Here is a 115,343-nt window from a genome sequence, read left to right on the forward strand (position 1 = left end):
GATGTACGTCGCCGACCCACGTTTCCGGAAGAACTACGACGTGCACGGTGACGGAACCGCCGAGTACATCCTCGAAGCCTTCCGGGCTTACGTCGCAGCCCATCCCGCCTGAGAGGTTGGTGGCCGCGCGACGGCCGAATAGCGAGAGAGGACAACCGTGCTCGGGCAGCCAGCGCCCGGGCGCGGTTGTATTCGATGGCACTAGGCTGCCGACGACCGACACGAATGATGTGATGCATGAGGTCGCAAGGGGGAGCGATGAATTACGAGCAAAGGCCGCAAGGTCATGTGCCGCCGAAGACCGAATCGGTGTGGAGCCCGCCCATCGCTGTTGTGCTCCTCGGCGTCGGGGCCGTCCTGATCGGACTGTTCGGACTGGGCCGAGCCGCGGTGGCACTCTCGGCTCTGCGCGCTACATCCACGCGTTGGAAACAGCCGGAACAACCAGTCGAATGGAATCTCCAGATACTGGAGCATCAAATCGACCTTGTGGTCGGGGCGGTGCTCGCGGTGCTGCTCGGGTTGGGTGGAGTGCTGGTGCTCGCGCGGCGTTCACGCGGACTGACCATGGTGATCATCGGTAGTGGGCTCGCGGTCTTCGCGCTCTGGGGCGGAGGTGCGCTGTCCGACAGCACCGGTGAACTAGCGGGATTCCTCGTGTACTCGCTGCTTCCGTGCGGTGTGCTGATCGCGGCGCTGCTCCCATCGAGTCAGCGCTGGTTTGATTCCGGGAAGAACGCCCAGCTCGCACCGTTGAACACCCCGCGCCCGCCGGTTCCGCCGTATAACTGACGGCGACGTCGACAAGTAGCGGGGGCAGTGGTGGAACAGGTGCGGCCCGAGCGGCCAACGCGGGCGGTGACCGCGCTGATCGCGGGCTGGCTCGGGGTGCTGGTCGGCGCGGCGGGAATCTTCGTCGGTACGGCGACCTCGGTGTTGCGCCTGGTTGGGCGCGAGATCGACCTCGATGACGTGGGCTCGGGGATCGTCGGTGGGCTCGGGGTGGTGTATCTGCTCGGGGCGGTGCTGTTGTTGCGGCGGCGGATGCTCGGCAGACGGGTGCTGCTCACCATGGCGGCGGTGATGGCTGGGGCGACCTTGCTGGTCATCGTGCTCAACGGGGCAAGTCACGGATGGCGGTTCGGACCGCTGGATTTCTGGCTGGTGGTCAATGTGGTGATCCTCGCGCTCAGTCTGAGCGAGCCGACGCGGCGCTGGACCACTACGCGCTAGGCGTACAGCGCTGGAACGCTGTGCCGCTGCGCTCATCAGGGCGGTTCGGGATACGGTCGGGGGATGGTCGTGCTGGAGACGAAGTCGAAGAGCGGTGAGGTGGCGGCGATGGTGGCCGTGTGCCTCGCGGGGATCGCCGCGGTGGCGAACCTGGTGGGGGCCGTGGTTCTCGTGCGGTCGTTTCTGAGCGAACCGGGCGAGCTCGACGACTCGCTGACGTTGTTCGCCACGCTCGGCGCGCTGGTGTCGGTGTTCGCCTTCAGCTACGGTGGCGTGCTTTTGGCGCGCCGGGACGAGGCCGGGCGATGGGTGATCATCGTCGCCGCGGGCACCCAGCTCGTGCTTGGCGTGTTCGGCCTGCTCGCCTCGCTCGTGAACTACGACTCCGGGTACGGGATCCACTGGTTCGCCGATGAACCCGTTGTCCGGTCGATTCTGACCGGCCTCGGTGGGGTACCCGGCGCGGTAACGGCGATCGTGAACCACAGTTGGGCGGCGGCACTTTCGGGCGCGGTGTTCGGTGGGCTCGTGTTGCTGGCCGCAACACTGCCGCTGACGGCGGCCTACACCCTCGCTCGACCGGAAGACGTTGTCGGACCGAACGTATAGTTTCAGCAGGTCAGCATTACCGCGGAAGGTGCTGCGAGGCCGGGACACGAGATAGCGGCTACAGGGACAGCTCGCCAGAGGGGGAACACCATGGGGTATCCGTACGGCCCACAACAGGGCCAAGACCCGTACGCGGGACAGGGCTATGCGCAACCCGGCTACGCACCCGACCCATACGGCGGCCAGCCGGGCTACGCGCAGCCCTACGGCGCGCCCGTCCAAAATGCTTACGGCGCACCGGCTTACGGTGCGGCTCCCTATCCGTACGCGCCCGGCTACGGTGAGCCGCGAGCGGGCGGCGGTACGGCGATCACCGCCGCGGTGATCTCGCTGCTCCTGTCGTTGGTTGCGCTGGGCGGCCTCGGCATCGCCGCGGCGGTCCTGCTCGGCGAGGAAAACGGGCCCGCTGCCGGGAGCGAGGTTCGAATCGCGGCGACCGTCAGCCTGCTGATCGGAGCCGCGGTTGGCCTGCTGTGGTTGCTCGGCTCGATTCTGCTGTTCCGCCGTAGGACAGCAGGCCGGGTGATCCTCATCCTGCTGTCCACGATCGCCCTGATCTTCAGTGCGATATCGATCGTGGCGGCTGTCTCGAGCGGCTCGGAAGAGCCGGAGGTCACCCTGATCGGCGGCATCATCACCAGCTTGCTCCCCTTCCTGATCCTGGTCCTGGCCGCCGCCCCGTCCACGGGCCGCTGGATCAGTGCCGGGCGGTCGGGCGGCTATCAGCAATACCCGCAGTACTGACTGACGGCGGCACCAGCCGCCGGGCGCTGGATTCGAGCCGGACGGGCGGCGGATGGTGGCCTCGGGGCCCGGTCCCTTTCCTGGGTGATGGATCGGACCTGGTCAGGGCGTGGTTGGAGACTCCGCCGGGACAAACGGTGGTCTTCCGATACGCTGGGCACCCGTGACCGCCGCATCGCCCTCGGGTAACTCCGTCAACGCAGATTCCATGGCCCCGGCAAACCAGTACGACCTGATCGTGGTCGGCTCCGGTTTCTTCGGGCTGACCGTCGCCGAGCGTGCAGCGAACGTGCTGGGCAAACGGGTGTTGGTGATCGACCGCCGCTACCACCTGGGTGGCAACGCCTACTCCGAGCCCGAACCGGAAACCGGTATCGAGATCCACAAGTACGGCGCGCACCTGTTCCACACGTCGAATAAGAAGGTCTGGGATTACGTCACCCAGTTCACCGAGTTCACCAACTATCAGCACCGGGTGTTCGCGCTGCACAAGGGGCAGGCGTACCAGTTCCCGATGGGGCTCGGGTTGATCTCGCAGTTCTTCGGCCGCTACTTCAGCCCGGAAGAGGCCAAGGCGTTGATCGCCGAGCAGGCCGCCGAGGTGCAGACCGCCGACGCGCAGAACCTCGAGGAGAAGGCGATCTCGCTGATCGGCCGCCCGCTCTACGAGGCGTTCGTGCGCGACTACACCGCCAAGCAGTGGCAGACCGACCCCAAGGAACTGCCCGCGGGCAACATCACCCGCCTGCCGGTGCGCTACACCTTCGACAACCGCTACTTCAACGACACCTACGAGGGCCTTCCCAAGGAGGGCTACACGAAGTGGCTGGAGAACATGGCCGCTTCCGACCTCATCGAGACCAGGGTGAACACCGACTGGTTCGACGTGCGTGACGAGCTCGTCGCCGCGAACCCGGAAGCCCCGATCGTCTACACCGGCCCGCTGGACCACTACTTCGACTACACCGAAGGCGAGTTGGGCTGGCGCACCATCGATTTCGAGACCGAAGTGCTCGAGACCGGCGACTTCCAGGGCACCTCGGTGATGAACTACAACGACGCCGACGCGCCGTACACCCGCATCATCGAGCCGCGCCACTTCCACCCCGAGCGCGACTACCCGACCGACAAGACGGTCATCATGCGCGAGTTCTCCCGTTCCGCGAAGACCGGCGACGAGCCGTACTACCCGATCAACACCCCCGAGGACCGTGCCAAGGTGCTCGCCTACCGCGAGCTCGCCAAGAAGGAGACCGCGGAGAAGAAGGTCCTCTTCGGCGGCCGCCTTGGCACCTACCAGTACCTGGACATGCACATGGCGATCGGTTCGGCGCTGAGCATGTTCGACAACGTGCTGCGTCCGTACCTCGAGTCCGGCGCGACCCTGGTGGACCAGGCGTGAGCGGGCAGGGACAGGAGGCTGCACCCGGCGCCGGCGCCGGTCAACAGGAACCCGGCGTGAGCGAACAGACCCCGGTCGCGGCACAGAGCACCCGAACACGCAGGAAGTCCGGCGAGAACGGGCAGCGCGCGGCGGCCCCCGCGACCAAGCCTGCCACCGCGCCGAAGCGCCGCGCCGCGAGCGCGCCCGCGAAGGCCGTGGTGCCCACCGAGACGCGGGCCAAGTCGCTGCTGCAGCGGGTCATTCTGCCGCGTCCCGGCGAACCGCTGGACGTGCGGACCCTCTACCTGGAGGAATCCACGACCAACGCGCGTCGCGCGCACGCCACCAGCCGGACCGAACTGTCGATCGGCGCGGAGTCGGAGGTGTCGTTCTGCACCTACTTCAACGCGTTGCCGGCCAGCTACTGGCGTCGCTGGAGCGTGCTGAACTCGGTGGTGCTGCGGCTGGAACTGGCCGGACACGGCCGGGTCGACATGTACCGCTCCAAGGCGGACGGTTCGCGAATCCACGTGCAGGGCAAGGAGTTCGCCGGCGCGGGAGTCGACGCGGCGACGGAGACGGTGGTTGTCGAGTTCGAGGCCGATCTCGGCCCGTTCGAGGACGGCGGCTGGCTCTGGTTCGACATCACCACCGACACGGCGGTCACGCTGCTCTCCGGTGGCTGGCACGCCCCGCAGGAGGCGCCGGGCACCGGCACCATCGCGGTCGGCATGCCCACCTTCAACCGGCCGACCGACCTGGTCAAGACCCTCGCCGCGCTGGGTTCGGACCCGCTGGTGCTCGGCAATGTGGCCGCGGTGATCGTGGCCGACCAGGGCAACCGCAAGGTCGTCGACGAGCCCGGTTTCACCGAGGCCGCCGCGACGCTGGGCGACCGGCTGAGCATCCACGACCAGCCCAATCTCGGCGGGTCCGGCGGGTACAGCCGCGTCATGTACGAGGCGCTGAAGACCGACGCCGAGTACATCGTCTACATGGACGACGACATCGAGATCGAGCCCGACTCCATCCTGCGTGCCCTCGCGTTCTCCCGGTTCGCGAAGTCGCCGCTGCTGGTGGGCGGGCAGATGCTGAACCTGCAGGAGCGTTCGCACCTGCACAGCATGGGCGAGGTCGTCGACCGCTCGATCTTCATGTGGTCCTCGGCGCCGAATGTCGAATACGACCACGACTTCTCGAAGTACCCGCTCAAGGACCGCGACAACTCCAAGCTGCTGCACCGGCGCATCGACGTCGACTTCAACGGCTGGTGGACCTGCGTGATCCCGCGTCAGGTCGCCGAGGCGCTCGGTCAGCCGCTGCCGCTGTTCCTCAAGTGGGACGACGTCGAGTACGGCCTGCGCGCGCGCGATGCCGGCTACCCGACCATCACCCTTCCGGGCGCGGCCGTCTGGCATATGGCCTGGTCCGACAAGGACGACGCGATCGACTGGCAGGCCTATTTCCACCTGCGCAACCGCCTCGTTGTCGCCTCCCTGCACATGCCCGGCGACGGCAAGCCGATGATCGTCAACACGATCAAGGCAACGCTGAAACACCTTCTCTGCCTTGAATACTCGACGGTCGCCATCCAGAACGAGGCGATCCGCGACTTCCTGGCGGGCCCGGAGGGTCTGTTCGACCTGCTCCCCTCCGCGCTGGGCAAGATCCACGGCATGCGCAAGGAGTTCCCGGACGCTGTGGTCGTGCCCTCGTCCACCGAACTCCCGCTGGCCAACCGCCACGGTGTCGGCGCGGTCGGCGAACCGGGCAACCCCATCGCGAAGGTCGCGCGCCTGGCCAAGGGTGTGGTGCACAACTTCCGCAAGGCCGACCCAGCCGCCTACGAGACACCGCAGCTCAATGTGCCGACGCTGGACGCGCGCTGGTATCTGCTCTCGCAGGTCGACGGTGTCACCGTGACCACCGCCGACGGTCGCGGCGTCGTCTACCGCAAGCGTGACCCGCGTCAGGCCCGCGACCTGCTCAAGGAAGCGATGCGCCTGCGCAAGGAACTCACCGCCCGCTTCCCGGAGATGCGGCAGCGCTACCGGGCCGCGCACGCCGAGCTCACCAGCACGGCGGCGTGGGAAAAGACCTTCGGCATTCACGACGGGCTCGAAGGCGGCACCGAGAGTAACCACGGAGAGCCCCGGGAACGCCGAGAAGACGACAGCCTGAACGGAACCGCGAAGTGACCAACACCGAACTGCCCGAAATTGAGATGGCCGAGGAAGGCTGCTGCGGCGGCTGCGATTGCAGCGGCGACTACGTAGAGGTCCCGGTCGAGGTCGCGATCCTCAACGCCGTGCAGGGCACCATCGGCACCAGCCCGGCCGTCGTCTCCGCCGCGCGCGGTATGTCGCACTTCGGCGAGCACGCGCTCGGCTGGGTCGGCATCGCCGCCGCGGGCTGGCTGGTCGACAAGCCGCGCCGCCGTCAGTGGGCCGGTGTCGCGGTGGGCGCGGTGGGTGCGCACGCCGCCTCGATCGTGATCAAGCGGATCGTCCGGCGCCCGCGACCCAACGATCCGTCGGTGCAGGTCAACGTGTCGACGCCGAGCAAGCTGAGCTTCCCGTCCTCGCACGCCACCTCCACCACGGCGGCGGCGGTGTTGCTCGGGCGCTTGACCGGGCTACCCTTGCCTGCGGTGATCGTTCCGCCGATGCTGCTGTCCCGGGTTGTGCTCGGGGTGCATTACCCTTCCGACGTGATCGCCGGTTCCGCTTTGGGGGCCGCGTCGGCTGCTGCTGTGCTAGCCGCCGAAAAGAGACGTCGACAGTGACCGCAACTGAAAGAACTTTGGCCAAGATGAGCGAAGAACCGTCCGCCGCCGTCCTTGACGAGGGTGCTGTGAAGGGCCCGCCGAAGACGCTGCTCGGTGGTGTCATCAAGGCCATGCGCCCACGCCAGTGGGTGAAGAACGTCCTGGTGCTCGCCGCACCACTCGCCGTCGGACCGGAAGCGGTCGGCGACGCGGGCGTGCTCGTGAATGTCGCGATCGCCTTCATCGTGTTCTGCATGGCGGCCTCGGGCATCTACCTGGTCAACGACTCACTCGACGTCGACGCCGACCGGGCCCACCCGACCAAGCGGTTCCGGCCGATCGCGGCGGGCGTTGTTCCTGTCAACCTGGCTTACGCCTTGTCGGCGGTGCTGCTGATCGGCTCGATCGCCGGTTCGTTCCTGGCGTCCTGGAATCTGGCCGTGGTGATGGCGATCTACATCGGCATCCAGCTGGCCTACTGCCTCGGCCTCAAGCACCAGGCCGTGCTCGATATCTGCATCGTGTCCTCGGGCTTCCTGCTGCGCGCCGTCGCCGGTGGCGCGGCCGCCGGGATCGCGCTGTCGCAGTGGTTCCTGCTGGTCATGGCGTTCGGTTCGCTGTTCATGGCGGCGGGCAAGCGCTACGCGGAACTGGCGCTCGCGCTGGACACCGGCGCGAAGATCCGCAAGTCACTCGAGTACTACACGCCGACCTACCTGCGCTTCATCTGGACCCTCGCGGCCACCGCCGTCGTGATCTTCTACGGCCTGTGGGCGTTCGAACAGGCCGAGTTGCGCGACACCCAGTGGTACTCGATCTCGATGGTGCCGTTTACCATCGCAATCCTGCGTTACGCGGTCGACGTCGATGGTGGCGGGGCCGGTGAACCCGAAGAGATCGCGTTGGGGGACCGCATCCTGCAGTTCCTCGCTATTGCCTGGATCGGAGCGGTAGGTGTCGCTGTCTATCTCACCTGACGAGATGCTGGTAGCGGAGCAGGATTCAATCGAAAACGAGCAGCTACGCGACGACGAGTCGCCGCGTAGCGACGCGCGTTTCCCGGTTCTGTCCCGCGCCACCTTTGTCGGTGGGGTGGTACTCACCGCCGTGCTGTTCACGGTGGGTGCGTGGCAGCGGCGCTGGATCGCCGATGACGGCCTGATCGTGCTGCGCACGATCCGCAACCTGCTCGCGGGCAACGGCCCGGTCTTCAATGCCGACGAGCGGGTCGAGGCCAACACCAGCACCGCGTGGACCTACGTGGTCTGGTTCTTCTCGTGGCTCACCCAGGCTCGCCTCGAGTACGTGGTGCTCGGGGTGGCGCTGGTTGTTTCGGTGCTCGCGGTGGTGTTCGCGATGCTCGGCACCGCGCGGCTGTGGGGCGGAACCAGTGGTCAGCTGCTGATTCCGGCCGGTGTGCTGGTGTACATCGCCCTGCCGCCCGCGCGGGATTACGCGACCTCCGGGCTGGAGAGCGGTCTGGTGATCTGCTGGGTCGGGCTGCTGTGGTGGCTGATGATCCGCTGGAGTCAGGCCGCTGTCGTTCGCGTGCCGAGCCTGTTGGGTCTGGTCTTCCTGGCCGGGCTCGCGCCGCTCGTTCGTCCCGAGGCCGCGCTGATCGGCGTGCTCGCGCTCGGCATGATCTTCCTCGCGCCGATGCCGCAGTTCCGGTTCGGCCCGGTCGCGTTGCGCGCGCTGATCGTGTTCGTCGCCGGGATCGTGCCGGTGGGGTACCAGATCTGGCGGATGGGCTACTACGGCCTGCCCTACCCGAACACCGCGGTCGCCAAGGACGCGGGCGGGGCCAAGTGGGGACAGGGCGTCACGTACCTGTGGGACCTGGTCGGCCCGTATTACCTGTGGATTCCGCTGCTCGTACTGCTGATCGCCGGTGTGGTCGCGGGGATCGCGCGTGGCTTCGCGCTGCCGCGGTTGTCGGTGGCCGGTGTGCGGGCATGGCTGCGTTCGCCGAGCGCGGTGGTCGTGATGGTGCTGGCCAGCGGCCTGCTGCTCACCGTGTACGCGGTGCGCGTCGGCGGCGACTTCATGCACGGGCGAATGCTGCTCACCCAGCTGTTCCTGCTGCTGTTGCCGGTGGCTGTCGTCCCGATCCCGACGCGATTTCGACACAGCGACTGGTCCGTTGTTGTGCTGTTGACAGCGTTGCTCGGCACGGCGGGCTGGTCGCTGTACGCGGCGAGCACCACGGCGATCACGACCGGCACCAAGATCCGGTCTTCCGGCATCGTCGACGAGCGCATCTACTACGTGCTCAACACCGGCAAGGACCACCCGATCCTGGCCGAGGACTACCTCGACTACCCGCGCATGCGGGCCATGGTCAACGACATCGCCGACAACCCCAACGGTGGCCTGCTGCTCAACTCGCCCGCCTACACGTTCTGGTACCTCGACCCGCCCCCGCAGCCGATCCCAGAGGGTGGCTCCGGTCACACGGTCTACTTCCTGAACTTGGGCATGACGAGCATGAATGTGCCCCTCGACGTGCGAGTGATCGACCCGATGGGCCTGGCCTACCCGCTGGCCGCGCATTCGGACCGGCTCGCCGACGGCCGCATCGGCCACGACAAGAGCCTGCTGCCGGACTGGGTGGTCGCCGACTCGGGCATGGTCGACCTCCACCCATGGATGCCCTGGTACATGGACGAGGAATGGGTCACCCAGGCCCGCACAGCCATGTCGTGCCCGCAAACCCAGGCGCTGATGATCTCCACCCGCGCTCCGATGACGTTCGATCGTTTCAAGCACAACCTGCGCCATGCCATGACGTTCGCGAAATATCGCATCGACCGGGTGCCCAAGTACGAAATCCAGCGGTGCGGACTCGTGGACCCGTTCCCGGAACCGCCTCGCTGAAACCCCTCGGCCTGGGTTTTCACAGTGGCGTTCGCCGCTAAATCACTTTTCGGTAACGCCAGGCTATCGATGTAGCGATATGGTCACTGAGGAACGAGACCCGTCGGCGCACTGGTGTGCCGGTATCTAGTCGGCGGTCATTGCAACCGCGGTTCCGCGCGAACCGCTCGAGGAAAGGCCCATAACAGAATGCGTGGCGGACGTCTCAGAGCCCGGGGAGCCGGCTGGCTCAAACGATCGGTGCTTCTCTCCCTGGCTGTAGTGCTGCCGATCGGTGCGGCGGTGGCTGGTCCCACCGGCACCGCGACGGCGGCCTTCGATCCCACAGGTTTCGACTTCTGGGTCGACTCGGAGATGGGCCCGATCAAGTCGCGGATCTTCCGCGCGGCCGATGGCAACACCAATCGGGTCGTGTACGCGCTCGACGGTATGCGTGCGGGCGACGACCTCAGCGGCTGGGAGAAAGACACCAATGTCGCCCGCGCCCTGATGAACGCCAACATCAACGTCGTGATGCCGGTCGGCGGCCAGTCCAGCTTCTACGCCGACTGGAACGCCCCGAGCAGCTTCTTCGGCCTCGACGCCGGTTCGGGTGGTAGCTCCACCGGTTCGGCGGCGACCGGTTCGGCGATGACCGGTTCGTCGGTCGCGCCCACCCAGGTGGCAGGCAAGAAGAACACCTACAAGTGGGAAACCTTCCTCACGAGCCACCTGCGCAACGCGCTGTCGGCCCGGCTGGGCTTCAATCCCAACAACAACGGCGTGTTCGGTCTGTCGATGGGTGGCTCCGCCGCGCTGACGCTGGCCGCCTACCACCCCGATCAGTTCAGCTTCGCGGGCTCGTTCTCCGGTTACCTGAACATCTCGGCGCCCGGTATGCGTGAAGCCATGCGCGTGGCGATGGTCTCGGCCGGCGCCTTCAACATCGACGCGATGGCGCCGCCGTGGGGCCAGCAGTGGTTCCACATGGACCCGTTCGTGTTCGCCCCGCGTCTGGTCGCCAACGGCACCCGCGTCTGGGTCTCCGCGGCCAGCGGTATCCCCGGTGCGGGCGATGTGTCCAACCCGATGGAGATCGTCCAGGGCGTCCCGCTGGAGCTGCTCGCGATGGTGAACAGCCGCGCGTTCCAGGTCCGTATGGCGACCCTCGGCGGCGGCAACGCCCACTTCGACTTCCCGATCACCGGCGTGCACAACTGGCGCAACTGGGAAACCGAAGTCAACCGCATGATCCCGGACCTTTCCGCGAACATCGGCTAGTAAACCCCGCTAGACCCTCCAAACCCGCTCGGTGCCTCGTCAGCACCGGGCGGGTTTCTTGTTTTTTCGTCACGATCCGAGAGATCCTCGGTGACGAATCATGTGCGACAGATCGCCAGGAGTTGTGCTCGGGGTCACTTTCCAGCAACATGTAGACCCATCGTCACCGATTGATACACAGTGAGCATGCGTCGAGGTTGAATCGTCCGTTTTGCCCTGGATTGGTTTCTCTCGACGTCCGATGAGGGATCCGATTGCGTAGCTCGGTATTTGCGCGTTCGGTCTGCGAGAAAGGTCTAGTCGAATGCGAACACTGCGCCGCAAGCGTGGGCCCGTGAAGACCGCAGCCCCTGGTTCCTGGGCTAGGCGTTGGGCCGCGGGCGTATCCATGGCTCTGCTCGTTCCGATCGCGACGGCCGTCACCGGGGGGATCGCGCCCGCTTCGGCCGGCTTCAACGGCAATGCCTTCGACTTCTGGGTCGACTCCGGGATGGGCCCGATCAAATCGCGCGTGCTACGCGCCGCGAACGGCAACCTGGACCGCGTTGTCTACGTCCTCGACGGTATGCGCGCACCGGAGCACCTCAACGGCTGGGAGATCGAAACCGATATCCCCAATGCGCTGGCCGCGGCCAATATCAATGTGGTGATGCCGGTTGGTGGCATGTCCAGCTTCTACGCCGACTGGAACGCGCCGAGTGATTTCTTCGGCATTCCTGCCAACGGTGCACCGACCTCGGGTTCCGGTGCGGGCAACGCGCTGTCCGGCGGGCCAGGAAAAAGCTACCGATACCAGTGGGAATCGTTCCTCACCGGCGACCTGCGCAACGCACTCGCCGACCGGCTCGGCTTCAACCGCTTCCGTAATGGCGTGTTCGGGCTGTCGATGGGCGGCTCGGCCGCGCTGACGCTGGCCGCCTACCATCCGGACCAGTTCTCCTTCGCCGGTGCGTTTTCGGGCTACCTGAACATCTCGGCCCCCGGCATGCGCGAGGCCATCCGGCTCGCGATGATCGACGCGGGCGGCTACAACGTGGACGCTATGGCGCCGCCGTGGGGCCCACAGTGGTTCCACATGGACCCGTTCGTGTTCGCCCCCAACCTGGTAGGCAACAACACCCGGCTGTGGATAGCGGCAGGCTCGGGGTTGCCGACCAGTGCCGATGGCCCGAACATGGCCACCGTCAACGGGATGGCGCTGGAAGCTTTGGCACTGGCCAACACCAAGGCGTTCGAAGTCCGGATGGCGACACTCGGCGCCCGCAACGTCACCTACTCTTTCCCGGCCTTCGGCATCCACGCCTGGAACACCTGGAATGACGAGGCCCTGCGGATGATCCCGGATTTGTCGAACAACATCGGCTAGCCGATCTCCCACAAACGCCCGGCGCATAAGTGCGCCGGGCGTTTATTTTCTCCTGGTAACTCCTCGCCCCATAGGTCTACCGGGGTCGACCCGCCCAGACCGACACGCCGCCCATACGGGTATTTCACAGCCGAGTTCTGTTGGCCTTGCGGTTAATTGGTGGGTGGAATATCCTCCAGCGAGCGTAAGTGTGACCAGATCGTTGTTTCATCCGTCTGATCGACCGGGCTGTCGGGGCCGTGTCGGGGGGCGACAGACGCGTCTGGCACGCCACAACAGCAGAAAGAGAGCGGAATTCACATGCGTTTCGGCAAGGCCGTCGCGCCGGCATCTCGTGGTTGGCGTAATCGAATTCTAGCTGTCGGCGCTGCAGCCCTTGTGCTGCCGATCGCCGCGGGAGCGGCCCCGACCGCGCTCGCCGCACCGGTGTCGGCACCCGCGCTGCGCGCACCGGCCGGTGGCTACGAAGAACTCATGGTGCCCTCGAAGATGGGCCCGGTGAAGGTCCAGGTTCAGTGGGCGCGCAACGGCGGCAACGCCGCGCTCTACCTGCTCGACGGCCTTCGTGCCCGGGATGACCGCAACGCCTGGTCGTTCGAGACCAACGCGATGCAGCAGTTCGGCAACGACAACGTCACCCTGGTGATGCCGGTGGGTGGCCAGTCCAGCTGGTACGCCGACTGGACCGCCGCGAGCAACACCAACGGCCAGAAGACCACCTACAAGTGGGAGACCTTCCTGACCGAAGAGCTCCCGGCCTTCCTCGAGGGCTACGGCGTTTCCCGCAGCAACAACGCGGTGCTCGGCCTGTCGATGTCGGGCCCGGCCGCGCTGCGCCTGGCCGCGCTGAACCGCAATCAGTTCAAGCACGCGTCCTCGCTCTCGGGCCCGCTGAACTGGGGCGCCCCCGGCATGCGTGAGGCCATCCGCGTGATGATGCTCGACGCGGGCCGGTTCAACGTCGACGCCATGGCCGCTCCGTGGAGCTCGGCGTGGCTGCGGATGGACCCGATGGTGTTCGCGCCCGAGCTGCGCGGCCTGCCGATGTTCATCTCCTCGGCCAACGGCCTGCCGTCCAAGCACGACAACCCGGCCGGCCTCGGCGGTGTCTACAACACCGGCAACGCAATGGCCATCGAGGCCATCTCGTTCGTGAGCACGATGGCCTTCCAGCGCCGTCTCAACACCCTCGGCATCAATGCCGTCTACGACATCGGTGCCCCCGGCACCCACTCGTGGAAGTACTGGGAAGACGAGCTGTGGAAGGCGCGTCCGCACATCCTGAATGCGCTGGGCGCCTAGTAGTTTCTGCTCAGCAACAACTCGAAGACCGGCTCACCCCCAGGGTGGGCCGGTCTTTTTGGTGTGCTCGCCCTTCGCGTGTCCTCCCCAGTTATCGCTGCCGGTTGCGGTACAACCGACGGTGAGGCTGTGTCCCCATTCCGGGATGATGGAGGGTCGCGTGTGATGAAACATCGTGTCTCGGTTCAGAGTGTTTCAGCGCCGATGCGGCGGATCCTCGCCATCGCGGCCATGGCGGCGGCCCTGCTCGCACCAGCCGTCAGCGTTCCCGCGCAGGCGCAACCGGCGGTGTCCGGGGTGCAGCGGGTGGATTGGCTCTCGGATCGGCGGGTGGCGCTGTGGGTGTACTCGGCCGCCATGAAGACCCCGATCCAGGTGCAGATGCTGTTGGCGCGGGACTGGAATGTGCGCCCCGATGCGAAGTTCCCGATGATGCTCATGCTCGACGGTCTGCGCGCGCAGGACGACGAGAGCGGCTGGACCAAAGACGCCGATGCCGAGGGCTTCTACGCCGACAAGAATGTCAACGTGGTGCTGCCGGTCGGCGGCCAGTCGAGCTGGTATTCGGACTGGCTCTCGCCCGACAACGGCTTCAACTACAAGTGGGAGACGTTCCTGACCAAGGAACTCCCGCCGATCCTCGAGCGTGATTGGCGAACCACGGATGTGCGTGGGGTGCAAGGACTTTCGATGGGCGGAACGGCCGCGATGAATCTCGCGGGCCGCAACCCCGGGCTGATGAAATACGTGGCCTCCTACTCGGGCCTGCTCACTACGACGACACTCGGGATGCCGCAGGCGATCACGTTCGCCGTCAAGGACGCGGGCGGTTTCGACTCGAGCGCGATGTGGGGCCCTCCCGGCAGCCCGGAGTGGGATGCGCACGATCCGTATCTGCTGGCCGACAAGCTCGAGGGCATCAGCATGTACGTCTCCAGCGGTAGCGGGCTGGCGGGCACCCACGATCAGCTCAGCGGAGTGCCGATGATCGCCGAGAACTGGGCGGGCACCGGCCTGGAGATCCTCTCGCGCCTGTCCACCCAGAACTTCGTCGCCAAGCTCGAGAAGCTGGCGATCCCGGTGCAGGCGAATTACCGCCCCGCGGGCACCCACACGTGGCCCTACTGGGATTTCGAGATGCGTCAGTCCTGGTCGCAGGCGGCCGCGGCGCTCGGTACCGATCCCGGCGGCGCCACCTGCACGCTCGGCGGTGCGATCGCCGGGGTCGCGCAAGCGGTGAACTGGCTTGGCAACTGCCTGACCGCGGAGTACCCGGCGGGCACCGGAATGGTGCAGGACTTCTCGAACGGCCGCGTGTTCCATTCCGCCGCGGCGGGCACGCACGCGGTGGGCGGGCGCATCGGTGGTACCTACGCCGGTATCGGCGGCGCGTCCTCGCCGCTCGGCATGCCCACCGGAGGCGAGCACGGCCTGCCCGACGGGCGCGGCCGCATGCAGACCTTCGAAGGCGGCTCGATCTACTGGACCCCCCAGACCGGCGCGCAGGTGATGCGCGGCGCGTTCCTCGAGGAGTGGGCCAAGCAGGGCTTCGAGGGTGGTCCCGCCGGCTACCCGGTGGCCGCCGAGGCGCGCACACCCAGCCGTGACGGCTCGGTACAGGCCTTCGAACACGGGCCGATGTTCTACAGCCCGGCCACCGGCGCACACCGGGTGCAGGGCTTCATCCTGGACAAGTACAGCCAGCTCGGCTTCGAGAACAGCCCGCTCGGTTTCCCGGTCGCCGAGGAGGCGCCGCTGAAGGATCTCGGGCGCTACAGCCGGTTCGAGGGCGGCAATATCTACTGGAGCCCGCTCTCGGGTGCCTGGTCGGTGCGCAACGGCGCGCTCGCCGACGCCTGGGGCGCGCAGGGGTTCGAGAACGGCAGGCTCGGGTATCCGGTGAGCGACGAATTCGCAGTTCCGGGCGGAATCCAGCAAAACTTTCAGACCGGGTTCATCGTGGTGCGAGAGGGCAAATCCGAAGTCCACGGGGTGTGAGCTCGGGCTGAGAACTCTCTGAGCTTCGCCGCGTGGTGCCCGTCAGCGCCGATTGTCCGGCTAGCCTGGTCTGCGACCGCTTCCCTGACGAACGATCGAGGAAAGACATCTTCATGCATCGGATCCCTGGCAAGGTAGCCGGATCGGTCGCGGCCCTGGCTGCCGTCGCCCTCTTGTCCGCCTGTGGCGGCAACGACTCGACCGCGTCGCAGACGCCCACCCTCTCCAGCAGCGCGGCAGCGAAGTCGACAACGACGCCGCCTGTGGTCATCGAGCCGCCGGCCGAGGCCCCGTCGAGCACCGCGGTGGAGCCGAGCGCGTCTGCCGAGGAGCCGACGCCCATCCCGCAGACCAGCGCCCCCGCGCCCGCGACCGGCAAGGACAAGGCGTTCCTCGACGAGCTGGCCAAGAACGGCATCACCCCGGCCGACACGACGAGCGCGCTGACCGCCGCCACCTACATCTGCTCGACCAAGGGCACCGGCGCCAGTGAAGCCGATGTCGCCACCTTCGTCGCCGCGATGGCGGGCACCGACCCCGCCTTCGACGCGTCGAAGATGGACGTCAACAAGGCAGCTCAGATCTACATCGCTGCCGCGAACTCGACCTACTGCTAGTGACGCCCCGACCGACGCGACGCTCCCGCAGGTTCTGGCCTGCGGGATGCTTCACCGTGCTGGCGCTGCTCGTCCTGGCGATCATCGTCATCGTGCTGCTCTGGTACCTGCTCGCCGGCCGGTTGAAAGAGCCGCCACCGACGCCGCCCGGTCCGCCGCCGCCGACGTCGCAGTCGGCGGAGTGCCCCGATGTGATGCTGCTCTCGATCCCGGGGACCTGGGAGTCGTCGAGCACCGACGATCCGTATAACCCGCACGCGAACCCGATCTCGTTGATGCTCAGCGTTTCCGGGCCGCTGCGCGCGCAGTTCCCGGACAACCGGCTCGAGGTGTACACGGTCCCGTACGTGGCCCAGTTCTCGAATCCGATCGCGTTCCCGCCCGACGGCCAGGCGTCCTACAACAACAGCCGCACCGAGGGCACCGCGCGCGCCACCGACGTCCTGGCCCAGCGCCACCAGGAATGCCCGTTGACGAACTTCGTCATCTCGGGCTTCTCCCAGGGCGCGGTGATCGCCGGTGACGTAGCCGCCCAGATCGGCGCGGGCAACGGCCCGATCCCGGAAGCCAACGTGCTCGGCGTGACAGTGATCGCCGACGGCCGCCGCACCGCGACCGGTCCAGGACAGCCCACCGAGATCGGTGACCCCCCGCCGACGGGTGAGGGTGCCGAGGTGGCGCTCAAGGGCGTCAACGTGCCGGGCATCAGCATGACCGGTCCGCGCCCTGGCGGTTTCGGCACGCTGGCACCGAAGGTGAACTCCATCTGCGCGCCCGGCGACATGATCTGCGACGCACCACGCCAGGCCCTCAATCCGGCCAACGCGCTCGGCAGCCTGGCGGCGCTGATCCGCTCGGCCGGCAACCCGGTGCACGCGCTGTACGCCTCGAATCCGGTGGACAGCGACGGCACAACGGCCACCCAGTGGACGGTCGACTGGGCCGCCGCGCTCATCGAGAACGCACCACATCCGCCACATTCCTGACGGAGTTGTCACAGTCACAGCGGGGGCATGATTGCCATGGTTCATGCCTCGCTGTGACATCCGCACGCCGGATCGCTCGCACGCTGTAAAGTGCGCTGGGAATTGCGCCCGAGTACACACCAGCCAGGAGCGAAGAGTTCATGACCGAAGCTGCCGCACCCGTCGGTGAGTTGACCGCGCTGGGTACGCCGCTGCGTCCGTTCCGCTTCGGAGCGGCCGGAGAGGGCAACAAGCAGGAGGGTGGCGCGCGCAAGTTCGTTCAGACGGCGCAGGAAGCCGAAGAGATGGGTTACGACACCTTCTTCGTTCCTGATCACCTGGGCGATCAGATCGGCCCGATCGCCGCGCTGGGCGCACTCACGCAGGCCACCAGCAAGATCCGCCTCGGCACCTCGGTGCTGGCCAATGGGTTGCGCCATCCGGTCGTGGTCGCCAAGGAGCTGGCCACCCTCGATGTCCTGTCCAAGGGGCGCCTCGAGGTCGGCGTCGGCGCGGGCTGGATCAAGGAAGAGTTCGACAACGCGGGCATCCCGTTCGAGCGTCCCGGCATCCGGCTGGAGAAGCTCGACGAGTCGCTGACCATCCTGGACACGCTGCTGCGCGGCCAGGAGTGCAATTTCGAGGGCAAGCACTACCAGGTGCGTGGCATCAAGGGCACCCCGCGCCCGCGCCAGGGCCCGCGCCCGCCGCTGTGCACCGGTGGCGGCGGTCCGAAGATGCTGGCGCTGGCGGCCAAGCACGCCGATATCGTCTCGGTCGTCCCGCAGACCACCAAGAACGGCAAGGGCCTGCTCTCGGGCATTACGCTCGAGAAGACGATCGAGAAGGTCAACATCGTCAAGGCCGCTGCCGGTGACCGCTTCGCCGACATCGAGCTGAACTGGGCGATCACCGCTATCGTCATCACCGACGACCGGGAGAAGACCGCCGAGATGGCGCTGCGCGCGATCGAACGCGGCCTGCATCCCGACCTCGAAGTCGACGTCGAACTGACCGTCGAGGAGATCCTGAGCTCGCCTTACATCGCGATCGGCACGTTCGAGGAGATCGCCGAACAGGTCAAGCGTGTGCGGCAACTCACTTCGATGTCGTATGTGGGCATCTTCCCCACCCAGATGGACGCTTTCGCGCCTGTCATTCCGCTGCTGCGGGAGGACTGAGCGGGGGTTCTCTGTAACATGACTCTGGTTTGAGAACATCTAGCCGATAGCGGTCACCGCGCAGACCGCTCGAAAATCCGCAGGGTTGTCGACTACGCACGTTCGTGCGAGTGCGATGGCCGGTGGCGATATAGCGAGTCGAGGCCGCAGAGCTTGTCATCGCGTCCTCGCAAGGAGAAGAAGGAATGGAAGAGACTTTCGACGACTACCTGGACGAGACCGGGAACATCATCATTCCCGAGGGTCGGACCCTGGTCGATCACGTCGAGAAGCACACCCGTAACGATGCGAATACGCTCGCGTACCGCTACATCGACTATTCGCGGGAACGTGACGGCGAGGTGCACGAGCTGACCTGGCAGGAGTTCGGAGTTCGGCTGCGCGCGGTGGCCGCTCGCCTGCAACAGGTGACCAACCCGGGCGACCGGGTCGCGATCCTCGCGCCGCAGGGCCTGGACTACGTGATCTCCTTCTTCGCGGCGATCTACGCTGGCACCATCTCGGTGCCGCTGTTCGATCCCGACGAGCCGGGCCACACCGACCGCTTGCACGCCGTCCTCGGCGACTGCGAGCCGTCGGCGATCCTCACCGCGACCTCCTCGGCCGCCGGTGTGCGCCAGTTCTTCCGCTCGCTGCCCGCCGCGCAGCGCCCGCGCATCATCGCCGTCGACGCCATCCCGGACACGCTCGGTGACTCCTGGGTGCGCCCCGACACCGCGGTCGGTGACATCGCCTACCTGCAGTACACCTCGGGTTCCACCCGGGTGCCCGCCGGTGTGGAGATCACGCACCGCGCGGTCGCCACCAACCTGCTGCAGATGATCAAGTCGCTGAACATGAACGAGAACTCGCGTGGTGTCACCTGGCTCCCGCTGTTCCACGACATGGGCCTGCTCACGGTGATCCTGCCCGCGGTCGGCGGCAAGTTCATCACCATCATGTCGCCGAGTGCGTTCGTGCGGCGTCCCTCGCGCTGGATCAACGAGCTGGCCGCGGTCTCCGACGGTGCGGGCACGTTCGCGGCCGCGCCGAACTTCGCGTTCGAGCACGCCGCCGCGCGTGGTGTGCCCAAGGCGGGCGAGTCGCTCGACCTGTCGAATGTGATCGGCCTGATCAACGGGTCCGAGCCGGTGACGGTCTCCTCGATGAAGAAGTTCAACGAGGCATTCGCGCCGTTCGGGCTGCCCAAGACCGCGATCAAGCCGTGCTACGGCATGGCGGAGGCGACGCTGTTCGTCTCGGCTACCCGCGCCGAGGACGAGGCCAAGTACGTCTACGTCGATCGCAACGAACTCAACGCGGGCCGCATGGTGCGCGTCGACCAGTCCGACGAGACCGCCATCGCGCAGGTGTCGTGTGGTTACGTCGGGTTGTCGCAGTGGGCCGCGATCGTGGATCCGGAATCGGCGGACACCGCGCAGGGTCGCGAGCTGCCCGACGGGCAAGTCGGCGAGATCTGGCTGCACGGCAACAACATGGGCATCGGTTACTGGGGTCGCCCCGACGAGTCGACCAAGGCGTTCCGTAACAAGGTCACCGAGCCGGTCGCCGGCGGCCACACCGACGGCACCGATCCCGATGCCGACTGGATGCGCACCGGCGACTTCGGTGTGTACTTCGAGGGCGAGCTCTACATCACCGGTCGCGTCAAGGACCTGGTGATCGTCGACGGACGCAACCACTACCCGCAGGACCTGGAGTACTCCGCACAGGAGGCCTCCAAGGCGCTGCGTCCCGGTTTCGTCGCGGCCTTCGCGGTGCCCGCCAATCAGCTGCCCGCCGAGGTCTTCGCCGCCGACAGCCATTCCGGCCTGAAGTTCGACGTCGACGACGCGTCCGAGCAGCTGGTGGTCGTAGCCGAACGTGGTCCCGGCGCAGGCAAGGCCGACCCCGGCCCGATCGCCGACGCGGTGCGTGCCGCGGTGTCGGTGCGCCACGGCGTGACCGCTCGTGACATCCTGCTGGTGCCCGCCGGTTCCATCCCGCGAACCTCCAGCGGCAAGATCGCCCGGCGCGCCTGCAAGGCCGCCTACCTCGAGGGAACGCTGCGCGGTGGTTACACCCAGCAGGCTTTCCCCGATGCACCGGAAGAGTAATTGGCTCGACACGGAGACGACGCCCGGCATGCGCCTGCATGCCGGGCGTGGAGTTCCACGGCGCGCCCTGCACACAGACAGGTAGCTTGAGGACTGATGGTTCATAACGATGGCTCCCAGAACAGTGATCGTCCCGGGACGACCGCTTCCGGTGACAACGATGGCGCCCAGAATGACGACCGTGCGATGACTCCTTCCGGTGACAACGCGACCCCGCCGACCGGCGGTGAGCTTTCGGTAGCCGAGCTGCGCGAATGGCTGCGCCGCTGGGTCGCCGACGCGACCGGACAGTCTGTCGACGCGATCACCGTCGACCGGCCGATGGAGGAGTTCGGCCTCGCCTCGCGCGACGCCCTCGCCCTCGGTGGTGACATCGAGGACCACACCGGAGTCTCGCTGGCCCCGACGGTGATCTACCAGCATCCGACGATCGCGTCGCTGGCCGAGATCATCGTCAACGGTGAGCCGGAGCCCGAGCCCGAGGACTCCTCGGACTACACCGCCGCGTTCGCGCCGTCCGAGGCGCACGACATCGCGGTAGTCGGTCTGTCCACCCGTCTGCCGGGTGCGGGTACCACGCCCGAGTCGACCTGGGAGTTCATCATCGGACGCGGTGACGCGATCCGTGAGCTGCCCGAAGGTCGCTGGTCGGAGTTCCTGACCGATCCGTCCGTCGCCAAGACCATCGACCAGGCCAACACCCTCGGCGGCTACCTCGACCAAGACGTGGTCAAGGGTTTCGACGCCGAGTTCTTCGCGATGTCGCCGATCGAGGTCGAGCAGGTCGACCCGCAGCAGCGATTGATGATGGAACTCACCTGGGAGGCGCTCGAGCACGCGCGCATCCCGGCCAGTGACCTCAAGGGTGAGCAGGTCGGCGTGTTCGTCGGCTCGTCCACCAACGATTTCCAGATGATCGCCTCGCTCGGTCTCGGCGACACCGATCCCGACGCGCCTGCCTCGTCCCGGGGATACGCGCTGCTCGGCGGCTCGACTGGTGTCATCGCCAATCGCGTCTCCTACTTCTACGACTTCCGTGGCCCCTCGGTCACCGTCGACACCGCCTGCTCGTCGACCATCGTCGCCGTGCACCAGGCCGTGCGCGCGCTGCGTTCCGGCGAGGCCGAGGTGGCGATCGCCGGTGGCGTGAACATGATCCTGGCTCCGGTCATCACCCTCGGTTTCGACCAGAACGGCGCTGTCGCCAAGGACGGGCACATCAAGGCGTTCTCTTCGGATGCCGATGGCATGGTTCGTTCCGAAGGCGCCGGCATGGTCGTGCTCAAGCGCCTGGCCGACGCCGAGCGCGACGGCGACAACATCATGGGCGTCATCAAGGGCTCCGCGGTGAACTCCGACGGCCGCTCCAACGGCCTGTTCGCACCCAACCCCGAGGCACAGGCCGACGTCCTGCGCGCCGCCTACCGTGACGCGGGCATCGTCCCTTCCACGGTCGACTACATCGAGGCGCACGGCACCGGCACCCCCATCGGCGACCCGATCGAGGCCGAAGCGCTCGGTCGCGTCGTCGGCCGTGGCCGCGATGCCGACAAGCCCGCCCTGCTCGGTTCGGCCAAGTCCAACTTCGGCCACCTCGAATCCGGCGCGGGCGCCGCGAGTCTCGCCAAGGTGCTGATGTCGTTCCAGCACAACGTGATTCCGCCGAGCATCAACTACGCGGGCCCGAGCCCGTACATCCCGTTCGAGCAGGCCAACCTCAAGGTCGTCGACGAGGCGACCGAGTACCCGCGCTACAGCGGCGTCGCGACCGTCGGCATCTCCGGCTTCGGTTTCGGTGGCACCAACGCGCACATGGTGCTGCAGGAGTACGTGCCGACGGCTCCGGTTGTCGAGGACGTGACCGCCGAGCAGGTCGCCGCCGAGGAGATCGAGGGCGAGGAGACCACCGATGTGGTCGCCGAGGCCATCGCGATCACCGAGGCCGCCGTTGAGCCGGTGGCGCCCGTGCTCGAGTGGGACGGCGAGCGCGCTGAACCGCTCCCGGTGATCCTGGCCGTATCCGCCTACCTGCCCTCGCGCCGCAAGCGCGCGGCCGCCGACCTGGCCGATTGGCTGGCGGGTGCGGGCAAGGACGTGCCGCTGGTCGATGTGGCTCGCTCGCTGGCCAAGCGCAGCCACCAGCGTTCGCGCGGTGTGGTGCTGGCCAAGACCCATGACGAGGCCGTCGCCGGTCTGCGCGCCATCGCCGAAGGCAAGCCCGGCGCCGGTGTGTTCACCGCCGATTCCCCGGCCGCCGCGGCGCCGGTGTGGGTGATGTGTGGCTTCGGCGCGCAGCACCGCAAGATGTCCAAGCAGCTCTACAACGAGAACGCGATCTTCCGCGCGACCGTCGACGAGGTCGACGCGCTGGTGCAGGACGAGGCGGGCTACTCGATCCGCGAGATGTTCCTCGACGACGAGCAGGACTACGACGTCGGCACCTGCCAGGTCGGAATCTTCACCACCCAGCTGGGCCTGGCCGCGGTGCTGCGCGCGCACGGCGCGGAACCCGCTGCGGTGGTTGGTCATTCGATGGGTGAGGTCGCGGGTGCGTATATCGCGGGCGGCCTGAGCATCGAGGACGCGGTGCGCGTGATCTGCGCCCGCTCGCGCCTGATGGGCGAGGGCGAGCAGATGCTGAGCGACGACGACGTGCGCAATATGGCACTGGTCGAGCTCAGCGCCCACGATGTCGCCGAACTGCTGCCGCGCTTCCCCGATGTGGAGGTCGGGGTGTACGCCGCACCGACCAACACGGTCATCGGCGGGCCGCGTGAGCAGGTCGAGCAGATCGTCGCCGAGGTGGAAGCTTCGGGTAAGTTCGCCCGCATCCTCCAGACCCGGGGCGCCGGCCATACCTCACAGATGGACCCGCTGCTCGGCGAGTTGGCCGCCGAACTGGCGGGTATCGAGCCGACCGCGCTGCGGACCGGTCTGTACTCCACGGTGCACGAGGGCCTGTTCTTCAAGGCAGGCTCCGAGCCGGTTCACAACGAGCCCTACTGGGTGAAGAACATGCGTGGCTCGGTGTACTTCACCAACGCGATCAAGGCCGCCATCGACTCCGGGCACACCACGTTCCTGGAGCTGGCACCCAATTCCGTTGCGCTGATGCAGGTGCTGGGCACCACGTTCGCGGCGGGCGTGCACGACGCGCAGCTCATCCCGACTTTGAAGCGTAAGGAAGACGAGTCCGCCGGTGTGATCGGCGCGCTCGCCCAGCTCTACGTGCACGGCCACGCCGTGAACCTGAGTTCGCTGCTGCCCGAAGGTGATTACGCCGACGTGCCGCGAACCGCGTTCGTGCGCAAGGAGTACTGGCCCAAGGTGTCGATGTCCTCGGGCGGCGGGAATACCCGTGTGCCCGGCGCGCACGTGGCCATGCCGGACGGCCGTCACGCCTGGGAGATTCAGGCCTCCTCGGTCAGTGACCTGGCCGTGCTGGTGAAAGCCGCTGCCGCACAGGTCCTTTCCGATGTCGCGGTCGCTGTTTCACATCCGCACGCCGCACTGCCCACCGCGGGCACGCTGACCACCACGTTGACGCCGCACCTCGGTGGTGCGTCGGTCCAGGTGCACGCCAAGTCCGGCGCCGCGTTCACCCTGCTGTTCGACGCGGTCGTCACCTCCGGTGCCGCTCTCCCCGAACCCGTTGTCGCCGTGGCGGTTCCGGTCGCCGAAGCCGCGCCGACCGCCGCCGAGATCGCCATCGCCACCGGCGACCGCTGGAGCCCCGACAGCGGCGAGACCATCGAGCAGCGGCTGTGTGTCATCGTCGCCGAATCCATGGGCTACGCCGTCGAGGACCTCCCGATGGAGATCCCGCTGATGGAACTCGGCCTCGACTCGCTGATGGCGATGCGCATCAAGAACCGCGTCGAATACGAATTCGACATCCCGCAGCTGCAGATCTCGGCCGTGCGCGACGCCAGCCTCAACGAGGTGTCGAAGGTGCTGCGCTACGCGATCGAGCATCGCGACGAGGTCGCGGCGATGGCGGAGAAGCAGGCTGCCGCCAAGGCCGCCGGTGAAGATGTCGAGCTGGGTGTCGACGCCAACTTCGTCGAGGCTGCTCGGGCCGCGATCGCCGCGGGTGAGGATCCGTTGGCGGTGGCGAAGCAGGCCGAGGCCGAGCTGTCGTCGGAAGCTGCTGCTGCCGAACCGGTTTCGGATGCCGCGCCGACTGATGCCAGTGCCCCGACTGCTCCTGAAGCGGGCGCTGTCGCCGAGGCCGCGACTGTCGCCGAGGTGGCTGCGTCTGCCAACGACACTGCCGCCGAAGCAGTTTCGGAGCAGGCTGCGGTCGCTGACATCGACTACTTCGCCGATGCGAGCGCCGATGAGGACAACGTTCCGCCACGTGACGCGGCCGAGCGCCTGACCTACGCCACCTGGGCCGTCGTCACCGGCACCTCGCCCGGTGGCGTCTACAACACCCTGCCGATCCTCGAAGAGGAGGTCGCCGAGAAGATGGCGGCCCGCCTTACCGAGCGGGTCAAAGCAGAGGTGACCGTCGACGACGTGCTCGATTGTGAGTCGATCGAGCAGCTCGCCGAGATCGTGCGCAATCTGCAGGACAGTGGCGCCGATGTAGACGGCTTCGTGCGTCCGCTGCGGGCGCGCGCCGAGGGCTCGGACGCCGTGCCGGTCTTCGTGTTCCATCCCTCGGGCGGCAACACCCTCGTGTATGAGCCGCTGCTGAAGCGTCTCGCAGCGGATACCCCGATGTACGGGTTCGAGCGGGTCGAGGGCGATATCGAGGAACGCGCCCGCCAGTACCTGCCCGAACTGCGCAAGCTTCAGGGCAACGGCCCGTACGTGCTGTACGGCTGGTCGCTCGGTGCGGTGCTGTCGCTGCAGGTCGCTCAGCTCCTTCGCGAAGAAGGCGCCGACGTGCGGGTTGTCGGTCTGATCGACCTGGCACTTCCGGTCAAGGGCGAGGACAACAGCCCCGAGGAGCGGGTGCGCCGCATTCAGCGCTACCAGCAGTTCGCCAAGGCCACCTACGGCGTCGAGGGCGAACTGCCCGACGAGCAGCTGCAGGAGCTCGCCCAGGCCAACGACGAGGAGCAGTACGACATCGTCGCCAGCCTGGTGAAGCTGACCGGTGCGAAGATCCCCGGCGGTGTGCTCGAACATCAGCGCACCTCGTGGATCGAGAGCCGCCATCTCGCGAAGGCGAAGCCGACCCAGTACGACGGTGACGCGGTGCTCTACCTGGCCGATCGGTACCACGACGGCATGATCCAGCTCGAGCCGCGTTTCGCGGACCGCAAGCCCAACGGTGGTTGGGACGAGTACATTCCGAACCTCGAGGTGGTCCGCATCCCCGGCGACCACCTACAGATTGTCGACGAACCGCGGATCGGCCAGATCGGTGCCGACCTCGCCGCCAAGCTGGCCGCGATTTCCGCAAAGGGAGAATAAGTAAGTGAGCACGACCGCCGAAAAGCTTGCCGATCTACACGAGCGGCTCGAGCTCGCCAAAGAACCCGCCGGTGAGAAGGGCATCGCCAGGCGGGCGCACAAGGGCATTCCAAGCGCGCGCGACCGGATCAACATGCTGATGGATCCGGGCACCTTCGTCGAGATCGGCGCGCTCGTGCGCACCGCTGGCGACCCCAACGCGCTCTACGGCGATGGTGTCGTGGCTGGGCACGGGTTGGTCGATGGTCGGCCGGTCGCGGTGTTCTCGCACGACCAGACCGTGTACGGCGGTTCGGTCGGCGAGGCGTTCGGCCGCAAGCTGTGTCGGCTGATGCAGTACGCGTCCAAGGTCGGCATCCCGCTGGTCGGCATCAATGATTCCGGTGGCGCGCGCGTGCAGGACGCGATCAGTTCGCTCGCTTGGACCGCGTGGCTGGCTACCAATGTCGAGCCGCTCTCGGGCATGGTGCCGCTCGTCTCGGTGCTGTTCGGTAACTGCGCTGGTGGCGCGGTGTATCAGCCCATCTGCACCGACGTCGTCGTGGCGACCGAGGACACCAAGATGTTCGTCACCGGTCCTAAGATCATCAAACAAGTCACCGGCGAGGATGTCAGCCTCGAGGAGCTGGGCGGCGCCCGCACCCAGGCCGAGAACGGCAACATCCACCATGTCGCCAAGGACGAGGCCGCGGCCTTCCAGTGGGTGCGCGAGTACCTGAGCTATATGCCGTCGAGCTGCCAGGAACTGCCGCCGGTGGTGAACCCCGGTCTCGAGCCGGAGATCACCGACTCCGACCGCGAGCTGAACACGTTCATGCCCGACTCCGACAACGCGGGCTACGACATGTACGACATCCTGCTGCGCATCTTCGACGACGGTGAGTTCAAGGAGATCAGCGCCGAATCCGGCCAGAACATCATCACCGGGTACGCCCGCATCGACGGCCGCACCGTCGGCGTCGTCGCCAACCAGCCGATGTCGGCGGCAGGCGCCCTCGACGCCCGCGCCTCCGACAAGGCCTCGCACTTCGTGCGCCTGTGCGACGCGTTCGAGATCCCGCTGATCTTCGTCGTCGACACCCCCGGCTTCCTGCCCGGCGTCGAGCAGGAAAAAGTCGGCGTCATCAAGCGCGGCGGCCGCTTCCTGTTCTCCTACGTCGAGGCCTCGGTCCCCAAGATCACCCTGGTGGTCCGCAAGTCCTACGGCGGCGGCTACGCGGTGATGGGCTCCAAGCAACTCGGCGCCGACATCAACCTCGCCTGGCCCACCGCCCGCATCGCCGTCATGGGCGCGGAGGGCGCGGTCAGCCTCCTCGGCGCCGCCCAAATCGCCGCCGCCCCCGAAGACCAGCGCGCCGCCATCCGCCAAAACCTGATCGATTTCTACAACGCCAACGTCGCCACCCCCTGGGTAGCAGCCGAACGCGGCTTCATCGATGCCATCATCGAACCGGCCACCACCCGCCTCGAACTCCGCCGAGCCCTGAAGTTGCTCCAGGACAAGAAGATCCAGCGCAACCCCCGCAAGCACCACGTGTTGCCGCTTTAACCAGAACCCCGAACGGGCCGCCACGGAAACTTCCGAGGCGGCCCGTTTGCGTATCTGGGGCTCAGCAGGCCCAAACCTGATCGCCGCTGGGTATCGTTGTTGCCATGACCGCAGCGCCTGAGCCGCTCATGACGACCGGGGAGTTCGAAGAACTTGCTCGCGTCGCCGGTCGTGTTTCGGAGGGTGTTCGTCTGGAGTACGTCGACGGGAAGCTGGGGGCGAAGGCAGTGCCGGACGGGGACCATGATTGCGTGCTCGAGTGGCTGATGCGCGTCCTGCTCGTGTTTCGGCCCGAGCTGTGGCTATTCCCCGAACGCGGACTGAAGATCGACTCCTACCGCACCGGCCGAGCGCGCCCTGACGGCACGCTGGCGCCCACCGGAGTTTTCGCGGGCCAGTCGGAGTGGGCCGACCCGGCCCCGGTTCTGATGGTCGTCGAGGTGACCTCCCACGACCAAGACACCGACCGTCGCGACCGCTGCGAAAAGCCCCGCGCCTACGCCCGAACGGGCATCCCGGTCTACCTCTTGATCGACCGAGAGAAAGGCTGCGTCGTGGTCCGCAGCAACCCCGTCGACGGCGACTACGAACGAATCCTGATCCAGCCGTTCGGTACCGAAGTCTCGATACCGGACCCGGTAGGCATCAGCATCGACACCGAGCCACTGAAGGCCTGGGTTTCCTGAGTCAGATCCCGTTGAGGTCGATCGCCACAGGGAAAGGCGCCGACACGTCAACCGTTCCTGTGAACATGTCGCCGGTCCGATACGACCTGGTCGCTGGGTCGAGCCGGTTGTGCCGCGACGGGCAGTTTTCGTCAGAGCGTTTGGGTGACCCACTACCGCCGGTAGTTCGGGTTCGCGTTGTACCCGGCGCCCGCCTGCGGTTGATTCTGAACGTGCGGCGCATAAGCGGGTGCGCCGTATCCGGGAGCTCCCTGCGGCCACTGGCCCTGGGCTTGCGGCGACCCATACGGAGCGGGTGCGGCCTGCTGCCACTGGCCCTGAGTCTGTGGCAGCCCATTAGGGGCGGGCTGTGATCCACCGACCGGCGGGAACCCTTGCGGCGTGGTAGCGGCGCGGCGAGCCCGGCGTGACCGGAGATTGCTGCGCAGCCAGAACGCGGAGCCGACGCTCATCAGCGCGCCGCCGCCGATCAGCATCCACCCGGTGCGCTTGTTCTGGGCTTCCTGCTCGGCGGCGTCGCGCTCCACCGATGAACCCTTGCTGGTCGTCACGCAGGTCTGGCCCGCCGACATGGCCTTGCCGTCGCAGTCGGCACCGCTGTTGAGTGTGGCGATTCCGCCGAAAACGAGGAAGCCACCGAACACTACGCCCAGCACCGAGTAAACGAGATCTTTCACGTATTCCCCCAAGAACTTTGATGAGTCGAGACACCGTACCGCGTGCCCCGTGGTGGGCAAATTGACGGACCCAGACCGATCTGGTCGGGACGGTTCGGGTTTACCTACCTGATCGGAGCACCCAAGGGTGCCGGTGTCGTAACCATCCCTGCCCGCTTCCCCGCACCGAACCCCGATTTGCGTCCTCGGCCAACACAATTGGCCCCACGCCTGTTTCGGCGTGTGGCGATGCTGGACCTGGGCGAAGGTGTGCACTCCCGAACCGACCAGGTGCGTACGTGCGAGGCGTACGACGAAGGTGCTCGCAGGAGGCTGGGTGTCAGGGTTGTTTGTCCCTCGGTCGGGCTCTCCGATAACGACCGACAGGAGCGGCCAGGGGCCCAGGGCACGACACAGGTAGCTCGTCGTCAGGGCGGACTTCACCCCTGGAACGACGAAAGCCCGGCGCAGGGTGCGCCGAGCCGTTGCATGTAGGATTTCACCCTACGGTGCGAACAGCTGTTGTCTGTTTCGTACCTAGGCCGTTCGGTGAGTTGGTAGCTCGCCGGGCGGCCGTTCTTGTTCGTGTGACGCTACACACTGCGGGCCCGCCGAGCAACTGGCGAGTTTTCGCTCCTGCCAGGCACTTCCGTGAAATCACCCATCGCCGCGACCTCTTCGCAGACCCGCAGTGTCAACTTGCTGCAATCCCCGAAGCTCGACGGAGGTTTGCCTGCCTCGGCTGGGATGCAGGCAGACTCCGCTGAGCTGCCCCGCCGGTTACCATCAAGCCCATGAGCATCCCTGGGGGGACGGCCAGTCGTTGACTGTTGTCCCGGACAAAGTTCGTGAAGTCGGCAACTACGTCTACGGCCTGGCGGATACGCTGCGCCAAGCGCTCGACTCGGCTGCCCGCGAGGTCGACGCCTGCGCGGGATCGAGTTGGACCGGCGATTACGCCAACACCTTCGCATCCGGCTGGTCCGAAACCCGAACCGGCGGCAATGCGATCATGACAGCGCTGGTCGAGATGGCCGAAAAGCTCGGCGTCACCGCTGATACCTACACCAACGCGACGAAGCCAACTCCGCCGCGCTCGGTTCGTTCAGCCTCGACCTACCGGGGCTATGAGATGGCATCCGAATTCACCGTCAATCTCGAGCACCTCGAGCAGATCGTCACCAAGCTCGTCGGGTTGTCGGGATTCATCGGCGACCATCTCGACGAAATCGATGACAAAGTGGCCGGCCTGATCGGAACCGGTTGGGAGAGCGTCGCCGCCGATGCGTACCAAGTTGCCCATCAGCAGTGGGCGGTCGGGGCCCGTGAATTCGTGGAAGGTATCCGCGACATGAGCGACGCGGCTAAGGCGGCGCATGGGCGGTACACCAACGCCATCGACGTCAATTACCGTATGCTGCAAGGCGGTTAGTGTGTACGTCGATTGGGTTTCCTACTATGACGCTGCCAAGAAATGCCACGACTTAGCCGACGATCTGCGCGCGGCTGACAAGCCCCTGCACACAGCGGTCAAAGACGTGGGCGCCGGGATGGCGGGAGACGCGCCGGGATGCGTCGAATGGGCGAAAGCCTACGACGGTGTCGCTCAGCGCGCGCTCCAAGCATGCACGAACCTTTCGGATGCTCTTACCAACTTCGGTAATGTCCTCTATGCGTCCGGGTACAACTACGGAACCAGTAATAACAGTGACCCAGCACCGCCGCGGCCAACCGTCGCAGCGATGTCAGAATATAAGGTTACGATTCCGTCGGCGACTACCGGAACGTCCGGAATCGGGGTACGTAAAGACGGTGACGGCCAGTTCTTCGACGACCTACTAAGCGATATCACCAGCGAGTTCAAGAAGCTGCCAAATGCAAACGTCAATGCGCTCGCGAAGGTATCGGAGGCTTGGTCGACATTCGCGTCGAGTGCAGCTCTGTCCGGGGCGAAAGCGCGAATCGCAACCATTTCGTCGATGTTCGACGATATGGATCAGATCAAGAACCGAGAACTGATTCAGCAGCACCTCAACACCATCGGCACCTCGGCCGACGCCATAGTATTGGCTGCTCAGAAGATCGCCGCTCCCGTCGGTGAATTCAACACCGGTATCCACAATGCCAGTCGGCAAATCGATATAGAAATGACCGATCTCAAGATCGAAGCCGGATTCACCATCGGTCTTGCCGCCGTCGGATCCATCTTCTCCCTGGGCGGCTCGGCTGTGGCAGGAGTAGCTAGGGTCGGTGTGCTCGTAGTCAGCGCCATGACGAAAATCCGCAAGGTCCTCAATTCTGCGGACCTTCTGAAGATTCTCGGTTTCGCGGCAGCGTTCGGTGGGGCTGTCGCTGCTATTACTGCCTTCGACGAAGTGCCTGACACCCAAAAGGTGGCCTTAGCGCTCGCTGAGATCATCGCGATGAAGGTGCTAGTCGACGATTCCCAGCGCTACCAGAATCTTCCCGTCGCACCAGCGATTCCCCTGGGAGGGCTTACCGACCTAGCCGAGGAGTACATTCGCGACAAACATGTCGAAGGCGGTGCGACGGCTGCGGCAGACCCGGACAAGAGTACATTTGATAAGGACGTAGACTTGGATGACCTTATCGACCTGGGGGAGGATGAGACGGCGAGGGGGCCAAACAAATATGGCAACTATGAACGGGATATCGATGCCGGCGAAAACGTAGGACAGTCGGGTGGAAATCCGACAAGTCGCTACAAGATAATTACTGACAGGTGGGGAACTGTGACAAACATGTTCCCGATTCCGTAGAAGGTGAGTTATGGGTATCTCGATTATCGTTCAGAATCAGATGCATGACCGGGTTGAAATCTATTTCGAGCGGGTGGCGCCCAAGTTGTCGGAGATGGCCCTGGCCGCACCCTCGGGCACTATGCTCGGTGAGATACACGCGTACGCAGATACAATGTTCAACACTTTCCAGTTGAATTTGTTTCTAGATGAACTGTTGGATATGTCATCCGAGGATGAGCTTGAACAAGAGGTCTTCGACACATTGCGTATGGCTGCGGAGAAGGCGATCAGGTGTAATGGATATCTGTGGTTCAGTGGTGACTGATCGACGAAGATCGTCTGACGGCCCGGGCCGCCACCGGATATGACGGTGGCGGCCCGGTGCACTGCGTCGAAAGATTAAGCGACGGTGGCGGATTCGATGATGACGTCGTCGACGGGGACGTCCTGGTGGGGGCCCGCGCTGCCGGTGGTGACGGCGGCGATCTTGTCGACTACCTCGAAGCCGTCGGTGACCTTGCCGAAGACGGCGTAGCCCCAGCCCTGGCCCTGGGGGGCGGAGTGGTTGAGGAAGGCGTTGTCGGAGATGTTGATGAAGAACTGAGCGGTGGCCGAGTGGGGGTCGTTGGTGCGGGCCATCGCGACGGTGTACTTGTCGTTCTTCAGGCCGTTGGTGGCCTCGTTCTGGATCGGCGCCTGAGTCGGCTTCTGCTTCAGGCCGGGCTCGAAGCCGCCGCCCTGCACCATGAAACCGGGGATGACGCGGTGGAACACGGTGCCGGCGTAGTGGCCCGAGTTCACGTAGTTCACGAAGTTGGCGACCGTGTTCGGCGCGGCCTGGTCGTCCAACTCGAGCACGATAGGTCCGTAGTTGGTTTCGATATTCACCTTGGTCATGGAGTCGAGTCTAGGGAGGGCGGGGGCTCAGAAGAGAGCGGGGGTCCGGGCGGGCGCGTCACCTCGTCTTCCCGGTGCGATGCCAGGCTGGATATTCGCGAAAGGCGCACCCTGAATGGATAACCATGCGGATTAATTTCCAAGGGTATTCGGAATAGAATGAACGGCATCGAAGACTATTTCGGACGCACCCCTGACACGACGAAATCCGCGCGCTTCGAACAAGCGCGCGGCCTCGCCGACGGAGTATGCCCCAGAATGTGTGGACCCGCGTGCGTATTGCTACGCACGCGGGTCTTTATTGCATATATTTCACCGAATTCGTAGTGACTTCGTCGCGTTACCCGTCACCCGAATATCTGTCGATGGAATCAGGGGCCGACCGTGATCGGCACCGACGGGGTGCTGGTGTTGGCCACCGAGTAGGTGGCCGTGACAGAGCCCGTGGTGGAGCTGGTCGGGCACCCGAACCCGCCGGTCACCTTGACCGGGGCTGATGCGTTGGTTACCGAGACCTTCGAGGGTGCCCCATTGGTCCACGTGCCCGCGATCGAGGCGGGCGCGGTGGGCGCGACTACGGCAGTGCACGAGGCGAGGCCGCTGGTCTTGATCACCATGCCACCGGTGGGAATCGCCAGGCTACCGGTGATGGTGGGGCCGTTCTGCCCGGTGAGCGCCCAACTGCCGCTGGTGGTGATGGTGGCGCTGACACCCCACATGCTGGTGGTGCAGCCGGAGAAGGTCGGCGCCGCGATCGGCACCGACACCGGCCCGCTCGGATTGGTGTTTCCGGGTGCGGCGGGTACCGATCCGGTCGCGGTGGAGCTGGTACAGGTGACGGTCACGCTGCCCGCCACGAATTTGACCGTGCCCGAATTGGTCGCCGTTACATTCGCACCGGCGGGTGCGACGGTGGTGGATCCGGCGGCCTGCGCCGGTCCAATTCCGAAAGCGACTGCGGCCGCCGCACAACTCAAGGAAGCCATCGTTGCGCGCGCAAACAGCTTTTTATCGAACATTGCGTACTCCTAGGGTGAAACCGACAGACATTCGAAGTGAAGCTGTCGTGTTCAAGAATACAACCGCAATTGTTCGTCGTTGCGATTCTTTCGGCCTGAATATTTCGCAGGAGAAACCTTCGTGATTCCGTCCCGAGCCTGCGTTCTCGCCCTTAAAATACGTGACCGTTACGCCATTTAACAGGTATTACTGGACTTTTTATACAAGTGTATTTTGCACACTGGTATCGTCGAGAAACTCCTGTGCTGATCCGAGATGACTGCCGAGCGCGCCGTTCGCGCCGGATTGATAGCTGATCGGCATGACGCTAAAACGGCACGTTTCCGCCTCACCCGCCGACTGCCGTCAAGACGAGCTGACTCCACACCCCTGATGAAACGCTCGAACTTCGCACCGTCGGCCGGTGCGCGGCCGCTGGTGTGGCGAGCGCCCCCTCACAACCAGGGGCGGACAGATACGATGTCGAACCGTGCCAGACGCCGCAACAGCTGTTCTCACCAAGCCTCCTGCCGAACCGGTGGTCACCGCGAGGGACTTCCGGATCGCGCGATGGATCGCGATGGTCGCCGGGATTCTCGGTGCCCTGTTCGCGGTGGCCACGCCGTTTCTTCCGGTCACGCAGACCACCGCCCAACTGAACTGGCCGCAGAACGGCACGCTCGCGAACGTGGCTGCACCGCTGATGTCGCAGGTGCCGATCGACCTGAATGTGTCGATCCCGTGTAGTGCCGTGTCGTCGCTGCCCGAGCAGGGCGGCATGCTGCTGGCGACCGCGCCCCCGCAGGGCGATCGCGCGGCCTTGGAGGCGCTGTTCGTGCGCGTCTCCGATACCGCGGTCGATGTGGTGGATCGCAATGCGGTGGTCGCCTCGGCGGACCGGTCGGCGATGGACGGGTGTTCGGCGATCGTCATCAGTTCCGACCAGAACCGCACCACCGCGGCGTTCGCGGGGCTGACCAAGCAGGTCGAGCGGCCGATCGCCGGACAGCCTGGTGCGGTGGAAACCGTGCAGGTGCCGGTGCAGGGGCAGCTCCCCGGTGACCTGCGGCCGCAGATCGTGGGCGTGTTCACCGATCTCGAAGGCGCGGTGCCGCCGGGCCTTTCGCTGACCTCGACGATCGACACCCGATTCTCGTCGAGCCCGTCGCTGATCAAGCTGGTCGCGATCATCGCGGCCGTGCTGTGCACGCTGCTGGCGCTCGCCGCGCTCGGCCGCCTCGACGGCAGTGACGGGCGCGGCCACCGCCGCTTCCTGCCGCGCAACTGGCTCAAGCCCACCTGGGCCGACGGCGCGGTGATCGGCACGCTGCTGGTCTGGCATTTCGTCGGCGCCAACACCTCCGACGACGGCTACATCCTGTCGATGGTGCGCGTGGCCCCCGACGCGGGTTATATGGCCAACTACTTCCGCTGGTACGGCGTCCCCGAGGCGCCATTCGGCTGGTATTACTACGTCATCCAGGTGTTCGCCGAGATCTCCACGGCCAGCCCGTGGGTGCGCGTGCCTGCGCTGATCTGCGCGATCCTGTGCTGGATGGTGATCAGCCGTGAGGTGGTGCCTCGCCTCGGCAACGCGGTGAAGCGCTCGCAGGTGGCGCTGTGGACCGGTGGCCTGGTGTTCCTGGCGTTCTGGCTGCCGTTCGACAACGGCCTGCGCTCGGAGCCGATCGTCGCCCTCGGCGCGCTGCTCACCTGGGTTTCCATCGAACGCGCCATCGCCACCGGCCGCCTGCTGCCCGCGGGCATCGCGGTGCTGATCGCGGCCTTCACCCTCGCCGCCGCGCCCACCGGCTTGATGTGTGTGGCCGCGCTGCTGGCCGGTATCCGGCCGCTGGTGCGGATCATCGTGCGCCGTCATCGCGAGTTCGGCACGGTCGCGCTGCTCGCGCCGATCGCTTCGGCGGGCATGCTCGTGCTCACGGTCGTCTACGGCGACCAGACCTTCGCGGGTATTCAGGAAGCCAACCGGGTCCGTCAGGCCACCGGCCCGAACCTGGCCTGGTACGAGGACTACCTGCGCTACTACTACATGTTCGTCGAGACCGTCGACGGCTCGCTGGCTCGCCGTTTCGCCTTCCTGGTGATGCTGCTGTGCCTGTTCACGACGCTGCTGGTACTGCTGCGCCGCCGTCAGGTGCCGGGGATCGCATCGGGTCCGACCTGGCGGCTGATGGGGATCGTCTTCGGCACGATCTTCTTCATGATGTTCAACCCCACCAAGTGGACCCACCACTTCGGTGCCTACGCGGGCATCGCGGGTGGTCTCGCGGCGGTGACCGCGGTGGCCGTGTCGCAGAGCGCGCTGCGTTCACGCAAGAACCGGGCGATCTTCCTGGCCGGATTGATGTTCGTGCTGGCGCTGTCGTTCTCCGGCATCAACGGCTACTGGTACGTGTCCAGCTACGGCGTGCCGTGGTTCGACAAGACCATCTCGGTGAGCGGCATCAACTCCAACACCGTGATGCTGATCCTGTTCGGCGTGGCGTTGGCCCTGGTCGGCTGGTACGCGCTGCGCGAAGATTACGTGAAGCCGGTGCCGTCGGTGAAGACCAAGCGCGGCAACAGGATTCGCAAGTTCGCCGCCATCCCGCTGACCATCGTGGTCGGTCTGATGGTGCTGTTCGAAGTGCTCTCGCTGGTCAAAGGCGCGACGCAGCAGTACCCCGGCTACTCGCTCGGCCGCTCCAACATCGACGCGCTGAGCGACAACTCGTGTGGCCTGGCCAACGACGTGCTGGTCGAATCCGACCCGAACGGTGGCAGGCTCGACCCGATCGTCGACCCGGCCCGCCCGTTCACCGACCCCAACGACCCACTGGCCGGCTCCGGCTCGGTCGGGTTCACCCCCAACGGCGTGCCGGGCGATCTGTCGGCCGACGCGGTCGAGGTGAAGCCGGGCACCGGTAACACCAGCAACCAGTCGGTCGGCGCGGCCTTCGCCGAAGGCGAGAGCGCGGGCACCGGCGGTGGTGAGGGCGCACTCGGCGTCAACGGTTCGACCGTGGCGCTGCCGTTCGGTCTCGACCCGGCCCAGACCCCGATTCTCGGCTCCTACCAGGAGGGCATGCAGCAGCCCGCCCACCTGGAATCGGCCTGGTACGGCCTGCCCGCCCGCTCCGACGACTCGCCACTGGTCGTGATCAGCGCGGCCGGACGCATCGCCTCCAAGGACGACTCCGGCTCCGACAAGTACGGTCAGGCGCTGTTCGTCGAATACGGCACCCGCAACCCCGACGGCAGCGTCACCACGCTCGGCGCCTACCAGCCGCGCGATATCGGCCCCGCGCCGTCGTGGCGCAACCTGCGCGTGCCGCTGGCCGACCTCCCGGCCGAGGTGAACGCCGTGCGCGTGCTGGCGAACGACCCGATCCTGATCGGCGATCAGTGGCTGGCGTTCACCCCGCCGCGGGTGCCCAAGCTGCAGAGCTTGGACACGTTCATCGGCCGTGACCAGCCGGTGCTGCTGGACTGGGCCGTCGGCCTGCAGTTCCCGTGCCAGCGTCCGTTCGCGCACAAGAACGGCGTGGCCGAGGTGCCGAACTACCGGATCCTGCCGGACCGTCCGCTGGCGATCTCGTCGACCGATACCTGGCAGGCGCAGGAGTTCGGTGGTCCGCTCGGCATGACCCAGATGCTGGCGAGCCGGGTCACCATCCCGACCTACCTGAAGGACGACTGGGCCCGCGACTGGGGCTCGCTGGAGCGCTACGACCAGTACGCGCAGGCCACCCCCGCCAAGCTCGAGACCGGCACCGCGCCGCGTAACGGGCTGTGGACCCCGGGCCCGCTGCGGGTGTTCTGACCTCGGCCGGACAGTAAAAGGCGCGGATCACATTGTGTGGTCCGCGCCTTTTCGGTCGGATGGGGGACAGGAGTCAGACGTTGAGCATGCGACGGTTCAGGTCGCGACGTAATACCTCTTGTGAAGGCAGTCTTTCCAGTACCCGCATTACGGCCGGTCGTAGTTCTTGTTTCTCGTCGTTGCTGAGCAACTCGACGAGATCTCGTAGATCCATGTCATCGAAGGCTCCTGTCATACCCACCAGCGTACGTGCTCAAACGTGCAGGCACAGGACCTTTACGCTGACATTTACAGTTGCTTCACCTTATCGAAACCCTAACGGGCACTGAGCGTTTCGTATGCGACATGCGCCAGTGCCTGGTCACTGCCCTTGCGCTGCCAGTGTCTGTAACGCACGTCACTGTGCCCGAATTGCCGGTTCCTTCGCTCGACCTGACTGCTCGATCACCGTCACCTCGATCTCGGCGGGCGGAGCGGGCTGATACGGCGTGAACCGCTCCAGCGAGCCCCAGTCACGGCCGAGATCATGGTCGAGATAGGTGGGCACAGTCTCGGCCTTCAGTAGCAGATTTGTCCACCCGAGCGGGCCACCGCCGATATCGTCCTGCCAGGCGTTGGACGCGTCCGAACCGACCCGGTCGGGCAGAATCCGCCACTGCGGGGCCTCCGCGACGCCGTCGTGATGCTCGAACGGGCGCTGGCAGGGGAACGCCAGGCCGACGTGCCAGTCGAGCAGCACCGGAGCGGTCCGGCCGACCACCGAGTCCAGGGTGGCCAGTTTCGGCAGGCGCGGCGGGGTAACCGCGAGCCACTGCTTGCCGGTGATGTCGTTGTCGGCGGCGACCAGGCGCACCGCGTTCACGCCGACGGGCAACTGATCGATCGGCACGCGCAGGTTGCGCCACGACGGGGCGGGCCCGATATCCATCGGCGCGACCGAGCCGGTCGTCTCGACGGAACCGTCGGCGGCGCGGGTGCCGTATTCCAGGCGCAGATCCTGGCCGTAGTGCACGACGCCGTCGGTGTCGACGTAGCGGATCCGCCCGGCCGCGGTGACAACGAGAGCCTGGTAGGCGGGATCGTCGCGCACGCTGTCGTTGAGGTCGACGCGATACCACTGTGAGGTCAGCTTCGCCTGCTGCTGGACCCCGTCCTGGAAGGAGCCGAGGACCGGGGTGCGGGCGGGGTCGAGGCCGAAGGGGAGGGCGACGGTGCTGCCGTTGATGCCGGGTTCGGCGCTGGTGCCACCGCCGGTGCCCGCACCGGTGGTCTTGGTGGTCTTGTTGGCGGAATCGGTGTCGACGGAGTTGGCGCCGCCGACCACGGTTTCGTCGGCATCGGCGGTGAGGTCGTCGGCTACACCGTCCGGGGTGAAGCCGGTGGATTCGGCGTTCAGGCCGTCGGCAGGGTCGCCGGTGTAGGGGGTGAGCAGCGAATCGGCCGTATTCGATTCCACCAGTACGTCATTGGCGAGGCCGCAGGTATTGCCTTGCAGCGAATTGATATTCGACTTCGCGATGGAGTAGGCGGGGTACTGGGTGATGGCGCCCTTGGCCATCGACGCCACCTCGAACAGGACGAGTAGTGCCGCCGCGATGGTCAGTGGCATGGTCGCGAAGCGGTCGAAACGCCCTGTGTCGGAGGGGGTTCGGTAGTGGGCGCGCAGGTGGAAATACAGCGCGACGAGCAGGGCGAGGATGCTGAGGCCGAGGAACAGGGTCGAAACGCCCTTGCCCGCCACCATCGGCGCCTTGTCCCAGAACGGCACACCGTAGCTGGACACGTACCACCAGCCATTGGAGCCGGTGAAGGTCATCGCGAGCAGGAACAGAACGGCCGCCGCGAACAGCGAGCGATTGCGTGGAGCGCGAATTCCGTTGGTACCAACGGCCACCGCGGCCAAGGCCGCCAGCGAACCCGCCAGGCCCGCGTAGACACCGAAGTGGTGGGTCCACTTGGTCGGCGTCCACATCATCAGCAGGAGCGCGGCGAAGACGATGCCGAGGATGCGCACCGAGGGACCGCGTGAGGTGCCGGGGATACGGCCCTTGCGCAGGACTTGCAGGATGCAGACGAGCAGGCACAGCAGCATCACCAGGACGCCGAATCGGCGGGCCAGCGAGCCGTCGGGGGAGAGCATGAACAGCGAGTCCCAGCGGGTGCGTTCGTCGAACCAGGCGACGTTCGGGCCGACGAGCGTGCGGACTCGGGTGGCTTCCATGACGGTGGCCAGCGTCTGATCGGCGAACACGATGATGAGCACCAGCGTGCCCGCCGCGACACCGGGGGCAAGCAGTGCCGCGTACCGGAAGATCTTGGTGCCCAGCGAAAGTCGATCCGCCGTGCCTTCCGTCTTGTTCGTGTCGCCCGTCTTCGCGGCGCTGGTCGCATCGCTCGACGGTTGGTCATCCGCGGCGTCGAACTCGCTGTCGGCGGCGATTCGGCGCGGGCGCAGACCCTGTGCTCGTTTGATGATGACCTGCATGACCGGCCGGGTGCCCGCGATCAGCGCGGCGATACAGATCAGGCCGGTCGGGCCTGCCGCCAGCGAGAACGCGGCGACCAGGATCGCCAAGGCGGCGGGCAGCAGTCGTGCGGTGGCGATGGCGCGTTCGATGAGGCACCAGGTGAGCAGCGCGCCGGCCGCGATCAGCGGTTCGGGGCGAAGGCCGTTGTCGTAGGGGAGCCAGAAGGCCAGGAACACCAGGCCGGCCGTCCACAGCGCCACCTTGTCGCGGCGCACGCGAGCACCCAAGCGGGGCAGCACTTCCCGGCTGATCACCGCCCAGCAGACCAGTCCGGCAGCGAGCGCGGGCAGCCGCATCCACGGGCTGGCGTCGGAGATCTTCGTCATCCAGGCGAGCAGTTCGTAGGACCAGCCGAACGGTGCCTCCGGCACGCCGAACCAGCGGTAGTAATTGGCCATGTAGCCCGACGGGCCCGACGCGCGCGCCATATTGAGGATGTAGCCGTCGTCGGAGGTGTTGGCGCCGATCACATGCCAGCCGAGCAGCGTCACGACCACCACGACGTCCGTCGGGGTGATCCGCCACCAGTGCCGGGGCAGGAAGCGGCGGGCACGTCGGCCGTCGGCGGTGTCGAGCAGGTGCAGCGCGATCAGCGCGAGGAGGGTGAAGACTCCAGCCCCGATCATCGCCACCAGTTTCAGCGTCGTCGGCGTCGAGGTGAAGCGGGAGTCGATATCGGCGTGCAGTCGGGCGCCGGTGAGGGCCGCCGCGTCGAGGTCGGTGTAGACGCCGACGATCTGGGGGCGTTTGTCGACGGTGACGGTGTTGCGGAACGGGGTGCCGTCCTGGCGCGCCGCCCCGACGAACTCGACGGTCGTCGCCTCGATGGTCGAGACGATACTGATGTGCTCACACCCGCCGATCTCCGCGATCGGCGCCGACAGCATCGGCACATCGCGCGCCTGCACCCCCACCACGCCGTCGCGCACGGTGACGCTCAGCCCGCGGTCGGCTTTGCCGGAGGCGGCCGGAATCGTCGTCAACAGCGTGGTCGTTGTCGGGTTCTCCGCGCCGGGACCGGGCAGCCCACTCAGCATCGTGCACGGCAGCCGCGCATCGAGGCGCTGGGGCACATACGACACCAGCGGTGCCTCGACGCTGGTCGCGCCCGCTTGCGGCCAATCCAGGCTCGCGCGGTCCTGGCGCACCGGCAACAGCGGTGTGAGCAGGGCAAGCACGAACCCGAGCAGCCCACAGACAAGGGCGATCAGGCGGTATCGGGTGAACGCTCGTTCAGATCGGTCCGGTCGCACGGGGACTGATGCTAGCCATCGAACCTGTGCGCCGGTCGGCGCCGCTCCTAATGGCACAGGCGACGGGCGTTCCTCAGCTGCGAATGGGCTGGAGCTGAGGCGTAGGCGTTCCTCGGCTGCCCATGGCCGGAGCGAAGGCGAAGGTGCGCCTCAGCCGGTGCGGCGGGCGGCCCAGTCGAGCTGGGATCGGGCCCAATCGGGGATCTCGGAGTCGAGGCGCGGGAAGGCGGCGAATTCGGCGACGAGGTCGTCGGCCGAGACCTCCGGCATCCAGTCCGCGACGGCGACGGTGGAGTAGTTGGTCTTGTACCGGGTGGGGCCCGCGATGAAGATCTCGGCGCTGAGCCAGGCACCGGTGTCCGGGTCGTAGGACATCCGCTTGTGATCGGTGAGGTACTCGAGCACCTCGATGGGCGGCATCAGGTTGGTGACCGTTCCGTCGCGCTCTTTGATCTGCACCCCGGCGACGGCCTGCTCGCCGACTTGCAGTGACCACAGGAGTGCGAATTTCTGGCCCGGCGCGAGCAGGGCGATGGTGGCGTCGATGACCACCCGCTCGATCTCGCCGAGCGATCCGAGCTGTTCGCGTGTGGCGCGCGGCTCGCGTGGCGCTCGCTGCGGGCGCGGCTCGCGCGGCCCCGGGTCACGAGTCTGACTCTGCGCGCGTGCGGTCAAAAGATCGATCCGCTCCGATCGGCTGAGCGTCATAGCTATACCTCTGCATCCCTACCGATCAGCGCTACCAAAACTGATTTCGGTCGGCCGAACTTCCAACATTTCGCAGCGTACTCGCCCCGCGACACCGACCGCGCGGTTTGTTGACACTGACCGGACATATTGTGGTCTATCGCTGTCCCGCACACCAGTGGCTACCGGGTGTCAATCGACACACGTGCCAGTTACGCCGCCGACGCGCGCAGCGCGAACCAGCCGTCGCGTGGGTCGGCGAAGCCGTGATAAACCAACGGTATGCGCTGGTCGATCTCGAAATACCGATAGACGGCCTGCATCGCCTGACGGATCGAATACGCCTGGAAATCGTCGATACGACGCACGCCGATGCGACGCTCGGGCAGCATCGCCAGCCGGGTCAGTTCGGCCGGATCGTCCACGTCGAGCCCCCACGGCGCGGATTCTTCGATGAGATGGTCGTGCAGCACCGCCCGCGCGACCGGCGGATCGTGGCGCGGCCCCGAGAACGCGACCTGCTGCGCGCGAGCGAGCCCACGCGTGTCCAGCGGCGTGCGCACGGCCTGGATCAGGTCGATCAGCTCCGCGTCCGGTGTGGGTTGGGGTATTCGCCCGGCGACGGGCGCCTGTTCGAGCAGGTGCATCATCTGCCCGCCAAGAACCAGCGGTTCGGGTACCAGGAAAACGCTGATGCTCGGGCAGGAGCAGTTCAGGCCGGTGAGGCACACCCTCGTGTGCAACGGATCGGACATACGTCCTCCTCCGGTAGCGGGTCGCCGGGACCCGTGACGTGCAGGATCTGATTCCTACGCCAGCCGCCGGGGGTTGTGTGATCCGCCGGCGGCGACCGTGCCGCACCCGTCAGTGTAGTGCCGTATCGCGAGATGAACACCTGGTTCGGCACGGATCGGACACGATCCGCGCCACGTCATGGGAACGCAGACGGGGCACGACGTGTTGAGCCGGGAGAAGACGGAGGCTTTCCCACGGCCACCGACGATGGTTCGTGATAGCCGCTGTCAGCGGCGCACTGTGATCAGAGTGAAGGGGCCGATTTCGGTGCGGGTGAAGGTGGGGTCGGTGAAGAGGGATTTGGGGAAGGACACCGTGTAGCGCTTGACGTTCGGGTCGTTGGGGTAGACGTCTTCGGCCAGGCGGAGGGTGTAGTTGTCGCCGTCGTTGCGGAAGAGGAAGGCGTCGGGGGCCCGCCAGGGGGACTTCGACAGGGCTTCGACGAGGGCGGGGGAGTTGGGGAGCTTGCTCCACTCGGCGATGGTGGCGGCGCGGGCCTTGAAGTCGGCCAGGGGGTTCGCGTAATGGGAGGTGAGGGCTTGGAAGCCCCAGTAGGGGTAGAAGGCCAGGAAGGTGGTGTCGGCGGTGAGGACGACGGATTCGTCTCGGGGGCGGCCGGTTTGGTCCAGGATGGCATCGTCGACCGCGTGGTAGTACGCGACAGCGGAGGGCTTGCGTTTGTCGGCGCGTTCCCCGAAGGTGCCGTCGGCGTTGGGTACGTCGGTGGGCACGGTGTCGGTGTAGGCGGTGTCGATCTCGTGGGTGAGCACGGTGGGGATCGTCTGGGCGAAGGCCATGGCGCCGAGGACGGCGATCGCGGCGGCCGCGGTGCGCAGCGGGGCGGGCTCGTTCACAGCCTGGTAGACGGCCTTCGCACCTTCGACGAAGCCGAAAACGCCTGCGGCGGCGAGCAATGCGAGCAGGACCGGCTCCAGCCGGAAGGACAGAAGAGTGGTGCCCGCCGCGGTCGCCGTCATCGAGAGCAGTGTCCACAGGTAGATCGACACGACGCCGATACCCAATGCTTGTGCGCGCCTTGATGACCCGGCGCGAACCACGAGCCACAGCACGCCGATCATGCACAGGGCTCCGCGCAGGGAGAACTCCAGCATCGGGAACGCCAGCTGTGCACCGGACTCCGGCAGATAGTGGAAAGCGCTGCCGGAGGGGATTCTCGCGCCCGACAGCATCTTCAGCAGAAACGGCGTCCACACCACCAGTGCGAGCACGATGGCGATACCGCCGATAGCCACCAGTCTCGTCAGCGGTGCGATTGCGGCCCGCCATGCCGGCGGCCCAGCGGCCCGCTGAGTGTAGGCAGCGAAACCCGCCGCGACGATCGCCATCAACACCACGGTGAACGCCGCAATCCCCAGGTACAACGTGTAAAAACACGCGGCCACCCCGAGGAACACCCCGGTACCGAGCACCGCGCCCCAGCCACCGGACCGCCGATGCAACGCACCCCACGCCAACACGAGCACCGGCGGAATGAACACCACGAGCACCGCGCCATAGGCTTCCGGCGACGCATAGGCCAACGTCATCGCCGTCACCGCGGCCGCCGCGCCCACCGCCATATCGGCCCGCACCAACTGCATCCACAACACCAGCGCCACCGCGGCGGCAATGGCGAGCAGCCCGATCGCGTACGGCTTGAACACTTCCCAGCCGTCCATCCCGAGCACGTTCCCCACGCGCCCGCCGATCCAGAACCACCCGGCCGGATAGAACGGCGGCAGATCCACATAGGTCATATCGCGCAGCGCGGCGCTGTCGGTGAGCCGGGTCAGATATTCGGTCCGGAATTCCTGATCCACGGAGACACCGAACAGATACAGCTTCGTCGCTGCCAGCGGCATCCCGAGCGTGACCGTGACAAAACTCGAAATCCCCACCCAGGACAGTAGTTTCGCCACCAGCGGCCACTTCCGCAGCCGGATCAGCAGCACCGAGACCACCAGCAGCGCGATCGAAGCGACCTGTCCCACCGTGGTCAGCGCCCGAGTCACATTGGAGGAGTTGAACGCAGGCCACTGCACCGCCGAGAACGCGAACAGCCCCACCGCGGCGACAACGAGCGCCACCACCGCGGCGGCGGCCCCTTCGCCGACCCCGGTCCAGATCCTGCGCCCCGCCCGCACCTCGTCATTGGTCGTCATCGGCGCGCAATCCTCCGGCTCCACTGTGCTCCACGGTCCGAGCCAGCCTAGTGGAGCCGCAAAGCAGAACTGCCGCACCATCCGGGGATGATGCGGCAGTCCTGAACGCAGTCGATCAGATCGGGAGCTTGCGGAAGATCGGGCGCGGCACGTGGCGCAGGGCCGACATCAGGAAGCGGGCCTCGCCCGGGGCCCAGACGATCTCGGTGCCCTTCTCCGAGGCGGTGACGGCGAGCTTGGCGACGTCTTCCGGGTCGACGGTGAGCGGGGCTTCCTTGGCGCCGGTGGCTTCCCAGTGGGCCTTGGTCGCGGACGTGCGGACCTGCATCGGACGGATCACGGTCACGCGCGGGCCGAACGGGCGCAGCGCTTCGCCGAGACCGAGGTAGAAGCCGTCAAGGCCGGCCTTGGTGGAGCCGTAGACGAAGTTGGAGCGGCGAACGCGCTCACCGGCCACCGAGGACATCACGATGAACCGGCCATGGCCCTGGGTCTTGAACTTGTCGCCCACCAGCACACCCACCGACACACCGGCGGTGTAGTTGATGCCGACGGTCATGACCGCCTTGCGCTGGTTCTGCCACAGCTCCTCAGCATCGCCGAGCACCCCGAACGCCACGATCGCGACGTCGACGTCACCGGCGGCGAACGCCGAATCGACGACCTTCGGGTGCGAGTCGGTGTCGAGCGCGTCGAAGTCGATGACGTCGACCTGGGTCGCGCCGGCGGCCTTCACCTGGGTGACGGCGTTCTCGAGCAGGGGATCGCCGGGCAGGTTCGCCAGGATCACTCGTGCCGGGCTCTTGGCCAGGTACTCGGCGACGATCGCGAGACCGATCTCGGAGGTGCCACCGAAGAGCAGGATGGTCTGCGGGTTGCCAACTGCGTTGATCACTGGAGCTCCAGCCTCCTGGCCATATCGGACATGAACACGCCATTCGGGTCGACGCTGCGGCGGACCTTGATCCACTCGTCGATCCGCGGGTACATCTTGTGGAACGTCTCGGCGGAAGTGCGCGAGTCCTTGGCGGTGTAGAGCCGTCCGCCGAACTCCATCACGCGCCGGTCCAGGTCGGTGACCAGCTCGTTGAGGCCGCGACGGATCGGGAAGTCGACGCAGATGTTCCAGCCGGGCATCGGGAAGCTCAGCGGCGCCGCGTTGCCCTCGCCGAACAGCTTGAACACGTTGAGCGCCGAGATGTGCCCGGACGCCTGGATGTCGATGATGATCCGCTTGAACTCTTCGACGGCCTCGGTCGGCACCACGAACTGGTACTGCAGGAAACCGGCGGGTCCATAGGCCCGGTTCCACTCCGAGATCATGTCGAGCGGGTGGTAGAACTGCGTCAGATTCTGGATCTTGCCGGTGTAGGTGCCGCCCATGGCGTAGTACGCCTCGCCGACCGCGCCGAGCGAGAGCCGGTTGGCCGACCAGCTGGGGAAGATGTTCGGCACCGTCAGCAGCTGCGGCGCGTCGAACTTCAGCGGATTCTTCTGCAGCTTCTTCGGCAGTTCGTCGACCTTGGCAAGGCGGCCGCGAGTCAGGCAGGAGCGACCCAATTTGGGCAGCGGGTTCATCACGTCGAACCACGCGCTCGAGTAGGTGTAGTTCGCCTCGCTGCCGTCGCTGTGGACCGCGATGGTCTCGTCCAGCGTGGAGGTCTTCACACCGTCGTTGAGGAAGTACGCGGTCTCCGTCGGCGCCATCTCGATGGTGGCGCGCAGGATGATGCCGGTCAGGCCGTTGCCGCCGACAGTCGCCCAGAACAGCTCGGCGTCGGAGCTCGGCGAGATCGTGCGCACCGAACCGTCGGCGGTGAGCAGATCGATCGAGCGGACGTGGTTGCCGAAGCTGCCTTCGCTGTGGTGGTTCTTGCCGTGGATATCGGAGGCGATGGCGCCGCCGATGGTCACCTGGCGAGTACCGGGTAGCACGGGAACCCACAGGCCGAACGGCAGCGCGGCCTTCATCAGCTGGTCCAGGCTCACCCCGCCGTCCACCTCGACCATGCGCGAATCGCGGTCGATGCGGTGGATGCGGTTGAGCGCGGGCATGTCGATCACGAGCCCGCCCGCGTTCTGGGCGTGATCGCCGTACGAGCGGCCGAGGCCGCGCGCGATCACGCCGCGTCGCAGATGCGCCGGCTTGGAGTCGTTGTCCTGCGCCACCATGCTCACGGCCTTGGCGATCAGTTCCGGATCGCTGGTCGAGAGCACTTCGGCGGAGGTGGGTGCGGTGCGACCCCAACCGGTGAGCTTGCGGGTGCGCGTAGGGAGCGCGAACGCGTCATCGTTGGTGGTCGAAATGTTCTCAGACATCGGCTAAGAGGCTACATGCATGGCGGGTATACGTGGCAGGACAGTGCGCCGGTCTCGTACGCTTCTCACGTGCAAGCCCAACCGCATCTGCCGCTCCCCGCCGAAATTCCCCTGGTCGACGAGCCCGGCGGGACCGAAGTCGACCTCAAGACGCAGATCGTGCGGTTCACGCTGACCGGTGGTTTGTCGGCTGTTGTCGACTTCGGTCTGCTCGCCCTGCTGTCGAACGTGCTCGGGTTGCCGGAGATTCTCGCCAAGGCGATCAGCTTCATCGCGGGCACGACCACCGCGTATCTGATCAATCGGCGCTGGACGTTCAACGCCGAGCCGAGCAGGGCACGGTTCCTCGCGGTGGTCGCGCTGTACGCGGTGACCTTCGCCGTGCAGGTCGGGATCTACGCGGTGATGTACTTCGCGCTCGCCGACGAGTGGTGGCGCCAGCCGCTGGCGTTCGTCGTCGCGCAGGGCACCGCAACCGTCATCAACTTCGTGGTGCAGCGTGTGGTGATCTTCAAGATCAAATAGGTCAGCCTGCTTTGGCCTCGACGTGCTGTCGGCCTGCCTTGACGCCGAAGTAGTCGCCACCCTTGGCGCGCATGTTGTCGGTGCCCCATTCGCGCTGATCCCGCGCGACCGGCACCATCTGCGGAATGTGCTTGCGGCAATGGATATAGGCCTCTTCGACATCGACGACGACCCACACCTGCGAGGATTTTCCCCGCTCGGCCGTTGGCAGGTCGGTGACGGTGTCGCGCAGCTCGCTGTCGGCGACCATGCGGGCTTTTCCGTTGATGTGCAGGCCGATGAGGTCGCGAACGAAGTCGATCATCAGGATCCCGACGTGCGGGTTCTCGAGGATATTGCCCAGACTGGCCATTACCCCGTTACCTCGGTACTCGGGGTACGCAATCGTGCGATCGTCGATCACGTGCAGAAATCCGGGGGTTCCGGCCCGGAAGCTGGAGTCACATTCGCCGTGCGAATCGGAGGTGGCGATGAAGGCCATGTCCATGCGGGCGACGAAATCGACCATCGTGGGGTTCAGGTAGTCGATCACCTGGTCGTCGTAGAAGCGCTCGGCTCTGTCCGAGGTGCCCAACGTGTCCTGTAGCTCGTGTTCTCCGTCGCTGCCGACGAAATTTTCGGGCATCGGGCCCCCTCTGCTAGCCGTACCGGTTGATGCGGGCTTCTAGACGAAACCCCCGCTGTGACCGCAATCTCACTCAGTCTAGGGGACTCTTACTGACAGCGTGGCGTGTCCATTGTTGCGAATGGGATGAAAGCCGAGTTTGCGCAACGGTTTCCAGGTCAGGACCGATCAGACCGGACCTACCGTCACCGGTACGCCGTTGAACACGGCGGTGCCGCAGACCTCGTCGACCACCGAATCATCGGTCAGCACATTGGCATTCACTCCGGCGTGCGCCAGCGCGACCGACTGGGTGGTGCTCGCGCCGTGGCCCCAGCCGTGCGGCAGGCTCACCACACCGGGCATGATCGTCGGCGTCAGTTCGACCGGCACCGTCAACGAGCCCGCCGCCGAGGTGATCTCGGCTTGGTCGCCGAGACCGAGGCGGGTCGCGTCGTCGGGGTGGATCTGCAGCGTGCATCGGTTGGAGCCGCCGACAAGGCCCGCGATGTTGTGCATCCAGCTGTTGTTGGAGCGCAGCTGACGTCGTCCGATCAGCACCATCGCAGGCTTGGCGCTCGCCAGTCCGGTGCGCAGGCGGGTGACGTCGGCCAGCAGTTGCGGCGGTGCCAGCTCCACCCTTTTCGACGCGGTGCGCAGGACACCGGGCAGTCGGGGACGCAGTGGGCCGAGGTCGATGCCGTGCGGGTTGTCCATGAGGGTTTTCAGGCTCAGTTCGCCGCCGTTCCACGCACCGTACGGGCCCAGTTTGAGCATCAGGTCGAGGCGCTGTTCGGTGGTGTCCGTGCCGGTCAGCTCATCGCGGCGGTCGCTCATGTCGGCCTTGTGCAGGGTGCCGGCGATGACGAGTTCGTCGACCATCGCGATCGGGCTGGCCGCGCCCGTCCCGGCGTGCGGTTGACCACTCACCGCGGCCGCGAGGCGGGCCACCACGGCCGATTCCGATGGCCGCTCGCCCAGCGGGACCAGCGGCGGCGAGTACCGCGCGTAGTTGCGCACGGCGAACTGCAGCAGCGCGAAATCGAAGTGCGGTGACTGCACCGAGCGCGGCGGCGGCAGAATCACGTTCGCGTGCCTGGTGGTCTCGTTGACGTACCTGTCCACACTGACCATGAACTCGAGCCCAGCGAAGCCCTTGTCCAGTCGCGCACCGCTCGGCGCGGAGAGCACGGGGTTGCCCGCCACCGTCACCAGCGCCTTGATCTGCCCCTCACCTGGGGTTTCGATCTCGTCGGCGAGGGTGGCGACGGGCAGTTCGCCCATGGACTCGGGAAGTTCCCGCACCCGGCTGGTCCAGCGGCCGAGCCGGAAGGGCTTGCTGCGCTGCACCCCGCCTGCCGCCGCGTCGGCGAACATGGCACCGCCGGGGGAGTCGAGGTTGCCGGTGAGGGCGTTGACGGCGTCGACCAGCCACTGGGTGAGCGTGCCGAACTCGGCGGTGCAGGTGCCGATCCGCGCGTAGACGGCCGACGTGGGCGCGGCGGCGAGTTCGCGGGCCAGTGTGCGGATGGTGTCGGCGGGAATACCGGTGCGCTCGGCCACCGCCTCGGGCGGGAAGTCGATGGCGGCCGCGCGCAGTTCGTCGAGCCCGGCGACGTCGACGCGCACGTCCGTCAGACCTTCGTCGAACAGCGTGTGCACCACCCCGAACAGCAGATAGGCGTCGGCGCCCGGCCGGATGAACAGGTGCTGGTCGGCCAGCGCGGCGGTTCTGGTCTCGCGCGGATCGACCACGACCAGCTTGCCCCCGCGAGCCCGCAGAGCCTTCAACCGGCCGGGGAAGTCGGGCGCGGTGCACAGCGACCCGTTGGATTCGAGCGGATTGGCGCCGAGCATCAGCAGGAAATCGGTGCGGTCGAGGTCGGGGACCGGGACCGTCAGCGGGTCGCCGAACATGAGCCCGGCCGCGACCTGCTTGGGCATCTGATCGGCGGAGCTCGCGGTGTAGATGTGGCGGGTGCTCAGCGCGCGGATCAGGACGGGCAGATAGAGCGCGCCCGCGACGGTGTGCGCGTTGGGATTGCCCAGGTACACGGCCGCCGAGCCACGGGGGATCTCGGCGAAAGCGGACGCGATCAGGTCGAACGCCTCGTCCCAGCCCGCGGCGCGGAACCCGTCACCGTCGCGGATCAGCGGGGTGGTGACGAGGTCGGGATCGTCGTCGAGCTTGCCGAAGCTGGCGCCCTTCGGGCACAGGAAGCCCTTACTGAACGGGTCGTCGCGATCACCGCGCACCGACAGCACCCGGTCGGCGTCGTCGAGGGTGACCGTGAGACCGCAGACGGCCTCACACAGCGGGCAGGTCCGTAAAGCGGACCGATGAGACAGCGAACCTGGAGCCATATCTCATGCTTACGCCCACAGGGCCGGGCGATGGCCGGAAACGCCGAAAACCCGCGAGCTGCGACGTCGGGGAGGCGTCGCGGATCGCGGGTGTCGGCTGGTTCAGGTCAGCTGGCCAGGGTCAGCGCGGCGCGCTTGGTGGTCTTCTGCTTGCGTGCCATCGCCGAGCGCACGGCCGCACCGAGAGCGACGACCGGCGGGATCCAGCGAGCCTCGGTGGGAGCGACGCCCCAGGCGGCGCTGCCCGCGGCCAGCTGGGTCGGCGGCAGCGGGATGCTGGCACCGTCGGTGTACACGATGATGCCGGCCTCACGCATGGCCTCGATCGCCATGGCGGCCTTGCGGACGCCGGTGACCAGGTGGATCTCGCGACGCTCCTGGCCCGGGATCTCGATCACGGGGCCGGACAGGTTGTTGGCGCGCAGGAAGCGACGGACCGTACCAGCGATCTCGCCGGTGATCTCGATGGCCGAGACGTCGTCGTCGGTGATCAAGCACAGGCCGTTGGTTGTTTCGGCAACCGTCCATCCACGCGCGGCGTACTCCTGCGCGGCGGCACCTTTGTCGGCGGCCGTAGTGGTGGTCGGAAACGTCGTGCGCACTGTGTTCTCCATTCCCCGAAGAGCTCTGTTCCTGCGTTCATGGGGCGTATCGGTGCGGGGTGGCCGACTCGTTACGCCGTTCTCGAAAAATATTCGAGAGTGTCTGATTCGTCTCAGTCCAGGAAGCGTCGCTATCACGGGTAAGGTGCCGCCCAGGTTGGCGACGGGGTGCGAAAGCGGGCAGGATTTGGGACATGACCGAAGCGCCGGGCACCCCTGAGCCGAATGACGAGGACGCCGAGGAATTCGACGCCGAATCACGCTGGCTCTCTTGGAAACAGGCAGGCGGGACGCGGTCGGGTCGAGCAGCTGAAGGTTCCCACCAAGCGGACTTGGCGCGCGACGCGGGGTTCGAAGAGCCGTTCCGCAGTACCGGTTCCGCCAAACAGTGGGCCGCCGAGGCGGCCCGGTCCCTGCTCGATATCCAGTTCCGCAGGCCCGCGACCAGGACATTGCTGCCGCTGGCCTACGTTTTGAGCGTCGCTTCCTTCGGCGTCGGCCTGCCGATCGCGTTCACGGTGCTGATGTGGAAGGCCTCCGCCGTCCTCGGCGTGCTCGCCGCGCTGGTGGCCGTCCCGCTGGGCCTCACCATCGCCGCCGCTGTCCGGCTGATGCTCGAATTCGCCGACAACACCGCCCGGTTGGCCGGTCGCGTGGAACACATCAGTGAACTGGCAGATGGCCTGTTCCAGGCCCTGTCCGATGTCGCCGAGCCGGTGAACCAGCTCTCCGAAGACGTTCGAGCGGTGCAGTTCTGGCGGTTCCGCAAGAAAAAATAGGTCTTGCGCAGTGTCCGATTCATTGTGAAACAATCCGTACGCAGATCCGACGAGATGTCGGCTGCGTAGGGCGGTCTCCGAAAGTTCTGTCCGGAGACCGGAGTTCGGATACAGGGGGGAAGTATGGCTTCACCACAGGGCGTCACGGGTTCCACGATGCCGCGCAGGCAGCTGGGCAGGCACTTGCGTGACCTGCGCAATCGTGCGCGGATGACAACGAGAACCGCGGCGGCGCAACTGGAGTGGTCGGAAGCGAAGATCTGGCGGATCGAAACGGGGCAGACGTCGTTGCGCAGCCTCGACGTCGAGGCCATGTGCAAGGTGTACGGCGCGCCGGCCGACCTGGTCGAACCGCTGGCCGCCTTGGCTCGCGAAACCAAAGCCAGGGGTTGGTGGACGAGCTACGGCGACGTGATCGCGGAGGGATTCGAGGTCTACATCGGTCTCGAGGAAGCCGCGTCGGGGCTCTCGCTCTACGCGGACGGCGTGGTCCCGGCACTGTTGCAGACCGCCGACTACGCGAAGGCGCTGCTCGAGCGGACGATTCCCGACCTGACCGAGGCAGGGCTCGAGCGCAGGTTGCGGGTATTGGCGGCCAGACAGGCCCTGGTCACCAGGGCCGACACCCCGTTGCGGCTGGACGTGGTGCTGGCCGAGTCGGTGCTCACCCGGTGCATCGGTGACGACCGTGTGCGCGCGGGCCAGCTCGCGCGATTACGGGAGCTGGCCGAGCGTGAAACGGTGCGTATCCAGGTGGTTCCCGGCGATTGCGGCTATCACGCCGGTCTCGAATCGGGCCGGTTCGTGATCCTGGATTTCGGGGTCGACGATTCGGTGGATCGACCGGAGCCGCCGGTGGTCTATGTGGAAACCCTCGCGGGCAGCAGTTATCTGGACAAACCGGTCGAATTCGACCGCTACCGCGGCGCTTTCGCCGATATCACCACGGCGGCTACGGGCACGTTGTAGGGCTGTCCCACGAACCGGCGAGCACCGAACGGTGGGTGGGCAGGGCTCGGTCGTAGACCTCCCTGCCCTTGTCGGTGAGCTGGACGAAGATGGCGCGACGGTCGAGATCGCACATGCTGCGTTCGACCAGGCCGTCGCGTTCCAGCCGGGCCACGGCGCGCGACAGCGCGCTCTGGCTCAGGTAGATGTCTTGGGCGAGCTCTGTCATGCGGTACTTCTGACACGCCGCGTCGACCAGTCGGTCCAGCGTTTCGAATTCGCTGAGGCCGATCTCGTGGTCCCTGTGGAGCGCCTTCTCCAGCGCGCAACTCACCGCGGCATGCCTGCCGAGTAGTTCACGCCACTGACCGACCAGCTCGGTGGGCGCTTCATTGCGCCGAGCTGACGTTACGGCCGGGTTCGACATGGCCCCATAGTAGTGGTCCATGCATCTTCATGCAACGGCATTTTATGTGTTGGCAATTAATGCGTGCGCATGTAATGTCCTCCGCATGACTTCGCCAGCAACGCTTTCGGCCGCAGATCAGGCGACCGATCCCACCAGGTGGCCCCTCCGGCTCTGGGGCATGCTGATCACTCTGTGCATCGTCCTTTTCCTCGACGGCCTCGACGTTTCGATGATCGGCGTCGCGCTGCCGTCCATCGGCGCCGAACTCGATCTGTCCACCTCCACCCTGCAGTGGCTCGTCAGCGGCTACATCCTCGGCTACGGCGGCCTGCTGCTGCTGGGCGGACGCACCGCCGACCTGCTCGGACGCCGCAAGGTCTTCCTCATCGCACTCGCGGTGTTCGCCGTCGCCTCACTGGTCGGCGGCTTGGTGAGCGACCCCGCCCTACTGATCGCCACCCGTTTCATCAAGGGCCTGGCCGCCGCGTTCACCGCGCCGACCGGTCTGTCGATCATCACCACCACCTTCGCCGAAGGAAAAGCGCGCAACAAGGCGCTGTCGATCTACACCGTCTTCGGCGCGGGCGGCTACTCCATGGGCCTGCTGTTCGGTGGCCTGATGACCGGCGTCGGCTGGCGCTGGACCTTCCTGCTGCCCGTCCCGATCGCCGTCGCTGCCCTGATCGCCGCGTTCGCGCTGGTGCCCAAGGACGGTAAGGCAGAAGAAGGCGGACACGATCTACTCGGCGCGCTCTTGTCGACGGCAGGCATGTTGTTGCTGGTCTACACCGTGGTCACCGCGCCGGAAGTCGGTTGGGCCTCGGGCCGCACCATCGGTTCGTTCGTCGCCGTGATCGCCCTTTTCGCCGCGTTCGTCATCACCGAGCAGCGCGTGAAGCACCCGCTGGTTCGCCTCGGCATCCTGCGTAAGGCCTCGCTCGTGCGGGCCAGCCTGGCCATCGTCGCGGTCGCCGGTTCGTACTTCTCCTGGCAGTTCATCGTGACCCTGTACATGCAGGACACCCTGGAATGGTCGGCGCTGAAGCTGGCGATGGCGCTGCTCCCGGTTGGCATCATGGTTGTCGGGTCCGCGTTCTTCTCGGAGAAGCTGATCGACCGTTTCGGCACCGGGCCGGTCATCGCGGTCACCCTGAGCGTGATGGCCATCGGCTACCTGCTGTTCCTGCGGCTCGACACCGCGCCCGGCTACTTCACCATGCTGCTGCCCGCCATCTTGCTGATCGGCATCGGCTGGGTCGGGTTCCCGGCCATCAATGTGCAGGCCACCAGCGGTATCGACGACGACGAGCAGGGTCTGGCGGCAGGCGTGCTGCAAACCTCGATGCAGGTCGGCGCGGCCATCGTGCTCGCGGTGACCACCGCCATCGTCACCTCCGGTGGGCACGCTGCGGGCGCCACCCCGCAGCAGATGCTCGACACCTACCGGCCGGGCCTCGAGTTCGCGGCGGGCGTCACCATCGTCGGCGCACTGGTCGCGCTCACGGTGTTCCTGCCCCGGTTCCGCAAGCAGGCCCAGGACGCACCGGTCGTCGAGGCGAAGGTTCTCGAACCGGTCGCCTGATCGGATAACGCGTAACGGCACCACCTCATCTAGGTGGTGCCGTTACGCGTTTCACGTGAATCAAGCAGAAAACTTGGGCGCTGCTTCATCTTTCGCCGAGCGAACGTAGGTCAGCGGGCGACCGTCGCGGCCCTCGGTCGGCCATGCGATACCGAGGCGCGGATCGAAAGCGTCCATGTCCCTGTCGAATTCGGGGGAGTACTCGAGCGAGCACAGGTAGGTCACCGTGGAACGGTTCTCCAGCGAGAGGATGGCGTGGCCGAGGCCCTCGGACAGGAATACCGAGCGGCGCGATACGTCATCGAGCAGCACGCTGTCCCACCGGCCGTAGGTGGGCGAGCCGGGCCGCAGGTCGACCACCACGTCGAGGAACGCTCCACGCACACAGGTCACATACTTGGCCTGACCGGGCGGATCGTCGGTGTAGTGGATCCCGCGCAGTACACCCGCCGCCGAGACCGAGGTGTTCACCTGGTGCAGCTCGAACGGGCGCCCGGTGGCCTTCTCGAACTCCGAGGCCTTGAACGACTCACAGAACATCCCGCGGTCGTCGCCGAGCAGGCGCGGCGTCACCACCCAGGCGCCGGGGATCGCCAGTTCACGAAACTCCATGCGTTACCAGTCTTTTCCGCGGTCGATCAGGTCGAGCAGGTAGCGGCCGTAGCCCGAGCGCACCATCGGTTCGGCGAGCTTGCACAGCTGTTCGTCGGAGATCAGCCCGCGTCGCCACGCCACTTCCTCCGGCACGCCGATCTTGAGGCCCTGACGTTCCTCGATGGTGCGCACGTAATTGGCGGCATCGAGCAGGGAGTCGAAGGTGCCGGTGTCGAGCCAGGCGGTGCCGCGGGCCAGCACGTCGACGCTGAGCCGGTTCTGCTCGAGGTAGGCGCGGTTGATGTCGGTGATCTCGTACTCCCCGCGTGCCGACGGGCGCAGCTCGCGGGCGATCTCGACCACGTCGTTGTCATAGAAATAGAGGCCGGGGATGGCGTAGTTCGAGCGCGGGACCTTCGGCTTCTCCTCGATGGAGACCGCGCGGCCCTGATCGAACTCCACCACGCCGTAGGCGGTCGGGTCCTTCACCCAGTAGGCGAATACCGCGCCGCCGTCGATGTCGTGGAAGCGTTCCAGGCTGGCGCCGAGACCGGGCCCGTGGAAGATGTTGTCGCCGAGGACCAGCGCCGCCGGTTCGGAGCCGATGTGGTCGGCCCCGAGGACGAAGGCACGCGCGAGGCCGTCGGGTTCGGGCTGCACCACATAGCTGATCGCGACGCCGAACTGGCTGCCGTCGCCCAGCAACCGGGAAAACGCGTCGGCGTCCTCCGGCGTGGTGATCACCAGAATGTCGTCGATCCCTGCCAGCATGAGGGTGGACAGCGGGTAGTAGACCATGGGTTTGTCGTAGACCGGGACGAGCTGCTTGCTCACCCCGCGCGTGATCGGGTGCAACCGTGAGCCGGTGCCGCCCGCCAAGATGATTCCGCGCATAGGTGGCAAGTCTGCCAGTCCCGTCCTCCGTGGAGACGGGGAGGTTCCGACACGTCGACGAATTGGTCACGAACGTTTCGTGACCTGGCGTGTCGGGCGATAACTGGTACAGACGTGGCGTTCATCTGATTATGTGAGCGTCGATGTGTGAAACATCACTGAGTTAGATGTCAGCGCCGACATCCGATCCGGGGGTTTACGCCTGGTCAGGGGTCGACGCGCCAGCTGTGAGGTAGGTGCGCGATGGTAACCACGAAGATCACCGGCGTGATGGGTGGGCTTGCGCCCGTGGCACCGATCAGCACCTCGAGTGGGCCGGAACCGAGCATCGTCGTCAACTCCGGCCGGACCAGCACCTCCTCGCGAGTCCTGATGGGCGCCTGCCTCGGCCTGATCGGACCGCTGCTGCGCACCGTGCCCATCAACCGGGCCACCATTCCGGTCGGCGCCGCCGCGGTCGACCTGCTCTCGCGGCTGCGGCCCGAACCGCACGGCATCGAACGCGAGCAGATCCAGCTCGGCGGGTTCCGGATGGAGATGGTGCGGCCCGCGGGCGGCTCACGCGCGCTGCGCCACGGCGCGGTGCTGTACATGCACGGCGGCGGATTCGCGGTCTGCGGGTTGCAGACCCACCGCGCGGTCGTGGCGGGGCTGGCCAGGCGCACCGGGCTGCCTGTCCTCAATGTCGAATACCGGCAGCTGCCCGGTGAATCGATCGACACCTCGATCGACGACTGTGTGCTCGCCTACCGCTGGCTGCTGCGTCACGGCGCCGATCCGTCACGCATTGTGTTCGCCGGAGATTCGGCCGGTGGGTTCCTGACCTTCGCGACCGCGCTGCGGGCTCGGGACATCGGGCTGCCGCTGCCCGCCGCCCTCGTCGGGCTGAGTCCGCTGCTCGATCTGGATTACCGGGCGAAGCAGGGGTATGTGAACGTCAGCCGGGATGCCTATATCCCGCTCTCTGGTCTGGAGGCGGTCGTGCGGCTCGGCGCCGAGCACGACGGTCCGCTCGATCCCGCGTTGTCGCCGGTGAATGCCGATCTGGCCGGGCTGCCGCCGGTCCTGCTCATCGCGGCCGAGGACGAACTGCTGCGCTACGACTGTGAACTGATGGTCCATCGGCTCACCGCGGCCGGCGTGCCCAACACTCTGGAGCTGTGGCGTGGGCAGGTGCACGCGTTCATGAGCATCCTGCCGAGCATGCCGGAGAGTCGTTCGGCGCTGGGCCGGGTGGCGAAGTTCGTTCGCGCCGCGGTGGAACCGGCCCAGCGGGCGCGGACGGCATAGACCACCGAACCGGCTCGGACGGTCCTGATCGCGATCGGCCGGACGAGCCGACTCGGGCCGGGGGGCCTGCGGTGTCGTAGGCCCCTGGGCCCCTGGTCGGGAAACGCCGAAGCGGCCCCGCTCGGATTACTCCGGGTGGGGCCGCTTCCTGCTGTCCTACGTGCCGAGAGCCTTACTTCTTGGCCGGGGGAACGAAGGGGGAGTTGATGATCCCGAAGTAGTTGACGACCTCGACAATCGCGACCGGGACGGTGATCGCGATGGTGCCGACAATGCCGAGGAAGGACGCACCCGCGGCAGCGCCGACGATGCAGCCGACGACCGGACCGGCACCGAGCAGGAAGGCAACCGGAGCGGAAGCCGCAGTGCCGAGAGCAGCGCCGCCGACGCAGCCGATGAGGCCGCCGATGACGGTGGTGGTCAGACCGGCCACGGTGGCGGCCAGGCCGATGTTGTCCTTCATGCGGGAGTAGGCGGCCTTCTCGCGCTCGTACTCGTTCTTGAACTCGGCCTGGCCCTCGAAGGGCAGGGCAACCGGCTTGTAGACGGCGTGCTGCTCGTCGAGCTGCGGGGTCAGCGTCACGGTGCGGGCATCAGCGACCTGCGCGGCAACCGGGAACTCGTGGTCGAAAACCTGCGCGGCGAGCGGAATGCCTGCCATCACGGTGCCGTCGTTCGCCTTGACCGTCAGCTTGCCGTTCTCGGCGACGAGCGAACCGGAATCGGCGGTGAGCTTGACCGTGCCTGCCTTGTCGTCGATCTCGTAGGACAGGTTGACGGGCAGCGGAGCGGCGGCGGCCGGCTCGGCGTGGGCGGTGCCGGCGGCAACGCCCATGGCAGCGATCAGCAGCGCCGAAGTGGCGGCGAATTTCCTCATCAGCATTTTCGGTGAACCTCAAAGTTGGAGCGTGCGGAGGGGACTCGTAGATCAAAAGCGCTCGCAGCTAACCGGAGGTGAACCTGCTGTGACTGTTAGTTCAAGTTATGTTCACCATTGATACCCCGATGTCAGTGCGCCGATAGAAACCTGAGTGTTGAGCGGGGTTTTTCTCAGGAAAAACAACCCCGACTCTTAACCTACCCAGGGGTAGTGTGACGTAGATCACGGCATAAATATATGCCGCGTCACAAGTCGGAGTCGTTCTGACAACGCATAACGGTGGCGCTTCGGTCCCGAAGGCCTGCGGAATGCACGTATCGTTGACCGAGTGCGAGTGCTCGTAACCGGCGGGGCCGGGTTCATCGGTGCAAATTTCGTCCAGCAGACCGTGGCCACGCGCCCGGATGTCCAAGTGACCGTGCTCGACGCGCTCACTTACGCGGGCAACCGGGCGTCGCTGGACCAGGTCGCGGACCGGATCGAATTCGTGCACGGCGATATCGCCGATCTCGATCTGGTCGACAGCCTGGTCAGCGGGGTGGACGCGGTCGTGCATTTCGCGGCCGAATCCCACAATGACAACTCCCTGGCCGAGCCATGGCCGTTCGTGCAGACCAACATCATCGGCACCTACTCGCTGCTGCAAGCCGTGCGCCGCCACGATGTGCGCTACCACCACGTCTCCACCGACGAGGTGTACGGCGACCTCACTCCTGACGAGCCGGGTTTCACCGAATCCACCGCTTACAACCCGTCGAGCCCGTATTCGGCGACCAAAGCGGGCAGCGACATGCTGGTCCGCGCCTGGACCAGGTCTTTCGGTGTCCGCGCCACCCTGTCGAACTGCTCCAACAACTACGGCCCGTACCAGCACGTGGAGAAATTCATCCCCCGCCAGATCACCAATCTGATCGACGGTGTGCGCCCGCGTCTGTACGGCGCCGGTCATCAGGTGCGCGACTGGATTCACGTCGACGACCACAATCGTGCGGTCTGGAACATTCTCGAGCGCGGCCGCACGGGCCAGACTTATCTCATCGGCGCCCAGGGCGAACTCGATAATCTGACTGTCGTCCAGCTCATCCTGCAAGCGTTCGATCGCGAGCCCACCGACTTCGACCACGTGACGGACCGCCCCGGCCACGACCAGCGCTACGCCATCGACGCGAGCCTGCTGCGCGAGGAACTCGGCTGGTCACCGCGCTACGCGGACTTCCGGGCCGGCCTGGCCGACACCGTCGCTTGGTACCGCGACAACGAGAACTGGTGGCGACCGAAAAAGGCCGATACCGAGCGCGCTTACGCGGCCGCGGGCGAAAAGACGCTGTAATCCCCGCCGTCGTCTGGGGAATTATCCCCAGACGACGGTGTAATACGTTGCGGCAGTGGCGATCAACGCGAAAGTCGATGCGCAAGTGACAGTGATCGCCGTCCCTCGGGTCGGAATTACGCCCTCGGAGTTCGTCAGCCGCAGCGGCACGATCCGGGCGAGCACGGCCAGCCCCATGATCGCCAGCGGCACGAAATACCGGCCCTGCACACCGTCGATGAGATAGAAATCGACCGGCGTGAACGACATGTACAGCGTCACGTAGATCATCGCCACACTCGCGAGCACCGTCAGCGTCACGATCAGTGTCCGACGGAAAGTGGCTGTGGCAGTACTCATTCGGTCGATGATGCCGAAACTCACCGCGAAGGCGAGCAGGCACGCCAGCATCGAGATCGCGGGCACGTCCACATACGCGAAACCGAGTTCACCGAAGAACTGGTTGAACCAGCGATGATCGCGCAGCGCGATGCTCTCGCCGAAGACGTGCACGAATTGCACGGGATCGCTGAGGATTCCCTTCAGCTGATCGCCGGGGCGCACCTGGCCCCACTGATGCGGCGGGCGCATCAGGCCCATGCCCTCGCCGGTCGGCGCCGCGATCTTCGTCCAAGCGAGAAAAAGTACTCCACCCGTCACCGCGAATGCCCACGGGACGAATTTCAGTTTTCCGGCGAAACCGAGGCGGTCGGCGGGCACCACCACAACGAGCATCGCCAGCAGCACATAGGTCGGCTTACTCAGCGGCAGCGCGATCGTGGCGGCGAGCAGCGCGGCGGTTTCCACCGGGCGCAATCGATCACCGACGAACAGCGCTTTCAGCAGCAGCGCCGAGACCATGATGGCGAGTGCGTTGGTGAGTGTGTCCGCGGTGACGGTGCCCGCCTGGAACAGCGCGATCGGCAGCACCGCGACGGTGAATACCAGCCACTGGCTACGCCGCTCGCGCAGCGCGTAGAGCCCGAATCCGACAACCGCCAGATAGGCCACCAGCCCGGCGAACCGGGACAGCAGATACATGCCACCGACGTTGAGGCCGAGCGCCTCGCCCAGCCGAATGCCAACGGCCGCGGGCACATACGGCACCGGCGAGTAGGCGGCCGTGTTGGTGAACCACATCTGCCGCGTCGCCGAGGTGATCTCGGCCGAGCCGAGCCGGTCGTAGGCACCGGGGTCGGCCACCATCGCGTCGGGCTCGTCGGGGTTGTCGTTGTAGTCGCGGAACGCGTAGCCCATCAGCGCGTCGACGCTGACCGGAATCTGCCCGCCGTAGGCCACACCACGATCGTCGACGATGCGCTGCGGGAACACTCCGCCGTGCGCGACCTGGTAGGCGCGGCCGAACTGGGTGATCTCGTCGTGGCCCCAGAAGGCGGGGGTGAGCACGGCGAATACGGCACCGAACACGGTCGCGACCATCGCGAACGCCACCGTCGCGGCGCCGAAGCGCCGGGTCAGCGCGCGCACCGGCGCCAGCGCCCGATCTTTACGCGCGGGGGTTTTACTGAGCTCGACAGTCGTCTCCGGCTCAGTAGTGGTGGTCACCGACGCTCTCCGGCCGCGACGTCCTCGCTCACCCCGGCGGCCGTGTAACGCAGGTAGACCAGCCGCGCCGTCTCATGGCGCGAGCGGCGGATGCCGTCGAGAATCACGCCCGCGGTCCAGGCGAGGCTGCCGAGCAGCAGCAGCGTGAAGGCCAGGAACAGCGTCGGGAACCGCGGCACCTCGTGGGTGTTGTAGAACTCGATCACGATCGGCACGGTGAGGATGACCGAGATCAGCCAGGACAGGGTGCCGAACAGGCCGTAGAACGCGACGGGGCGTTCGTGGCGGGCCAGGCCGAGGATCAGCGCGAGGATCTTGGTGCCGTCGCGGTAGGTGCGCAGTTTGGATTCGCTGCCCGCGGGGCGGTCGCGGAACCCGACCTGTACCGAGGTCCGCGGCACGCGCAGGTGCAGCGAATGCACGGTCAGTTCGGTCTCGATCTCGAATTCCCGCGACACGGCGGGGAAGCTCTTCACGAACCGGCGCGAGAACACCCGGAACCCGCTCAACATGTCTTCGACGTTCTCGCCGAAGACCTTGCCGACCACGCCGTTGAGCACCTTGTTGCCGGTCTCGTGACCGCTGCGGTAGGCGCTGGCATCGGCGTCGTCCTGCTTGCGCACGCCGAGAATGTGGTCGTAGGGGCCCTCGAGCAGCGTCTTGATCATCAGCGGAGCGGCCGACGCCTCGTAGGTGTCGTCGCCGTCGATCATCAGATAGACATCGGCTTCGATATCGGCGAAGGCGCGGCGCACCACATTGCCCTTGCCCTTGGTGTTCTCGTAGCGCACGATCGCCCCGGCCTCGCGGGCACATTCGGCGGTGCGGTCGGTGCTCAGATTGTCGTAGACATAGACGACGATCCCCGGCACGGCGGCTTTGAGGTCGGCGACGACCTTGGCGACCGCGGCCTCTTCATTGTGGCAGGGGACCACGGCGGCAATGCGAAGCTCGGTGGAGTCCACCCGGGTCAATCCTCGGAGTTAGGCAGCAGTGGGACACCGGGAGGCTACAGGATTATCGCCGGGCTGGTGCCCGGGTGTCCGCGGCCCTGAGGGGCCGCTGGTTAGCCACCGTTCTTGCTCCTGCGGCACCTACGCAACGGCGTTAACCGGCGAACCGGCTACTGCGTGGCAGACCCTCCCTGAGGGTCGGGGTGGTGGTTGGCTACCGTCAGGGCGTGTCGCAATCAGTTGAACCGCCTGCTGTGCCCTTGGTGTCCAGGGTGGTGGCGGGGTTGCGGCAAGGTGCGGCCTTCCTGGTTGTCGGGGCGATCGGGTTTCTCGTCGATGCCGGGACTTACAACCTGCTGGTGTTCTGGGGCGGTGGATTCGGCTTCTCCGAAGGTGTGCTCTATCACTCCCCGCTGGCCGCCAAGATCATCGCGATCGTGGTGGCGACGGTGGTTACCTACTTCGGGAACAAGTGGTGGACCTACTCCCATCGCAAGTCCGACAGCCCCGGTCGGGAATATCTTCTGTACGCGATAGTCAATGTGGCAGCGATCCTCCTGCAACTCGGCTGCCTCGGGTTTTCCCGTTATGTGCTCGATCTGTCGTCACCGCTGGCGGACAACATTTCCGCCACCGTTATCGGCCAGACCATGGCGGTCGTATTCCGCTATTGGGCCTACAGCAAATTCGTTTTCACCGGCTCATCGGCAAGCGATGAGCAACACGCGCGGAGTGCGGCAACACCTCACTGAGGACGCGAGGGTGTCGCGCGATTGATATCCTCGCCCCGCCCGCCGCGACGCGCACTTTTCCGTGACTCCCTGCGCCGGCGCAGTCGATACCGAGAATTTCGAGGACTTCATGGAGCAGTCGGCTACCAAAGCCGTGACCGAATCGAACGATCGGCGCGAGGCCGCGCCCGCATCGCTGCGGGGTGAACACTCAGCGCCCGAGCGGCTCGTGCTGGCCCGAGGCATCTTCACCGGGCCGTCGGCGCGGGTGAGCGACGACCTCTATGCCGTCGTCAAGGGGGGTGCCGCGGTCCGTGAGCGGCACTCGCTGCACCTGCCCAAGGGTGCGACCGCGCACACCAACACCTACTTCGGCCGGCTCGCCGCCAGTTACTGGCAGCGCTGGACCACCGTCACCGAGGTGTCGGTCGGCGCTCAGCTCGCGGTCGGCGGGAAAGCCAATGTGCGGCTGGTCGCCTCCGATATCGCCGGGCACCGCCGGATCATCGCCTCGCTGGTGGCGACCAGCAGCGGGTATGTCTCGCTCACCGCACCGCTGGATCAGTATGTCGACGGTGGCGCGCTGTGGCTCGAGTTCGATGCCGTCGGGGGCGAACTCGCGATCACCGAGCTCGCCTGGACCGCGCAGGCGCCCGAGAAGGTGCGCCCGGTCGCCATCGCGATCTGCACCTTCAACCGGGCCGAGGACTGCGCGCACACCGTCGCCGCGCTGGCGTCGGACGCGACCGTCCTGGCCGCGATCGATGCGGTGTACGTCGTCGACCAGGGCACCGACCTGGTCGAGGACCGTCCGCTGTTCCAGCAGGTCCGTCCCGATTTCGGCGACAAGCTGCGCTACATCCGCCAGCCCAACCTCGGCGGCGCGGGCGGCTTCACCCGTGGCCTGTACGAGGTGTCGGCGGCCAACGAGCACGCCGACGTCATCCTGATGGACGATGACATCCTCTGCGAGCCCGAGACCGTCCTGCGCCTGCAGGCGTTCGCCAACCTGACCGTCGAACCGACCCTGGTCGGCGCGCAGATGCTGTTCCTGCTGAACCCCGACTATCTCAATGTCGGCGCGGAGGAAGTGCACCTGCACGAGCTCAAGCACGGCCAGAAGGTGCCCAAGGCGCTGCGCAACACCTCCATGCTCAAGAAGAACCAGGAGCGCCGGGTCGACGCGGGCTACAACGCCTGGTGGACCTGCCTGATCCCGGCCGAGGTGGTCGCCAAGATCGGCCTGCCGGTGCCGATCTTCTTCCAGTGGGATGACGTCGAGTACGGCATCCGTGCGCGCGAGCACGGTTTCGTCACCGTCACGCTGCCCAACGCCGCCGTCTGGCACGCCGACTTCTACTGGAAGGACTACGACGACTGGGCGCGCTATTTCTCCACCCGTAACTCGCTCATCGTCGGCGCCCTGCACACCGATCTCGACGGCAAGGCGATCACCCGCGAGTTCTTCCGCTACATCGCCGAGCACCTCGTCGGCATGCAGTACGGCCTCGTGCACACCACCTTGCAGGGCATCGAAGACTTCATGAAGGGCCCGAAGGCGTTGCGCGACGGCGGCATCGACGCGCTGGCCGCCGCCCGCAGCACCCGCAACGACTACCCCGAAACCATCAAGCACCCCGCGGCAACCCCGCCGGTGAACTCCGCCGACATCTCCGTGCGCCGGGCCAGCGGCGAACCGAGCCGCGCCAACCTGGTGCTGATCAAGCGCGCGATCACCCAGTGGACCGGCCGCACCCAGCCCGGCCTCATCGGGGTCACCCGCGAGGACGCGCACTGGTGGCACATCGGCCTGTTCGACCACGTGGTGGTCACCGATGCTTCCCAGTCCGGCGTGCGAGTACGTCGTCGGGACAAGGCCCGTGCTCGTGCGCTGCTGATTCGCGCCTACCGCACCCTGCGCAAACTCCGCAAGGAACTGCCCGCGTTGCAGGCCGAATACCGCAGTGCCGTACCGGAACTCACGAGTCGAGAGAACTGGGCGCGCCTGTACGGCATCGACCCGAGCTGAACCGTTTCGTCCGAGATCATCAGGCACTGACGCAGTTCGGCCCTCGGCCGTTGTTCGCGTGAGTGCCTGATGATCGACTGTCCGGGTTCAGCGGCGGCCGCGTTCGCGGTAGTTCCGCCGCTGCTGTTTGCTGATATCGCGCCAGACGCGTTCGCGTTCGGCGGCCAGGCGTTTGTCGGTGCGGGCGGCCATCCACTCGTTCTCCTTGGCCAGCTTGCGATAGCTGGTCAGCCTGCGTTCGGTGATGGTGCCGTCGGCGAGGGCGGCCTGGACCGCGCAGCCGGGTTCGGTCTCGTGGGCGCAGTCGGCGAAACGGCAATCAGCGGCGAGGGATTCGATGTCGCTGAAGGTCTTGCCGATGCCGTCGGCGGCGTCGTAGAGGCCGATCCCGCGCAGGCCGGGGGTGTCGATGAGGGTGCCGCCGCCGGGGAGCGGCCGCAGTTCACGATGCACGGTGGTGTGCCGACCCTTGCCGTCCACCGCGCGAACGGCATTGGTGGCGAACACTTCTGCGCCGAGTAGTGCGTTGGCGAGGGTGGACTTGCCCGCCCCGGAAGGTCCGATCAGGGCGACCGTGCCGTCGAGCACCGCGGTGAGAACCTCGAGACCGACCGCGGCGGCGGCACTCACGGCGACAACCGTTGCGCCGGGCGCGACCGCACGCACTTCGTCGAGCGGAAGATAATCCGCCGCATCGGCTTTCGTCAGCACCACAACGGGTTGAGCGTTGCTCTCCCACGCCAGCGCGAGCATCCGCTCGATCCGCCCCAGGTCGACATCGCCGTCGGCAGCCGAACAAATCAGCACGGTATCCACATTGGTGGCCAGCACCTGAGCCACCGAGCGCCCGGACACCGACGATCGCATGATCGCCGAGCGCCGGGGGAGCAGTTGCCGCACAGTGCCTTCGGCATCGAGCCCGACCCAGTCGCCGGTACACAGTCCGGTGATGTCGCGCGGGCAGGAGGCTCGCGCAGGCCCGCTCGGCGTGACCACATCGCATTCGCTGCGGTCCATCCGAACGATGCGGGCGGGTGCGAGGTCGCCGAGCAGCGGCAGATATTCAGCACCTACGGCTTCGGTCCAGCCGTAAGGGACAAGCAGGTCGTAGTCGACCATGATGGGGAATCCTTCGTCGGGTGCCGAACCCGGACGACGGATTCAGCGAGCAGAGGTGATGTCCGGAGCAACCTGGGCAGGCGCACAATCACGCCGCCCGGCCACGGCAATCCACACGCGTGTACTCACGGACATCCACCTCCTCTCCAACGTTCGAACGCCAACTCTGCCCCACCACACCAACGCCCAGCAACCCATTTTCCGTGTGCTGTCCGGCGACGGCACTCCTGTCCCGTACTCAGGGGTTACGGCACGAAGACTTCGGTCGACTGGGGGATGTTGGGCTTGTCGGTGCGGACCGTGACCTGGACCCGACCGGGGCCGGTGTTCGCGATCACGTCCTGGACCGGGTAGGTGCTGGTGCTGGTGGCCGGGATGAAGCGGGTCACCGAGCCGGTGGCGCCGCTGTCCAGGTTCTTCCAGTCGATGACAACGTTCACATCGCACGCCAGTACGGTGGGTGCCCAGTTGCCGAGTGGGGAGAAGCCCTGCGAGACGCGCAGGGCGATGCTGTGGGTGGCGCCGGGGGCCACGCTCGGGGAATTGAGCGGTCCGTCGAACGCGGTGCCCGCCACGTTCAGGATGCCGACGCAGATGCCGTTGCCCAGGGTCGCCACCGGCGCGGTCCTGACTTCGTTCATCACGCAGGAGCGCGGGCCGACGTTGGACCAGCCGAGCTGGCAGGTGTCGTCCGCCTGAGCGGTGCCGGGTGCGGCGAGACAGAGCGCGGCGCCGGCGAGCACGGTCGCCGCGGCGGATGCGAAATTCTTTGCGAAGGTCACGTTTCGCATCGTAAGACCGAACGGCCGATTGCTGCCATAGGGAACTACCCCCTATTTTCGGGGGCTAGTCCGGCTTGCCGAAGTGTTCGTTGCGGCCCAGTGAGCGCAACCGGAACCATTCCTTGAGCCCGGCCGGGTCGCGTCGGGTCACCAGGAAGAACCAGGAGAATCGAATCCACTCCTGCGGCAAGAGCTTGCGCATACCGGGCTGCGACATCAGGTAACCGCGGTTGCGGTAGGTGAAGTAGCGCTTCACCGGGTCGTCCGGGTACTGGGTGTGCATCCGCCCGCCCAGGATCGGCTTGAATTCCTCGGCGCCGTTGGGATGCAGGTAGGCGGTTTGCAGACAGGTGCCGAACGGCAGCCCGGAGCGGACCAGGCGGCGGTGCACCTCCACCTCGTCACCACGCACGAACAGCCGCAGGTCGGGCACACCGATCAGATCCACGGCCTTCGCCGAGATCAGCGCACCGTTGAACAGCGAGGCGATGCCGGGCAGGAAGTCCTCGTCACCGAGCTCCGAACGCAGTCGCCGCCACACCACACCGCGGCGCAGCGGGAACGCGAGACGGTCCGGTTCATCGATATCGCAGACCACCGGCGACACCTCGACCAGGTTGTGTCTGCGCGCGCAATCGATCAGTGTCGCAAGCACTTCGGGCCCGTCGGGGCGACCGTCGTCATCGGCCAGCCACACCCAATCCGCGCCCTGGGTGAGCGCGTGCAGCATGCCGAGCGCGAAACCGCCCGCGCCGCCGAGGTTGTGGCGTGAACCCAGGTAGGTGGCCTCGATCGGCTGCTGTGCGACCAGCTCGGCCACCGCGTCCTCGTTGGCGTTGTCGACGACGATCAGATGGTCGACCGGACGTGACTGCGAGGCAAGCACTTTCAGCGATTCGGCGAGCAGCTCGCGGCGCTTGTGCGTGACGACCACCGCGATGATCCGCGCGGTGGGGCCGGTCTCGGTCGTGATGTCGGCGGGTTCGGCGCCGGCGGGCAGCTCCGCGTCGTCGGCCAGCACCACGGCCTCCGCGGGCAGCACGGCGGCAGGTTCGACGGGTGCCGGAGTCGCCTCTAGTCGGTCGGTCATGCTGAACCCACCCGGCACGGCAGCCGGGGCAGCCTCGTCACGTTGACCGCTCATACCTGATTCTGCTCCAGCTTCTTCTCGCCCGCCGCGTCGACAGCGCTCTCGGTTTCCAGATCGCGCAGCACCTGTGCCACGTGATTACCCGCCTCGGGCCCTTCATACGCTCGCACAACGTCCTCGATCCCGCCTTGTTCGCGGATCTGACCGTGGTCGATCCACATCGCGGTATCGCAGAGCTGGGCGAGGAATTCATTGGAATGGCTGGCGAACACCAGGATGCCCGACCGCGCGACCAGCGACTGCAGCCGCGTGCGGGCCTTCTTCATGAACTCCGCGTCGACCGCGCCGATGCCCTCGTCGAGCAGCAGGATCTCGGGGTCGATCGAGGTCACCACGCCCATCGCCAGCCGCACCCGCATGCCCGTCGAGTAGGTGCGCAGCGGCATCGACAGGTATTCGCCCAGTTCGGTGAAGTCGGCGATCTCGTCGATCTTGGCCATCATCTGCTTGCGTGTCTGCCCGAGGAACAGGCCGCGGATGATGATGTTCTCGTAGCCGGAGATCTCCGGGTCCATGCCGACGCCGAGGTCGAACACCGGGGCCACCCGGCCGCGGATGCGCGCACTGCCGCGCGAGGGTTCGTAGATGCCCGACAGCAGGCGAAGCAGCGTCGACTTGCCCGCGCCGTTGTGCCCGACCAGGCCGACCCGGTCGCCCTCTTTGAGCGACAGGTTGATGTCGCGCAGCGCCTCGACCACCACCACATCGGAGCTGTTGCGCCCGATCGCGCCGCCCGCCTTGCCGAGGAACGCCTTCTTCAGCGATCGCGACTTGGCGTCGAAGATCGGAAACTCGACCCATGCCTCATGGGTTTCGATACTCACACGGCTCATCGAGAACTGCTCCTAAACCCAGTACGGGACGCGGGCACGGTACTGCTTGAGCGCCAGGATCGCGACGGCCCAGCCGACCACCGTGATCGCACCGACGATCGCCCAGTGATGCCACTCCGACGGCTCGCCGAGCAGGGGAGCGCGCACGATCTCCAGGTAGTGGAAGGTGGGCACGATCTCGATCAGCTTGGCCCGCTCGCTCATGCCGCCGACCGAGTTCTCCAGCGCCTTCGTCGACCACATCACCGGGGTCAGCACGAACAGCATCAGCGTCATCGAGCCCAGGATCGGGGCGATATCGCGGTAGCGGGTGGAGAAGATGCCGAACACGATCGTCACCCACATGGCATTGAGGAAAAGCAGCAGGATCGCGGGGATCACCAGCAGGAACGAGAAGTCCAGGTTGCGCCAGATCGAGAACGCGATCAACAACACCGCGTAGATCGCCGCATTGTGGATGAAGAACAGGAACTGGCGCCAGACCAGGCGATATACGTGGACGCTCAGCGCCGAGGGCAACTGTTTGATCAGTCCCTCATTGGCGATGAACACATCGGAGCCCTCGAGAATCGAGGCTTGGATGACGTTCCACACGATCAGACCGACGGTCACGTACGGCAGGTATTCGCTGATCGGCTGATTCAGCAACGTCGAATACAGCAGGCCCATCGCCAGCGCTTGCAAACCGGTCGCGATGGTGATCCAGAACGGACCGAGCACCGAACGCCGGTAGCGCTGCTTGATGTCCTGCCAGCCCAGCGACAACCACAGCTCGCGCTGATGTAGACCGTCGCGCATGTCCTTGAACGCACGCCCGAACGTCTGCGAATCCGACACCATCGGCGTCTTCACCAGCAGTGGCGCGTCGGCAGTGTGCTCGGCAGCGGCAGCTTCGGCGAGCTCTGTCTCGGTCGGAGTCTGTTCGGAATGCACGGGGCTCTCTTCGGTACGCACGTCACCCTCATCGGAGACCGAATCAGGACGAGCGGCAGCGGCGGGCACGGTCCCCGACCTTACAGGGTTGGTTGTCGACGGGCGCCGGTAGATCTACAGGTATTGACCGCCGCCCACATGGCCGCCTGCCTTGGAGTCGGCCGCGTGCATTCCCGGCGGCAGCGCACCCTGGCGCATCTGCTCGAGCTGGGCGCGGGCGGCCATCTGCTGGGCGAACAGCGCGGTCTGGATGCCGTGGAACAGGCCCTCCAGCCAGCCGACGAGCTGAGCCTGGGCGATGCGCAGTTCCGCGTCCGATGGCACCGAGTCGTCGGTGAAGGGGAGGGTGAGGCGTTCGAGTTCCTCGCGCAGTTCCGGGGCGAGGCCCTGTTCGAGCTCGCGGACCGAGGACTTGTGGATCTCCTTGAGGCGCGTGCGGCTGGCGTCGTCCAGCGGTGCGGCGCGAACCTCCTCGAGTAGCTGCTTGATCATCGTGCCGATGCGCATCACCTTGGCGGGCTGCTCGACCATGTCGGTGAGCGACTCGGCCGATTCGCTCGCGGCCTTCTCGTCGTCGGGCACGACCTGTCCGTTGAACGCGGACGCGCTGTCGGCGTCGGCGGGCACGGTCAGTGGACGGCCGTCGGGACCGATCACGACGATGGATTCGGGGACATCCTCCGAGTGCGTCATATCCCCATCATTGCGTGTGTGTCGGGTTCGCGCTAAAACCCCTACGCGGTTACACCGACAGGCCCCCAGCCCTTAAAGTGACCACCATGACTTATGACGTCGCGAGGGTTCGGGGCCTGATACCGTCCCTGGGCGACGGCTGGATCCATCTGGACCCGCAGGCGGGGATGCTGGTTCCCGATTCGGTATCGCGTGCCGTCTCAACGGGTTTCCGTAACTCCTCGTTTTCCCATATCGGCCGCCACGGTGCGGCATCGCGCAGCGGCGCGATCCTCGACGCCGCCAGGGAAGCGGTCGCCGATCTGGTCGGTGGAGATCCGGCCGGCGTCGTGCTCGGTCCCGATCGCGCGGTACTGCTGGCCTGGCTGGCCGAATCGCTGAGCTCACGCCTCGGGCTCGGTACCGGCATCGTGCTCTCCCGCCTGGACGACGAGGCCAACGTGGCCCCGTGGCTGCGCATCGCCAACCGGTACGGCGCGCATGTGCGCTGGGCCGAGGTGGAGATCGAGACCTGTGAGATGCCGTCGTGGCAGTTCGAGGAGCTGATCGGCCCCACCGCGCGCCTGGTCGCGCTCACCGCGGCATCGCCGATCGTCGGTTCGGCGCCCGGTGTCCGGGTGGCGGCCGATCGGGTGCACGACGTGGGCGGATTGCTGGTGGCCGACGCGTTCGGCGCGGCACCGTACGCGCTGATCGACATCGACGAACTCAATGCCGACGTGGTCGCGCTGAGCGCACCGTCGTGGGGTGGGCCGCAGGTGGGCGCGCTGGTTTTCCGCGACCCCGCGTTCCTCGACCGCATCCCCTCGATGTCGCTCAACCCCTATGCCAAGGGTGCTGAACGCCTCGAAGTGGGCGGGCATCAGTACGCGCTGCTCGCCGGGCTCACCGAGTCGATCGACTTCCTCGCCGGACTCGACGAACGCGCCACCGGCACCCGCCGCGAACGCCTCGAGATGTCGATCACCTCGCTGCAGGACTATCACGACCAGCTCTTCGACCACCTCATGCAGGTGCTGGAGAAGGTCGACAACCTCACCGTGATCGGCCGCGCCTCCACCCGCATCCCGACGGTCAGTTTCACGATGGCCGGGATGCAGGCGGAGAAGGTGGCGGCCAAGCTGGCCGATGCCAGGATCGGCACGGTCAGCGGGGTACACGGCGGGAGTCGACTGCTCGACGCGCTCGGTGTGAACGACGAGGGCGGTGCCGTCACGATCGGCCTCGCGCCCTACACGACCCGCTACGAGATCGACCAGCTCGGCCGGGCGCTCAGCGCGCTGGAGTAGTCGGTCAGCACGACATCGGCCCGACCACGTCGACGATCCCGTCGGCAGTGGCGTGTCAGTCGCGAACCCGCAGGATCACCTTGCCGAAGGTCGTCGACTCGTCGAGCATCTCGTGCGCGCGGGCGGCCTCGGTAATCGGTAGTTCGGTGGAGATCACCGGAACGATCTCGCCCGCCTCGATCCGCGGCCACACCTGGGCGCGAACCGCGGCGATGACCTCGGCCTTGCTGCCAGGTCCAAGCGCTGGGCGGCTGCGCACGTTGGTCGCCTGGATTGTGCCCCATTTGCGCAGCAGCGCAGCGATATTCAGCGTCCCGGCGACGCCGCCCTGCATCCCGATCACCACCAGCTGCCCGAACGGCGCCAGCGCCTCCACATTCCGCTCCAGATACTTCGCGCCCATATTGTCGAGAATCACGTCGGCACCGCCCTGGTCCGCGAGCACCGCGACGAAGTCCTCGGTCCGATAGTTGATCAGGATCTCCGCCCCCAGTTCGGCGCACTTGGCCAGCTTCTCGTCCGACCCCGCCGTCACCGCGACCCGCGCCCCGAGCCCTCGCGCCACCTGGATCGCGTGCGTCCCGATCCCGCCACCGCCACCATGAATCAACACCAGCTGCTCCGATCGCAACCCGGCCGTCATCACCAGGTTCGACCACACCGTCGCCGCCACCTCCGGCAATCCCGCGGCCGCGACAGCATCCATCTCGTCCGGAATCGGCAACAGCTGCGCGGCAGGCACCGCCACGAACTGCGCATATCCACCCCCCGCCAGCAACGCACACACCCGATCCCCGACCTGCCAGTCCTCAACCCCCGCGCCCAACTTCACAATTGTCCCCGAACACTCCAACCCCAGAATCGAACTGGCATCGGCAGGCGGCGGATAGAACCCCATCCGCTGCATCACATCGGCCCGATTAACTCCCGCCGCAACAACTTCCACAAGCACCTCACCAGGCCCCGGCTCCGGATCGACCGCCACGGTCCACTCCATAACCTCCGGCCCACCGAACCCATTCAGTTGAATCGCATACATGGTGGTTATCCTCCACCCGCACGCGCCGGGCAACCAGAACCCACGCCGCCACCGATCAGCGGATCAGCTACGATCCAGGGCAGGGAGACGTGGCAGAGCGGCCGAATGCACTCGCCTTGAAAGCGAGCATGGGTAACACCATCGGGGGTTCAAATCCCTCCGTCTCCGCAGTTCCGCTGTTCCGCCTCTCCGCGTATTCAGGCCAGACCTAGGTGCGTGGGGAGGTGGGGACGCGGCTGGGGGTTTTGCCGGTGGGCGAATTTGCTGTGGTCGGTGAGTTACCCATGTTCTTGCGTGATCAGGCTGGACGTTTGGAAGGCCACGATCTCTTCGGCGCGGGTGCTCACCCACTTCAATAGACCATGTAGCTCTTCGGCTGCCTCGTGGCCTATCGGCGTCAGTGCGTAGGAAACACGTGGTGGCACAGTGGGTTCGACGGTGCGCTCGGCCAAGCCGTATTCGGTGAAGGTGCGCAGGTTCTGCGACAGCATCTTTTCGCTGATGCCACCGATTCGGTCGCGTAGGACGTGATATCGCATCGGGCCGTCGCGTAGCGCCGCGAGGATCAGGACGCCCCAGCGGCTGGTGACCTTGCCGAGGATGGTGTGGGCCGGGCAGTCCTTGTCGAATACGTCACGTTGCCCGAGTGTGGACCGGTCGCTCTCCGGGACTCCTACCGCCATGCCCGGAGCTTACCTATCAGTAGGTCCTTTCCAGAAGTAAGTCCCCTTCGTACGGTTGGCCCATGGTGGATACCAGCAAGGTTCTGGTGATCGGGGCGACCGGTCACGTCGGAGGTCAGGTGGCGGCGCAGCTCGCCGCGGGCGGGACACGGGTGCGGGCGTTGGCTCGTGATCCGCGCGCGGCGTCGCTACCGCTGGATGTCGAGGTTGTGCACGGGGATCTGACCGCACCTGACACCCTCGACAGCGCACTCGATGGCGTCGATGCGGTCTATCTGACCTGGCCGATGTTGTCGGCGGAGATCGCGGAGTCGGTAGTCGCTCGTATCGCCGCATACGCGCGCCGCATCGTCCTGCTCTCCTCCGGGGCGGTCCGTGACGATCTGGAAGAACAGGACCACCCGATCGGCCGGGCACATGCCCTCATCGAGAAGCCGATCACCGAATCCACGCTCGAATGGACCTTCCTGCGCCCCAGCGGTTTCGCCACGAACACCTTGGAGTGGGCACCGCAGATCCGCACCGGCGATGTGGTGCGCGGCGCGTATGGAGCAGCGTCGATGACGCTGCTGCACGAGGCCGATATCGCCGCGGTCGCCGTACGCGCACTGACCACCGATGGGCACGCAGGCGCGCGGTACGCCCTGACCGGCCCGGCCCCGCTGAGCCGGATCGACCAGGTCGAAGCCATCGGCGCCGCACTCGGGCGCACGCTGATCTGGGAGGAGGTGAGCCCCGAGGCGGCGGTGGAGCACATGGGTTGGCTCCCACCCGATATCGCGCGCGTAGTGCTGAGCGGGCTTGCCGGCCTCGTCGATGTACCCGGCTCCGCGACCTCAACGGTGCACGATGTCACCGGGTCACCGGCCCGCGACTACCGCCGGTGGGCGGCCGACCACGTCGCCGATTTCAGCTGACTACCCTTCGTCCCACGCCTGGATCGACGTCTGGTCGACGATGCGGCCGTCGCGCAAGTTGGCCATCGAGTGAGCCAGGACGCGGGTGCCGTCCGGGTAGCGGCACGATTCCACGAAGGCGATGTGGTCGCCGTCGATCAGGACGCTGTCGAGGGAGTGGGTCATCTCCCTGGCGCACACGTCGTCGAACATCGCGCTGATCGCCGAGCGGCCGTGCATCACCCGCGGATGGCTGGGTTGGTCGCGGTGGTCGACCATACGGATCTCGGCATCGTCGTCGTAGAGCGTCAGCAGTGTTGCGGCATCGCGGCTTTCGATTCCGCGGCGCAGTGCATCGGCATCGAATCCTGAACTGGACGCGGTGCTCATCTCGGTCTCCCTCGCTCGTCGAAACGAGCCGGACCAGGGCGATTCGGCCCGTACCGAGAACCCTACGCTCGCCGGAGGCGGTGCGTAACCCGTCAGTCTCGGCGGACGAAATTCGGTCGAATATCCAGGTCGGGCGCGTCGTAGTAGCGGTGGAAGGTGGGTGTCAGCCCGGACGAGATGGGCGGATTGACCCAACTCCAGTCGGTCGGGCACGCGCGCCCGGCAGCTTGCTCGCGTTGCACGTGATCGCAGAACTGCTTGGCCACGGTGTGGTGGTCGACCATGTGCACGCCAGCCGCCCGAAAGCTGTGTAGCACTGCATGATTGAGTTCGATCAGGGCTTTGTCGCGCCACAGCGTCCGCACCGATGAGGTGTCCAGGCCCATCATGTCGGCGATCAGCGGCAGCATGTTGTATCGATCGGTGTCGCTGAGGTTGCGTGCGCCGATCTCGGTGCCGACATACCAGCCGTTGAAGGGGGCAAAGGGATAGCTGACCCCACCCACATCCAGATCCATATTCGAAACAGCGGGCAGCGCATGCCATTTCAGGCCGAGCGCGGCGAACCACGGGTAGTCGGGGTGGATCAGGTCGACCTCGCGCACCAGCTCGCGCGGAACGTCGAAGTACCGCACGCCCTCGGTTGGGGTGCTGATCAGCACCGGCAGCACATCGAACGGCGTGCGCGCCCCACGCCAGCCGAGCTCCAGTGCCTGCTCGGTGGCCGCGATATTGGCCGGATCGCCGGTGACGGTGCCGTCGCCGTTGCGGTAGCCGGCGTAGCGGATCAGCTGCGAACTCTCGATCCGGTACGCACCACCGCCGGGTTCGGACGTCGGGCCGACCGTGATCATCGACTGAATCGCGCCGCCATTGGTGGCCAGGCGCAAATGTTGCCAGCACACCTCGGCAAGTTCCCGCGCAGAAGTAACTCGGCGGGCATCGAGGAGCTTCAGCGATCGCCAATGTTTGCGGCCGACACAGCGAGCGTGGTTGCGCCACGCCAATTTCGCGCCGATCAGGATCTCCTCGGCGGTCTGGGTGTAGGTGCCGGTATCGCGCAATTCGGCGAGCGCGCCGAGGCGGCGCTGGGTGGGCAGGTGCCCGAGCTCGGGGTAGCGGAAGAACTCGTCGCAGTCACGCAACCGGCGTTCCAGATCGACCGAGGGCGGCGCGTCGACCTCGACATTGGCTGCCAAAGGGACTGTGGGGGTGAGTGTTTCGCAGACAGCGGGGCGAGAGCCTTGGTTCACGGTAAATCTCCGGTCGGGCAGCGGGGTGCGGGGCCGTGCGGGTGCACCCTCCGACGCGGGAAGATTGCCCGCCGAGAACACATCACTCGACCGGTGGCGCGCGCCGACCAGGTAATGGTCGGTCGTCGCCGCATGCGTATTCGTCGGAATTCGAACACCGAAATCAGCTGCGAGTCAGCCTACGACCGGTGTGCTGGCAGTGTGCTCGAATTCGCGGTAATCCCACCGCAAACCGATGTCAAGGGATGCTGACCATGTCCCGGACTAACGGAATCGGGCCGCCGTTTCGGGTGCGGTGGCGAAGCTGAGGAATTGCTCGTTCTCGTGCGGATCGCCGACCGTCACCCGCACACCGTCGCCGGCGAACGGCCGAACCAGCACGCCCGCAAGGGCACTCGCCTCGGCGAATTCGATACTGCGCTCGCCCAGTGGCAACCACACGAAATTGGCCTCGCTCGGCGGCACTGCGTAGCCCGCGGCCAGCAGCGCTTCACGCAGCCGATGCCGTTGTGCCACCAGTACATCGGTGCGATCGAGCAGTTCACCGCGCGCCTGCAGCGAGGCGATCGCGGCGACCTGCGCGATCCGGTTCACGCTGAACGGGATATGCACCTTCAGTAGTGCGGCGATCACCTCCGGAGCACCAACCGCGTAGCCCACACGCAGCCCGGCCAGGCCGTAGGCCTTAGAGAAGGTGCGCAGCACAACAACATTCGGCCTGGTTCGACCGATCTCGACGCCGTCGGGGCGGGTTTCGGGGGTCAGTCGCAGGTACTCGTAGTAGGCCTCGTCGAGCACGACGAGAACATGCGCGGGCACTCGATCCAGGAACCGTTCCAACTCGGCACGCCCGTGTGCGGTGCCGGTGGGGTTGTTCGGATTGCAGACGAAGATCAGCTTGGTGCGCTCGGTGACCGCGTCGGCCATCGCGTCCAGATCGTGCAGGTAGTCCGGGGCCAGTGGCACCTGTACTGCCGTCGCGTTGCCCACCTGCGTGACGATCGGATACGCCTCGAACGAGCGCCACGCGAACACCACCTCGTCGGTGGGTGCGTCGCAGGTGATCTGCACCAGTTCCTGGCACAGCGCCACACTGCCGCAGCCGACCGCGACATTGGCGACCGTGACGCCGAGGAACTCGGCCAGCGCCGCCCGCAGCTCGCCGACCTGATTGTCCGGGTAGCGGTTGGCCTGCTCGGCGGACTCCGCGATCGCCTTGGTCGCGCTCGGCAACGGACCGAAGGTGGTCTCGTTGGACGCGAGCTTCACCGCATCGGGGTGGTTACGGCCGGGAACGTAGGCCGGGATGGTGGCGAGGTCGGGGCGGATGTGCGCGGTCACGCCTCCACCCTACGATGATCGGCCGTCGCGACCTGCGGCGCGGCCGTCTAGGCCTACCCAAGTCCAGTTCTGCCGCCTACGCTGGGTTTATGTCGGGCACTTACGACGATGTCGCCCCCTTGCGGCCGGTGGATGTCGACGCGGCCGCCGTCGCGCGACGCACGGCCGTGCCGATCACGGTGGTCGAACCCGAACGGGTGGCCCGCGGCGGCATCGTCGTCCTGCACGAATCCCGTGAGTTCTCGCCCCGGCTGCTCGACCTGATGCGGGCCTTGTCCGCCGAGGGCTGGATCGTCATCGCGCCGCACCTGTTCGACCGCATCGCCGACCCGCAGGTGCACGAGGTATTCGGCGAGGAACTCTTCGACGACTTCGATGCGGGCTTCGACTGGCTCACCGGCCGCGGAGTCTTCCCCGACACCATCGGCGTGCTCGGCTTCGACAGCGCGGGCACCGCCGCCTTCCTCGTGGCCGCCACCCGCCCGATCGGCGCCGCGGTGAGCGTGTCCGCCCCCGGCATCACCGAACCGCTCCCCGATCAGAACGCCGCCCTGATCGACGTGGCCGCCGATCTCCAAGCCCCCTGGCTCGGCCTCTTCGGCGCCGACGACCCCGCCACCCCGCCCGAGGCGGTCGAGCGCCTGCGTGAGGCCACGTCCAAGGCGAATGTGGCCAGTCTCACAATCACTTATCCCGGCCTGAGCCACCGCGCCGACCGCCCCGACCCGGAAGACGACGCGGCCATCGCCATCCGCATCGATTCCCAGACTCGCATCTACGACTGGTTCGACAGCAATTTACGCTGATTGACCAGGCGTTTTGGACTACTACGACTGCTCGTGTAATCTTCATTCCCGGCGGATCGACAAGGTCCGGTGCCCTCGAAAGAGAAGGCTCCAGGAGGCGTGCCAGAGCGGCCGAATGGGACTCACTGCTAATGAGTTGTCCCTTCACGGGGACCGGAGGTTCAAATCCTCTCGCCTCCGCCACACCCAGCTCGCTGGGTGACAACTGAAGATGCAAGACCATGCGCCCGTAGCTCAACGGATAGAGCACTTGACTACGGATCAAGAGGTTAGGGGTTCGAATCCCTTCGGGCGCACAAAAAAACCGCCTCTCACCAGGGTTTACCGGTGAGGGGCGGTTTTTCATTTCGGGGAAATGTCGCCAAATCCACTACTTTCCCACTACAAACGATCCACTACTTTCCCTCCGTGAACTTGTCGAGGGCCTTCCGTGCGTCCGGTCCGACAGTCCGCCGTTCGAGGTAGTGCCGCTCGGTTGTGTCCAGCTTCGCATGCGACAACTGGGCTTGCGCCTGAGCCGGGCCGAGGTCGTCACGGACCACCGTCGCGACAGTCGGGCGGAAGCTTCGCGGGGTGACCCACTTCAGATCCTCGGGCAGCGCGGCCCGCAGAGACCGACGCATGTTCGCCAAGCTCATCCACTCGCCGTTGCGGTTGGCGAACACCGGGCTGTCGGGGTCAGGGTCCTTTGGGCGCAGGGCGTTGAGGGCTTGCATCGCAAGCTTGGGCAGGATCACCGTGTGGTCGGGCGCATCCCCTTTCCGCGCGTCCTGACGGTGGAGCGCCTGCCCCTTGACCTTGCCGTGATCGATCATGGTCCCGGTAGTCGTGACCGTTGGCGGGTCGGCTTTCAAGTTGACCTCGCACCACCGCAGCGACAGCACCTCATTCGGTCGCCAGCCTGTTGAGACCAGCACGTCAACGAACTCGGGCAGATTCCGGCCGGGCCGAGGTCCGAAACCCTTCTCACGGTCACGGTAGGCATGCACCGCTTCCCGCACTTTCGCGAACTCGTCAGGAGTGAGGGCGCGTGCACCGGACTGCTTGCCCCCCGTGCGGCTGGTCTCCCGAATCGGGTTGACGGGCAACACGTCGTATCGCACGGCCAGAGCGAACATGCCGATCAGCACCACCCGGAATGTCTTGGCGTTCGATTCCGATCGGGCAGCGATCTTGCCAAGGTGCCTTTCGGCCCTGCTGGTGGGCAACTCCCGGACACGGAGTGCGCCAAGCTGTTTGCGCCCGTGCCGAGTCCAGGACTGTTCGTACAGTTCGCGCGATTGAGGCTTGAGCTTGGCCTTGGTCGCGAGCCAGATCGGGAACAACTCGGCCAACGTGGTGCGATCGGTGATCACGGCATCAGCAAGCGGAGAGGTCCGCGTCTTCAAGTGGCGCAACATGTTTCGTCGCGCATCCTCTGCGCTGGTACCTACGCGCTCCAACTTGCGACGCTGCCCGTCTTCATCGCGCACGTAGGTGTAGGCGGTGAATTGGCCGGGAGCGGTCTCTTTGACGCTGATCTTGCCCCACTCGCCGGGAGTCATCCTCTGACGTGGCATCAGGCAGCCTGTTCGAGTTCGGCCACCTGGTCGAGACCGGTGATGTAGTCGGTGATGGCCTGTTCGGTGACAAAGCGACGACGACCGATCTTCACCGACCGCAGCGCACCAGTACCGATCAGCTCGTAGTACTTGCTGTGCCCGATCGGGATCAGCTTGCGCACTTCGGCCTCGTTGAGAAGCTTGGACATGACGAGTTCCTCCCTATGCTGCTTCGGATTGCTGAACGACTGAAATCTGTTGTGGCACAACGGTTTCACGTGAAACACCTGGTGGTCCCTCGTCCTGTGCGAGACGGGCCATCGTGTACTGAGCGCGTTGGCTGATCCGCCTGTTCACCAGGTCCATCACCAGTTGCGCGCGAGGCGGTGCGTCCTTGTCACCCGGACGTACCGGGGTGATCCGCAGGTGCGAGGTATCGGGCGGGTAGATCCCGACAGCGGCGAGCTGCTGACGCACGAACTCCATGCGTTCAGCCTTGTGGTCGGGCAGGGTTTTGCCGGTCCAGTTGTTGGAGACCAAGCACCGTTGACCGGGCAGTCCGAGGGTGTCGCGGCGGTGGGCTTTGCTGTTGCACTTGCCCGGCTGGGTGTTCTCGCTGGCACCCTTGGGAACGATGCCGTAGAGCAACCAGACCCCGCACCGAGGCGAGCACGGAGTGTGCTGCAACTCCGCGTGGAGCCGGTCGTAGTGCTCGGCCACCCGACGAGAACCAGGGGTCAGGAGCTCGCCCAGGCTCTTGGTGAGGTACTTGGTCAGGTACCGCACGCTGTAGTCCATGCTGTCGGTGTTGGCCAGGATCTGGATGGGCTTGGACTGCGCGCCGAACTTGAGCGTGTGCGCGGGATCGAGTTCGTCTACCTCGTCCATCACCGCCAGCGCGTCATCCCAGTAGGTCAACGGTCGACCGGTGCGGGGGTCGGCGAAAGTGCCGGCGGAATAGTCCCAGACCGGCATCCGAGCTTCGCTGTAGACAGGCTTGTCGAAGTGAGGCCACCAGATATTGACGTAGGTAGCCGCGGTGACCTGAGCGAGCAGTTTCTTGGAGAACGAGCCACGCAACGCCACATGCAGGTGCGGAGCGGCCCGACGCTGCGGCTCGACCGTGGCGAAGTACTGGACATTCCAACCCACCGCACGGCGCAGGTTCTCGATGAACTTGGAGAACAACCGGGCCGTGTGGATCGTGTCGCGGGCCTGGCGGGTGTAGTCGTAGGACTCGGGATCACGCGGGGACCCATCCTAGACCATCGCGCCCTTGCCGTCCTTGCCTCCTGTGGGGTCCCATACCTGGTTGATCCGGCCGAACGAGTCCAGCGTGAGCGTGAAGAACGTCGAGGGGCGGTGTTTACCGTCGGCGTATGCCTGCCCGATCGTCAGCGTCTTATCGACTTTCAGACGCGGCAGATCCGGCAGTCCGTCACGGCGACGGGTGGACTTGGTCTTGCGGCGTGGCTTCTCATCCAGGGCCGGGAGACGACCACGCACACCGAGTTCGCGGAGCTCGGTGTCGAGGTCGGCCACCAGAGCCTTGATCGACTCGGCCAGCTCGTGTTCCTCGGTCCGGCGCGCTTCGTGGTATTCGGTGAACAGGGTTGCGCGAGTGCCCAGTACATCCGCCTGTGCCTGGGTGACGACCGGCTCGGCGTCGACGGGTTCATGGTCAGCGCACCACCCTTCCCGGAGCTGGGTGATACGCAGGTACTTGTTCGCCTTCGCACACGCCGGGCAGGTCGTCGCCACGGTCGCCTTGCACGGGGCACCGACGTAGGAAGTCCGCGAGGTGTTCGGGTCGAACGCCCGCATCGGCACGACCCGAGCGCACACCCCTTCCTTGTCGGCCATGTGTTCGGCGATATCGGTGATGTCGGGCATTGCCCGGCGGTCGGCAGCGGTTTCCCGTTGAGGGGCCAGGCCGATGATCGGTGCGGTACTCACGCCGTCGCCCCCATGGAACCGGTGGCCTTTTCGAGGTTCTCCAATCGGTCGGTGAGTCGATCCAGGACAGCGGCCACACTCGCCAGGCGATCGAGTACCTGTGTCAACGACATTCCGCCGTCGATCACCGGAGCCGATGCCGGGACCGGTGCCGTGTCAGTGTCGGACAGGGGCCACAGCTCAGCCATCGGCCGATTCACCGCGCAGGCGACCCGATGACGGGTGATCGGGTGCGGGCGTCGCCCCTTCGATACCCACCGCTGGACGGTCTTGGCGTCGACCTCGACACGTTCGGCCAGCATGCCCGGAGTCATCCCGGCATTCAGGATCGCCTCTCGCAGAACAGCATTCGATGACATGGTTACCTCTCCGGGGGTGTGAGGGTGAAGGACAGACCGCCGTGGCACCAGCGGCAGCGCTCGGAGGCGTCTTCGGGGTAGCGGTGGCCGTCGATGTACTCGGTACCGCCGCAGCGCTCGCAGATGTCCCAGGTGGTCGCGGCATAGGTGTCGATGCACGAAGGCTTTTCGCAGTCACGGCGCAGGCAGTAGGTGCACACGCCAGCCAGGTTCATCCGGGGCGGGGTCGGGACCGGCATCAGTAGCTCATTCCGTAGGCGCGGGCGTCGGCGCGGTAGTCCCACGGCTCGACCGTGGCGCAACGGGCCATCTCCGGCAGCTCGAACAGGTGGTCGGCAGCGCCGTCGAGGTGATCGGTCCGGCAGACCGCGCACAGACCCTGATCCGATCCAGCGGCAGGGCGAGGCGGGTAGGTGACAACCCAGCCGGAGAGCTCCACCGGAGGCTTGGGCCGGACGGAGTTGGTCGAGCAGAACGAGCGGGCGGCGGTCGCGGTTTGCGTGTTCATTGGGTCTCCCCTGATCGGCGTCTGTTCAAGCTGATACATATCAGTCTGTATCAGTATGGATCAGTTGTCAATGGTCCGATATAGATCAGTGACGGTCAGTGCCCGTAATCTGGTCGAATGGATATCGACCGATCGGGATTGGCCGCGTACCAGCGGGTTGCCGAGCAGATCAAGCAGGACATTCGGGATGGCCGACTGGCTCCCGGTGCCCGCTTGCCCGGAAACCGGCAGATCGCGGAGGATTACGCGGTCGCGCTGGGGACGGCACAGAAGGCGTTGCAGTACCTGCGCGAGAACGGCTGGGTGACAGTTACCCCGGCTGTTGGCGTGTTCGTCGCCGAGGAGTGCCCACCCGAGGGCGGGGTGACCGACATTGAGGCCATGCGCGTCGAGCTCCGCAAGCTGCAAGCGGAGACGGCCGACCTGTCTGCACGTGTCGAGCGGCTGGAGGCGGACGCTGAGGGCGGCTAGTCGCGGTGTTGGATGGTGCATCTCATGCCCTTCGGTTGATCGTCGGCCGGTGGTAGTTCCAGCTAACGGCCAAGCGATGTGCACCCGCGATCACCTTCTTGTCGCGTCTTTCGCGGCTGAGTCATCCGCCGTCGCGTCTCTGTTGCGTCTGTGTCGCGTCGCCTAGGCTGGCTGCACAGGGTTGCCGGGAGGGGACTGAATGAGTGCGCAGCCGATCCAACTGAAAAAGCTTCTGCGAGAACGTCATTGGCAGAAATATTCGACTTTTTGTCGTGAGTACGACCGAGTTGCCGGGACTATCGACACCGAGCTGATCGGCACAGCGCCGAGTCGTGGGCAGCTACACCGATGGCTTGGTGGCGAGCTCAAGGGCCTGCCGTACCCCAACGCTTGCCGGATACTCGAGGGCATGTTTCCGGGATGGACAGCCGCGGCTCTGTTCGATCCCGCGCCCGATGAAGACCTACCCATCTCCGACGCGACCGGCGTTGGACAGCTGGTACGGGCAGTGAACGAGGCATTCCAGACGCCCGATGCGCACCGTGCGGAGTGGACACCCGAGCCCAATTCGCTACCGCATCGGCCTGTTCGGCTAGACGGGGCGCTGGATTCGGTCGGCCAGGAAATCCCCGATTCAATGCAGCGGATCAGCAAGAAGCTTGTCGCACTTGCCCGCGTGCTGCGCATGTCGCCCGATGAGACAGCCCGCCTCGCGAGCCTTGCCGGTCAGGTCGTTGAGCTGACCATGCAGGTAGACATCGTGATCGGAGACGAAGGCCATGCTGTCGTGCGGTACTCACATGAGCTGTTCAACATGAGTACTCAAGCGATCGCCCGTATCCCGCGTGAGGTGTGGTTCGAGCACACACCGAACTCGATCACGATCACACCGCAGTCGGTTGGATCGCGGAAGGTGCTTGTTCAGCGCATCCACGACACGCCCGGTATGGCAAAATTCGCGTGCCAGATATCGCCCCCGATTCAGCCAGGAGAGACGGGCACGGTTGCCTACGAAGTCACCGGTGGTCGATTCATCAGCGATCACTATTGGCGGCAGAGTATCCCCAGATACACAAGGCACATAACGATCACCTTGCGCCACAACGCGGTAGGTCGGTTGCTGTCGTACGCTGCGCTCGAGGAGCAGGCAAACGGGTCGGAGCAGACCGTGTCCGAGGATCTCATGTGGGACAACGACGGAACCGACGTGCTCGTCACCCTTACCCGCAACTACCTGCGGCCCGGTCAATCTGTCACCGTGCGATGGGATGTTGAGCACATCGAACGTGCCCGTTGAGCATTCAGGAGGTACACGCCATGCCAGTAACCGCCCGCGTTCATATCGGCCGAACCGACATCTTCGGACCCGAGGGGTTGGCGTCGACTTCCACCGCGCCACTCTTCGCCTATGGCACCCTGCAAGTCCCCGAGGTGGCTCAGAAGCTGATCGGACGGGTACCGGATACCCGAGCTGGGGAGCTCAACGGCTGGGTGGCCGCACCGTTGCCGGGACGCATGTACCCCGGATTGGTTCGTGACAAGACCCGCCGAACACCTGGGCTTGTCGTCACCGGACTCACCCCGGCAGAGTGGATGCTCTTTGATCGGTTCGAGGACGAGGACTACGCACTTGAGCGTGTGACCCTCACCGATGGCACCGACGCATGGGCCTACGTCTGGCAGCTCGACACAGACCCCGGCGTGTGGAGCATGTCCGACTTCCGTTCGAACTTTCTGCCGCAGTACGTCGACAGGTGCGCATCGTGGTCCGAGCGAGACACCAAACACCGGTCGATCCCGCGATAACGACCCAGGCTGTTGGCGAGCCACGTCACGACAACAAGTTGTTGCTGAAATTCGCTATATAGAGTCAAGAGCGCCTGCGGCGGCGCAGAGCGCCGCCGCCGCGCTTCGACGCGCAGCGGCCTTGCTCGTACCTCACCGTCCGGCGCGTCGGCACGTCGGCGGCACCCTGCGCCGAAAGCAGGCGAACCGGGACTCCAACCAGCTCACACTGCACCGACCCGAGCTGTTGACGAGGCCCGATCAGTGGACCGGCGAGAATTGCTGAACGGAATTCACGAGCCCGATCGTGTCGGCACCCTGCCTCGATCGACAGCCCACCAGCACACCGAGTCGCATACGTACTGCCGCACGACTTCGTCGCTTGCCTCATAGGACCAGCCTGCCGAACCCATGCAGGTGGTTCATCGAACCGTCATCGGTCCCAGCCGAAAAGGCCGGCATAGTTCCCGATCACCTTGGCCGGTCACCAGGTCGGCGAATTGCTGAACGAAGGAAGCCGCGGTGAGTCGGTGAAGAAACCCGTGGGTTGGGTTGGCTCCTCATGGCCCGATTGTCTGACCTCACTCGGACGAGTCAAGGGAAAGAGCGCCCTTGACACGACCTCCCTCAGTTCAGGGATGGCCAGGACGAGGAAGCAGGGGAAAAAAAGTCACCAACTGTTCCAGATCCTGCGGGTGACCTGTACGATCACCATGTCGATCTGAGGGTAGATGGGAATTAGATGAGCAATCCGATAAAAGACTTTGGAGAAACAGCTAAGGGACTCGCGCATAATCCACTAGGCGTCATCGCTCTATTCATTGTTCTCGTATACGGCATGGCGGCATTAGTCACGGCCTTTGCGGAATCGCTTTCGCCCGCCGAGCGGATGCCGCTTATATATTTTCTCGTCAGTTTTCCGATTCTGGTACTTGCAGTGTTCACATGGCTGGTCAGCCGCCACAGCGGCAAGCTGTTTTCCCCACGTGACTTTAAGGATGACGCAGCATACATTGCGGCCCTCACCGCGACCGCTTCGCTTGCTGCGGCTTCATCGTCCCGAACCAAAGAACTCACGCCGATCAACATCGAGCAGTTGACAAAAACCGCGAGAACGGCAGCTGCTGTCACAGGTCAGGCGATAGAAGGGGCGTCCTGGCGCAGGCATATCCTGTGGGTAGATGATCGTCCAGACAACAACATACTCGAGCGCAATGCTTTCGAAGCTATGGGGCTGAGTTTTACACTGTGCTTGTCGACTGTTACAGCCCTGTGGGAGCTGCGTCGGCAGAAGTTCGCGGTGATTATTTCCGATATGGGTCGCCGCGAGGGCGCCCAAGAGGGGTACGTCCTTCTAGACCAAATCAGGAACGCAGGCGACCAGACGCCGTACTTCATTTACTCATCTGAATCATCTCCAGAACATCGAATGGAGACCATGGCGCACAAAGGTCAGGGAAACACGGCCATAGCCTCCGAATTATTCGAAATGGTGATGAACGCGATCCTGAAGCGAGAGGACTTCATGACGGTGCATGAGGTCGACTATACGCAGCTGGCCGCAGTGAACTAACGCTGATCTGATCTGGACCTCAGACCGGCGGGCCAGCGACTCTCGTACGCAGATCGTACGCAGCGGCCCCCAGGCATCAGCGATCGCCACCAACGTCCCCGACCATACGGGTACACCACGCACAACCGTCAGCCTAGGTCAGACCGTCATTCCTGCCAGTTCGCCTGCTTCCCAACCATATGGCGCGCGTTCGGCTCCAGTCAGTGGAGCGCCAGCAGAGGGACGAGCCTTGTGGGGCGGATGCGAAGCCGGAGAACATGACTCACCCACTACTTTCCCACTACAAACGCCCGGTGATTCGAGCAAACAACGGCAGACAGGCACGTAGTGACGATCGAAAAACATGCTGGTAGCAGCAGGTTTGGAGGTACGTCAGCGGACAGCCGCAAGGCAACGGAACAACCAAGAGGTTAGGGGTTCGAATCCCTTCGGGCGCACCGAAATCGACCCCGTATCAGTTGATACGGGGTCGATTTTTTCGTGAGATGACCCCGTGTGATCGGACTATTTCCAGGACGGGAGCGGAGGCAGTGGACCGGTCAGGTCGCCGCCGGAGGTGCGGCCGATCAGCCAACCCAAGAGTGCGGTGGCGGGGCCGAGGACGGTGTGGTGGGGGCGGCCTGGGCCTACGGTGGCGATGAAATCGGTGTCGGTCGACTGGATGTCGAAGGTGGGGGTGGCTTCGGGGAGGAGCTTGGCGGAGAGATCGGTGATGGTTTCGGGGAGTAGGCGGGCGACGAAGGCGGCGGGCCAGTCGGCGGGGGTGTAGCCGATGTCGAGGTCCACGTGGTGGATCTCGGTCTCGCGCAGGCGCATCCAGGGGATCTGATCGGCGGTGAGGGTGCCGCCCTGGCGGTTGCGGACCTCGGCCTGCCAATCGGCGGCGGGCATGGTGGTGGCGACGGCCTGCCAGCGATGTGCGGTGGCAGTGAAGTCGGCGTGCTGCACGGTGAGCGGGCGGGGTGCGCCCGCCTCGATGTCGGCATCGCGGACGGCGACGCTCGGGTACTGCGGCATCTCTATGCCGGTGCGGGCCCACAGCAGCAGATTCAGCAGGCTGTCGGCATTGCGCGACATATGGGCCAGCACATGGCCGCGGGTCCACCCCGGTAACAGGGACGGTTCGGCCAGGGCCGCATCGGTGAGCGTGCCGATCGCGGTATCGAAGCGCGCGGTGGAGGCGGCGACCTGATCGAGCAGATCGGTGGGAGTAGCCGTTTCGCTGGTCACAGATTCGAGAGTAGTGCTCCCGACTCCGCCGCATGGGCGATAACGGCGGCGTCGGAACTGCCCTGTGGATAACTGTGCACCTGTGGATAACTGGGCATTTTCGGCCGTCGACACCGGAGCGCCGGAGCGGGCTCGTGTGACGATTCAGTCAGCGATGATCGCGTCCGCCTCGATCTCGACCAGCAGGCCGGGGGCGATCAGCGCGGTGACCTCGTACATGGAGGCCGCGGGGCGGATCGTGCCGAACACCTCGGCATGGGCGGCCGCGACCTCGGGCCAGCGGGCGATATCGGTGACGAAGATGCGCGTGCGCACCACATCACGCGTACTCGCCCCGGCCTGCTCCAGCGCGGTGGCGATGCGGGCCAAGACCTCACGGGTCTGAGCGCCGATGTCGTCGCCGCCGACGGCACCCCCTCCGGCGACGGCGGCCGTGGTGCCACTGACAACGACTTGGTTGCCGACCCGAACCGCCCGCGAATACCCGACGACATCTTCGAAATCGGAGGCTGAGGAAATGTTCACCCGAGTTGTGGTCATGGTTGCCAGAATGGTCCACCGAGCGGTGGAGGACAATTCATTTGCCGGTCGTCTGCTGGTCGGCTCGCGACGGTATGCATGCCAAGTGAACGCACGTCCAGGTCTACGCCTCCTTCCTCTCACCGCCGCTCTGTGTGCCGCAGCCGCTGCTGTGGCCGGCTGCTCATCGCCGGATCCCGATGCCCGCTTCACCGCGGGCAGGGACCAGCCGCTGGTGATCTCGCTCGACGACCTGGTCGCCAAGGCCGGTACCAGCGCGGTGCTCGGGGTCAGCCTCGAGCCGGAGCACGGCAACATCACTCGCCGCGCCGACGGCGCCTACGTTTACACCCCGAGTGCCGGCTACATCGGTCTCGACCAGTTCACGGTCACCACCACCGACGCGGTTCGCCTGTACACCACCGACATTCCGGTGCTCGGCGAGTTCGGCGGCACCACGGTGCAGGGCAGTGGTTTCGGCTCGGCCTGGACCTCGGTGCCGGGTAGCACCGACGAGTTCTACGGACTCACCGACCGCGGCCCGAACGTCGACGGCCCGGCCAAGAATGAAAAGCTGTCGCCGACACCGAATTTCGTGCCGAAGATCGGCCGGTTCAAGTTGGTCGGCAACAGGGCCGTGCTGCAGTCGAGCATCGAGCTGCACAGCGCGTCGGGCGCGCCGTTCAACGGCCAGGTCGACACCTCGGCCAGCACCGGCGAGACCATCAAGGACCTACAGGGCAACATCCTGCCGCCAACCGATCACGGCATCGACCCCGAAGGCCTGGTCGCACTGGCCGACGGCACCTTCTGGATCTCCGACGAATACGGCCCGTTCCTGGTGCATTTCGACGCCAAGGGCACAGAGATCGAGCGGCTCTCGCCCGGCAACGGCCTGCCGAAGGAAATCGCGCTGCGCACTCCCAATCAGGGTATGGAAGGGCTGACCATCACCCCCGACGGCAGCACCCTGGTCGGCATGGTGCAGAGCGCGCTCAACACACCCGGCCTGAGCGGTTCGGCCAAGGAGGTGCCGTTCGCGCGCATCGTGACCGTCGACCTGAAGAGCAAGGCGCAGAAGGAATTCCTGTACCCACTGGAGAACCCGAAGCAGTCCAAGGTCGCGGTCTCGGAGATCACCGCGCTCAGCGCCACCACCTTCCTGGTCGACGAGCGCGACGGCAACCTCGCACCCAAGTCGGACAAGAAGATCTGGACCATCGACATCGCGGGCGCGACCGATGTCGGCCCGCAGTCCGCCGTACCCGGCGCGATCTATGACGCCGAGAAGGGCGGCCTGCTGATCGACGGCAAGCCGCTGGAAACGCTGATCGGTGTCACCCCGACCGCCGATGCCGTCGCCGCGCTGACCAAGGCGGGCGTTACCCCTGTCACGAAGAAGAGCAACCTCGACCTCTCCGCACTGGTCGCCGCGCTCGACGAGAAGGGCAGGTTCTTCGGTCACGACAAGATCGAAGGCATCGCCACCCTCGACGGCGGCAAGACCATCTACATCGCCAACGACAGCGACTTCGGCCTGGCTGCCAGCCAGGGCGAACAGCCCCCATTCGGCTTGAAGCCCAAGACGCTGCCCAACGGCGTGCAGGACACCGGCGAGGTGCTCGCGGTCGACACCACCAAGCTGCCCGCGAAGATCGACGGCTACACGGTGAAGATCACTGTCGAGTAGTCCACTCGCGTGCCTCGATGAGTACCGCGGCGGCCAGGGCGAGTAGCCACAGTGACATGGTGCCGACTTGGATTCGCTGGGCGATGCCGAGTGCGTAGGAGCCGGACAGGTTGTCGGCGACCATCATCCAGATGGTCGCCACCGACCCGAGGATCAGCACGGCGACGCCGAACTCGCGCAGGATTCGCCAGCGGTGGTAGCGGTAGGCGGCGGCGCTGAACGCGAACGCCGCCACCGCGATCGAGGTGACGGCCAGCGTGCTCGTGAGCGCGTGCGGTTGGTGCAGCTGGGGGAACAATCCGCTGTCGCCGCCGCACGTGCTGTCATCGGGGGCGCAGTCGTGGAGCGGCAGCAGGGCGTCGGCGATGGTGGACGCGCCGAAACACAGCAGGGCTGCCCAGCCGATCGTGGTCAACCGGCGGCGCTGGAAAACGAGCAGTCCACCCAGCGCCGCCGGGATCAGCAACAGGCCGGCCACTTTGTCGGCGGTGCCGAACACCTCGCGATAGGGCTTGCCCTCCGCATCGAGTTCACTGAGGAAGTCGTTGACCGGGTCGGTGTCGATCGGCAGCACGAATTCCAGCAGCCAGGACGAGTAGCACAGGCCCGCGATCGCGATCGCGAGGGCGATCGGCAACGAGTAGCCACGGGTGTGCCGTGCGTATTCGGTCACACCGACCATTGTGCGTGTCCGGCCTCCTCCTACCAGGCGCGCGTCGAGAGCGCGGACGTGGTTTCATCGAGGATCAAGGCACGCACAGGTTGCTGTCAGGTTCACCGTGCAGGGTGGTTGGTAACCAACGGAGAGGTCCTCGATGAGCTATGTGATCGCGCTGGCAAGTTTCGCCACGATCCTGGCACTGGCCGTGTCCGGCTTCATCGCGGCGGATGCGTCGCGCGCACGGGTGCGAGTTCGCGCCGAACGCACGCCGCGGCGTCGCTGAAAATCTATAGTAATCGCAGGTCAGCCGGGTTTGGATCGCTCCACCAATGAGGTGATCCGCTCGGCTGCCGTGTGTGGATTCTCGTGCTCCCACACCCGCACGACCTGCCAGCCCGCCGCCGTCAACGCGGCATCGGTGGCCCGATCCCGGGCGACATTGCCTGCCAGCTTGTCGGCCCACCACTGCGCGTTGTTCTTCGGATCGGTCGCGTGATCAGGGCATCGATGCCAGAAACACCCGTCGACATAGACGGCGATGCGCAGCCGGGGAAACACCACATCCGCGCGTCGGCGCTGGCCTTTGACGGGTGGGCGGTCGACGAAGTAGCGCAGGCCCGCGCGGTGTAGTTCTCGGCGTAGTGCGAGCTCGGGTGCAGTATTCGCGCGCCGCTGCTTGGACATTCGCGCGCTTGTCGCCGCGTCGGTCACCGGCCTGCGCGCAGCCGATGAGGTCGGTGGCGACGAGGCGGCCGCCTCGTCGGGTGATTCCCGGTCGGCGGCCCGCCGCGCGCTCATGCCGCCCAGCCGCCCATGCGGTCGAGGTGGTCGCGGACATCGTCGAGGAATCCGGGTGGGAAGCGCAGGTTGCCCATCTCGGTGCGCCGCAGGAATCCTGCCGTGGCGCGGGGGGAGAGCAGGCGAGGCTCGGTGAGGAAGTTCTTCAGGTCCTCGTAGGGCTCGTGGACCGGCCAGGTCGAGAGGGGAACCCGGTGCACCACACCCGCGTGCCCCCATGCTGCGCTCGGCCACGGCTGGCCGGCGGCTATCGGCTCGCCCACGGTCAGCGGATCCGACGGTGCGGCCAGGCGTTCACCGACCCAGTTCGCCATCCGCACACTCACCGCGTTGCCAACCAGTTTCCAGCGATGACCGTGGCGAACGCCTGGCACATCGAGGGCGGGGGCGGTCCAATCGGCGTCGAAGCCCTGTAATCGCTCACCGTCGATGATTCCCGGCGTCACGATCTCACCCGCGGGCAGCCGGACCGCAGGCGGACTGGCGATGCCGAGCCCGGAACCGCCCTTGAGGGTCGGCACCGCGTTCACCGCCCAGCCGAGGCCACGCACGCCTTCGGTCCAGTAGAAACCACACGGATCGCGGTCCGGGTCGCCGTAGTCGCGGGGACCGGCGTCGTCGCCGAACAGCACCTGGCGGGGGTCCTCGGTGCGCGAAGCCAGCATCAGCACACGCTGACGCCGCTGCGGCAAACCGAACGCGCGCCCGTCGACGACCCGGTACGCCCAGGCGTACCCGAGCTCCTCGAGCGCCTCGGTGATGTGGCGCATGGCCGCGCCGCGACCCAGCTGCAGCATGAAGGGGACATTCTCGATCAATAACCACCGCGGCCCACGCTGCCTGCGAACCAGCCGGAACACCTCGTCCACCAGGCCCGATCGACGACCGGTGATGCCCGCGGTGCGCCCGGCCTGCGAGAGATCCTGGCAGGGGAAACCGGCCGCGACGAGCTCGGTGCCCGCGGGTAGCGAGCGCAGCCGGGTGATGTCGCCGTGCAGGTCCGTATCGGGGAAACGAGCGGCGAGCACGCCTTGGGCGCCGGGGTCGATCTCGCACAGCAGCTCCGATGCCCAGCCGTGCTTGCTCAGACCGAGTTCGAGCCCGCCGATCCCGGCGAACAACCCGACCATCCGCATCAACGACCCCTGTGTCTTTGGAGCGCGGGCGCGCTCGCGTTCGCGGCCCATGGTCGGTCCGCTGTTCGGCGGCCGAAATTCGCGCCTGCGCCGCATTGTATCGGGCCACTGAACTGCGGGGCCGACCGCGAACGAGCGCTCCCGAGGGGCGAGTGCTCCGTCGGTTGGCCGTTGGGCTTGCTCGGTGGTGCGGGGGAGAAGGAGCACGGGAGAGGCGTGCGGTATTCGATCGCGGAGGGGGTGGACGCAGGGGTGTCGACGGGAGGAAAATCGGTGGCCGGGGGTGGGGGTGCTCTGGGACTCTTGACGGGCCGAACTTGTCGGACCCAGGTGCGAACATCACCAGGCCTCCGTTGGCGCAAACCCAACCAGCCAACCAGGCATCAAGGGGGAGTTTTGTCTGTCACATCAGAGCTCGCGGCCGCCGAATCGGAGGCCGACAGATCGGAGCGGCCAGCGCCGCGGTCGAGCGGCGGAATGGTGTCGCTGTGGCGATTTCTGCCCTTTCTCCGGCCATATCGGGTTCCACTGTTGCTGGCGAACGCGCTGGCGATCGTCACCTCGAGCACCGCGATCGCGATTCCGCTCGTCATCGCGCGGGTGATCGACGGGCCGATCGCGCGGCGGGATTTCGTCGGTCTGCTGGTGCCGGTAGCGCTGATCTTTCTGCTCGGATCGCTCGAATCGTTCGGCATGTGGGGCAGGCGATGGCTGGTGTCCAAGCCCTCGACGATGTTCGAAATCACTATGCGCGCCAAGCTTTTCACGCAGCTGCAGGCCCTCTCGATCGGCCGCCATGACGGCTGGCAGTCGGGTCAGCTGCTCTCGCGCGCCATCGACGATCTCTCGGTGCTGCGGCGGTTCGTCGCGTTCGCCGGCCCGTTCCTCATCGTCAACGGGGTGATCATGCCCATCGGGCTGATCGCGCTGTTCGCGATGAATTGGCAAGTGGGACTGATCTTCACGGTGACATCCCTGCCGTTGACGCTGTTCTGCGCGCGCTTCGTCCGCCGGTTCGAGGTGGCCTCGCGGCGTTCGCAGGACCAGTCCGGCGACCTGGCCACCATCGCCCAGGAATCCGCGCAGGGCGTGCGGGTGCTCAAGGCGCTGGGTCGTGGCCGGTTCTTCGGATCGCGTTTCACCGCGCTCTCCCGGGAACTGCAGCGCACCGAAATGGAGAAGGTACGTCTCGACGCGACGTTGTGGGCGGCGTTGGTGACCCTGCCGACCGTGTCGATCGCGTTGTCGCTCGGAGTCGGTGGCTACTCGGTGGTGCAAGGGTCGATGACGATGGGCACGCTCGTCGCGAGCATCACGCTGGCCACGTTCCTGCAGTGGCCGATCATCTGGCTCGGTTTCCTGTTATCGGAGCTGTTCGAGGCGCGCACCGCGGCCGACCGCTACTGGGAGATCATCGACACCCCGCTCGACATCGCCGACCCAGCGCACCCGGCGGAACTACCCACCGCGCTACACGGGGAACTGGTCATCGACCGTGTCCGCTTCGCCTACCCGCGATCCGGCGACGGTCCGGAAAACACCGTGCTGGAAGAGATCTCGCTGCGGATTCGGCCGGGGGAGACGGTCGCGCTCGTCGGCGCGACGGGCAGCGGTAAGACCGCGCTGCTCGAGCTGATTCCCCGGCTCTACGACGTCAGCGGCGGCAGCATCACCATCGACGGCGTCGATATCGCCACCCTGCGACTGGCCGAGCTGCGCCGGGTGGTGACGGTGGCCTTCGAGGAGCCGGTGCTGTTCTCGGCCAGCGTGCGCGAGAACGTGGCACTGGGCGACTCGCGCGCCACCGACGCCGATGTGCGTCAGGCGCTCGATATCGCGCAGGCCAGCGAGTTCGTCGACGCGTTGCCGTGGGGACTCGACACCCGCATCGGCGAGCAGGGCATGAGTCTGTCCGGCGGACAGCGTCAACGTCTGGCCCTGGCCAGAGCCGTGCTCACCGGCGACACCGCGGCGAGCGGCCGGATCATGGTCCTCGACGATCCGCTCTCGGCGCTGGACGTGGAAACCGAAGAGCGCGTGCAGGATCGGCTGCGCGCGGTGCTCTCCGGGGCGACCACCCTGCTCGTCGCGCACCGGCCGTCCACCGCCGCGCTGGCCGATCGCGTCGCCCTGCTCGCCGACGGGCGCATCGTCGCCGAGGGCAGCCACGACAAACTGCTGCGCACGAGCAGCCACTACCGCGAACTGATGGGAGGTGAGGCATGAGCACCGAGACCGTGACACCGGAAAAGGCAGTGCCGGAAGAGGAATCCGATCTGGCCGCCGACTGGCGAGGTATCGCCAAAGAAGACGACACCGTCACCGGAACCGGAAACCTGGTGCTGGCCGGGCGATCCCGGCGGTTGCTCCTCGATCTGGTGCGGCCCTACCGCAAGCAGGCGATCGCGACCTTCGTCCTGATCCTGCTCGACAACGCGGCCAAGGTATCGCTGCCGCTGTTCATCGCCTACGGGCTCGACCACGGCATCAGCCAAGGCCGCCAAGGTAATTGGACGCCGATGATCGCGACCGTCGCCGGTTTCGTCGCGGTGACAGTGTTGTCGGGGCTCACCACCTTCGCCTTCCTGCGGGCCTCCGGGTCGCTGAGTCAGCGGGTGCTGTTCGACCTGCGGGTGCGCGCGTTCCGGCACACGCAGCGGTTGAGCGTGTCGTTCCACGAGAAATACACCTCGGGCAAGGTCGTCACCCGGCTCACCAGCGATATCGAAGCCCTACAGGAGCTGCTCGAAGGCGCCCTGAATCAGGCGCTGAGCGCGGTGATCTCGGTGGTGACCATCGCGGCGCTGCTGATCTGGCTCGATCCGCTGCTCGCCTCGATCGTGCTGATCGGGTTCGTGCCGCTGGTGCTGGTGACGCGATGGGCGCAGCGACGTCAGCGGGCGGGCTATCGGCGCACGCGCGGCGCGATCTCGCGCGTTGTCGTGCAGTTCGTCGAATCGATGAGCGGCATGCGCGCGGTGCAGGCATTCCGTCGCGAACACCGCAACGAGGAGGTCCTCGGCGTCGAGGACTCGGCGTACCAGAAGGCGACCACCACCGCGGTCCGAGGGATGGGCGACTACGTCGGGCTGTCCAATTTCATCGGCAAGCTCACCACGGTGATCGTGCTGCTGGTCGGCGCCTGGCAGGTGATGGAGGGCAACCTCGCGATCGGTGTGCTCGCCGCGTACCTGCTCTACCTCGACCAGTTCTACGGTCCGCTCGACGAACTCGCGCAGGTGTTCAACTCCTACCAGTCCGCCGCCGCGGCGCTGGAGAAGATCTCCGGTGTGCTCGAGGAGGAACCGGCCGTCGCCGAACCAGAAAGCCCGGCCACGCTCGACAGCGCGACCGGCGCGGTGCGGATGGACAAGGTCTGGTTCGGCTACAACACCACCCCGGTGCTGCCGGAGTTCGACCTGGCGATCCCGGCCGGACAGGTGGTGGCGCTGGTCGGTGCCACGGGCGCGGGCAAGTCGACGCTGGCCAAACTGCTCACCCGGTTCTACGACCCGAGCGGTGGCGTCATCACGCTCGACGAGGTGGATCTGCGCCACCTGGCCGATACCGAGCTGCGCAGGCACGTTGTGATGGTTACGCAGGAGGCCTACCTGTTCTCCGGCACCATCGCCGACAACATCCGGCTCGGCAGACCCGACGCGACCGACGCCGAGGTCGCCGCGGCCGCGCGTGCGGTGGGTCTGGACGTGTTCGTCGCAGGACTCCCCGACGGGTATGCCACCGACGTGCGGACGCGCGGCGGCAGGCTCTCGGCGGGGCAGCGTCAGCTGGTGGCGTTCGCGCGCGTGTTCCTGGCCGACCCGGCGGTGATCGTGCTCGACGAGGCCACCTCCAGCCTTGATATCCCTGGTGAGCGGCTGGTTCAGCACGCGCTGGAGACACTGCTGCGCGACCGCACGGCCGTGATCATCGCGCACCGCCTGTCCACCGTGGCCATTGCCGACCGGGTGCTGGTCCTCGACGGTGGCCGGATCGTGGAAGACGGCACACCGACCGAGCTGATCGCGGGCCAGGGACGCTTCGCCGGATTGCACGCCGCGTGGCGGGATTCGCTGGTGTGATGCGCCCGTGTTGTGTAGCGGCGGGGCTGGTGTCGCTTACCGTAGAGACGTGACGACCTCAGCCCCGGGCCCGGCCGACGGCCCCACCGAGATCAAGCCGGCCTCCCGGTGGCCTGCGGTACTCACCTGGCGTGCCCACGACAACTCGCGCATGGAATCGGTGCGCGTCACGGTGAACGGCAATCGGATCAGGGCGGCGGGGCGGCTGATCGGAAGTGCCGGCGACGAGCACCCGGCGTTCAGCGCGTCTTACGACCTGGTCACCGATGAAGCGGGCGCCACGCGGCGGCTGTCGCTGCGCACCACCACCGCGGCCGGTGAACGCCACGCCTCGATCTCGCGGGACGAGGAGAACTACTGGCTCGTCGACGCGGGCGGCACCCACGTGCGCTCCACCTTCGGCGGCGCCCTCGACGTCGATGTGGTGCTGAGCCCGTTCTTCAACACCCTGCCGATCCGCCGGTTCAGCCTGCAGCACGCCGTCGGCGACGTCCAGGTCCCGGTCGTCTATGTCCGACTACCCGACCTGCTGGTGCAGGAGGCCGAGCTCACCTACTCGAGCGCGGCCGACGGCATCAACGTCCTCTCCCCGGTCTCGAGCGCCACCTTGACGGTCGACCCGGAAGGTTTCGTGCTCGACTACCCGGGACTGGCCGAACGCGCCTGACAACGTGTCCGGTGTCGTCGTAACCACGCGAACCCGGACGTGCTCGGGCCCCTGGTCCGCTGTAACCCAGGGGCAGCACCGAGCGGTTCGCCGAACACCCGGAACGTTTCGAGCTTCACAATGAGCGAAGAACTCCACCGTTCGCACCCGCGCGATGAAGTTCGCCCAGCCAGTCGCCAGCGCCGGGCGTGATGCCGGTGATGTCCCAGGTCGTGCGGTCGTCGTAGGCGGTACGACCGCGGAAACCCGTCTCGACAAGTTCGCCGAGGTGACCATCCGAACGCAGGACATCGCGGGCAGTGACCAGTGTCTCGATGGCCTCGTCGAGCACCCGTCCCAGCGCGGCCGCGTTCGGTTCGCAGATGGCGCGTACGAGGTCGGGGGCGGTGCCCGCGACGCGGGTTCCGTCGCGGAACGAACCCGCCGCCAGACCGAGCGCCAGCTTCCCGCCCACGGCCCCGGACGCTGCCAGCGCTTCGGCCAGCACGTGCGGCAGATGCGAGATCCGCGCGACGGCTTGATCGTGTTCCTCGGCGAGCACCGGAACCACCACCGACCCACAGTCCAACGCGAGCCGCGCCACCCGCGACCACGGCTCTACCCGCGTGCCCTCGTCCACCCCGACGGCCCACACCGCATCCCGGAACAGCTCGGAATCGGTTGCGGACCAGCCGGATTCGGCTGTCCCAGCCATCGGATGCCCACCCACGTACAAAGCTTCGAGACCGTGCTTTCGTACCGCGTCGAGCACCGGGCCCTTCACGCTCACCACATCGGTCAGCGGGCACCCCGGCGCAAGCGCGGCGATGTCGGCCAGCAGGTATTCGACGGCGGGCATCGGCACCGCGATCACCAGCAGCGCGTCCACTTCGGCAGCCCGGACCAGCACCGCGGACAGGTCGCCGGACACTTCGAATCCGTCGTGACACGCCGCGCCGACCCCGGATTCGGAGCGGTTGTAGCCGAACGCCCGGTACCCCGATGCGACGGCGGCGCGCAGCAGTGAACCGCCGATAAGGCCGGTCCCGAGGACGCAAACAGCCCCACGCTCGTCGATGCTCATCGGAACAGATTGGCACACGAGTTCATCATTAGGGGTGGGACAGACTACCGTTTGGTCCATGGCAGCACAGCGCTCGGGCACGAACAGGGCGACGTCGGATGATGACTTCGACGTCGAAGGGTTCGCAGTGGCCGTGGTCCGCGAGGAAGGCACATGGCGGGTCAGCCCGCTCAGTTCCGAAGCTCTGCACGATCTGTCGGCCGCCGAGACCGAACTGAAGGCTTTGCGCAGCTCAGGTGCGGTGTTCGGCTTGATCGACGTCGATGACGAATTCTTCATCGTGTTGCGTCCCGCGCCGAGCGGCACCCGCCTGCTCGTCTCCGACGCCACCGCGGCGATCGACTACGACATCGCCGCCGACGTTCTCGACGCGCTCAATGTCGAGATCCCCGACATCGACCCCGACGACCTCGACGACGTCGAACCATGGGAAGAGGGCGACCTGGGCGTCCTGGCCGACCTCGGTCTCGGCGAACCGGTGCTCAGTGTGATTCTCGCGGACACCGATCTCTACCCCGACGAGCAGCTCAGCGCGATCGCCGAGAGCCTCGGTTTCGCCGACGAGTTCGCCGCGGTCCTGGACAAAATGCCGAGGTGACCGACGAAGAGATGATGCGGGCCGCCCTGGCGGCCGCAGCCGACGCCGACCCGCGCGATGTGCCGGTCGGCGCCGTCGTCTTCGACGCAAATGGGCGCGAACTCGCCCGCGCGACCAATGCCAGGGAAGCCCTCGGCGACCCGACCGCCCATGCCGAAGTGCTGGCTCTGCGTGCGGCCGCCGCTGTCCACGGCGACGGCTGGCGCCTCGAAGGCGCGACCCTGGCCGTCACCCTCGAACCGTGCACCATGTGCGCGGGCGCGTTGGTACTTGCCCGTGTCGGCAAGGTCGTCTTCGGCGCGTGGGAACCCAAAACCGGTGCCGTCGGCTCGCTCTGGGACGTGGTCCGCGACCGCCGCCTCAACCACCGGCCCGAAGTCCGCGGCGGCATCCTCGAATCCGACTGCGTAGCCCTCCTCGATACCTTCTTCAAAAACCAACGCTGACCACCCGATTTAACAATCTCCCCACCACTCCGGTACCGTAGTCGGCGGTGGCGTGTCCGAGCGGCCTAAGGAGCACGCCTCGAAAGCGTGTGAGGGGTAACCCCCCTCCGAGGGTTCAAATCCCTCCGCCACCGCCAAGAGCCCCTCACTTGTTCACGCAGGTGGGGGGCTTTTTCTTGTCCGGAAGGTGCGGCGGTAGGACGATGGCGAGGTTCGCACCGCTCGCGTGAAATGGTGGCGGAAGGTGACCGGGGTGGCGAAACCGGCCGCGGTCGCGATCTCCTCGATCGGTGCGTCGCCGGTCTCCAGCATCGCCAGTGCTGCCTGAATCCGCTGGGCGATCAGCCATTTGCTCGGGGTCGCACCGGTTTCCCGGACGAAATGGCGCAGGTAGGTGCGCGGTGACAGGCCTGCCACCCTGGCGAGATCGGGAATGCCGATCGGGTCGGCCAGGTGTTCGAGTGCCCAGGAAAGGCTGCGGGCGATGGGGGCGTCGAGGGGTTCCGGGGGCATGGGGGATTCGATGTACTGAGCTTGGCCGCCCGCGCGGTGGGGCTGGATGACGAGGCGGCGGGCAACGGCGTTGGCCACGGACGCGCCCAGGTCGTTGCGGACCAGGTGCAGTGCCAGGTCCAGGCCTGCGGCGCAGCCCGCGCTGGTGAGGATGTCGCCTTCGTCGGTGTAGAGGGGTTCGGGGTCGACCTCGACCAAGGGGTAGCGCTCGCGCAGCAGGTCGGCGTATCGCCAGTGCGTGGTGGCACGGCGGCCGTCGAGCAGACCCGCGGCGGCGAGGGCGAACGCACCCGAGCAGATCGACACGATCCGGGAGCCGTTGCTGTGCGCCCGGCGAAGGGCGGCGATCAATTCCGGCGAGGTCTTTGCGCGGGGGTCGGCGACGCTCGGGACGACGACCGTATCGGCGGCGGCGAACTCCGCGAGACCATACGGGCTGGTCAGGGTCGCGCCGCCGATCACGCGGATGGGGTCGGGGGTTTCGGTGCAGATCTTCAGCTCGTACCAGGGCTGCTCGATATCGGGCCAGGTCAGACCGAAGACCTCGACGACGATGCCGGTTTCGAACGCCGTCATCCCGTCGTAGGCCAGCACCGATACTGAGCTCATGTCTAAATCTTAGCGATAGTCGTCATCTACGCCACTTCTCCCGATGGCGCGGAAGTCGGAGCATGAAGATATGTTGAAGCAACTGAAGGACTTCGCCATCGGAATCCACACCGCGAACGCGATCAGGCACGGCATCCGCCCGTCTACCGCGGCTCGGCCCGAAAGCCGGAAGCCACAGTGTGGGGGAGCGCGGATCACCCGGTAGCGGCAAGATCTGTCGTCGGGTATTCACCTCGTCCGACCTGCGGTGTATTCCTCGCGTAATAGACTGGGTTACACCGAATCCGGGAAGGAACGATGATTATGCGCGGGCGACAGCCGCCACCCGCGAAGTCCGGGATCGGGCTCGGGGGAAAACTTCTGGTTCTCGTCGTGCTCGGCTGGGTCGCCGTCGGGCTGCTCGCGGCCGGTCAGCGGCACCACTTCGCTCACCTGCCCAAGGAATGCTCGGACTGGGCGACCATCGCGGTCACCGCCGCGGCGGGACCCGCGAACTACATCGGGTTGAATCCGCGGGTCACGGAATGCCAAGTGCCACAACCGAGTCAATAGCGAAATAGCCGGGGAATCAGGGTTCCCCGGCCATCGGTGCTCAGACTTGCGCTGGGGCGAGCGCCCGCCGTTCGGCCTGGATCTCGCGCACCCGCGAGCCCTCGATGTCGATATCGGGCACGATCCGGTCCAGCCACTTCGGCATCCACCACGCCCATTTACCCAGCAGCACAAGCAGAGCGGGGATGAGCACCATCCGGACCACGAACGCGTCCAAGGCCACGCCGGCCGCCAGGGCGAAGCCCATCGACTTGGCGGTGACGTCGGATTCCAGCAGGAACGAACCGAACACCGAGATCATGATGATCGCCGCCGAGGTCACCACGCGCGCACCGTGGTGATAGCCGTTGATCACGGCATCGGTGGGATCGGCGCCGTGCACGTATTCCTCGCGCATGCGGGTCACCAGGAACACCTGGTAGTCCATCGCCAAGCCGAATACCAAGCCGATCAACATGATCGGTAGGAAGCTGACCAGCGGATGTGGATCCTGGATCAGCCCGAGTTTGCCTTCCTGGAAGATCAGCACGGTCGCGCCGAAGGTGGCCGCCATCGACAACAGGAAGCCGAGGGCGGCGGTGAGCGGGACCAGGATCGAGCGGAACACCAGGATCAGCAGGATGAACGCCGCGCCTGCCACGATCGCCATGTACGGCACGATCTTGCTCAACAGCACGTGGTCGATATCGGCGTAGATCGCGGTGGTTCCGGTGATGCCGTAAGACATTTGGTACTGCTCGTGCAGATCGGATTCCGCATCGCGCGCCGACTGCACCAGATCCTTCGTCGACTGCGCGTTGGGTCCGGTCTTGGGGATGCCGTTGATCAGCGCGCCCGCCCCGTCCTTGCTCATCTGCGGCTCGGTGACCAGATCCATATCGGGGTAGGACTGCAGCTTGTCGCGCAAGGCATTCAGCGCCGCCGGACGCTGGTCGGCGGGGGTATCGCTGAGGTCGACGGCCACCTGGAGCACCCCGTTGCTGCCCTCACCGAAGCCTTCGGTGCGCAGGTCGTAGGCCTTACGGACAGTGGTCGACTTGGGCAGGCTGTCCTCGCCTGGCAGGCCGAGGTTCAGGTTCAGCGCCGGTGCGGCGAGCAGGCCGAGCACCACAATGGCCAGCAGCATCGTGATCGAGGGGAATTTGGCGATCGCCCTGGCCACGCGGGTGCCGTTGGTGACGACACTGTCGTCCTCGGGATCGTGCTGGGCGATCAGCGGCAGCTTCGGCTTGAACAGCGCCTTGCCGAAGGCACCGAGCAACGCGGGCATCAGCGTGATGGCGGTGAGCACGGCGAACGCGGCCGCGATGGCACCACCCAGACCCATGAACGTCAGGAATCTGACCCCGACGATGCTGAGCCCGACGAGCGCGATGATGACGGTGAGCCCGGCGAACACCACCGCCGAGCCCGCCGTCCCCAACGCGGTACCGGCCGCTTCCTCGGCTGAATCCTGCACCGCCAGCTCATGTTTGTAGCGCGAGACGATGAACAGCGCGTAGTCGATCGAGAGCGCGATGCCGATCATCGAGGCCAGGAAGGTGGTGAAGCTCGGCACCGACAGCACCGAGGTCGACAGGAAGATCAGCGAAGTCGCCGCGCCGAGTCCGACGATCGCGGTGATGATCGGCACGAACGCGGCGACGATCGCGCCGAACGCCACAATCATCACCACCAATGCCACAGCCATACCGATCATCTCGGACTTGCCGCTCGGCATCTGTTGTTCCATCGCGATAGTGCCGCTGATCTCGACCGTCAGCCCGGCCGCGCGGGCGGTGTCGCCCGCGTTGTAGGCGGCCTCGCGTTCGGTGGCGGTGATCTCGGCGAAGTCCGTGATCGTGAACGGGACGCTGAAGAACGCGACGGTGCCGGGTGCGGTCTTGTTCAGCACGTTCAGTGGCGCGCCGCTGCAGGTCGACGGGTCGGGTTGCCCGGTGAGGCAGCCCATTTCGTCGGTAGCGGTGATCGGATTCACGATCGGCTCGGCATGGTCGACGATGTCGAGTCGGTCGAGCTCGCCGATCAGTTCGTCGATCGCGGCCCGGTTGGCCGGGTCGGTGAGTTTCTGGCCCGCGGGCGCTCCCACGACATATGTGCCGGTCACCGCGTCGAACGCGAACGCCTCTGACATCCCGGGGAAGTGCTTGTCGAGGATTTCGGTGGCCCGCTCCGAGGGCAGGTTCGGCATGCTGAAGTCATCGGTCATCGGCTTCTGCAACGAGGAACCCAGCCCCGCGAGCACCATGAAGAACAGCAACCAGACGGGCAGCACAATCCATTTGCGGCGAAAGGCCAGCTTGCCCCACCGATAGAGATAGATGGACACGGTTCTTCTCCTCGTTGATCGGTGCAGAGCGCGGATCGGAGGTGTAGCCGGTCGAACTAGCCCTGAGTCTGCTGCCCAGCAACCTCGATATCAAGCACCTCCTCCAGCGCGGATGCCGAAACAACGCGGCCCCGCAATCCAGTAGCGGATTGCGGGGCCGTGTGGTCTAGTCGCGGATCAGCCGACCGAAACCGGGTGTTTCACCGTTTCGGTGGTCTCGGCGCGCAGCTGCTCGAGCTTCGCACCCTCGACGTCGATATCGGGCACGATCCGGTCGAGCCACTTCGGCATCCACCACGCCCACTTGCCCATGATCACCAGCAGTGCGGGGACAACGACCATGCGGACGATGAACGCGTCGATCGCCACACCGGCGGCCAGCGCGAAACCGAACGACTTGGCGGTGACGTCGGTTTCCAGGATGAAGGAACCGAACACCGAGATCATGATGATCGCGGCCGAGGTCACCACGCGGGCGCCGTGGTGGTAGCCGGAGACCATCGCGTCCTTGGGCGATTTACCGTGCACGAATTCCTCGCGCATGCGGGTCACCAGGAACACCTGGTAGTCCATCGCCAAGCCGAATACCAAGCCGATCAACATGATCGGCATGAAGCTGACCAGTGGCTGCGGATCCTCGATCAGGCCGAACGCGCCCTCCTGGAAGATCAGCACGGTCGCACCGAAGGTGGCACCCATCGACAACAGGAAGCCGAGCGCCGCGGTGAGCGGGACCAGAATCGAGCGGAACACCAGGATCAGCAGGATGAACGCGGCACCGGCCACGATCGCCAGATACGGCAGGATCTTGCTGAGCAGCACATGGTCGACATCGGCGTAGATGGCGGTGGTGCCGGTGATGCCGTACGCCATGCCGTACTGCGCGTTCAGATCCGCTTCCGCGCCACGTGCCTCGGCGACCAGATCCTTGGTGTCCTGGTTGTTCGGACCGGACTTCGGGACACCGTTGAGCATGGCGCCCTGTTTGTCCTTGCTCCAGACCGGCTCGGTGACGTAATCCATGCCTTCGTAGGACTCGAGCTTGGTACGCAGCGCACCGACCGCGGCCTCACGCTCGGCCTCGGGCGTCGCACTCAAGTCGGCGGCGACCATGAGCACACCGTTGCTGCCTTCGCCGAAGCCTTCGGTCCGCAGGTCGTAGGCCTTACGGATGGTGGAGGTCTGCGGCATGCTGTCGTCACCGGGCAGGCCGAGGTTCAGACCGGCGGCGGGCGCGGCGAGCGCACCGAGCACGACCACCGACAGGACCAGCGCGACCCACGGGGCCTTGGCGATCAGCTTGGCGAAACGCTGACCGTTGGTGACCGAGCTTTCGTCCTCGGGATCGTGCTGCGCCACGATCGGCAGCTTCGGCTTGAACAGCGACTTGCCGAAGGCGCCCATCAGCGCCGGCATCAGGGTGACGGCGGTGAGCACGGCGAACGCGGCGGCGATGGCGCCACCCAGACCCATGAAGGTCAGGAACTCCACGCCGACGATGCCGAGCGCGCCGAGCGCGATGATGACGGTGAGACCGGCGAACACCACGGCCGAACCGGCGGTACCGAGCGCGGTGCCCGCGGCTTCTTCGGCCGAATCACGCACGGCCAGTTCGTGTTTGTACCGGGAGACGATGAACAGCGCGTAGTCGATCGAGAGCGCGATACCGATCATCGAGGCCAGGAAGGTGGTGAAGCCGGGCACCTCCATCACCGAGGTACCGAGCATGATCAGCGAGGTCGCGGCGCCGAGGCCGACGATGGCGGTGATGATGGGCACGACCGCGGCGACGATGGCGCCGAAGGCCACCACCATCACGATCAGCGCGACACCCATGCCGATCAGTTCGGACTTGCCGCTCGGCTGTTCCTGCTTCATCGCGATCGAGCCGCTGAGCTCGACGGTCAGCCCGGAGTTACGGGCTTCGGCGCCTGCCTCGAAGGCGGCATCGCGGTCGGCGTCGGTCACATCGGTGACCGCCTTGATGGTGAACGGGACGCTGAGCACGCCGACGGTGTCGGGTGCGGTCTCGTTCAGCACATTGAGCGGGGCGGACGAGCACTTCGACGGGTCCGGGCTGGCGAGGCAGCCCATCTCCTCGGTGGCCGCGACCGGGCTCATCAGCTTCTTCTCGTGATCGACGATCGACAGGTCGCCGAGCCTGGCGATGAACGCGTCGATCGCGGCCCGGTTGGCCGGGTCGGTGAGCTTCTGGCCCTCCGGCGCGCCGATCACGTAGGTGCCGGTGACGGCATCCATCGAGAACTGCGCCGACATGCCTTCGAAGTGCTTGTCGAGGATTTCGTTGGCGCGGGCCGACGGGAGCTCGGGCATGCTGAAGTCGTTGGACATCGGCTTGCTCAGGGTGGCGCCGAGGCCGCCGAGCAGCACGAACAGCAGTAGCCAGACCGGCAAGACGATCCACTTACGGCGGAAAGCGAACTTTCCCCATCTGTACAGGTATACGGACACGCGGGTGCTCCTAGCGCGAAGAACGGGTGGGTGGCATGGCTCGTAGACAGCACTCGCGGGCCACCCCTGCGGGACCCGCCTCCACAACATCGTTTTCTGCCTACCGTGCGGTAGGTAGACTACCTAGTGGATAAGTGGAGGAGCAACCTCAATTTTAGGGGCTCCGGATACGTCATGCCGAATCATGGGAGGATTGCCGCCATGCCCGCCCGACACATCGCCGACACCGTCACCGCAGGTGGAGGCACTAAACAGGCGATCCGCGACGCCGCGGTCGCGCTGTTCGCCGCCAAGGGTTTCGAACAGACGAGCCTGCGCGAGGTGGCGGATGTGGTGGGAATCACGAAGGCCTCGCTCTATTACCACTATGCGTCGAAGCTCGATCTGCTCCTCGCGATCATCGATCCGATCATCGATCACATGCGCGACATCGTCGAGGACATCGACGCCGTCCCCTACAACGACGAGGGTATCCGCGCGGTCCTGCGCACCTATCTGCGCGGCATGATCCGCCACCGCGACGCGGGCGCGCTCTGCGTGCGCGACACCGCGGCTATCGTCAACGCCATCGCCGACCGCTACCCCGATCTGATGGAACCCACCCGTGAACTGCGGCTGTGGCTTTCCGGACCCGACCCCACCCAGGGCTCGACCCTGCGCGCCGCCGCGGCCATCGAGGTGCTCGGGGTGGCGCTGCTGTCCTCGGAGCTGGCACCGGACGCCACCGACGAGGTGGTCGAGAAGACTCTCCTCGACGCGGCGACCTGCGTACTGACCGGCTGCGTCAATTCGGCATGAGCGGACGGCCTGCGTGGTGACGCTTCGCGACCGCCTCCAGCCGCTGACCGCTCCTGCCGGGGGCACCGCGTAAGTTCGACACCGTGCATATCACCGCCAGGGTCGATTACGCGGTGCGAACGCTGCTCGAGCTCGCCGCGGCCGACGGAGTCGTCAAGTCCGAGGCCATCGCCGCCGCCGCACAGATCCCACCGAAGGTGCTCGAGACAGTGCTTGCCGAACTGCGTCGCGCCGAGCTCGTACTGAGCAGGCGCGGGCCCGACGGCGGGTATCGCCTCGGCAGGCCCGCGACGGAGATCTCGGTGGCCGATGTGATCCGCGCGGTGGAGTCGCCGTTGGCGTCGGTGCGTGGGCAGCGGCCGGAGGATGTGCGGTATCCCGGTGCGGCGGAACCGTTGCAGCAGGTGTGGATCGCGCTGCGGGTCAATATCCGGGCGGTGCTGGAGAATGTCTTCATCGCCGATATCGCTGCCGACCGACTGCCCGCTTTCATCGGTGAGCTGGTCGCCGACCCTGGCGCCTGGGCGCGTCGAGAGCCGCGCACACCGGCCGGCGCCTGAGTTATCCACAGGCTGAGAGTTATCCACAGGGTGGGTAAAAGTGCTCGGCGCTGGTCACCCGCGCGCTGTAGCCTTCGACCATCATGTTGATCACCCTGCTGCGGACCTACCTGGCCCCGTACCGCGCCCAGCTGGCGGGTGTCCTCGTACTCCAGCTGATCTCGGTTATCGCGATGCTCTACCTGCCCAGTCTCAATGCCGACCTGATCGACGACGGTGTCACCAAGGGTGACATCGGTTTCATCTGGACCACCGGTCTGTGGATGCTCGCGGTGAGCTGCGTGCAGATCGTGGCCTCGGCCGCGTCGGTGTACTTCGGCGCGCAGGCGGCGATGGGTGCTGGCCGGGATATGCGCGGTGGCGTGCTGCACCGGGTGGAGACGTTCTCGGCCAGGGAGGTCGGGATGTTCGGGGCCCCGTCGCTGATCACCCGCTCGACCAACGACATCCAGCAGGTCCAGCTGCTCATCGTGATGTCGGTGACAATCCTGGTGATGGCGCCGATCATGTGCGTCGGCGGCGTCATCATGGCGGTGCGTGAGGATCTCGGGCTCTCGTGGTTGCTGCTGATCGCGGTGCCCGCCCTTGCTATCTCCATGGGCACGATCGTGGCCAGGATGGTGCCGGGGTTCCGGCAGATGCAGGAACGCATCGACGGGGTCAACCGGGTGTTGCGCGAGCAGATCACCGGCATCAGGGTGGTACGCGCGTTCGTGCGGGAGCGGCAGGAGATCTGGCGCTTCGGGATGGCCAACACCGCGCTCACCGACGCTTCGCTGCGCGTCGGCAAGTTGATGGCGCTGATGTTCCCGACCGTGATGTTGATCAGCAATCTGACCGCCGTCGGGGTGATCTGGTTCGGCGGTCACCATGTAGACAACGGCACGATGCAGATCGGCTCGCTCACCGCGATGCTGTCCTATGTCATGCAGATCCTGATGGCCGTCATGATGGCCTCGTTCCTGGCGATGATGGCCCCGCGCGCGGCCGTCTCCGCCGATCGGATCGGCGCGGTGCTCGAGACCGAGTCCTCGGTCCGCCCACCGCGGCTGCCCCAGCAGTTCAAGGGCGACCCGGCCACGGTCGACATGCAGTTCGCGGAATTCGCCTTCCCCGGCGCGGAGAAGCCGGTGCTGCGCGGCATCCGATTCCAGGTCACGCCCGGCACCACCACCGCCGTCGTCGGTTCGACCGGCGCGGGCAAGACCACGCTGATCAACCTGATCCCGCGCCTGATCGACGTCACCGATGGCGCGGTCTATCTCGGCGGCACCGACGTGCGCCACCTCGACCTCGAACTGCTGCGCAGTGGGATCGGATTGGTGCCGCAGAAGGCCTATCTGTTCTCCGGCACCGTCGCCACCAACCTGCGCTACGGCAAGCCCGAGGCCACCGACGAAGAACTCTGGCACGCGCTCGAGGTCGCCCAGGCGGCCGATTTCGTGCGTGAGATGCCGCAGGGGCTCGACACCCCGGTCGCCCAGGGCGGCACCACGGTGTCCGGCGGTCAGCGCCAGCGGCTGTGCATCGCCCGCGCCTTGGTGCGCAAGCCGCGCATCTACCTGTTCGACGATTCGTTCTCCGCGCTCGATGTCGCCACCGACGCCCGGCTGCGCGCCGCGCTGAAGCCAGAGACCGCCGACGCGTCGGTGATCATCGTGGCCCAGCGGATCCAGACCATTCGCGATGCCGACCAGATCGTCGTCCTCGAAGACGGCGCGATGGCGGGCATCGGCACCCATGACCAATTGATGCAGCGCTGCTCGGAGTACCGCGAGATCGTCGAGTCCCAGCTGAGCGTGGAGGAAGCCCGATGAGGCCAGGTGGACCCGTACCCGGAGCTCCGGGTACGAAGGCCAAGTCGTTCCGTCCGTCGCTGAAGCGACTGGTGAGCAGGCTGGCTCCCGAGAAGTTCACCGTCGGCGCGATCATCGCGCTGGTGATCACCTCCGTGGTGCTCAATACACTCGGCCCGTATCTGCTCGGCAAGGCGACGAACCTGGTGTTCGACGGTTTCGTCGGCAAGCAACTCGAACCCGGCCTCACCAAGGACCAGACCGTCGAGCTGCTGCGCAGGCAGGGCGAGAACACCCGCGCCGACATGCTCTCGGCGATGAACGTCATCCCCGGTACCGGCATCGACTTCGACGCCGTCGGCCGCGTGCTGATGCTCGTACTCGCGCTGTATGTGGCCGCGTCGGTATTCGGCTGGCTGCAGGGCTATCTGCTCAATATCGCCATCAACCGGACCGTGAAGCGGCTGCGCGACGAGGTGGAGCAGAAGCTACACCGGCTGCCGCTGCGCTACTTCGACACCTCGCCGCGCGGTGACGTGCTCAGCCGCGTCACCAACGACGTCGACAATGTCTCGCAGAGCTTGCAGCAGACGATGAGTCAGCTGCTGGTCTCGCTGTTCTCCGTGATCGGCATCCTGATCATGATGTTCTGGATCTCGCCGCTGCTGGCACTGATCGCGCTGCTCACCGTGCCCGCCGCGATCGTGGTCACCGCGCAGATCGCCAAGCGATCCAAGCCGCACTTCGTCAACCAGTGGAAATACACCGGCGAAGTGAACTCCTCGGTGGAAGAGGCCTACACCGGCCACGAGATCATCACCGCGTTCGGCCGCGGCCGCGAGGTCGGCGAGGAATTCGACCAGCGCAATCAGAAGCTCTACGACGCGAGCTTCCAGGCACAGTTCATCTCCGGCCTGATCATGCCGGCCATCATGTTCCTCGGAAACGTGAACTTCGTGTTCATCGCGCTGGTCGGCGGGCTGCGCGTGGCCACCGGCAACCTGTCGCTCGGCGAGGTGCAGGCGTTCATCCAGTACTCGCGCCAGTTCAGTCAGCCGCTCACCCAGATCGGTGCGATGGCGAACCTGCTGCAGTCCGGTGTCGCCTCCGCGGAACGGATCTTCGAGATCCTCGATGCCGAGGAGCAGAGTCCCGATCCGCTGGTGGAGAACCCCCGCCCAGTGGATCGTGGGCGGGTGGAATTCGAGGCGGTGTCCTTCGGTTACGACCCGGAAACGCCTGTCATCGAACGGCTTTCGCTGGTCGCCGATCCCGGCCACGTGGTCGCCATCGTCGGCCCGACCGGCGCGGGCAAGACCACGCTGGTGAACCTGCTGATGCGCTTCTACGAACTCGACGCGGGCACCATCGCGATCGACGACGTCGACATCACCACCATCACCCGCGACCACCTGCGTTCGCGCATCGGCATGGTGTTGCAGGACACCTGGCTGTTCAAGGGCACCATCCGCGAGAACATCGCCTACGGCAACCCGACGGCATCGGAAGCCGACATCCTGGCCGCGGCCCGCGCTGCCTACGTCGACCGGTTCGTGCACTCGCTGCCCAACGGCTACGACACGGTCATCGATGAAGAGGGTGGCGGGGTGAGCGCGGGCGAGAAGCAGCTGATCACGATCGCCCGCGCGTTCCTGGCCAAGCCGTCGATCCTGATCCTGGACGAGGCGACCAGCTCGGTCGATACCCGCACCGAGTCGCTGGTCCAGCACGCCACCGCGGCCCTGCGCCGCGATCGCACCAGTTTCGTGATCGCGCATCGGCTCTCGACGATTCGTGACGCGGATCTGATCGTGGTGATGGACAAGGGGCGCATCGTCGAACACGGCACCCACGAGCGGCTGCTCGCTGAGCGCGGACCGTATTACAACCTGTACAACGCCCAGTTCGCGGCGGCTCAATAAGTCCGCGGTCTGGCCTACCGCAACGCGTACAACGCCCAGTTCAGACGCATCATTGCCACCCTGGCACGATGGGGCGGTGGCCGATAGCAGCGAGTTCTCCTTCGAAGTAGGCACCCGTCTGGACGGGGGCCGACATGGCCGGACCGGGGTGATCTCCACCCCGCACGGTGAGATCGCCACGCCCGCTTTCATTCCGGTGGGGACGAAGGCGTCGGTGAAGGCTGTGTTGCCGGAGACGATGAAGGAGATCGGGGCACAGGCGCTGCTGGCCAACGCCTATCACCTGTACTTGCAGCCCGGCGCCGATGTCGTCGATGAGGCGGGTGGACTCGGCAAGTTCATGAACTGGCCGGGGCCGACCTTCACCGACAGCGGTGGGTTCCAGGTGATGTCGCTGGGGGTCGGGTTCAAGAAGGTCCTTGCTATGGAGGCCGTGGATATCCGGTCCGACCAGGTGATCGCGGCGGGCAAGGAGCGGCTGGCCACCGTCGACGACGACGGGGTCACCTTCCGCTCACACCTGGACGGTTCGAAGCATCGCTTCACGCCCGAGGTGTCGATGGGGATTCAGCACGAGTTGGGGGCCGACATCCTGTTCGCCTTCGACGAGCTGACCACGTTGATGAATACCCGTGGCTATCAAGAGAAGTCGCTACAGCGGACGCACGAGTGGGCGCAGCGTTGTATCGACGAACACGAACGGCTCACCGCTGTACGCAGCCATCGGCCCTATCAGGCGTTGTTCGCGGTGATTCAGGGTGCGCAGTACGAAGACCTGCGGCGCAAGGCTTGTCGTGAGCTGGAATCGATTCGCGGTAGTGGCGGAACGGAATTCGACGGGTACGGGATCGGCGGGGCGCTCGAGAAGCACAACCTCGGCACCATCGTCGGTTGGTGCTGCGACGAACTGCCCGAGGCGAAACCGCGGCACATGCTGGGGATCAGCGAGCCCGAGGACATGTTCACCGCTATCGAGAACGGCGCCGACACGTTCGACTGCGTCAATCCGTCTCGGGTGGCGCGCAATGCGGCGATCTATGTCGACGAGGGGCGGTTCAACATCAACACCGCTCGGTTCCGTCGGGACTTCAGGCCGATCGACGAGGAGTGCGATTGCTACACCTGCGCTCACTACACCCGCGCGTACCTGCATCATCTGTTCAAGGCCAAGGAGATGTTGTCGGCGACGTTGTGCACGATTCACAACGAGCGGTTCACGATTCGGTTGGTTGATCGGATCAGGGGGAGTATCGAAGGTGGGTACTTCGATGAGTTCAAGAAGGAGTTCATGGGGCAGTGGCGGGGGCGGATCAAGGTGCCGGGGGAGTAGGAAAGCTGAGTTCGCCGGGCCCTCCGGATAGGGGGCTGCCCTACCCGGGAGGCTGACGGCTAGTCGTGCAGCGCGTCGACCTTTGCTGGGGCGTAGGTCGGTTCGGTCTTCTTGAGGATCGCGATGACGCGGTAGGTGATCGGCATGACGAGCACCTCGCACAAGGTTTTCCACACGAAGCCGACGATGACGTAGTTGATGAACGACTGCCAGGTGTTGATGCCGATGGCGGTGGCGGCGATCGAGCAGAAGATCAGGGTGTCGGCGAACTCACCGACGACGGTGGAGCCGATCAGGCGGGCCCACAGGTGCTTTTCCTTGGTGCGTTCCTTGATCAGCACCAGGGTGGCCGAGTTCAGCAGCTGGCCGACGAAGTAGCCGGCGAGGCCTGCGAGCACCAGCTGGGGGGTGGTGCCGATGACGGTGCGGAAGGCGTCCTGGTTTTCGTAGAACCCGGCGGCGGGGAGCTGGATGGCCACGTAGAAGCAGGCGACGGTCAACAGCAGTGCGCCGAAACCGGTGTAGATGGCGTGGCGGGTGGCGCGGAAGCCGTAGACCTCGCTGAGCACGTCGCCGAGGATGTAGGCCAGCGGGAACAGGAAGAAGGCGCCGTCGGTCGCGATCGGCAGGATCTGGATCGGGCCGAGCATCACCGAACTATCGGTGAAGAACTCCACGCCCTTGGTGGCGCAGATATTGGAGATGATCAGCGTCGCGGTGAACACGGCGACGATTACCGGATAGAACCCCCGCGCAACCTGGGCGAATGCCGCATGGTCCGGCGCGGGGTGTCCAGATTCAGCTGGTTTGTCGAGCGAATTCGTATCAGTCACGCCCCCCATTCTCCCAACCAATACCCCGCCCAACACCCGGACCCGGTAAACCCGATATGTCCCTACCCGGAGGGGCCCGCCCCGATCTGGACTGAGTGGAGGGTGCGACGAAGGAGTACCCGGAGGGAGGGAAGATCGGGGGCCCGAAGGGCCCCGACTCGAGCGCGTCAGCGCTCCAATAGACACAGCAAGGTCTACCACCCCGGACCCGGTGAACCTGAAGTGTCGTTACCGAACATCCGCACCGGACCAGGTGACACCTGATGCGTCCCTTCCCAAAGGGCCCCGCCTCAGACAAACCAGTACGCTGTCGTCATGACGAATCCCGGCGATTCCGACGAGTGGTGGAAGCAGTACGGCGGCTCTGGCGTGTCGCCGGAGTCCGGCGCGCCGGGTTCGGTGCCGCAGCATCCGACCGCCCAGCCGTCGCAGCCTCCTAATTATCCGTCGTCGCCGCAGTATCCCCAGCAGCCGGCGCCGCCACCCTCGCAGCCGCAGTACCCGCAGCAGCCTCCGTCGCAGCCGCAGTACCAGCAGCCCAACCAGCCGCAGTATCCGCAGCAGCCGCCCGCCTACGGGCAGCCGCCTGCCTACGGCGGTTATCCGGCCGCGGGTGCCTACCAGCCGTACGGGCAGCACCCGCAACCGCAGGGCACCAATGGGCTGGCGATCGGCGCGCTGGTCGCCTCTCTGGTCGGGCTGTGCACTTGCATCGGCTCGATCGTCGGCATCGTTCTCGGTGTGATGGCGCTGAATCAGATCAAGGAACGCGGGGGTGAGGGCAAGGGCATGGCCCAGGCAGGCATCTGGATCGGTGTCCTCGCCATCGTGGGCTGGATCCTTTACGTCGTCTTCATCGTCATAGTCGGTATCAGCGCCGACACGTCAACAACATACTGACCTGAACAATGAACAGGGGCGCTTCCGGAATCCGGAAGCGCCCCTGTTGTTTTCGTCAGGTGAAGGGAATCAGCCCTTGACGACCTGCGTGCCGCCGGCGAACTTGTCGTGCCAGCCCTGCTTGTTCGGGTCGTTGTTGATGGTGACCGCGATGTAGATCCACAGGCCGAGGGCGCCGAGCTGGCCGATGCAAGGGATCGCGTAGAGGGCGATGAAGATGTTGCGCTTCAGCGACTGCTCGGGGGTCAGAGTCGGTGCGCCGCCGGGTGCGAGCACACGCAGGCCGAGCATCTTCTTGCCCAGCGTCTGACCGCCCTGCGTGACCTCCATGGCCACGTAGTAGCCGTAAGCCGCCAGCGAGATGATCAAACCGCTGATGAGCTGGCCGCCGGTGCCACCGCCGACGATCAACATGAGAACGATCGAGACCGGGATGCCGATGATCAGCTGATCGATGACTCGCGCGCCGAAGCGAGAGCCCAGATCCGCGGGCTGCACGCCGCCGAAGCCCTGCTGCTGACCGTACTGGCCCTGCTGCGGGTAGCCCTGCTGCTGACCGTACGGGTCCTGCCCGTAGGCCGGCTGCTGCTGCCCGTAGGGGTCCGGCTGGCCGTAACCGGGCTGGGGTGCGCCGCCGTGTCCGGGCTGGCCGTACGGCTGCTGCTGGCCGTAGCCGGGCTGCGGCTGCTGCTGGCCGTAGGGGTCCTGGCCATAGCCGCCGGGCTGACCGCCCTGCGGGTACTGGTTGGGGTCGTAACCACCGCTGGTCATATCTCAGTCCTCGTTTTGATCTTCTAGATCGGTCTATGCGTACGTTACGGACATCCCTCTGGTCGGAACAACCCGATAGGCTCGAGTATCCACGGTTTTTCGGGGATGCGGGCGGGGTCGAATACTTCGCGTAGCTCGGCAGTCGTCCGTGCGGAATATCCGAGCGATTCCGCGATCGCCGCCACCACGTCCGCAGGCGTGTTACCCAGGGCGCGTTGATCCGAAAGGCTCACGGCTCCATCACGTTTAGCAAGTCGCTTGCCCTCTTCGTTGAGCACGAGCGGCACGTGGGCGTAGGTCGGGACGGTGAGTCCGAGCAGTTCTGCGAGATAGGCCTGGCGAGGAGTGGACGGCAGCAGATCGTCACCGCGAACCACCTGGTCAACGCCTTGGGAAGCGTCGTCGACCACGACGGTGAGGTTGTAGGCGGGGATACCGTCGCCGCGGCGCAACACCAAATCGTCGACGGCGCCCCGATATCGGCCGTGCAGCAGATCGGCGATCTCGTATTCGGTGACATCGGCGCGCAATCGCACTGCGCCGGTGCGTCCTTCGGCCCGCCTGGCCGTGCGCTCGACGTCGCTCAGCTGACGGCAGGTGCCGGGGTAGGCGCCCATCGGCCCGTGCGGCGCCGTGGCGGCCTGCTGGATTTCACGTCTGGTGCAGA

At 66.0% G+C, this 115,343-nt stretch carries 102 protein-coding genes, 4 tRNA genes and 2 pseudogenes (2 of these 108 running past the window's edge); 59 read left to right on the forward strand and 49 right to left on the reverse strand.

Features of this window, described 5'->3' with window-relative positions:
• The 21 genes and pseudogenes from ACFXKN_RS09740 to ACFXKN_RS09840 all read left to right on the forward strand — a co-directional run.
• On the forward strand, window positions 1–112 hold the 3' end of the coding sequence (locus tag ACFXKN_RS09740) for a MerR family transcriptional regulator (protein ID WP_378946803.1). The gene continues 647 nt to the left of window position 1, outside the view; only the last 112 of its 759 coding nucleotides appear in the window; the start codon falls outside the window, past its left edge; the stop codon is at window positions 110–112.
• Window positions 113–258: 146 nt separating this feature from the next.
• On the forward strand, window positions 259–792 hold the full coding sequence (locus tag ACFXKN_RS09745; protein ID WP_378946800.1) for a hypothetical protein: 534 nt from the start codon (window positions 259–261) through the stop codon (window positions 790–792).
• Between the two features lie 30 nt (window positions 793–822).
• Complete coding sequence (locus ACFXKN_RS09750) at window positions 823–1,233, forward strand: hypothetical protein (protein ID WP_378946797.1); 411 nt, start codon at window positions 823–825, stop codon at window positions 1,231–1,233.
• 63 nt (window positions 1,234–1,296) lie between these two features.
• Complete coding sequence (locus ACFXKN_RS09755; protein WP_379432856.1) at window positions 1,297–1,842, forward strand: hypothetical protein; 546 nt, start codon at window positions 1,297–1,299, stop codon at window positions 1,840–1,842.
• Between the two features lie 90 nt (window positions 1,843–1,932).
• Complete coding sequence (locus ACFXKN_RS09760; RefSeq protein ID WP_379432857.1) at window positions 1,933–2,586, forward strand: hypothetical protein; 654 nt, start codon at window positions 1,933–1,935, stop codon at window positions 2,584–2,586.
• 208 nt (window positions 2,587–2,794) lie between these two features.
• Complete coding sequence (glf, locus tag ACFXKN_RS09765) at window positions 2,795–3,988, forward strand: UDP-galactopyranose mutase (RefSeq protein WP_378948165.1); 1,194 nt, start codon at window positions 2,795–2,797, stop codon at window positions 3,986–3,988.
• Window positions 3,989–4,185: 197 nt separating this feature from the next.
• Window positions 4,186–6,078, forward strand: a pseudogene (locus ACFXKN_RS09770) (glycosyltransferase); the annotation flags it as partial.
• A gap of 116 nt (window positions 6,079–6,194) precedes the next feature.
• Window positions 6,195–6,755: a phosphatase PAP2 family protein gene (locus ACFXKN_RS09775; protein WP_379432892.1), complete on the forward strand. Its 561-nt coding sequence runs from the start codon at window positions 6,195–6,197 to the stop codon at window positions 6,753–6,755.
• A gap of 26 nt (window positions 6,756–6,781) precedes the next feature.
• A complete protein-coding gene (locus ACFXKN_RS09780) occupies window positions 6,782–7,714 on the forward strand; it encodes a decaprenyl-phosphate phosphoribosyltransferase (RefSeq protein WP_379432858.1) in 933 nt (310 codons plus the stop codon).
• A 4-nt stretch (window positions 7,715–7,718) separates the two neighbouring features.
• Window positions 7,719–9,614: a flagellar motor control protein ZomB gene (gene zomB, locus ACFXKN_RS09785; RefSeq protein WP_379432893.1), complete on the forward strand. Its 1,896-nt coding sequence runs from the start codon at window positions 7,719–7,721 to the stop codon at window positions 9,612–9,614.
• A 189-nt stretch (window positions 9,615–9,803) separates the two neighbouring features.
• Entirely contained in the window at window positions 9,804–10,874 is a 1,071-nt protein-coding gene (locus ACFXKN_RS09790) for an alpha/beta hydrolase (protein WP_379432859.1), read from the forward strand.
• 304 nt (window positions 10,875–11,178) lie between these two features.
• Complete coding sequence (locus tag ACFXKN_RS09795; RefSeq protein ID WP_379432860.1) at window positions 11,179–12,240, forward strand: alpha/beta hydrolase; 1,062 nt, start codon at window positions 11,179–11,181, stop codon at window positions 12,238–12,240.
• 300 nt (window positions 12,241–12,540) lie between these two features.
• Window positions 12,541–13,542 (forward strand): alpha/beta hydrolase, encoded by a 1,002-nt coding sequence (locus ACFXKN_RS09800; protein WP_378946777.1) that lies wholly within the window; start codon window positions 12,541–12,543, stop codon window positions 13,540–13,542.
• Window positions 13,543–13,746: 204 nt separating this feature from the next.
• Window positions 13,747–15,540: an alpha/beta hydrolase-fold protein gene (locus ACFXKN_RS09805; RefSeq protein ID WP_379432861.1), complete on the forward strand. Its 1,794-nt coding sequence runs from the start codon at window positions 13,747–13,749 to the stop codon at window positions 15,538–15,540.
• 113 nt (window positions 15,541–15,653) lie between these two features.
• Entirely contained in the window at window positions 15,654–16,157 is a 504-nt protein-coding gene (locus ACFXKN_RS09810) for a DUF732 domain-containing protein (protein WP_378946769.1), read from the forward strand.
• Complete coding sequence (locus tag ACFXKN_RS09815; RefSeq protein ID WP_378948150.1) at window positions 16,151–17,143, forward strand: cutinase family protein; 993 nt, start codon at window positions 16,151–16,153, stop codon at window positions 17,141–17,143. The genes ACFXKN_RS09810 and ACFXKN_RS09815 overlap by 7 nt, the downstream gene beginning before the upstream one ends.
• 140 nt (window positions 17,144–17,283) lie before the next feature.
• Complete coding sequence (locus ACFXKN_RS09820; RefSeq protein WP_056822285.1) at window positions 17,284–18,303, forward strand: LLM class F420-dependent oxidoreductase; 1,020 nt, start codon at window positions 17,284–17,286, stop codon at window positions 18,301–18,303.
• 185 nt (window positions 18,304–18,488) lie between these two features.
• Window positions 18,489–20,399 carry a long-chain-fatty-acid--AMP ligase FadD32 gene (gene fadD32 / locus ACFXKN_RS09825; RefSeq protein ID WP_379432862.1) on the forward strand — a complete coding sequence of 637 codons (1,911 nt, stop codon included), beginning with the start codon at window positions 18,489–18,491 and terminating at the stop codon, window positions 20,397–20,399.
• A 186-nt stretch (window positions 20,400–20,585) separates the two neighbouring features.
• Entirely contained in the window at window positions 20,586–25,826 is a 5,241-nt protein-coding gene (gene pks13 / locus ACFXKN_RS09830) for a polyketide synthase Pks13 (protein ID WP_379432863.1), read from the forward strand.
• A 4-nt stretch (window positions 25,827–25,830) separates the two neighbouring features.
• Window positions 25,831–27,375 (forward strand): acyl-CoA carboxylase subunit beta, encoded by a 1,545-nt coding sequence (locus tag ACFXKN_RS09835; RefSeq protein WP_378946755.1) that lies wholly within the window; start codon window positions 25,831–25,833, stop codon window positions 27,373–27,375.
• Window positions 27,376–27,479: 104 nt separating this feature from the next.
• Entirely contained in the window at window positions 27,480–28,061 is a 582-nt protein-coding gene (locus ACFXKN_RS09840; protein WP_378946752.1) for a Uma2 family endonuclease, read from the forward strand.
• Window positions 28,062–28,213: 152 nt separating this feature from the next.
• Here ACFXKN_RS09840 and ACFXKN_RS09845 read toward each other — a convergent pair whose 3' ends face one another.
• The gene (locus ACFXKN_RS09845; RefSeq protein ID WP_378946745.1) at window positions 28,214–28,738 is read right to left on the reverse strand and encodes a hypothetical protein; all 525 of its coding nucleotides are present in this window, start codon (window positions 28,736–28,738) and stop codon (window positions 28,214–28,216) included.
• Between the two features lie 802 nt (window positions 28,739–29,540).
• Here ACFXKN_RS09845 and ACFXKN_RS09850 point away from each other — a divergent pair.
• Genes ACFXKN_RS09850 through ACFXKN_RS09860 form a run of 3 tightly spaced genes read left to right on the forward strand, consistent with a single transcriptional unit; the run spans window position 29,541 to window position 31,804 of the window.
• Window positions 29,541–30,149: a WXG100 family type VII secretion target gene (locus ACFXKN_RS09850; RefSeq protein WP_378946742.1), complete on the forward strand. Its 609-nt coding sequence runs from the start codon at window positions 29,541–29,543 to the stop codon at window positions 30,147–30,149.
• Window position 30,150: 1 nt separating this feature from the next.
• Window positions 30,151–31,497, forward strand: coding sequence for a hypothetical protein (locus ACFXKN_RS09855; RefSeq protein WP_378946739.1), 1,347 nt, complete (start codon window positions 30,151–30,153; stop codon window positions 31,495–31,497).
• A gap of 10 nt (window positions 31,498–31,507) precedes the next feature.
• Window positions 31,508–31,804: a hypothetical protein gene (locus ACFXKN_RS09860; protein WP_378946736.1), complete on the forward strand. Its 297-nt coding sequence runs from the start codon at window positions 31,508–31,510 to the stop codon at window positions 31,802–31,804.
• A gap of 74 nt (window positions 31,805–31,878) precedes the next feature.
• On the opposite strand, the gene ACFXKN_RS09865 is transcribed toward ACFXKN_RS09860, so the two are convergent.
• Window positions 31,879–32,376: a peptidylprolyl isomerase gene (locus ACFXKN_RS09865; RefSeq protein WP_378946733.1), complete on the reverse strand. Its 498-nt coding sequence runs from the start codon at window positions 32,374–32,376 to the stop codon at window positions 31,879–31,881.
• A gap of 371 nt (window positions 32,377–32,747) precedes the next feature.
• The gene (locus tag ACFXKN_RS09870) at window positions 32,748–33,095 is read right to left on the reverse strand and encodes a hypothetical protein (protein WP_378946730.1); all 348 of its coding nucleotides are present in this window, start codon (window positions 33,093–33,095) and stop codon (window positions 32,748–32,750) included.
• Between ACFXKN_RS09870 and ACFXKN_RS09875 the strand changes: the two genes are divergently transcribed.
• On the forward strand, window positions 33,094–33,408 hold the full coding sequence (locus tag ACFXKN_RS09875) for a hypothetical protein (RefSeq protein ID WP_378946727.1): 315 nt from the start codon (window positions 33,094–33,096) through the stop codon (window positions 33,406–33,408). The genes ACFXKN_RS09870 and ACFXKN_RS09875 overlap by 2 nt on opposite strands.
• A 457-nt stretch (window positions 33,409–33,865) precedes the next feature.
• The gene (locus ACFXKN_RS09880; RefSeq protein ID WP_378946723.1) at window positions 33,866–37,198 is read left to right on the forward strand and encodes an arabinosyltransferase domain-containing protein; all 3,333 of its coding nucleotides are present in this window, start codon (window positions 33,866–33,868) and stop codon (window positions 37,196–37,198) included.
• 73 nt (window positions 37,199–37,271) lie between these two features.
• Here the strand turns inward: ACFXKN_RS09880 and ACFXKN_RS09885 are convergent, their stop codons facing one another.
• From ACFXKN_RS09885 to ACFXKN_RS09915, 7 genes are all read right to left on the reverse strand, one after another.
• Entirely contained in the window at window positions 37,272–37,412 is a 141-nt protein-coding gene (locus ACFXKN_RS09885) for a hypothetical protein (protein WP_165610232.1), read from the reverse strand.
• A gap of 183 nt (window positions 37,413–37,595) precedes the next feature.
• Complete coding sequence (locus ACFXKN_RS09890; RefSeq protein ID WP_378946718.1) at window positions 37,596–40,979, reverse strand: arabinosyltransferase domain-containing protein; 3,384 nt, start codon at window positions 40,977–40,979, stop codon at window positions 37,596–37,598.
• Between the two features lie 150 nt (window positions 40,980–41,129).
• On the reverse strand, window positions 41,130–41,687 hold the full coding sequence (locus ACFXKN_RS09895) for a hypothetical protein (protein ID WP_378946715.1): 558 nt from the start codon (window positions 41,685–41,687) through the stop codon (window positions 41,130–41,132).
• Between the two features lie 191 nt (window positions 41,688–41,878).
• Complete coding sequence (locus ACFXKN_RS09900; protein WP_378946712.1) at window positions 41,879–42,421, reverse strand: hypothetical protein; 543 nt, start codon at window positions 42,419–42,421, stop codon at window positions 41,879–41,881.
• 267 nt (window positions 42,422–42,688) lie between these two features.
• A complete protein-coding gene (locus tag ACFXKN_RS09905) occupies window positions 42,689–44,623 on the reverse strand; it encodes a galactan 5-O-arabinofuranosyltransferase (RefSeq protein ID WP_378946709.1) in 1,935 nt (644 codons plus the stop codon).
• A 115-nt stretch (window positions 44,624–44,738) separates the two neighbouring features.
• The gene (locus ACFXKN_RS09910; RefSeq protein WP_378946706.1) at window positions 44,739–45,518 is read right to left on the reverse strand and encodes a decaprenylphospho-beta-D-erythro-pentofuranosid-2-ulose 2-reductase; all 780 of its coding nucleotides are present in this window, start codon (window positions 45,516–45,518) and stop codon (window positions 44,739–44,741) included.
• Complete coding sequence (locus ACFXKN_RS09915) at window positions 45,515–46,942, reverse strand: FAD-binding protein (RefSeq protein WP_378946702.1); 1,428 nt, start codon at window positions 46,940–46,942, stop codon at window positions 45,515–45,517. The genes ACFXKN_RS09910 and ACFXKN_RS09915 overlap by 4 nt, the downstream gene beginning before the upstream one ends.
• 69 nt (window positions 46,943–47,011) lie before the next feature.
• On the opposite strand from ACFXKN_RS09915, the gene ACFXKN_RS09920 reads away from it, so the two are divergent.
• On the forward strand, window positions 47,012–47,467 hold the full coding sequence (locus tag ACFXKN_RS09920; RefSeq protein WP_378946696.1) for a GtrA family protein: 456 nt from the start codon (window positions 47,012–47,014) through the stop codon (window positions 47,465–47,467).
• Window position 47,468: 1 nt separating this feature from the next.
• Here ACFXKN_RS09920 and ACFXKN_RS09925 read toward each other — a convergent pair whose 3' ends face one another.
• The 3 genes from ACFXKN_RS09925 to ACFXKN_RS09935 all read right to left on the reverse strand — a co-directional run bounded on the left by ACFXKN_RS09925 (window position 47,469) and on the right by ACFXKN_RS09935 (window position 51,037).
• Complete coding sequence (locus ACFXKN_RS09925; protein ID WP_378946693.1) at window positions 47,469–48,092, reverse strand: pyridoxamine 5'-phosphate oxidase family protein; 624 nt, start codon at window positions 48,090–48,092, stop codon at window positions 47,469–47,471.
• Between the two features lie 168 nt (window positions 48,093–48,260).
• The gene (locus tag ACFXKN_RS09930) at window positions 48,261–50,435 is read right to left on the reverse strand and encodes a molybdopterin oxidoreductase family protein (RefSeq protein WP_378946690.1); all 2,175 of its coding nucleotides are present in this window, start codon (window positions 50,433–50,435) and stop codon (window positions 48,261–48,263) included.
• Between the two features lie 107 nt (window positions 50,436–50,542).
• Entirely contained in the window at window positions 50,543–51,037 is a 495-nt protein-coding gene (locus ACFXKN_RS09935) for a hypothetical protein (protein WP_379432864.1), read from the reverse strand.
• Between the two features lie 194 nt (window positions 51,038–51,231).
• On the opposite strand from ACFXKN_RS09935, the gene ACFXKN_RS09940 reads away from it, so the two are divergent.
• A complete protein-coding gene (locus tag ACFXKN_RS09940; RefSeq protein WP_378946684.1) occupies window positions 51,232–51,816 on the forward strand; it encodes a DUF4282 domain-containing protein in 585 nt (194 codons plus the stop codon).
• A 123-nt stretch (window positions 51,817–51,939) separates the two neighbouring features.
• On the forward strand, window positions 51,940–52,785 hold the full coding sequence (locus ACFXKN_RS09945) for a helix-turn-helix domain-containing protein (protein ID WP_378946679.1): 846 nt from the start codon (window positions 51,940–51,942) through the stop codon (window positions 52,783–52,785).
• Here the strand turns inward: ACFXKN_RS09945 and ACFXKN_RS09950 are convergent.
• Window positions 52,769–53,191: a MarR family winged helix-turn-helix transcriptional regulator gene (locus tag ACFXKN_RS09950; protein ID WP_379432865.1), complete on the reverse strand. Its 423-nt coding sequence runs from the start codon at window positions 53,189–53,191 to the stop codon at window positions 52,769–52,771. The two genes, ACFXKN_RS09945 and ACFXKN_RS09950, sit on opposite strands and share 17 nt — an antisense overlap.
• A gap of 85 nt (window positions 53,192–53,276) precedes the next feature.
• Between ACFXKN_RS09950 and ACFXKN_RS09955 the strand changes: the two genes are divergently transcribed.
• Window positions 53,277–54,755 carry an MFS transporter gene (locus ACFXKN_RS09955; RefSeq protein ID WP_379432866.1) on the forward strand — a complete coding sequence of 493 codons (1,479 nt, stop codon included), beginning with the start codon at window positions 53,277–53,279 and terminating at the stop codon, window positions 54,753–54,755.
• A gap of 60 nt (window positions 54,756–54,815) precedes the next feature.
• Here ACFXKN_RS09955 and ACFXKN_RS09960 read toward each other — a convergent pair whose 3' ends face one another.
• On the reverse strand, window positions 54,816–55,367 hold the full coding sequence (locus ACFXKN_RS09960) for a dTDP-4-dehydrorhamnose 3,5-epimerase family protein (RefSeq protein ID WP_378946668.1): 552 nt from the start codon (window positions 55,365–55,367) through the stop codon (window positions 54,816–54,818).
• 3 nt (window positions 55,368–55,370) lie between these two features.
• The gene (rfbA, locus tag ACFXKN_RS09965) at window positions 55,371–56,243 is read right to left on the reverse strand and encodes a glucose-1-phosphate thymidylyltransferase RfbA (protein WP_378946665.1); all 873 of its coding nucleotides are present in this window, start codon (window positions 56,241–56,243) and stop codon (window positions 55,371–55,373) included.
• Window positions 56,244–56,486: 243 nt separating this feature from the next.
• Here rfbA and ACFXKN_RS09970 point away from each other — a divergent pair, with 243 nt between their 5' ends.
• Complete coding sequence (locus ACFXKN_RS09970; RefSeq protein ID WP_378946662.1) at window positions 56,487–57,533, forward strand: alpha/beta hydrolase; 1,047 nt, start codon at window positions 56,487–56,489, stop codon at window positions 57,531–57,533.
• A gap of 172 nt (window positions 57,534–57,705) precedes the next feature.
• On the opposite strand, the gene ACFXKN_RS09975 is transcribed toward ACFXKN_RS09970, so the two are convergent.
• Window positions 57,706–58,410 carry a hypothetical protein gene (locus ACFXKN_RS09975; RefSeq protein WP_378946659.1) on the reverse strand — a complete coding sequence of 235 codons (705 nt, stop codon included), beginning with the start codon at window positions 58,408–58,410 and terminating at the stop codon, window positions 57,706–57,708.
• Between the two features lie 331 nt (window positions 58,411–58,741).
• Between ACFXKN_RS09975 and rfbB the strand changes: the two genes are divergently transcribed.
• Window positions 58,742–59,743 carry a dTDP-glucose 4,6-dehydratase gene (rfbB, locus tag ACFXKN_RS09980; RefSeq protein WP_379432867.1) on the forward strand — a complete coding sequence of 334 codons (1,002 nt, stop codon included), beginning with the start codon at window positions 58,742–58,744 and terminating at the stop codon, window positions 59,741–59,743.
• A 21-nt stretch (window positions 59,744–59,764) separates the two neighbouring features.
• Here the strand turns inward: rfbB and ACFXKN_RS09985 are convergent, their stop codons facing one another.
• Entirely contained in the window at window positions 59,765–61,288 is a 1,524-nt protein-coding gene (locus ACFXKN_RS09985) for a DUF2142 domain-containing protein (protein ID WP_379432868.1), read from the reverse strand.
• Window positions 61,285–62,253 carry a glycosyltransferase family 2 protein gene (locus ACFXKN_RS09990; protein ID WP_378946646.1) on the reverse strand — a complete coding sequence of 323 codons (969 nt, stop codon included), beginning with the start codon at window positions 62,251–62,253 and terminating at the stop codon, window positions 61,285–61,287. Before ACFXKN_RS09990 ends, ACFXKN_RS09985 begins: the two co-directional genes overlap by 4 nt.
• 194 nt (window positions 62,254–62,447) lie before the next feature.
• Here ACFXKN_RS09990 and ACFXKN_RS09995 point away from each other — a divergent pair, with 194 nt between their 5' ends.
• Together ACFXKN_RS09995 and ACFXKN_RS10000 are read left to right on the forward strand one after the other, a co-directional pair.
• Complete coding sequence (locus ACFXKN_RS09995; protein ID WP_378946643.1) at window positions 62,448–62,993, forward strand: GtrA family protein; 546 nt, start codon at window positions 62,448–62,450, stop codon at window positions 62,991–62,993.
• Between the two features lie 109 nt (window positions 62,994–63,102).
• Window positions 63,103–65,001, forward strand: a complete 1,899-nt coding sequence (locus ACFXKN_RS10000) for a glycosyltransferase (protein WP_378946640.1) — start codon at window positions 63,103–63,105, stop codon at window positions 64,999–65,001.
• Window positions 65,002–65,088: 87 nt separating this feature from the next.
• On the opposite strand, the gene rsgA is transcribed toward ACFXKN_RS10000, so the two are convergent.
• The 6 genes from rsgA to ACFXKN_RS10030 form a co-directional block, all read right to left on the reverse strand.
• Window positions 65,089–66,120: a ribosome small subunit-dependent GTPase A gene (gene rsgA / locus ACFXKN_RS10005; protein ID WP_379432869.1), complete on the reverse strand. Its 1,032-nt coding sequence runs from the start codon at window positions 66,118–66,120 to the stop codon at window positions 65,089–65,091.
• Between the two features lie 245 nt (window positions 66,121–66,365).
• The gene (locus tag ACFXKN_RS10010; RefSeq protein WP_378946633.1) at window positions 66,366–66,902 is read right to left on the reverse strand and encodes a hypothetical protein; all 537 of its coding nucleotides are present in this window, start codon (window positions 66,900–66,902) and stop codon (window positions 66,366–66,368) included.
• 64 nt (window positions 66,903–66,966) lie between these two features.
• On the reverse strand, window positions 66,967–68,046 hold the full coding sequence (locus tag ACFXKN_RS10015) for a glycosyltransferase (RefSeq protein WP_378946630.1): 1,080 nt from the start codon (window positions 68,044–68,046) through the stop codon (window positions 66,967–66,969).
• Window positions 68,043–68,885: an ABC transporter ATP-binding protein gene (locus ACFXKN_RS10020; protein ID WP_378946625.1), complete on the reverse strand. Its 843-nt coding sequence runs from the start codon at window positions 68,883–68,885 to the stop codon at window positions 68,043–68,045. The genes ACFXKN_RS10015 and ACFXKN_RS10020 overlap by 4 nt, the downstream gene beginning before the upstream one ends.
• Window positions 68,886–68,897: 12 nt before the next feature.
• Window positions 68,898–69,725, reverse strand: a complete 828-nt coding sequence (locus tag ACFXKN_RS10025) for an ABC transporter permease (protein ID WP_378948147.1) — start codon at window positions 69,723–69,725, stop codon at window positions 68,898–68,900.
• A 207-nt stretch (window positions 69,726–69,932) separates the two neighbouring features.
• Window positions 69,933–70,511: a bacterial proteasome activator family protein gene (locus ACFXKN_RS10030; protein WP_378915090.1), complete on the reverse strand. Its 579-nt coding sequence runs from the start codon at window positions 70,509–70,511 to the stop codon at window positions 69,933–69,935.
• Between the two features lie 86 nt (window positions 70,512–70,597).
• Here ACFXKN_RS10030 and ACFXKN_RS10035 point away from each other — a divergent pair, with 86 nt between their 5' ends.
• Complete coding sequence (locus ACFXKN_RS10035; protein ID WP_378946622.1) at window positions 70,598–71,800, forward strand: cysteine desulfurase-like protein; 1,203 nt, start codon at window positions 70,598–70,600, stop codon at window positions 71,798–71,800.
• Window positions 71,801–71,855: 55 nt separating this feature from the next.
• Here ACFXKN_RS10035 and ACFXKN_RS10040 read toward each other — a convergent pair whose 3' ends face one another.
• Window positions 71,856–72,839 carry an NAD(P)H-quinone oxidoreductase gene (locus ACFXKN_RS10040; protein ID WP_378946619.1) on the reverse strand — a complete coding sequence of 328 codons (984 nt, stop codon included), beginning with the start codon at window positions 72,837–72,839 and terminating at the stop codon, window positions 71,856–71,858.
• An 83-nt stretch (window positions 72,840–72,922) separates the two neighbouring features.
• On the opposite strand from ACFXKN_RS10040, the gene ACFXKN_RS10045 reads away from it, so the two are divergent.
• A tRNA-Ser gene (locus ACFXKN_RS10045) sits at window positions 72,923–73,007 on the forward strand.
• A 110-nt stretch (window positions 73,008–73,117) separates the two neighbouring features.
• Here ACFXKN_RS10045 and ACFXKN_RS10050 read toward each other — a convergent pair.
• Window positions 73,118–73,522, reverse strand: coding sequence for a winged helix-turn-helix transcriptional regulator (locus tag ACFXKN_RS10050; protein WP_378946616.1), 405 nt, complete (start codon window positions 73,520–73,522; stop codon window positions 73,118–73,120).
• Window positions 73,523–73,584: 62 nt separating this feature from the next.
• Between ACFXKN_RS10050 and ACFXKN_RS10055 the strand changes: the two genes are divergently transcribed.
• On the forward strand, window positions 73,585–74,439 hold the full coding sequence (locus ACFXKN_RS10055; RefSeq protein ID WP_378946613.1) for an SDR family oxidoreductase: 855 nt from the start codon (window positions 73,585–73,587) through the stop codon (window positions 74,437–74,439).
• On the opposite strand, the gene ACFXKN_RS10060 is transcribed toward ACFXKN_RS10055, so the two are convergent.
• The 3 genes from ACFXKN_RS10060 to hisC all read right to left on the reverse strand — a co-directional run bounded on the left by ACFXKN_RS10060 (window position 74,440) and on the right by hisC (window position 77,402).
• Window positions 74,440–74,808: a nuclear transport factor 2 family protein gene (locus tag ACFXKN_RS10060; protein ID WP_378915131.1), complete on the reverse strand. Its 369-nt coding sequence runs from the start codon at window positions 74,806–74,808 to the stop codon at window positions 74,440–74,442.
• Between the two features lie 92 nt (window positions 74,809–74,900).
• Window positions 74,901–76,007 (reverse strand): nitric oxide synthase oxygenase, encoded by a 1,107-nt coding sequence (locus tag ACFXKN_RS10065; protein ID WP_378946610.1) that lies wholly within the window; start codon window positions 76,005–76,007, stop codon window positions 74,901–74,903.
• A 318-nt stretch (window positions 76,008–76,325) separates the two neighbouring features.
• Entirely contained in the window at window positions 76,326–77,402 is a 1,077-nt protein-coding gene (hisC, locus tag ACFXKN_RS10070) for a histidinol-phosphate transaminase (protein WP_379432870.1), read from the reverse strand.
• Window positions 77,403–77,491: 89 nt separating this feature from the next.
• Between hisC and ACFXKN_RS10075 the strand changes: the two genes are divergently transcribed.
• The 3 genes from ACFXKN_RS10075 (at window position 77,492) to ACFXKN_RS10085 (ending at window position 78,504) form a co-directional block, all read left to right on the forward strand.
• Window positions 77,492–78,208: a dienelactone hydrolase family protein gene (locus tag ACFXKN_RS10075; protein ID WP_379432871.1), complete on the forward strand. Its 717-nt coding sequence runs from the start codon at window positions 77,492–77,494 to the stop codon at window positions 78,206–78,208.
• A 93-nt stretch (window positions 78,209–78,301) separates the two neighbouring features.
• A tRNA-Ser gene (locus tag ACFXKN_RS10080) sits at window positions 78,302–78,391 on the forward strand.
• Window positions 78,392–78,431: 40 nt separating this feature from the next.
• Window positions 78,432–78,504: transfer RNA gene (locus tag ACFXKN_RS10085), tRNA-Arg, on the forward strand.
• A 99-nt stretch (window positions 78,505–78,603) separates the two neighbouring features.
• Here the strand turns inward: ACFXKN_RS10085 and xerC are convergent.
• From xerC to ACFXKN_RS10120, 7 genes and pseudogenes are all read right to left on the reverse strand, one after another.
• Entirely contained in the window at window positions 78,604–79,767 is a 1,164-nt protein-coding gene (xerC, locus tag ACFXKN_RS10090) for a tyrosine recombinase XerC (RefSeq protein WP_379432872.1), read from the reverse strand.
• Entirely contained in the window at window positions 79,767–79,958 is a 192-nt protein-coding gene (locus ACFXKN_RS10095; protein WP_378946598.1) for an ethanolamine utilization protein EutA, read from the reverse strand. Before ACFXKN_RS10095 ends, xerC begins: the two co-directional genes overlap by 1 nt.
• A gap of 13 nt (window positions 79,959–79,971) precedes the next feature.
• A pseudogene (locus tag ACFXKN_RS10100) lies at window positions 79,972–80,994 on the reverse strand (replication initiator); the annotation flags it as partial.
• A 15-nt stretch (window positions 80,995–81,009) separates the two neighbouring features.
• Window positions 81,010–81,705 carry a replication initiator gene (locus ACFXKN_RS10105; protein ID WP_379432873.1) on the reverse strand — a complete coding sequence of 232 codons (696 nt, stop codon included), beginning with the start codon at window positions 81,703–81,705 and terminating at the stop codon, window positions 81,010–81,012.
• The gene (locus tag ACFXKN_RS10110; protein ID WP_378946591.1) at window positions 81,702–82,064 is read right to left on the reverse strand and encodes a helix-turn-helix domain-containing protein; all 363 of its coding nucleotides are present in this window, start codon (window positions 82,062–82,064) and stop codon (window positions 81,702–81,704) included. Before ACFXKN_RS10110 ends, ACFXKN_RS10105 begins: the two co-directional genes overlap by 4 nt.
• A gap of 2 nt (window positions 82,065–82,066) precedes the next feature.
• Entirely contained in the window at window positions 82,067–82,303 is a 237-nt protein-coding gene (locus ACFXKN_RS10115) for a hypothetical protein (protein ID WP_378946586.1), read from the reverse strand.
• On the reverse strand, window positions 82,303–82,572 hold the full coding sequence (locus tag ACFXKN_RS10120) for a hypothetical protein (RefSeq protein WP_378946583.1): 270 nt from the start codon (window positions 82,570–82,572) through the stop codon (window positions 82,303–82,305). Before ACFXKN_RS10120 ends, ACFXKN_RS10115 begins: the two co-directional genes overlap by 1 nt.
• A gap of 117 nt (window positions 82,573–82,689) precedes the next feature.
• Here ACFXKN_RS10120 and ACFXKN_RS10125 point away from each other — a divergent pair, with 117 nt between their 5' ends.
• The 4 genes from ACFXKN_RS10125 (at window position 82,690) to ACFXKN_RS10140 (ending at window position 86,401) form a co-directional block, all read left to right on the forward strand.
• Window positions 82,690–83,043, forward strand: coding sequence for a GntR family transcriptional regulator (locus ACFXKN_RS10125; protein WP_378946580.1), 354 nt, complete (start codon window positions 82,690–82,692; stop codon window positions 83,041–83,043).
• 199 nt (window positions 83,044–83,242) lie between these two features.
• Complete coding sequence (locus tag ACFXKN_RS10130) at window positions 83,243–84,340, forward strand: hypothetical protein (RefSeq protein ID WP_378946577.1); 1,098 nt, start codon at window positions 83,243–83,245, stop codon at window positions 84,338–84,340.
• Between the two features lie 20 nt (window positions 84,341–84,360).
• A complete protein-coding gene (locus ACFXKN_RS10135; RefSeq protein WP_378946574.1) occupies window positions 84,361–84,849 on the forward strand; it encodes a gamma-glutamylcyclotransferase family protein in 489 nt (162 codons plus the stop codon).
• A 721-nt stretch (window positions 84,850–85,570) separates the two neighbouring features.
• Window positions 85,571–86,401 (forward strand): hypothetical protein, encoded by an 831-nt coding sequence (locus ACFXKN_RS10140; RefSeq protein ID WP_378946571.1) that lies wholly within the window; start codon window positions 85,571–85,573, stop codon window positions 86,399–86,401.
• 504 nt (window positions 86,402–86,905) lie between these two features.
• Here the strand turns inward: ACFXKN_RS10140 and ACFXKN_RS10145 are convergent.
• Window positions 86,906–87,631 (reverse strand): maleylpyruvate isomerase family mycothiol-dependent enzyme, encoded by a 726-nt coding sequence (locus tag ACFXKN_RS10145; RefSeq protein WP_378946568.1) that lies wholly within the window; start codon window positions 87,629–87,631, stop codon window positions 86,906–86,908.
• A gap of 144 nt (window positions 87,632–87,775) precedes the next feature.
• Entirely contained in the window at window positions 87,776–88,171 is a 396-nt protein-coding gene (locus ACFXKN_RS10150) for a Rid family hydrolase (protein WP_378946565.1), read from the reverse strand.
• Between the two features lie 85 nt (window positions 88,172–88,256).
• On the opposite strand from ACFXKN_RS10150, the gene ACFXKN_RS10155 reads away from it, so the two are divergent.
• Window positions 88,257–89,840 carry an esterase-like activity of phytase family protein gene (locus ACFXKN_RS10155; protein WP_378946561.1) on the forward strand — a complete coding sequence of 528 codons (1,584 nt, stop codon included), beginning with the start codon at window positions 88,257–88,259 and terminating at the stop codon, window positions 89,838–89,840.
• Here the strand turns inward: ACFXKN_RS10155 and ACFXKN_RS10160 are convergent.
• Window positions 89,827–90,513 (reverse strand): DUF998 domain-containing protein, encoded by a 687-nt coding sequence (locus tag ACFXKN_RS10160; RefSeq protein ID WP_378946557.1) that lies wholly within the window; start codon window positions 90,511–90,513, stop codon window positions 89,827–89,829. The two genes, ACFXKN_RS10155 and ACFXKN_RS10160, sit on opposite strands and share 14 nt — an antisense overlap.
• A 142-nt stretch (window positions 90,514–90,655) precedes the next feature.
• Between ACFXKN_RS10160 and ACFXKN_RS10165 the strand changes: the two genes are divergently transcribed.
• The gene (locus ACFXKN_RS10165; protein WP_378946554.1) at window positions 90,656–90,784 is read left to right on the forward strand and encodes a hypothetical protein; all 129 of its coding nucleotides are present in this window, start codon (window positions 90,656–90,658) and stop codon (window positions 90,782–90,784) included.
• 20 nt (window positions 90,785–90,804) lie between these two features.
• On the opposite strand, the gene ACFXKN_RS10170 is transcribed toward ACFXKN_RS10165, so the two are convergent.
• Complete coding sequence (locus ACFXKN_RS10170) at window positions 90,805–91,299, reverse strand: very short patch repair endonuclease (protein ID WP_378946551.1); 495 nt, start codon at window positions 91,297–91,299, stop codon at window positions 90,805–90,807.
• Complete coding sequence (locus ACFXKN_RS10175) at window positions 91,296–92,429, reverse strand: DNA cytosine methyltransferase (RefSeq protein ID WP_378948144.1); 1,134 nt, start codon at window positions 92,427–92,429, stop codon at window positions 91,296–91,298. Before ACFXKN_RS10175 ends, ACFXKN_RS10170 begins: the two co-directional genes overlap by 4 nt.
• 483 nt (window positions 92,430–92,912) lie before the next feature.
• Between ACFXKN_RS10175 and ACFXKN_RS10180 the strand changes: the two genes are divergently transcribed.
• The 3 genes from ACFXKN_RS10180 to ACFXKN_RS10190 are packed head-to-tail and all read left to right on the forward strand — an operon-like array spanning window position 92,913 to window position 97,184.
• Window positions 92,913–94,661, forward strand: coding sequence for an ABC transporter ATP-binding protein (locus tag ACFXKN_RS10180; RefSeq protein WP_378946548.1), 1,749 nt, complete (start codon window positions 92,913–92,915; stop codon window positions 94,659–94,661).
• The gene (locus ACFXKN_RS10185) at window positions 94,658–96,517 is read left to right on the forward strand and encodes an ABC transporter ATP-binding protein (protein ID WP_378946545.1); all 1,860 of its coding nucleotides are present in this window, start codon (window positions 94,658–94,660) and stop codon (window positions 96,515–96,517) included. Before ACFXKN_RS10180 ends, ACFXKN_RS10185 begins: the two co-directional genes overlap by 4 nt.
• A gap of 49 nt (window positions 96,518–96,566) precedes the next feature.
• Window positions 96,567–97,184 (forward strand): putative glycolipid-binding domain-containing protein, encoded by a 618-nt coding sequence (locus tag ACFXKN_RS10190; protein WP_378946542.1) that lies wholly within the window; start codon window positions 96,567–96,569, stop codon window positions 97,182–97,184.
• A 115-nt stretch (window positions 97,185–97,299) separates the two neighbouring features.
• On the opposite strand, the gene ACFXKN_RS10195 is transcribed toward ACFXKN_RS10190, so the two are convergent.
• Window positions 97,300–98,247: a prephenate dehydrogenase gene (locus ACFXKN_RS10195; RefSeq protein ID WP_379432874.1), complete on the reverse strand. Its 948-nt coding sequence runs from the start codon at window positions 98,245–98,247 to the stop codon at window positions 97,300–97,302.
• A gap of 58 nt (window positions 98,248–98,305) precedes the next feature.
• Here ACFXKN_RS10195 and ACFXKN_RS10200 point away from each other — a divergent pair, with 58 nt between their 5' ends.
• The 3 genes from ACFXKN_RS10200 to ACFXKN_RS10210 all read left to right on the forward strand — a co-directional run bounded on the left by ACFXKN_RS10200 (window position 98,306) and on the right by ACFXKN_RS10210 (window position 99,428).
• Complete coding sequence (locus ACFXKN_RS10200; protein WP_379432875.1) at window positions 98,306–98,845, forward strand: tRNA adenosine deaminase-associated protein; 540 nt, start codon at window positions 98,306–98,308, stop codon at window positions 98,843–98,845.
• An 11-nt stretch (window positions 98,846–98,856) separates the two neighbouring features.
• A complete protein-coding gene (locus ACFXKN_RS10205) occupies window positions 98,857–99,291 on the forward strand; it encodes a nucleoside deaminase (protein WP_379432894.1) in 435 nt (144 codons plus the stop codon).
• 46 nt (window positions 99,292–99,337) lie between these two features.
• Window positions 99,338–99,428 (forward strand) — tRNA-Ser (locus ACFXKN_RS10210).
• Window positions 99,429–99,444: 16 nt separating this feature from the next.
• On the opposite strand, the gene ACFXKN_RS10215 is transcribed toward ACFXKN_RS10210, so the two are convergent.
• On the reverse strand, window positions 99,445–100,413 hold the full coding sequence (locus tag ACFXKN_RS10215) for a helix-turn-helix domain-containing protein (protein WP_379432876.1): 969 nt from the start codon (window positions 100,411–100,413) through the stop codon (window positions 99,445–99,447).
• A gap of 303 nt (window positions 100,414–100,716) precedes the next feature.
• Between ACFXKN_RS10215 and ACFXKN_RS10220 the strand changes: the two genes are divergently transcribed.
• Window positions 100,717–100,965 carry a hypothetical protein gene (locus ACFXKN_RS10220; protein ID WP_378946530.1) on the forward strand — a complete coding sequence of 83 codons (249 nt, stop codon included), beginning with the start codon at window positions 100,717–100,719 and terminating at the stop codon, window positions 100,963–100,965.
• A 40-nt stretch (window positions 100,966–101,005) separates the two neighbouring features.
• Here ACFXKN_RS10220 and ACFXKN_RS10225 read toward each other — a convergent pair whose 3' ends face one another.
• Together ACFXKN_RS10225 and ACFXKN_RS10230 are read right to left on the reverse strand one after the other, a co-directional pair.
• Window positions 101,006–103,294, reverse strand: coding sequence for an MMPL family transporter (locus ACFXKN_RS10225; RefSeq protein WP_378946527.1), 2,289 nt, complete (start codon window positions 103,292–103,294; stop codon window positions 101,006–101,008).
• 177 nt (window positions 103,295–103,471) lie between these two features.
• Window positions 103,472–105,766: an MMPL family transporter gene (locus ACFXKN_RS10230; RefSeq protein ID WP_378946524.1), complete on the reverse strand. Its 2,295-nt coding sequence runs from the start codon at window positions 105,764–105,766 to the stop codon at window positions 103,472–103,474.
• Window positions 105,767–105,967: 201 nt separating this feature from the next.
• On the opposite strand from ACFXKN_RS10230, the gene ACFXKN_RS10235 reads away from it, so the two are divergent.
• The 5 genes from ACFXKN_RS10235 to tgt all read left to right on the forward strand — a co-directional run bounded on the left by ACFXKN_RS10235 (window position 105,968) and on the right by tgt (window position 112,172).
• Window positions 105,968–106,564 carry a TetR/AcrR family transcriptional regulator gene (locus ACFXKN_RS10235; protein ID WP_378946521.1) on the forward strand — a complete coding sequence of 199 codons (597 nt, stop codon included), beginning with the start codon at window positions 105,968–105,970 and terminating at the stop codon, window positions 106,562–106,564.
• A gap of 83 nt (window positions 106,565–106,647) precedes the next feature.
• Window positions 106,648–107,124 (forward strand): RrF2 family transcriptional regulator, encoded by a 477-nt coding sequence (locus ACFXKN_RS10240; protein ID WP_379432877.1) that lies wholly within the window; start codon window positions 106,648–106,650, stop codon window positions 107,122–107,124.
• Window positions 107,125–107,207: 83 nt separating this feature from the next.
• Window positions 107,208–108,941, forward strand: a complete 1,734-nt coding sequence (locus ACFXKN_RS10245) for an ABC transporter ATP-binding protein (RefSeq protein ID WP_379432878.1) — start codon at window positions 107,208–107,210, stop codon at window positions 108,939–108,941.
• A complete protein-coding gene (locus tag ACFXKN_RS10250; RefSeq protein WP_379432879.1) occupies window positions 108,938–110,842 on the forward strand; it encodes an ABC transporter ATP-binding protein in 1,905 nt (634 codons plus the stop codon). Before ACFXKN_RS10245 ends, ACFXKN_RS10250 begins: the two co-directional genes overlap by 4 nt.
• Window positions 110,843–110,918: 76 nt before the next feature.
• Window positions 110,919–112,172: a tRNA guanosine(34) transglycosylase Tgt gene (tgt, locus tag ACFXKN_RS10255; protein WP_379432880.1), complete on the forward strand. Its 1,254-nt coding sequence runs from the start codon at window positions 110,919–110,921 to the stop codon at window positions 112,170–112,172.
• Window positions 112,173–112,231: 59 nt separating this feature from the next.
• Here tgt and ACFXKN_RS10260 read toward each other — a convergent pair whose 3' ends face one another.
• Window positions 112,232–113,014: a queuosine precursor transporter gene (locus ACFXKN_RS10260; protein WP_379432881.1), complete on the reverse strand. Its 783-nt coding sequence runs from the start codon at window positions 113,012–113,014 to the stop codon at window positions 112,232–112,234.
• Window positions 113,015–113,320: 306 nt separating this feature from the next.
• Between ACFXKN_RS10260 and ACFXKN_RS10265 the strand changes: the two genes are divergently transcribed.
• Window positions 113,321–113,905 carry a DUF4190 domain-containing protein gene (locus ACFXKN_RS10265; RefSeq protein ID WP_378946499.1) on the forward strand — a complete coding sequence of 195 codons (585 nt, stop codon included), beginning with the start codon at window positions 113,321–113,323 and terminating at the stop codon, window positions 113,903–113,905.
• 69 nt (window positions 113,906–113,974) lie between these two features.
• On the opposite strand, the gene ACFXKN_RS10270 is transcribed toward ACFXKN_RS10265, so the two are convergent.
• Entirely contained in the window at window positions 113,975–114,676 is a 702-nt protein-coding gene (locus ACFXKN_RS10270; RefSeq protein WP_378946496.1) for an RDD family protein, read from the reverse strand.
• Window positions 114,677–114,720: 44 nt separating this feature from the next.
• Window positions 114,721–115,343, reverse strand: partial view of a tRNA glutamyl-Q(34) synthetase GluQRS gene (gluQRS, locus tag ACFXKN_RS10275; protein WP_378946493.1) — the 3' portion only. It continues 298 nt past the right edge of the window; only the last 623 of its 921 coding nucleotides appear in the window; its start codon lies off the right edge, out of view; its stop codon occupies window positions 114,721–114,723.

This window comes from Nocardia sp. NPDC059195 (genome assembly GCF_042754695.1).
Classification (GTDB): Bacteria; Actinomycetota; Actinomycetes; order Mycobacteriales; family Mycobacteriaceae; genus Nocardia.

Coding starts and splice junctions, on each gene's coding strand:
- ACFXKN_RS10245 (WP_379432878.1), top strand. CDS start 107,208: ATGTTGATCACCCTGCTGCGGACCTACCTGGCCCCGTACCGCGCCCAG.
- pks13 (WP_379432863.1), top strand. CDS start 20,586: ATGACTCCTTCCGGTGACAACGCGACCCCGCCGACCGGCGGTGAGCTT.
- ACFXKN_RS09975 (WP_378946659.1), bottom strand. CDS start 58,410: ATGAGGAAATTCGCCGCCACTTCGGCGCTGCTGATCGCTGCCATGGGC.
- ACFXKN_RS10215 (WP_379432876.1), bottom strand. CDS start 100,413: ATGAGCTCAGTATCGGTGCTGGCCTACGACGGGATGACGGCGTTCGAA.
- ACFXKN_RS10135 (WP_378946574.1), top strand. CDS start 84,361: ATGCCAGTAACCGCCCGCGTTCATATCGGCCGAACCGACATCTTCGGA.
- ACFXKN_RS09915 (WP_378946702.1), bottom strand. CDS start 46,942: ATGTCTGAGAACATTTCGACCACCAACGATGACGCGTTCGCGCTCCCT.
- ACFXKN_RS10095 (WP_378946598.1), bottom strand. CDS start 79,958: ATGTCCAAGCTTCTCAACGAGGCCGAAGTGCGCAAGCTGATCCCGATC.
- ACFXKN_RS10235 (WP_378946521.1), top strand. CDS start 105,968: ATGCCCGCCCGACACATCGCCGACACCGTCACCGCAGGTGGAGGCACT.
- ACFXKN_RS10270 (WP_378946496.1), bottom strand. CDS start 114,676: ATGACCAGCGGTGGTTACGACCCCAACCAGTACCCGCAGGGCGGTCAG.
- ACFXKN_RS09900 (WP_378946712.1), bottom strand. CDS start 42,421: ATGTCCGATCCGTTGCACACGAGGGTGTGCCTCACCGGCCTGAACTGC.
- ACFXKN_RS09800 (WP_378946777.1), top strand. CDS start 12,541: ATGCGTTTCGGCAAGGCCGTCGCGCCGGCATCTCGTGGTTGGCGTAAT.
- ACFXKN_RS10115 (WP_378946586.1), bottom strand. CDS start 82,303: ATGCCGGTCCCGACCCCGCCCCGGATGAACCTGGCTGGCGTGTGCACC.
- ACFXKN_RS10020 (WP_378946625.1), bottom strand. CDS start 68,885: ATGAGCCGTGTGAGTATCGAAACCCATGAGGCATGGGTCGAGTTTCCG.
- ACFXKN_RS10265 (WP_378946499.1), top strand. CDS start 113,321: ATGACGAATCCCGGCGATTCCGACGAGTGGTGGAAGCAGTACGGCGGC.
- ACFXKN_RS10130 (WP_378946577.1), top strand. CDS start 83,243: ATGAGTGCGCAGCCGATCCAACTGAAAAAGCTTCTGCGAGAACGTCAT.
- ACFXKN_RS09790 (WP_379432859.1), top strand. CDS start 9,804: ATGCGTGGCGGACGTCTCAGAGCCCGGGGAGCCGGCTGGCTCAAACGA.
- ACFXKN_RS09820 (WP_056822285.1), top strand. CDS start 17,284: ATGACCGAAGCTGCCGCACCCGTCGGTGAGTTGACCGCGCTGGGTACG.
- ACFXKN_RS09950 (WP_379432865.1), bottom strand. CDS start 53,191: ATGTCGAACCCGGCCGTAACGTCAGCTCGGCGCAATGAAGCGCCCACC.
- xerC (WP_379432872.1), bottom strand. CDS start 79,767: ATGCCACGTCAGAGGATGACTCCCGGCGAGTGGGGCAAGATCAGCGTC.
- ACFXKN_RS10250 (WP_379432879.1), top strand. CDS start 108,938: ATGAGGCCAGGTGGACCCGTACCCGGAGCTCCGGGTACGAAGGCCAAG.
- ACFXKN_RS10055 (WP_378946613.1), top strand. CDS start 73,585: ATGGTGGATACCAGCAAGGTTCTGGTGATCGGGGCGACCGGTCACGTC.
- fadD32 (WP_379432862.1), top strand. CDS start 18,489: ATGGAAGAGACTTTCGACGACTACCTGGACGAGACCGGGAACATCATC.
- ACFXKN_RS09895 (WP_378946715.1), bottom strand. CDS start 41,687: ATGACGCTCAGCCGATCGGAGCGGATCGATCTTTTGACCGCACGCGCG.
- ACFXKN_RS10075 (WP_379432871.1), top strand. CDS start 77,492: ATGTCGGGCACTTACGACGATGTCGCCCCCTTGCGGCCGGTGGATGTC.
- ACFXKN_RS09955 (WP_379432866.1), top strand. CDS start 53,277: ATGACTTCGCCAGCAACGCTTTCGGCCGCAGATCAGGCGACCGATCCC.
- glf (WP_378948165.1), top strand. CDS start 2,795: ATGGCCCCGGCAAACCAGTACGACCTGATCGTGGTCGGCTCCGGTTTC.
- ACFXKN_RS09795 (WP_379432860.1), top strand. CDS start 11,179: ATGCGAACACTGCGCCGCAAGCGTGGGCCCGTGAAGACCGCAGCCCCT.
- ACFXKN_RS09760 (WP_379432857.1), top strand. CDS start 1,933: ATGGGGTATCCGTACGGCCCACAACAGGGCCAAGACCCGTACGCGGGA.
- ACFXKN_RS10195 (WP_379432874.1), bottom strand. CDS start 98,247: ATGAGCATCGACGAGCGTGGGGCTGTTTGCGTCCTCGGGACCGGCCTT.
- ACFXKN_RS09775 (WP_379432892.1), top strand. CDS start 6,195: ATGGCCGAGGAAGGCTGCTGCGGCGGCTGCGATTGCAGCGGCGACTAC.
- zomB (WP_379432893.1), top strand. CDS start 7,719: ATGCTGGTAGCGGAGCAGGATTCAATCGAAAACGAGCAGCTACGCGAC.
- ACFXKN_RS10035 (WP_378946622.1), top strand. CDS start 70,598: ATGACTTATGACGTCGCGAGGGTTCGGGGCCTGATACCGTCCCTGGGC.
- ACFXKN_RS09755 (WP_379432856.1), top strand. CDS start 1,297: ATGGTCGTGCTGGAGACGAAGTCGAAGAGCGGTGAGGTGGCGGCGATG.
- ACFXKN_RS10150 (WP_378946565.1), bottom strand. CDS start 88,171: ATGACCACAACTCGGGTGAACATTTCCTCAGCCTCCGATTTCGAAGAT.
- ACFXKN_RS10260 (WP_379432881.1), bottom strand. CDS start 113,014: ATGGGGGGCGTGACTGATACGAATTCGCTCGACAAACCAGCTGAATCT.
- ACFXKN_RS10140 (WP_378946571.1), top strand. CDS start 85,571: ATGAGCAATCCGATAAAAGACTTTGGAGAAACAGCTAAGGGACTCGCG.
- ACFXKN_RS10040 (WP_378946619.1), bottom strand. CDS start 72,839: ATGTATGCGATTCAACTGAATGGGTTCGGTGGGCCGGAGGTTATGGAG.
- ACFXKN_RS09805 (WP_379432861.1), top strand. CDS start 13,747: ATGCGGCGGATCCTCGCCATCGCGGCCATGGCGGCGGCCCTGCTCGCA.
- rfbA (WP_378946665.1), bottom strand. CDS start 56,243: ATGCGCGGAATCATCTTGGCGGGCGGCACCGGCTCACGGTTGCACCCG.
- ACFXKN_RS10205 (WP_379432894.1), top strand. CDS start 98,857: ATGATGCGGGCCGCCCTGGCGGCCGCAGCCGACGCCGACCCGCGCGAT.
- ACFXKN_RS09870 (WP_378946730.1), bottom strand. CDS start 33,095: ATGTGGGGTGTCAGCGCCACCATCACCACCAGCGGCAGTTGGGCGCTC.
- ACFXKN_RS10120 (WP_378946583.1), bottom strand. CDS start 82,572: ATGAACACGCAAACCGCGACCGCCGCCCGCTCGTTCTGCTCGACCAAC.
- ACFXKN_RS10015 (WP_378946630.1), bottom strand. CDS start 68,046: ATGAGCGGTCAACGTGACGAGGCTGCCCCGGCTGCCGTGCCGGGTGGG.
- ACFXKN_RS10180 (WP_378946548.1), top strand. CDS start 92,913: ATGGTGTCGCTGTGGCGATTTCTGCCCTTTCTCCGGCCATATCGGGTT.
- ACFXKN_RS09810 (WP_378946769.1), top strand. CDS start 15,654: ATGCATCGGATCCCTGGCAAGGTAGCCGGATCGGTCGCGGCCCTGGCT.
- ACFXKN_RS10060 (WP_378915131.1), bottom strand. CDS start 74,808: ATGAGCACCGCGTCCAGTTCAGGATTCGATGCCGATGCACTGCGCCGC.
- ACFXKN_RS10170 (WP_378946551.1), bottom strand. CDS start 91,299: ATGAGCGCGCGGCGGGCCGCCGACCGGGAATCACCCGACGAGGCGGCC.
- ACFXKN_RS09745 (WP_378946800.1), top strand. CDS start 259: ATGAATTACGAGCAAAGGCCGCAAGGTCATGTGCCGCCGAAGACCGAA.
- ACFXKN_RS09780 (WP_379432858.1), top strand. CDS start 6,782: ATGAGCGAAGAACCGTCCGCCGCCGTCCTTGACGAGGGTGCTGTGAAG.
- ACFXKN_RS10050 (WP_378946616.1), bottom strand. CDS start 73,522: ATGGCGGTAGGAGTCCCGGAGAGCGACCGGTCCACACTCGGGCAACGT.
- ACFXKN_RS10025 (WP_378948147.1), bottom strand. CDS start 69,725: ATGGTGTCGGATTCGCAGACGTTCGGGCGTGCGTTCAAGGACATGCGC.
- ACFXKN_RS10110 (WP_378946591.1), bottom strand. CDS start 82,064: ATGTCATCGAATGCTGTTCTGCGAGAGGCGATCCTGAATGCCGGGATG.
- ACFXKN_RS09970 (WP_378946662.1), top strand. CDS start 56,487: ATGGTAACCACGAAGATCACCGGCGTGATGGGTGGGCTTGCGCCCGTG.
- ACFXKN_RS10165 (WP_378946554.1), top strand. CDS start 90,656: ATGAGCTATGTGATCGCGCTGGCAAGTTTCGCCACGATCCTGGCACTG.
- ACFXKN_RS09865 (WP_378946733.1), bottom strand. CDS start 32,376: ATGACCAAGGTGAATATCGAAACCAACTACGGACCTATCGTGCTCGAG.
- ACFXKN_RS10220 (WP_378946530.1), top strand. CDS start 100,717: ATGCGCGGGCGACAGCCGCCACCCGCGAAGTCCGGGATCGGGCTCGGG.
- ACFXKN_RS10030 (WP_378915090.1), bottom strand. CDS start 70,511: ATGACGCACTCGGAGGATGTCCCCGAATCCATCGTCGTGATCGGTCCC.
- ACFXKN_RS09930 (WP_378946690.1), bottom strand. CDS start 50,435: ATGGCTCCAGGTTCGCTGTCTCATCGGTCCGCTTTACGGACCTGCCCG.
- ACFXKN_RS10175 (WP_378948144.1), bottom strand. CDS start 92,429: ATGGTCGGGTTGTTCGCCGGGATCGGCGGGCTCGAACTCGGTCTGAGC.
- ACFXKN_RS09945 (WP_378946679.1), top strand. CDS start 51,940: ATGGCTTCACCACAGGGCGTCACGGGTTCCACGATGCCGCGCAGGCAG.
- ACFXKN_RS09925 (WP_378946693.1), bottom strand. CDS start 48,092: ATGCCCGAAAATTTCGTCGGCAGCGACGGAGAACACGAGCTACAGGAC.
- ACFXKN_RS09940 (WP_378946684.1), top strand. CDS start 51,232: ATGACCGAAGCGCCGGGCACCCCTGAGCCGAATGACGAGGACGCCGAG.
- ACFXKN_RS09905 (WP_378946709.1), bottom strand. CDS start 44,623: ATGACGACCAATGACGAGGTGCGGGCGGGGCGCAGGATCTGGACCGGG.
- ACFXKN_RS10000 (WP_378946640.1), top strand. CDS start 63,103: ATGGAGCAGTCGGCTACCAAAGCCGTGACCGAATCGAACGATCGGCGC.
- ACFXKN_RS09885 (WP_165610232.1), bottom strand. CDS start 37,412: ATGGATCTACGAGATCTCGTCGAGTTGCTCAGCAACGACGAGAAACAA.
- ACFXKN_RS10125 (WP_378946580.1), top strand. CDS start 82,690: ATGGATATCGACCGATCGGGATTGGCCGCGTACCAGCGGGTTGCCGAG.
- ACFXKN_RS09875 (WP_378946727.1), top strand. CDS start 33,094: ATGCTGGTGGTGCAGCCGGAGAAGGTCGGCGCCGCGATCGGCACCGAC.
- ACFXKN_RS09960 (WP_378946668.1), bottom strand. CDS start 55,367: ATGGAGTTTCGTGAACTGGCGATCCCCGGCGCCTGGGTGGTGACGCCG.
- ACFXKN_RS10200 (WP_379432875.1), top strand. CDS start 98,306: ATGGCAGCACAGCGCTCGGGCACGAACAGGGCGACGTCGGATGATGAC.
- ACFXKN_RS09840 (WP_378946752.1), top strand. CDS start 27,480: ATGACCGCAGCGCCTGAGCCGCTCATGACGACCGGGGAGTTCGAAGAA.
- ACFXKN_RS09860 (WP_378946736.1), top strand. CDS start 31,508: ATGGGTATCTCGATTATCGTTCAGAATCAGATGCATGACCGGGTTGAA.
- rsgA (WP_379432869.1), bottom strand. CDS start 66,120: ATGGTCGACTACGACCTGCTTGTCCCTTACGGCTGGACCGAAGCCGTA.
- ACFXKN_RS10185 (WP_378946545.1), top strand. CDS start 94,658: ATGAGCACCGAGACCGTGACACCGGAAAAGGCAGTGCCGGAAGAGGAA.